This is a genomic window from Pseudomonas sp. zfem005, from assembly GCF_032621735.1.
Taxonomy (GTDB): Bacteria; Pseudomonadota; Gammaproteobacteria; order Pseudomonadales; family Pseudomonadaceae; genus Metapseudomonas; species Metapseudomonas solani.
Genome location: NZ_JAVYJE010000012.1, coordinates 54,936 through 165,951, shown reverse-complemented (window position 1 = coordinate 165,951; position 111,016 = coordinate 54,936). Strand labels below are relative to the sequence as shown.

Annotated in this window: 106 protein-coding genes and 2 pseudogenes (2 of these 108 only partly in view); 42 read left to right on the top strand and 66 right to left on the bottom strand. The window is 67.3% G+C overall.

Annotation, left to right across the window (positions count from 1 at the left end):
* On the top strand, positions 1-158 hold the 3' portion of the coding sequence (locus RTW82_RS25675) for a DUF4124 domain-containing protein (protein ID WP_316926857.1). 301 nt of this gene lie to the left of the window's left edge; 158 of the gene's 459 nt are visible here — the last part of the coding sequence; its start codon lies off the left edge, out of view; its stop codon occupies positions 156-158.
* Between the two features lie 275 nt (positions 159-433).
* On the top strand, positions 434-760 hold the full coding sequence (locus RTW82_RS25670; RefSeq protein ID WP_021216921.1) for a hypothetical protein: 327 nt from the start codon (positions 434-436) through the stop codon (positions 758-760).
* Positions 761-934: 174 nt separating this feature from the next.
* On the opposite strand, the gene RTW82_RS25665 is transcribed toward RTW82_RS25670, so the two are convergent.
* Together RTW82_RS25665 and RTW82_RS25660 are read right to left on the bottom strand one after the other, a co-directional pair.
* Entirely contained in the window at positions 935-1,204 is a 270-nt protein-coding gene (locus tag RTW82_RS25665) for a DUF3509 domain-containing protein (RefSeq protein WP_021216922.1), read from the bottom strand.
* Positions 1,205-1,394: 190 nt separating this feature from the next.
* A complete protein-coding gene (locus tag RTW82_RS25660) occupies positions 1,395-2,234 on the bottom strand; it encodes a S1 RNA-binding domain-containing protein (protein ID WP_021216923.1) in 840 nt (279 codons plus the stop codon).
* Positions 2,235-2,490: 256 nt separating this feature from the next.
* Here RTW82_RS25660 and RTW82_RS25655 point away from each other — a divergent pair, with 256 nt between their 5' ends.
* Both RTW82_RS25655 and RTW82_RS25650 read left to right on the top strand, forming a co-directional pair.
* Positions 2,491-4,815: an LTA synthase family protein gene (locus tag RTW82_RS25655; RefSeq protein ID WP_316926856.1), complete on the top strand. Its 2,325-nt coding sequence runs from the start codon at positions 2,491-2,493 to the stop codon at positions 4,813-4,815.
* A 130-nt stretch (positions 4,816-4,945) separates the two neighbouring features.
* A complete protein-coding gene (locus tag RTW82_RS25650) occupies positions 4,946-5,662 on the top strand; it encodes an rRNA pseudouridine synthase (RefSeq protein WP_316926855.1) in 717 nt (238 codons plus the stop codon).
* A gap of 3 nt (positions 5,663-5,665) precedes the next feature.
* Here RTW82_RS25650 and RTW82_RS25645 read toward each other — a convergent pair whose 3' ends face one another.
* Complete coding sequence (locus RTW82_RS25645) at positions 5,666-6,289, bottom strand: hypothetical protein (protein ID WP_263403239.1); 624 nt, start codon at positions 6,287-6,289, stop codon at positions 5,666-5,668.
* Between the two features lie 125 nt (positions 6,290-6,414).
* On the bottom strand, positions 6,415-7,704 hold the full coding sequence (locus RTW82_RS25640) for a phospholipase (RefSeq protein ID WP_410478851.1): 1,290 nt from the start codon (positions 7,702-7,704) through the stop codon (positions 6,415-6,417).
* Positions 7,705-7,908: 204 nt separating this feature from the next.
* On the opposite strand from RTW82_RS25640, the gene RTW82_RS25635 reads away from it, so the two are divergent.
* A complete protein-coding gene (locus RTW82_RS25635) occupies positions 7,909-8,217 on the top strand; it encodes a hypothetical protein (RefSeq protein WP_316926853.1) in 309 nt (102 codons plus the stop codon).
* Positions 8,218-8,437: 220 nt separating this feature from the next.
* On the opposite strand, the gene RTW82_RS25630 is transcribed toward RTW82_RS25635, so the two are convergent.
* The gene (locus RTW82_RS25630) at positions 8,438-8,836 is read right to left on the bottom strand and encodes a hypothetical protein (RefSeq protein WP_021216929.1); all 399 of its coding nucleotides are present in this window, start codon (positions 8,834-8,836) and stop codon (positions 8,438-8,440) included.
* Between the two features lie 152 nt (positions 8,837-8,988).
* On the opposite strand from RTW82_RS25630, the gene RTW82_RS25625 reads away from it, so the two are divergent.
* Positions 8,989-10,761, top strand: a complete 1,773-nt coding sequence (locus tag RTW82_RS25625; RefSeq protein WP_316926852.1) for a S8/S53 family peptidase — start codon at positions 8,989-8,991, stop codon at positions 10,759-10,761.
* A gap of 68 nt (positions 10,762-10,829) precedes the next feature.
* Positions 10,830-11,123, top strand: a complete 294-nt coding sequence (locus RTW82_RS25620; RefSeq protein ID WP_263403234.1) for a hypothetical protein — start codon at positions 10,830-10,832, stop codon at positions 11,121-11,123.
* Positions 11,124-11,132: 9 nt separating this feature from the next.
* Here RTW82_RS25620 and RTW82_RS25615 read toward each other — a convergent pair whose 3' ends face one another.
* The 4 genes and pseudogenes from RTW82_RS25615 to RTW82_RS25600 form a co-directional block, all read right to left on the bottom strand.
* A complete protein-coding gene (locus RTW82_RS25615; protein ID WP_037020943.1) occupies positions 11,133-11,861 on the bottom strand; it encodes a substrate-binding periplasmic protein in 729 nt (242 codons plus the stop codon).
* 82 nt (positions 11,862-11,943) lie between these two features.
* Positions 11,944-13,002: a haloacid dehalogenase-like hydrolase gene (locus RTW82_RS25610; protein ID WP_410478849.1), complete on the bottom strand. Its 1,059-nt coding sequence runs from the start codon at positions 13,000-13,002 to the stop codon at positions 11,944-11,946.
* 287 nt (positions 13,003-13,289) lie between these two features.
* A pseudogene (locus RTW82_RS25605) lies at positions 13,290-13,595 on the bottom strand (DUF1294 domain-containing protein); the annotation flags it as partial.
* A 179-nt stretch (positions 13,596-13,774) separates the two neighbouring features.
* Positions 13,775-15,109: a DEAD/DEAH box helicase gene (locus RTW82_RS25600; RefSeq protein ID WP_031286867.1), complete on the bottom strand. Its 1,335-nt coding sequence runs from the start codon at positions 15,107-15,109 to the stop codon at positions 13,775-13,777.
* A gap of 201 nt (positions 15,110-15,310) precedes the next feature.
* On the opposite strand from RTW82_RS25600, the gene RTW82_RS25595 reads away from it, so the two are divergent.
* Together RTW82_RS25595 and RTW82_RS25590 are read left to right on the top strand one after the other, a co-directional pair.
* The gene (locus tag RTW82_RS25595) at positions 15,311-15,856 is read left to right on the top strand and encodes a dihydrofolate reductase family protein (RefSeq protein ID WP_271660358.1); all 546 of its coding nucleotides are present in this window, start codon (positions 15,311-15,313) and stop codon (positions 15,854-15,856) included.
* Positions 15,853-16,269 (top strand): NUDIX hydrolase, encoded by a 417-nt coding sequence (locus RTW82_RS25590; protein ID WP_184490761.1) that lies wholly within the window; start codon positions 15,853-15,855, stop codon positions 16,267-16,269. Before RTW82_RS25595 ends, RTW82_RS25590 begins: the two co-directional genes overlap by 4 nt.
* Here the strand turns inward: RTW82_RS25590 and rarD are convergent.
* From rarD to RTW82_RS25575, 3 genes are all read right to left on the bottom strand, one after another.
* Complete coding sequence (rarD, locus tag RTW82_RS25585; protein ID WP_184490762.1) at positions 16,262-17,176, bottom strand: EamA family transporter RarD; 915 nt, start codon at positions 17,174-17,176, stop codon at positions 16,262-16,264. The two genes, RTW82_RS25590 and rarD, sit on opposite strands and share 8 nt — an antisense overlap.
* A gap of 461 nt (positions 17,177-17,637) precedes the next feature.
* Positions 17,638-18,237 (bottom strand): FMN-dependent NADH-azoreductase, encoded by a 600-nt coding sequence (locus RTW82_RS25580; protein WP_316926851.1) that lies wholly within the window; start codon positions 18,235-18,237, stop codon positions 17,638-17,640.
* 170 nt (positions 18,238-18,407) lie between these two features.
* Positions 18,408-18,722 carry a hypothetical protein gene (locus tag RTW82_RS25575; RefSeq protein ID WP_031286869.1) on the bottom strand — a complete coding sequence of 105 codons (315 nt, stop codon included), beginning with the start codon at positions 18,720-18,722 and terminating at the stop codon, positions 18,408-18,410.
* 104 nt (positions 18,723-18,826) lie between these two features.
* Here RTW82_RS25575 and RTW82_RS25570 point away from each other — a divergent pair, with 104 nt between their 5' ends.
* From RTW82_RS25570 to RTW82_RS25550, 5 genes are all read left to right on the top strand, one after another.
* Positions 18,827-19,753: a LysR family transcriptional regulator gene (locus RTW82_RS25570; protein WP_043244406.1), complete on the top strand. Its 927-nt coding sequence runs from the start codon at positions 18,827-18,829 to the stop codon at positions 19,751-19,753.
* 13 nt (positions 19,754-19,766) lie between these two features.
* Positions 19,767-20,567, top strand: a complete 801-nt coding sequence (locus tag RTW82_RS25565; protein WP_271660354.1) for an alpha/beta fold hydrolase — start codon at positions 19,767-19,769, stop codon at positions 20,565-20,567.
* Between the two features lie 2 nt (positions 20,568-20,569).
* Positions 20,570-21,124 carry a peptidylprolyl isomerase gene (locus RTW82_RS25560; RefSeq protein WP_316926850.1) on the top strand — a complete coding sequence of 185 codons (555 nt, stop codon included), beginning with the start codon at positions 20,570-20,572 and terminating at the stop codon, positions 21,122-21,124.
* A 54-nt stretch (positions 21,125-21,178) separates the two neighbouring features.
* Entirely contained in the window at positions 21,179-23,008 is a 1,830-nt protein-coding gene (locus tag RTW82_RS25555; protein ID WP_316926849.1) for an ABC transporter ATP-binding protein, read from the top strand.
* A 316-nt stretch (positions 23,009-23,324) separates the two neighbouring features.
* Positions 23,325-23,588 carry a DUF2790 domain-containing protein gene (locus tag RTW82_RS25550; protein ID WP_021219278.1) on the top strand — a complete coding sequence of 88 codons (264 nt, stop codon included), beginning with the start codon at positions 23,325-23,327 and terminating at the stop codon, positions 23,586-23,588.
* Positions 23,589-23,609: 21 nt separating this feature from the next.
* Here RTW82_RS25550 and RTW82_RS25545 read toward each other — a convergent pair whose 3' ends face one another.
* The 6 genes from RTW82_RS25545 to RTW82_RS25520 all read right to left on the bottom strand — a co-directional run bounded on the left by RTW82_RS25545 (position 23,610) and on the right by RTW82_RS25520 (position 29,561).
* The gene (locus tag RTW82_RS25545; protein ID WP_316926848.1) at positions 23,610-24,743 is read right to left on the bottom strand and encodes a GNAT family N-acetyltransferase; all 1,134 of its coding nucleotides are present in this window, start codon (positions 24,741-24,743) and stop codon (positions 23,610-23,612) included.
* Positions 24,744-25,072: 329 nt separating this feature from the next.
* The gene (locus RTW82_RS25540) at positions 25,073-26,383 is read right to left on the bottom strand and encodes an OprO/OprP family phosphate-selective porin (RefSeq protein ID WP_184490768.1); all 1,311 of its coding nucleotides are present in this window, start codon (positions 26,381-26,383) and stop codon (positions 25,073-25,075) included.
* Positions 26,384-26,653: 270 nt separating this feature from the next.
* Entirely contained in the window at positions 26,654-26,887 is a 234-nt protein-coding gene (locus RTW82_RS25535) for an anti-sigma factor family protein (RefSeq protein ID WP_263403224.1), read from the bottom strand.
* Positions 26,881-27,492, bottom strand: a complete 612-nt coding sequence (locus tag RTW82_RS25530) for an RNA polymerase sigma factor (protein ID WP_316926847.1) — start codon at positions 27,490-27,492, stop codon at positions 26,881-26,883. The genes RTW82_RS25535 and RTW82_RS25530 overlap by 7 nt, the downstream gene beginning before the upstream one ends.
* Positions 27,492-28,613 carry a beta-ketoacyl-ACP synthase III gene (locus tag RTW82_RS25525; RefSeq protein WP_184490770.1) on the bottom strand — a complete coding sequence of 374 codons (1,122 nt, stop codon included), beginning with the start codon at positions 28,611-28,613 and terminating at the stop codon, positions 27,492-27,494. The genes RTW82_RS25530 and RTW82_RS25525 overlap by 1 nt, the downstream gene beginning before the upstream one ends.
* Positions 28,614-29,129: 516 nt before the next feature.
* A complete protein-coding gene (locus RTW82_RS25520; protein WP_184490771.1) occupies positions 29,130-29,561 on the bottom strand; it encodes an HIT family protein in 432 nt (143 codons plus the stop codon).
* A 145-nt stretch (positions 29,562-29,706) separates the two neighbouring features.
* Here RTW82_RS25520 and RTW82_RS25515 point away from each other — a divergent pair, with 145 nt between their 5' ends.
* On the top strand, positions 29,707-30,495 hold the full coding sequence (locus RTW82_RS25515; RefSeq protein ID WP_316926846.1) for a class I SAM-dependent methyltransferase: 789 nt from the start codon (positions 29,707-29,709) through the stop codon (positions 30,493-30,495).
* 518 nt (positions 30,496-31,013) lie between these two features.
* Here RTW82_RS25515 and RTW82_RS25510 read toward each other — a convergent pair.
* The 11 genes from RTW82_RS25510 to fadD2 form a co-directional block, all read right to left on the bottom strand.
* Entirely contained in the window at positions 31,014-32,054 is a 1,041-nt protein-coding gene (locus RTW82_RS25510; protein ID WP_316926845.1) for an AAA family ATPase, read from the bottom strand.
* Between the two features lies 1 nt (position 32,055).
* A complete protein-coding gene (gene pnuC / locus RTW82_RS25505) occupies positions 32,056-32,646 on the bottom strand; it encodes a nicotinamide riboside transporter PnuC (RefSeq protein ID WP_263403219.1) in 591 nt (196 codons plus the stop codon).
* Positions 32,647-32,676: 30 nt separating this feature from the next.
* On the bottom strand, positions 32,677-33,213 hold the full coding sequence (locus RTW82_RS25500) for a DUF3087 domain-containing protein (protein ID WP_316926844.1): 537 nt from the start codon (positions 33,211-33,213) through the stop codon (positions 32,677-32,679).
* Positions 33,214-33,216: 3 nt separating this feature from the next.
* A complete protein-coding gene (gene hrpA / locus RTW82_RS25495; RefSeq protein ID WP_316926843.1) occupies positions 33,217-37,116 on the bottom strand; it encodes an ATP-dependent RNA helicase HrpA in 3,900 nt (1,299 codons plus the stop codon).
* Positions 37,117-37,225: 109 nt separating this feature from the next.
* Positions 37,226-38,056, bottom strand: a complete 831-nt coding sequence (locus tag RTW82_RS25490) for an SGNH/GDSL hydrolase family protein (protein ID WP_316926842.1) — start codon at positions 38,054-38,056, stop codon at positions 37,226-37,228.
* A 388-nt stretch (positions 38,057-38,444) separates the two neighbouring features.
* Positions 38,445-39,893 (bottom strand): efflux transporter outer membrane subunit, encoded by a 1,449-nt coding sequence (locus RTW82_RS25485; RefSeq protein WP_316926841.1) that lies wholly within the window; start codon positions 39,891-39,893, stop codon positions 38,445-38,447.
* Position 39,894: 1 nt separating this feature from the next.
* Positions 39,895-40,956, bottom strand: coding sequence for an HlyD family secretion protein (locus tag RTW82_RS25480; protein WP_316926840.1), 1,062 nt, complete (start codon positions 40,954-40,956; stop codon positions 39,895-39,897).
* Positions 40,957-40,969: 13 nt separating this feature from the next.
* Complete coding sequence (locus RTW82_RS25475) at positions 40,970-42,502, bottom strand: MFS transporter (protein ID WP_316926839.1); 1,533 nt, start codon at positions 42,500-42,502, stop codon at positions 40,970-40,972.
* Positions 42,503-42,678: 176 nt separating this feature from the next.
* A complete protein-coding gene (locus RTW82_RS25470; protein ID WP_316926838.1) occupies positions 42,679-43,584 on the bottom strand; it encodes a LysR family transcriptional regulator in 906 nt (301 codons plus the stop codon).
* A 233-nt stretch (positions 43,585-43,817) separates the two neighbouring features.
* Positions 43,818-45,503: a long-chain-fatty-acid--CoA ligase FadD1 gene (gene fadD1, locus RTW82_RS25465; protein ID WP_316926837.1), complete on the bottom strand. Its 1,686-nt coding sequence runs from the start codon at positions 45,501-45,503 to the stop codon at positions 43,818-43,820.
* A gap of 285 nt (positions 45,504-45,788) precedes the next feature.
* Positions 45,789-47,477 carry a long-chain-fatty-acid--CoA ligase FadD2 gene (fadD2, locus tag RTW82_RS25460; RefSeq protein WP_021219260.1) on the bottom strand — a complete coding sequence of 563 codons (1,689 nt, stop codon included), beginning with the start codon at positions 47,475-47,477 and terminating at the stop codon, positions 45,789-45,791.
* A 273-nt stretch (positions 47,478-47,750) separates the two neighbouring features.
* Between fadD2 and RTW82_RS25455 the strand changes: the two genes are divergently transcribed.
* The 3 genes from RTW82_RS25455 to RTW82_RS25445 all read left to right on the top strand — a co-directional run bounded on the left by RTW82_RS25455 (position 47,751) and on the right by RTW82_RS25445 (position 50,639).
* Positions 47,751-48,707 (top strand): alpha/beta hydrolase, encoded by a 957-nt coding sequence (locus RTW82_RS25455; protein WP_316926836.1) that lies wholly within the window; start codon positions 47,751-47,753, stop codon positions 48,705-48,707.
* On the top strand, positions 48,704-49,174 hold the full coding sequence (locus RTW82_RS25450) for a MaoC family dehydratase (protein WP_021219258.1): 471 nt from the start codon (positions 48,704-48,706) through the stop codon (positions 49,172-49,174). The genes RTW82_RS25455 and RTW82_RS25450 overlap by 4 nt, the downstream gene beginning before the upstream one ends.
* A 316-nt stretch (positions 49,175-49,490) precedes the next feature.
* Positions 49,491-50,639, top strand: coding sequence for an MFS transporter (locus tag RTW82_RS25445; protein WP_316926835.1), 1,149 nt, complete (start codon positions 49,491-49,493; stop codon positions 50,637-50,639).
* Here the strand turns inward: RTW82_RS25445 and RTW82_RS25440 are convergent.
* From RTW82_RS25440 to RTW82_RS25430, 3 genes are read right to left on the bottom strand one after another with little or no spacing between them, the layout of a single operon-like run.
* Positions 50,626-51,498: an HlyD family secretion protein gene (locus RTW82_RS25440; RefSeq protein WP_316926834.1), complete on the bottom strand. Its 873-nt coding sequence runs from the start codon at positions 51,496-51,498 to the stop codon at positions 50,626-50,628. The two genes, RTW82_RS25445 and RTW82_RS25440, sit on opposite strands and share 14 nt — an antisense overlap.
* Positions 51,499-51,509: 11 nt before the next feature.
* Complete coding sequence (locus RTW82_RS25435) at positions 51,510-51,716, bottom strand: DUF1656 domain-containing protein (RefSeq protein ID WP_021219256.1); 207 nt, start codon at positions 51,714-51,716, stop codon at positions 51,510-51,512.
* Positions 51,703-53,691, bottom strand: coding sequence for an FUSC family protein (locus tag RTW82_RS25430; RefSeq protein WP_316926833.1), 1,989 nt, complete (start codon positions 53,689-53,691; stop codon positions 51,703-51,705). Before RTW82_RS25430 ends, RTW82_RS25435 begins: the two co-directional genes overlap by 14 nt.
* A gap of 176 nt (positions 53,692-53,867) precedes the next feature.
* Here RTW82_RS25430 and RTW82_RS25425 point away from each other — a divergent pair, with 176 nt between their 5' ends.
* From RTW82_RS25425 to RTW82_RS25410, 4 genes are read left to right on the top strand one after another with little or no spacing between them, the layout of a single operon-like run.
* Entirely contained in the window at positions 53,868-54,503 is a 636-nt protein-coding gene (locus RTW82_RS25425) for a TetR/AcrR family transcriptional regulator (protein WP_316926832.1), read from the top strand.
* Positions 54,500-55,462, top strand: coding sequence for an HlyD family secretion protein (locus RTW82_RS25420; protein WP_316926831.1), 963 nt, complete (start codon positions 54,500-54,502; stop codon positions 55,460-55,462). The genes RTW82_RS25425 and RTW82_RS25420 overlap by 4 nt, the downstream gene beginning before the upstream one ends.
* Positions 55,455-56,399 carry an ABC transporter ATP-binding protein gene (locus RTW82_RS25415; RefSeq protein WP_316926830.1) on the top strand — a complete coding sequence of 315 codons (945 nt, stop codon included), beginning with the start codon at positions 55,455-55,457 and terminating at the stop codon, positions 56,397-56,399. The genes RTW82_RS25420 and RTW82_RS25415 overlap by 8 nt, the downstream gene beginning before the upstream one ends.
* Positions 56,399-57,484, top strand: coding sequence for an ABC transporter permease (locus RTW82_RS25410; protein WP_316926829.1), 1,086 nt, complete (start codon positions 56,399-56,401; stop codon positions 57,482-57,484). The genes RTW82_RS25415 and RTW82_RS25410 overlap by 1 nt, the downstream gene beginning before the upstream one ends.
* A 180-nt stretch (positions 57,485-57,664) precedes the next feature.
* Here RTW82_RS25410 and ccoM read toward each other — a convergent pair whose 3' ends face one another.
* The 4 genes from ccoM to RTW82_RS25390 form a co-directional block, all read right to left on the bottom strand.
* On the bottom strand, positions 57,665-57,781 hold the full coding sequence (gene ccoM, locus RTW82_RS25405; protein WP_276574430.1) for a cytochrome c oxidase subunit CcoM: 117 nt from the start codon (positions 57,779-57,781) through the stop codon (positions 57,665-57,667).
* A 161-nt stretch (positions 57,782-57,942) separates the two neighbouring features.
* Positions 57,943-58,098, bottom strand: a complete 156-nt coding sequence (locus RTW82_RS25400) for a hypothetical protein (RefSeq protein ID WP_236232836.1) — start codon at positions 58,096-58,098, stop codon at positions 57,943-57,945.
* A complete protein-coding gene (locus tag RTW82_RS25395) occupies positions 58,095-58,691 on the bottom strand; it encodes an alpha-ketoglutarate-dependent dioxygenase AlkB (protein ID WP_316926828.1) in 597 nt (198 codons plus the stop codon). The genes RTW82_RS25400 and RTW82_RS25395 overlap by 4 nt, the downstream gene beginning before the upstream one ends.
* Before the next feature lie 41 nt (positions 58,692-58,732).
* Positions 58,733-59,029, bottom strand: coding sequence for an aspartate-semialdehyde dehydrogenase (locus RTW82_RS25390; protein ID WP_173176376.1), 297 nt, complete (start codon positions 59,027-59,029; stop codon positions 58,733-58,735).
* A 156-nt stretch (positions 59,030-59,185) separates the two neighbouring features.
* Between RTW82_RS25390 and rapA the strand changes: the two genes are divergently transcribed.
* Positions 59,186-62,035, top strand: coding sequence for an RNA polymerase-associated protein RapA (rapA, locus tag RTW82_RS25385; RefSeq protein ID WP_316926827.1), 2,850 nt, complete (start codon positions 59,186-59,188; stop codon positions 62,033-62,035).
* A 142-nt stretch (positions 62,036-62,177) separates the two neighbouring features.
* On the opposite strand, the gene RTW82_RS25380 is transcribed toward rapA, so the two are convergent.
* The 4 genes from RTW82_RS25380 to RTW82_RS25365 form a co-directional block, all read right to left on the bottom strand.
* Complete coding sequence (locus RTW82_RS25380; protein ID WP_316926877.1) at positions 62,178-63,518, bottom strand: MFS transporter; 1,341 nt, start codon at positions 63,516-63,518, stop codon at positions 62,178-62,180.
* A 211-nt stretch (positions 63,519-63,729) separates the two neighbouring features.
* Entirely contained in the window at positions 63,730-64,509 is a 780-nt protein-coding gene (locus tag RTW82_RS25375) for a hydroxypyruvate isomerase family protein (RefSeq protein ID WP_316926826.1), read from the bottom strand.
* Complete coding sequence (locus RTW82_RS25370) at positions 64,506-65,390, bottom strand: NAD(P)-dependent oxidoreductase (RefSeq protein WP_316926825.1); 885 nt, start codon at positions 65,388-65,390, stop codon at positions 64,506-64,508. Before RTW82_RS25370 ends, RTW82_RS25375 begins: the two co-directional genes overlap by 4 nt.
* A 330-nt stretch (positions 65,391-65,720) precedes the next feature.
* Positions 65,721-66,038, bottom strand: a complete 318-nt coding sequence (locus RTW82_RS25365) for a DUF2288 domain-containing protein (protein ID WP_021219242.1) — start codon at positions 66,036-66,038, stop codon at positions 65,721-65,723.
* A 299-nt stretch (positions 66,039-66,337) separates the two neighbouring features.
* Here RTW82_RS25365 and RTW82_RS25360 point away from each other — a divergent pair, with 299 nt between their 5' ends.
* The 5 genes from RTW82_RS25360 (at position 66,338) to RTW82_RS25340 (ending at position 71,227) form a co-directional block, all read left to right on the top strand.
* Positions 66,338-67,459, top strand: a complete 1,122-nt coding sequence (locus RTW82_RS25360; protein WP_021219241.1) for a branched-chain amino acid ABC transporter substrate-binding protein — start codon at positions 66,338-66,340, stop codon at positions 67,457-67,459.
* Between the two features lie 116 nt (positions 67,460-67,575).
* Positions 67,576-68,499, top strand: coding sequence for a high-affinity branched-chain amino acid ABC transporter permease LivH (gene livH / locus RTW82_RS25355; RefSeq protein ID WP_021219240.1), 924 nt, complete (start codon positions 67,576-67,578; stop codon positions 68,497-68,499).
* Positions 68,496-69,755, top strand: a complete 1,260-nt coding sequence (locus RTW82_RS25350) for a high-affinity branched-chain amino acid ABC transporter permease LivM (protein ID WP_021219239.1) — start codon at positions 68,496-68,498, stop codon at positions 69,753-69,755. The genes livH and RTW82_RS25350 overlap by 4 nt, the downstream gene beginning before the upstream one ends.
* A complete protein-coding gene (gene livG, locus RTW82_RS25345; RefSeq protein WP_021219238.1) occupies positions 69,755-70,522 on the top strand; it encodes a high-affinity branched-chain amino acid ABC transporter ATP-binding protein LivG in 768 nt (255 codons plus the stop codon). Before RTW82_RS25350 ends, livG begins: the two co-directional genes overlap by 1 nt.
* Before the next feature lie 3 nt (positions 70,523-70,525).
* Positions 70,526-71,227, top strand: coding sequence for an ABC transporter ATP-binding protein (locus RTW82_RS25340; RefSeq protein ID WP_021219237.1), 702 nt, complete (start codon positions 70,526-70,528; stop codon positions 71,225-71,227).
* Between the two features lie 208 nt (positions 71,228-71,435).
* Here RTW82_RS25340 and RTW82_RS25335 read toward each other — a convergent pair whose 3' ends face one another.
* Entirely contained in the window at positions 71,436-72,350 is a 915-nt protein-coding gene (locus tag RTW82_RS25335; RefSeq protein ID WP_316926824.1) for a LysR family transcriptional regulator, read from the bottom strand.
* Between the two features lie 115 nt (positions 72,351-72,465).
* Here RTW82_RS25335 and RTW82_RS25330 point away from each other — a divergent pair, with 115 nt between their 5' ends.
* Entirely contained in the window at positions 72,466-73,065 is a 600-nt protein-coding gene (locus RTW82_RS25330; RefSeq protein ID WP_263401068.1) for a short chain dehydrogenase, read from the top strand.
* Positions 73,066-73,068: 3 nt separating this feature from the next.
* Here the strand turns inward: RTW82_RS25330 and RTW82_RS25325 are convergent, their stop codons facing one another.
* Positions 73,069-73,464 (bottom strand): DUF488 domain-containing protein, encoded by a 396-nt coding sequence (locus RTW82_RS25325; RefSeq protein WP_031287611.1) that lies wholly within the window; start codon positions 73,462-73,464, stop codon positions 73,069-73,071.
* Between the two features lie 70 nt (positions 73,465-73,534).
* Here RTW82_RS25325 and RTW82_RS25320 point away from each other — a divergent pair, with 70 nt between their 5' ends.
* The gene (locus RTW82_RS25320; protein ID WP_316926823.1) at positions 73,535-74,197 is read left to right on the top strand and encodes a hypothetical protein; all 663 of its coding nucleotides are present in this window, start codon (positions 73,535-73,537) and stop codon (positions 74,195-74,197) included.
* Positions 74,198-74,327: 130 nt separating this feature from the next.
* Positions 74,328-75,326, top strand: coding sequence for a type I glyceraldehyde-3-phosphate dehydrogenase (gap, locus tag RTW82_RS25315; RefSeq protein WP_316926822.1), 999 nt, complete (start codon positions 74,328-74,330; stop codon positions 75,324-75,326).
* 3 nt (positions 75,327-75,329) lie between these two features.
* On the opposite strand, the gene RTW82_RS25310 is transcribed toward gap, so the two are convergent.
* From RTW82_RS25310 to RTW82_RS25265, 10 genes are all read right to left on the bottom strand, one after another.
* The gene (locus RTW82_RS25310; RefSeq protein ID WP_316926876.1) at positions 75,330-75,791 is read right to left on the bottom strand and encodes a GNAT family N-acetyltransferase; all 462 of its coding nucleotides are present in this window, start codon (positions 75,789-75,791) and stop codon (positions 75,330-75,332) included.
* Positions 75,792-75,844: 53 nt separating this feature from the next.
* Positions 75,845-76,939, bottom strand: coding sequence for a PLP-dependent cysteine synthase family protein (locus RTW82_RS25305; RefSeq protein ID WP_316926821.1), 1,095 nt, complete (start codon positions 76,937-76,939; stop codon positions 75,845-75,847).
* 12 nt (positions 76,940-76,951) lie between these two features.
* Positions 76,952-77,857 (bottom strand): DMT family transporter, encoded by a 906-nt coding sequence (locus tag RTW82_RS25300; RefSeq protein ID WP_316926820.1) that lies wholly within the window; start codon positions 77,855-77,857, stop codon positions 76,952-76,954.
* Between the two features lie 75 nt (positions 77,858-77,932).
* Complete coding sequence (locus RTW82_RS25295; RefSeq protein ID WP_316926819.1) at positions 77,933-78,280, bottom strand: Na+/H+ antiporter subunit G; 348 nt, start codon at positions 78,278-78,280, stop codon at positions 77,933-77,935.
* Positions 78,277-78,546, bottom strand: coding sequence for a K+/H+ antiporter subunit F (locus RTW82_RS25290; protein ID WP_021219227.1), 270 nt, complete (start codon positions 78,544-78,546; stop codon positions 78,277-78,279). Before RTW82_RS25290 ends, RTW82_RS25295 begins: the two co-directional genes overlap by 4 nt.
* Complete coding sequence (locus RTW82_RS25285; RefSeq protein ID WP_021219226.1) at positions 78,531-79,031, bottom strand: Na+/H+ antiporter subunit E; 501 nt, start codon at positions 79,029-79,031, stop codon at positions 78,531-78,533. The genes RTW82_RS25290 and RTW82_RS25285 overlap by 16 nt, the downstream gene beginning before the upstream one ends.
* A complete protein-coding gene (locus tag RTW82_RS25280) occupies positions 79,028-80,530 on the bottom strand; it encodes a monovalent cation/H+ antiporter subunit D (RefSeq protein ID WP_316926818.1) in 1,503 nt (500 codons plus the stop codon). Before RTW82_RS25280 ends, RTW82_RS25285 begins: the two co-directional genes overlap by 4 nt.
* Entirely contained in the window at positions 80,527-80,859 is a 333-nt protein-coding gene (locus RTW82_RS25275) for a Na+/H+ antiporter subunit C (protein WP_021219224.1), read from the bottom strand. The genes RTW82_RS25280 and RTW82_RS25275 overlap by 4 nt, the downstream gene beginning before the upstream one ends.
* Complete coding sequence (locus RTW82_RS25270; RefSeq protein ID WP_316926817.1) at positions 80,859-83,654, bottom strand: monovalent cation/H+ antiporter subunit A; 2,796 nt, start codon at positions 83,652-83,654, stop codon at positions 80,859-80,861. The genes RTW82_RS25275 and RTW82_RS25270 overlap by 1 nt, the downstream gene beginning before the upstream one ends.
* 235 nt (positions 83,655-83,889) lie before the next feature.
* On the bottom strand, positions 83,890-84,354 hold the full coding sequence (locus RTW82_RS25265) for a glycine zipper 2TM domain-containing protein (protein WP_031287607.1): 465 nt from the start codon (positions 84,352-84,354) through the stop codon (positions 83,890-83,892).
* Positions 84,355-84,512: 158 nt separating this feature from the next.
* On the opposite strand from RTW82_RS25265, the gene RTW82_RS25260 reads away from it, so the two are divergent.
* Positions 84,513-84,749: a hypothetical protein gene (locus RTW82_RS25260; RefSeq protein WP_043242791.1), complete on the top strand. Its 237-nt coding sequence runs from the start codon at positions 84,513-84,515 to the stop codon at positions 84,747-84,749.
* On the opposite strand, the gene RTW82_RS25255 is transcribed toward RTW82_RS25260, so the two are convergent.
* The 8 genes and pseudogenes from RTW82_RS25255 to dinG all read right to left on the bottom strand — a co-directional run bounded on the left by RTW82_RS25255 (position 84,734) and on the right by dinG (position 96,137).
* A complete protein-coding gene (locus RTW82_RS25255; protein ID WP_316926816.1) occupies positions 84,734-85,882 on the bottom strand; it encodes a glycerate kinase in 1,149 nt (382 codons plus the stop codon). The two genes, RTW82_RS25260 and RTW82_RS25255, sit on opposite strands and share 16 nt — an antisense overlap.
* A 51-nt stretch (positions 85,883-85,933) precedes the next feature.
* Entirely contained in the window at positions 85,934-87,292 is a 1,359-nt protein-coding gene (locus RTW82_RS25250; protein ID WP_021219219.1) for a GntP family permease, read from the bottom strand.
* 86 nt (positions 87,293-87,378) lie between these two features.
* Entirely contained in the window at positions 87,379-88,533 is a 1,155-nt protein-coding gene (locus RTW82_RS25245) for a sugar diacid recognition domain-containing protein (protein ID WP_043242793.1), read from the bottom strand.
* A gap of 58 nt (positions 88,534-88,591) precedes the next feature.
* Positions 88,592-89,239, bottom strand: coding sequence for a pyridoxamine 5'-phosphate oxidase (gene pdxH / locus RTW82_RS25240; RefSeq protein ID WP_184491446.1), 648 nt, complete (start codon positions 89,237-89,239; stop codon positions 88,592-88,594).
* Positions 89,240-89,287: 48 nt separating this feature from the next.
* Positions 89,288-89,989 (bottom strand): annotated as a pseudogene (locus RTW82_RS25235) (OmpA family protein); the annotation flags it as partial.
* Between the two features lie 141 nt (positions 89,990-90,130).
* The gene (locus RTW82_RS25230; protein ID WP_316926815.1) at positions 90,131-91,276 is read right to left on the bottom strand and encodes a serine hydrolase domain-containing protein; all 1,146 of its coding nucleotides are present in this window, start codon (positions 91,274-91,276) and stop codon (positions 90,131-90,133) included.
* A 106-nt stretch (positions 91,277-91,382) separates the two neighbouring features.
* Complete coding sequence (locus RTW82_RS25225) at positions 91,383-93,854, bottom strand: beta-agarase (RefSeq protein WP_316926814.1); 2,472 nt, start codon at positions 93,852-93,854, stop codon at positions 91,383-91,385.
* A 138-nt stretch (positions 93,855-93,992) separates the two neighbouring features.
* Positions 93,993-96,137, bottom strand: a complete 2,145-nt coding sequence (dinG, locus tag RTW82_RS25220; RefSeq protein WP_271660321.1) for an ATP-dependent DNA helicase DinG — start codon at positions 96,135-96,137, stop codon at positions 93,993-93,995.
* Positions 96,138-96,230: 93 nt separating this feature from the next.
* Between dinG and RTW82_RS25215 the strand changes: the two genes are divergently transcribed.
* Positions 96,231-96,695 carry a CopD family protein gene (locus RTW82_RS25215; RefSeq protein WP_021219212.1) on the top strand — a complete coding sequence of 155 codons (465 nt, stop codon included), beginning with the start codon at positions 96,231-96,233 and terminating at the stop codon, positions 96,693-96,695.
* A gap of 157 nt (positions 96,696-96,852) precedes the next feature.
* Here RTW82_RS25215 and RTW82_RS25210 read toward each other — a convergent pair whose 3' ends face one another.
* The 4 genes from RTW82_RS25210 to RTW82_RS25195 all read right to left on the bottom strand — a co-directional run bounded on the left by RTW82_RS25210 (position 96,853) and on the right by RTW82_RS25195 (position 99,535).
* Entirely contained in the window at positions 96,853-97,617 is a 765-nt protein-coding gene (locus tag RTW82_RS25210; RefSeq protein ID WP_316926813.1) for a collagen-like protein, read from the bottom strand.
* Complete coding sequence (locus RTW82_RS25205) at positions 97,610-97,885, bottom strand: DUF1145 domain-containing protein (RefSeq protein WP_043242798.1); 276 nt, start codon at positions 97,883-97,885, stop codon at positions 97,610-97,612. The genes RTW82_RS25210 and RTW82_RS25205 overlap by 8 nt, the downstream gene beginning before the upstream one ends.
* Before the next feature lie 113 nt (positions 97,886-97,998).
* The gene (locus RTW82_RS25200; RefSeq protein ID WP_021219209.1) at positions 97,999-98,736 is read right to left on the bottom strand and encodes an OmpA family protein; all 738 of its coding nucleotides are present in this window, start codon (positions 98,734-98,736) and stop codon (positions 97,999-98,001) included.
* 100 nt (positions 98,737-98,836) lie between these two features.
* Entirely contained in the window at positions 98,837-99,535 is a 699-nt protein-coding gene (locus tag RTW82_RS25195) for an OmpA family protein (RefSeq protein ID WP_263401087.1), read from the bottom strand.
* A gap of 134 nt (positions 99,536-99,669) precedes the next feature.
* On the opposite strand from RTW82_RS25195, the gene RTW82_RS25190 reads away from it, so the two are divergent.
* Genes RTW82_RS25190 through RTW82_RS25180 form a run of 3 tightly spaced genes read left to right on the top strand, consistent with a single transcriptional unit; the run spans position 99,670 to position 101,788 of the window.
* Positions 99,670-100,167, top strand: coding sequence for a DUF6231 family protein (locus RTW82_RS25190; RefSeq protein ID WP_184491463.1), 498 nt, complete (start codon positions 99,670-99,672; stop codon positions 100,165-100,167).
* Positions 100,168-100,171: 4 nt separating this feature from the next.
* Positions 100,172-100,642 (top strand): YchJ family protein, encoded by a 471-nt coding sequence (locus RTW82_RS25185; protein ID WP_043242799.1) that lies wholly within the window; start codon positions 100,172-100,174, stop codon positions 100,640-100,642.
* Positions 100,643-100,693: 51 nt separating this feature from the next.
* On the top strand, positions 100,694-101,788 hold the full coding sequence (locus RTW82_RS25180) for a hypothetical protein (protein WP_021219205.1): 1,095 nt from the start codon (positions 100,694-100,696) through the stop codon (positions 101,786-101,788).
* Positions 101,789-101,852: 64 nt separating this feature from the next.
* Here the strand turns inward: RTW82_RS25180 and RTW82_RS25175 are convergent, their stop codons facing one another.
* Complete coding sequence (locus RTW82_RS25175) at positions 101,853-102,425, bottom strand: hypothetical protein (RefSeq protein ID WP_316926812.1); 573 nt, start codon at positions 102,423-102,425, stop codon at positions 101,853-101,855.
* A 112-nt stretch (positions 102,426-102,537) separates the two neighbouring features.
* Here RTW82_RS25175 and RTW82_RS25170 point away from each other — a divergent pair, with 112 nt between their 5' ends.
* The 4 genes from RTW82_RS25170 to RTW82_RS25155 all read left to right on the top strand — a co-directional run bounded on the left by RTW82_RS25170 (position 102,538) and on the right by RTW82_RS25155 (position 106,616).
* Entirely contained in the window at positions 102,538-103,038 is a 501-nt protein-coding gene (locus RTW82_RS25170) for an LEA type 2 family protein (protein ID WP_031287599.1), read from the top strand.
* Positions 103,039-103,044: 6 nt separating this feature from the next.
* Positions 103,045-103,245 carry an SEC-C metal-binding domain-containing protein gene (locus RTW82_RS25165; protein ID WP_021219202.1) on the top strand — a complete coding sequence of 67 codons (201 nt, stop codon included), beginning with the start codon at positions 103,045-103,047 and terminating at the stop codon, positions 103,243-103,245.
* Positions 103,246-103,341: 96 nt separating this feature from the next.
* Positions 103,342-103,992: a glutathione binding-like protein gene (locus RTW82_RS25160; RefSeq protein WP_316926811.1), complete on the top strand. Its 651-nt coding sequence runs from the start codon at positions 103,342-103,344 to the stop codon at positions 103,990-103,992.
* Positions 103,993-104,075: 83 nt separating this feature from the next.
* Positions 104,076-106,616, top strand: a complete 2,541-nt coding sequence (locus tag RTW82_RS25155) for a penicillin acylase family protein (protein WP_184491475.1) — start codon at positions 104,076-104,078, stop codon at positions 106,614-106,616.
* 381 nt (positions 106,617-106,997) lie between these two features.
* Here the strand turns inward: RTW82_RS25155 and RTW82_RS25150 are convergent, their stop codons facing one another.
* A complete protein-coding gene (locus RTW82_RS25150; protein ID WP_316926810.1) occupies positions 106,998-108,155 on the bottom strand; it encodes a sterol desaturase family protein in 1,158 nt (385 codons plus the stop codon).
* A 191-nt stretch (positions 108,156-108,346) separates the two neighbouring features.
* Between RTW82_RS25150 and RTW82_RS25145 the strand changes: the two genes are divergently transcribed.
* Entirely contained in the window at positions 108,347-109,363 is a 1,017-nt protein-coding gene (locus RTW82_RS25145; protein WP_316926809.1) for a ligase-associated DNA damage response exonuclease, read from the top strand.
* A protein-coding gene (locus tag RTW82_RS25140; protein ID WP_316926808.1) for an ATP-dependent DNA ligase crosses the window boundary here: on the top strand, positions 109,360-111,016 show its 5' portion. The gene runs 8 nt beyond the window's last position; only the first 1,657 of its 1,665 coding nucleotides appear in the window; the start codon lies at positions 109,360-109,362; its stop codon lies beyond the right edge, outside the window. Before RTW82_RS25145 ends, RTW82_RS25140 begins: the two co-directional genes overlap by 4 nt.

Below are 111,016 nucleotides of genomic sequence, written 5' to 3'. Positions count from 1 at the left end.
CCAGCAGCAGCCGCGATGCGCGGGTCAGCGAGATGCGCGAAAGAGCCGAGCGGGAAAAGCGCGAAAGCTATGACCGCGACTACGACCGCAAGCGCATGCAGCAGATGGAACAGCAGATCCGTCAGTTGCAGGAGCAGAACAAGAACAACCCGCGCTGAGCGACCGCCACAGAGCGGCTGATTGGCGCTCGTTGGGAACCTTCCCCGTCGCCCGCCGGTCAGTGAGTACGAGGCCGGCTGACCGACGGCCTCAAAGCCTCGGGCCCAATACAGTCGCCGCTGGGGGCCCGAGGCTTGTTCCACCCTCCCCGCCTGTCATCTCCGCACACAGTTTCCCCGCAGCGGGGCGTTCCAACGCGAGCCGTCCTGTTCGATCATGCCGCGCGTCCATGGGCCACGTTCACCAGGCCCGGCCACCACGGAGTAGTACCCAGATGAAATCCGCTTCCCGCCTCACCTCCTTCGCCCTGGGCGGCGCCCTGCTGCTGGCCCTGGGCGGCTGCGACCTGGCCGAAGAGTCGGCCAACAAGCTCGCCGACAAGGCCCAGCAAGCCGCCGAAAACGTTGCCCGCGAAGCCATCAGCGAAGCGGTGGAGCAGGTCAACAAGCAGGTGGACGAAGCCCAGAAATCCACCCAGGACTGGCTCGGCAAGCCAAAGCAGGAACAGGATCAGCAGGACCAGCCGCCGCAGCAGGCCGACAAGCGTGAACCCGGCGAAGACGAACAGATGATGCCGCCCGTGCAGGGCGTCGAGACCTGATCGAGCGGGAAGGCCATTGGCGCGTGAGCTCCTCTGTGGGACAGCGGCGCTGCGCGCCGTGGGCGACTGAAGTCGCCCCTACACCCCGACGCCGCCCTTCCCTCCTGGAGAAAACGCAGGCACAAAAAAACGGCCATCAACCGAAGCTGATGGCCGTTTTCGCGCCGCTGGTAATCAGGCGTTGAAGTAACGCGGCAGGGGCGTCTTGCGCAGGCTCTTGAGCGACTCCACCGGCGGCACCTCGCCCAGTTCCAGGGCCATGTCGCGCTTGATGGTGCTGATGGTCCACTCCAGTTGCTCGGGCACCTTCAGTGCCGGAACGACCCGCTGAAAACGCGTGCCGTCCTTTTCCAGCGCAACCACGTAGCCGCCATCGGGGCGCAGCTGCGCACTGAACTCGTAGTCCGGAAAGGCCTTGGCCAACTTCTTGATGTCGAGACCCATATCGTTCACTCCCAGTGAGCTTTTTTATCCTGAGGGGGTTCATTGCAGTCATCGTGCCAGCTCTCTGACAACGGCAATCCCAGATAAATCAATGGGTTGAGCGAATTGAAGCGTAGCGGTTTCGTGCATATCGCCCGATCGAGCAGAAATCGACCGGGCGAAATGCAATGCCGCGAAGGGTGGGCGGGGTTCAGCCGACCAGTTCGATGCGGTCGTCGTGGATGCGGATCAGGCCCTGCTTGTACAGGCCGCCGATGGCCTTCTTGAAGTTGCCCTTGCTCACGCCGAACAGTCGCGAGATCACCTCAGGCGGGCTCTTGTCGCTCACCGCCAGGGAGCCGCCTTCTTCGCGCAGCTTGGCGATGATCTGTTCGTTGAGACCCGTGGCCAGCTGCTCGCCCACCGGCTGCAGGCTGAGGGCGATCTTGCCGTCGGCGCGCACTTCGCGGATGAAGCCCTTCTCGCGCATGCCGCTGCGCAGAAACTTGAAGATCTCGTTGCGGTGGATCAGGCCCCAATGGCGGTCATTGATGATGGCCTTGAAGCCCATGTCGGTTTCGTCGGCCACCAGCAGGTCGACTTCCTGGCCAACGCTGTAGCGCGCCGGGGTGGTGTCGAGGTAGCGGTCCAGCCGCGCGGTGGCGGTGATGCGACGGGTGCGGCGATCGAGATAGACGTGCACCACGCAATAGTCGCCGACCTGTAGCGGACGTTTCTCTTCCGAGTGCGGCAGCAGCAGGTCCTTGGGCAGGCCCCAATCGAGGAACAGGCCGATGCGGTTGATCTCCACCACCTTGAGGCTGGCGAAGCCGCCCACCTGCACCTTGGGCTTCTGCGTGGTCGCGATCAGGCGGTCCTCGCTGTCCAGGTAGACGAAGACGTTGAGCCAGTCACCGATCTCGGTGGGCTGATCTTTCGGGATATAGCGCTTGGGCAGGAGGATTTCGCCGTCCTGGTCGCCGTCCAGATACAGGCCGAATTCGGTGTGCTTCACCACCGGCAGGGAATTGAATCGCCCGATCAGAGCCATCTTGCTTACCTCAATGAACAAGGCCGGCATTCTACAGGCGGGCGCGCCACCGGGCCATGCACGCCGCCCACCGGCCTTTCCCCACCACTCGTCGCCAGGTTGCAGAAACGACTCGGCACACAGAATTCGATGCGCGGCCGATTGTCTACTGGCCGTAAGCACAACGATGTTTCAGAATCATGTCGGCGAACCACCATCGCCTCTTTTTCTGTCCATCACCCCCATGGATTCTCGCTGTCTGATCTCAGGAGTTCCTGTGCGCCCTTCCAGCCGCTGGCTGTCTTCACCGCTGCACCTTTTGCCCCTTGGCGTTCTATTCCTGATCATTCCGCTCGCCGCCCGCTGGTGGCTGGGCTGGAGCGACGGCTTCGGCTACCTGTCGGACCTTGCCATCGGCTCGCTGCTGATCGCCCTGCTCTACCGGCGCCCGCTGTGGCTGGCGCTGCCGGTGATGGTCGCCTCCAGCCTGATCACCCTCGGCACCGCCGAACTGGTCGGCGCCGTGGGCCGCATGCCCGAGCCCAGCGACCTCAAATACCTGATGGACCCGCAATTCGTCGGCCATTCGACCCAGGGCGGCGGCCTCACCTACCCCTGGCTGGCCATCGCCCTCGCCGTCGCGCTGCTGGTCTGCGCCCTGCTCTGGCGCCGCCCGCAACAACGTCCCTCGCGCGCCTGGCTGGCCGTGCCCGTGGCCCTGCTGGCCAGCCATGCCGCCATCCAGTACCTGCGCCCGAGCGAAGCCGAGCAGTGGCAGCAGTTCAACCTGCCCCACAAACTGCTGGCCGGCGCCCTCAACAGCGGGCAGCTGGCAGTGGAAGACTGGCTCGACGGCGACCAGCCCGACGCGCCGCCGGATATCGCCGGCCTCGCCCGCCTCGACCTCGATGGCGCCCCGCTGCTGGCCGAGGCCGGCCGCGCGCGCAACGTACTGGTGATCGCCCTGGAAGGCATCCCCGGTGCCTACATCGCCGCCAACCGCGCGGCGATCAACAGCAGCTACCAGGAATCGCTGATGCCGCGCCTCAGCCAATGGGCCGAGCGCGCCATGACCACGCCGGACTACGTGCTGCACAGCCACCAGACCATCCGCGGCCTCTACTCGATGCTCTGCGGCGACTACAGCAAACTGGACTCCGGCACGCCCAAGGGCCTGGAGCTGCTGAACAATCCCTCGCGGGCCAAGGACTGCCTGCCCGCCCAGCTGCACCGCCACGGCTTCGCCACCCACTTCCTGCAGGGTGCCGGGCTGCGCTTCATGGCCAAGGACAAGGTCATGCCGGCCATGGGCTTCGACAAGACCCTCGGCCGCGACTGGTTCCGCAACAAGGCCTACCTGGAATTCCCCTGGGGCATGGACGACAAGGCCTTCTTCGAAGGCGCGCTGGGCTACGTGAAGCAGATCCGCCAGCAGAAGAAACCCTGGATGCTGACCCTGCTCACCGTCGGCACCCACCAGCCCTACTCGGCTCCCGATGAGTACCTGGCGCGCTACCCCGACGCCAAGAAGGCCGCCATCGCCTACCTCGACGACGCCGTCGACGCCTTCCTCACCGGCTTGGAGAAACAGGGCGTGCTCAAGGACACCCTGGTGATCATCACCTCGGACGAGTCCCACGGCATCGACAAGGTCCGCCTCGCCTCCGCCTGGGGCTTCAACCTGGTACTGGCGCCGGAACAGGCCTCGCTGCCGCCGATCAAGAGCGGCGTGTACGGCCACGTCGACCTGACCACCTCGATCCTCGACTACTTCGGCTACAAGGTGCCGCAGAACCTGGCCGGCCGCTCGCTGTTCCGCGACTACGAAAGCGGCCGCGAAATGATCTCCTACACCAACGGCATGCTGCGCCAGCACGACGGCCGCGGCACCTTCACCGAGTGCGACTTCCAGCAGGTCTGCCGCCGTTATCAAAGCGAGGGCTTCATCGCCGACGAAGCGCGCTTCCTCGGTCGCTTCAGCGGCAAGCAGGCGCGCCTGGTCAGCCAGCGCGCGGCCCTGCTCGACCAATCACTGCTGGGCGGTGCCCTCGGCCAGGAGTACCAGTTCGCCACCCGCGAGCGCATCCGCCTGAAGGACAAGGCCCGCGACGACTGGGCCGACAACCTGATCGGCGCCCAGTACATGGAACTGCCGAAGAACAGCCGGACCACGGTGCGCCTGGGCATCAACGTGCTGCAGATGGACCGCCAGGGCGCGCAGCTGCAGCTCAAGACCAAGGAGTTCGAGCGCGACGTGGCCCTGCCCATCCCCGAGCTGCCCGTGCTGAAGAAGGGCAAGCCGGTGTCCATCACCTTCGCCTTCGACAACCCGCAGGCGCGCAAGGCGTTCTCCTTCCACCTGCTGGCGGCCGGGCGCGGCACCATCCAGATCACCGACTTCAAGGTGGTCACCGAAATGCTGCCCGAGCCGGTGGAAGCCGTGGAAGGCGGTGCCCAGCTCGCCGAAGGCGCCAAGCCCCATCACCCGATGTCGCGCCTGCTGGGGCTGTTCGCCAACCAGCCGGAAAGCGCCGAGAGCGCCATCGAGGGCGACCTGGAAACGCTCGACGTGCCCCAGGAAGTGGAAATACGCGTGCACTGATCGCCTCCCCGCAGCACCCCATCGGGCCGGACTCTTCCGGCCCGATGCCATTCGGCCGCCCCGCCCGCATCGGCGCGCCGCCGCAGCGCTTCCGCGGTTACAATGGCCGCCCCTCTTCCGGTACCCCGTCATGTCCGAACCCGTGCGCCTGTCCAAACGCCTTGCCGAACTCGTGCCCTGCTCCCGTCGCGATGCCGAGCTGTATATCGAGAACGGCTGGGTGACGGTGAACGGCAAGGTGGTCGAGGAACCGCAATTCAAGGTGCTCGACGAACAGGTGGCGCTGCTGCCCAATGCCGTGGCGGCCACGGTGGAGCCGGTCACCCTGTTGCTCAACAAGCCCGCGGGCTATGGCATCGGCATGGGCGCCAACTCGGTGCTGCAACTGCTGGTGGCGGACAACCTCACCCCTGACCAGCCCGGCATGCGCCCGCTGAAGAAGCACTTCATCCGGCAGAACCTGCTCACCCCGCTGGAGACCGACGCCAGCGGCCTGATGGTCTTCACCCAGAACTGGGGCGTGACCCGTCGCCTGGATCACGCCAACAAGGTGGAGGAAGAGTTCATCGTCGAAGTTTCCGGGCAGATCATCGAGCACGGCCTCAAGCGCCTGTGCCACGGCCTCAGCTACAAGGGCCAGGCACTGCCGCCGATGAAGGTCAGCTGGCAGAACGAAACCCGCCTGCGCTTCGCCCTCAAGGGCTCCCAGCCGGGGCAGATCCGCCACATGTGCGAAGCGGTGGGGCTCACAGTGGTGGCGATGAAGCGCATCCGCATCGGCGGCGTGGCCATGGCCAAGCTGCAGCCGGGCCAGTGGCGCTACCTCAACGTCAACGAGAAGTTCTAGGGCTCAGAGCAGGGCGAGCATTTCCTTCAGGGTCACCGCCCAGGTGCCCTTGGCATTGATGTAGCGATAGCCGAAGCGCGAGCCATGGGCCTCGCTGGTGAGGATGGCGTTCCAGGCCAGGCCAGGCTGCAGCTCATGGGCCGGGTCGAGCAGGAAGAACGCGTCGTCGCTCATGCCGATGGCCAGGCCCCAGTGGCGGATGTCGCTGCCCTTGTGGCCGTGGAAGCCCAGCAACACCGGGAAGTCGTCCTCCAGGTGGGCGCGGGCCTGGCGCACCATCTCCACCCCGCTGCCGGTCACCACCCGGTGTTCCTTGTCGTTCACCTCACGCAGCAGGGCCAGCAGGTCATGCCCGGTGGTGCCGACCCGCACCAGGGTCTCGTGGCGATTCAGCGCCTCCATCAGGCGCCCGTAGCGGGTGCGCGAGTCCACTCGTTCCAGCCCCTTGGCCTGGCGCCGGCTGAGCTGGTTGCGCGCGAGCATCGCCATCACCAGGCAGTAGGGGCCGCAGGCGCCGTCCATATCACCCTGGCGCAGGTGCACCTTCTCCCCGCGTTTGTTGCACAGGCCGCCGGAGCCACCGGGTTCGGTGCTCCACTGCAACCCTTCGATCAGCTTGATGTGCATGCCGGCCTCCATCGGTCACCTGGAGTTGTGACCGCTGGGCTAGGCACGGGGTTCGCCCACTCGCCCATGGCCGCCTAGGTCGGGGGCAACCCGACGAGCCGCCCGGCCCGGTGCGCCGCGCCGTCTCAGGGGTTCTGCAGGGTGGTGCGCACCAGGTTGCGGCTGTGGCCGGCGAAGTGGCGGATCAGCTGCACCAGCACCGCATCCAGCTCGGGATCGGTGGCTGGCGGCTTCAGCTGGTTGCCCTGGCTGAAGTCGGCACCGGGCTGCCCCTTGGCCAGCCAGGCGCCGATGCGATCGTCGAAGCCGTCGGCGGCGTCATAGGCCTCCAGGGACACCACGTCCCGCAGGTAGCCCAGGTCGAAGGGCGGGTAGTCGGCGTCCGCCGAGCGGTCGCGGTAGGCGGCCAGCAGCGGGCTGTCGTTGCTGCCTTCGCGCAGCAGGCGGCGCAACCAATCGGCCTGGTACTTCTCCACCTCGGTGTGGCGGGTGGCGACGCGCTCGATGGCCGCCTCCTTGTCGGCGGTATCGCCGGCGGCGGCCTTGATCGCCGTCCACATCAGGGTGGCGGTGCTTTCGCCCGGCAGTGCCTTGGAGTGGTAGGGCTGGGTCAGGTCCTGGACGTAATGCAACGCCCAGCCGAGGAAGCGGTAGCCCCAGTAGTCGTGGCCGCTCTCGAAGGCGAAGCGCGCCAGGCCCAGGTACTGCTGCACGCGCATTTCCGGGTAGGTGCGGGTGAGGAAGGGCGCGGCGCGGAAGATCAGCTCTGACTCGTGGTAATAGCCGATGTGGAACGGCGCCTGGGAGGAGTACTCGAAGCGCGAATCACCGAACGGCTGGGTGCCGAAGCCATAGCGCGCGCCCATCTCGCCCGGGTTGTCGCTGAACAGGTTGATGTCGTGGCCGTAGTCCGGCTCGTCCGCCGCGCTGGCCAGCACCGCCAGCGGGCTGATGCGCTCACCGGGTTCAATAGCGATAAAGCGCCACTCATTCCACAGGTTGAGCTTGCGGAACACCAGCACCTGCTCGGCGGGCAGGAAGCGATGGTCCGTCAACTGCAGCCCCGGCAGCGCCTGGACGAAACTGGCCAGGCGGATTTCCGGGTTGACCCGCAGCGCCATGAAGAAGGCGCGACGGCGATCCCCGCCCGAGTCGGGCAGCCAGCGCAGGTCATCGGGCCGGGCCGGGTAGCCGGGGAAGTTCTCCCGCGCATAGGCTTCCTGCTCGTCCAGCAGCTGTTCCAGCGCTACGCCCTCGGCGGCGAGGAAGGCCTCCAGCGACTCCACCTGCACCGGCTCGGCCTGGCGCAGCTCTTGGAGATCGGACAGGGCCAGCCAGGTGCCCAGGGAGTGATTGGACCAGGCCAGCAAGGTAGCGGGCGCGCAGGCGAACAGGCAGGACAGGGCGAGCAGCAGGCGTTTCATCGAAGCTCCGAAACCAGGAGCGCCGTCTTGCGCGGCGCTTGTCATCGAAGGGTAACAATCCCGGGGCGCGCTGGGCACTGTCCAGGCGGGACAGGCGACTCACCAAATCGGCCGCCTGCAGTTCGTCACCCCGGCGGAACCGCCTCCCCCCGTCCTGCTGTCCACCTAACTCATGCACTGCAGCCGGAGACTGCCATGACCACGCCAATCAGCCTGGACACTGCCATGCGCCTGGCCACCGAAGCCTTCCTGCCTTACGGTTGCAAGGCCCTGGCCCATGAGGAAGACGACAGCTTCAGCCTGACCGTGACCGACCTGCACGGGCAGAAGGTCCTGGATATCGGCCACATCCGCAGCACCCAGTACGCCAACCCGGTGCGCCTGGCCGGGGTGCTGGAGCAGGCGCGGATGGACCTCGCCCACCAGGGCCGCAACCTCGACCCCTGGGCCATGCCCTTCATCCCCGACCCGGACGTGCTACCGGAAACCCCGCCGATCTATTGATGTAGTCGCTGCAGGTTGGCGCGTAGGTTGGCGCCGAGCGCAGCGAGGCCCAACGGTTCGGCGTTTCCCCGACCGGAAATGCCCGAACCACACCCATCGCGAATGAATTCGCTCCCACAGGGGAAGCTCCGACGGCGTTTTTTGCAGGGGCGACTGTAGGGGCGACTTCAGTCGCCCAGCGGCGCGCAGCGCCGCCTCAGCACCGCCTAGGCCCAGGCACTCAAGCCCGCGCCGCCCTCGCCGACAGCTCGTCGAACACTTCCGGCGTCAGCGCCGCCTGGCCCTTCTCGGCCAGTTGCTCGCGGAACTGCAGGTTGGCCGGCAGGCTGCTGTTGGTCAGCTCCAGCAGGCGGCTGCCGCGCTCGGTGAGGACAAAGTTCTCACCATTGCCGCCCTCGCTTTCCGGGCGGGACTCGATATAGCCGCCCTGCAACAGAATGCGTTCGTAGTCGGCGGCAAGCATCTTCAGGTGGTCGAGGGTGCCGCCAATCTGGCGCCCAGCAGCCTGGCGCTGTTCGGCCAGTTCGGCGGCGTATTCACGGGGCGCGAAGTTGACGTTGGCCGACTCCTGCACCTTGTGCAGCAGCAGTTCGATGAGCTCCCAGTCGTAGCTGTTCATGGCATTTCTCCAGGTGTGGGGGATGGGGCATCCTGTGATTTCCGACTGCCCACGCGCCGCCGTGGTTCGACCTGATGGGTGAACGGTCAGCCTGAACGAAAGCCGGGCGCGCGCGGTCGGAACAGCAGGACAACCTCTACCAAGGCCCGCCCATGCCGCTGCACCACGCCCCCGTCACCGCCCTGCTCCTGGCCCTCGCCAGCCCCTTCGCCAGTGCCGAAGAACCTTTGCGCATGGAGGCCCTGCAACGCTGCGGCGACCTGCTGGAGCACGAGCGCCAGGACTGGTGCCTGCGGGTCAGCGGCCTGGGCGAGGCCACGCCCCGGCTGCTGCTGGACGGCAAGCCACTGCCCACCGATAGCGTGACCCGCAACAAGGGCGGCCTGAAACTGCGCCTGGACCACCGCGAGCACGAAAGCGGCCCGCTCTGGCTCGAGGACGGCGAGCGCACCAGCAACCCGGTGTGGCTGTCGCTGAACGGCAGCCATGTGCTGGCGGCCGGCCCCGCCGAAGTGGCGAAGAATATGGATGGGCTGACCACCTACGTCGACCTGGTCAGCCTGCTGATCGAGGAAAGCCACGACGGCCGCAAGGAGGCCGAGCGCCTGGCCGGCAAGTACGGCGCCAAGGTGGTGGGCGCCATCCCGCCGCTGAACACCTACCAGTTGCGCCTGCCGGTGAAGAACCTCACCGAGCGCGACGCACTGATCCTGCGCATCGGCAGCGAGACCAGCGTCGACGCGGTGGTGGTGGAGGAATCCGCTCCCGAGAAGGGCGAGGAAGCCGAAGCCGCGCGCCAGGAGCCGAGCAAACCCGGCAAGGACTCGGACGAGTGGGCCGCCAACCGCTTCATGGACGCGGTGAACTACTACCAACGGCGCATCCCCGCACGCCAGGCGCCGGTGGACACACGCCCGCTGCGCATCGGCGTGATCGAGCGCAACGTCGACTTCGACGCCCCCGACTTCGCCGACTACCTCGGCGGCTGCAAGGGCGAACAACCGCGCACCTGCCTCTACGCCCGTGACGCGGCCAAGCCCGACAACCATGGCTCCACCGTCGCCGGCATCCTCGCCGCGCGCTGGGACCAGGGCGGCAACACCGGTTTCCTACGCGGGCTGGACAAGGCCAGCAACGGCTTCGAGGTGATAGTGGAGCGCAACTCCGACGCCGGCATCACCGCCAACGTCGCCGCCTCGGTGAACCTGGTGGAGGACGGTGTGCGCGTCCTCAACTGGAGCTGGGGCATCCACCGCGTCGGCGCCAAGAACGTCAAGGGCGACGAAGTGGACTCCCTGGTGCGCTCGGGCATCGCCATGAGCGGCTACGAGGAACTGCTGGAAGAGTTCTTCCTCTGGCTGCGCAAGGAACACCCGGACGTGCTGGTGATCAACTCCGCCGGCAACGGCGCCTCCTTCTCCGGCACCGACGAATACCGCCTGCCCTCCTCCTTCATTACCGACCAGTTGCTGGTGGTGGGCGGGCACCAGCGCAGCGAGCGCGACGACGTGGGCATCGACGACCCGGCCTATGTGGTCAAGCGCGACTCCTCGAACATCGACATGCGCGTGGACATCACCGCCGCCGCCTGCGCCCGCGCTTCCACCCGGGGCGAGAACGAGACCGGCGAGGTGCATTGCGGCACCTCCTACGCCACGCCCATGGTCACCGGCATCGTCGCCGCCATGCTCTCGATCAACCCGCGCCTGCAACCCGAGCAGGTGCGCATGCTGCTGCGCCGCAGCGCCATGACCATCGGCGGCGACTACGACTTCGAACCCATGGACGCCGAGGACCTCACCGCGCCCATCCTGCCGTCGGAACGCAACTACCAGCTCAACGACAAGGACGTCGGCCGCTCGGCGCGACTGGACATGCAAAAGGCCCTGGATCTCGCCGTGCAGAGCCGCGACCGGGTGCGCTGACAGCCTGAACTTTTGTCCCGCGCGGGCGCTCCACCCTAAGGAGTGCGATTCACCCGGAGGAGAACACCATGAACCGCTTACTGGCATTGAGCGCCACCCTTGCCTTGCTCGCCCCGCTGCCGGCCCTGGCCGTGTGCAGCGCCGAGGAGGCCACCGCCAAGCGCGAGCAACTGGCGGCCGAAGTGCACCAGGCCACCGAGAGCGACCCGCAGAAGGCCAAGCAGGTCAACGAAGAGCTCAAGCAGGACAAGCTCAAGACCGATGCCCGCGAGGGTGACGACGAGTGCAACGTCACCGAGCAGCGCAAGCAGGAAGTCGACAAGGCCGGCGACAAAAGCGATGCCAAGCAGAAGCAGGAGTGAGCGGGCGCCTCAGTAGTGCTCGTACTTCTTCTCGATGGCGCGGTATTCGCCGCTGTCGCGGATCATCTGCAACCCCTTGTTGAAACGGTCGCGCTGGTTGGCGTGGAGGAAGCCGACCTTGTAGGGGGTGGGCGGGAACAGGTCGTACCAGATGATCGGCTGGCTGATGTCCACCTGGCTGACCACCTCGCGGTTGAGGTAGTCGATGATGCGCTTGTCGCCGATCACCACCTCGATGCGGCCTGAGTAGAGCAGGCGATTGCGGGTGATCTGCTGGGCTTCCTCGCGGTAACGCGGGTTTCCCTCCACCATGGCTTGGAACTCGTCGCCCAGCAGGTAGCGCGCCCGCTGGAAGGCACTGACCGAGTGCTTGCCCAGATCGGCAATGCTTTCCAGGCGGAAACCGTTTCGGGCCAAGGCGATGGCGTAGTTGTGGTACTGGATATAGGGCTCGGAATAGAAGGCCGGCACACCGCTGTGCTCGCTGGTGGTGGCGATGCCATCCAGTTCGCCGCGCCCCAGCAGCAGGTGCAGGCGCTCCGCCGGTAGGTAGTGGTACTGCAAGGTGAAGCCCGCCGCCTTGGCGGCAGCGGTGATGATCTCCAACTCCAGGCCACGCTCCTCGCCCTCATAGACATAGGGCGGTTTCTGGGTACCGAAACCGAAGCGCAACTCCTCCCCCAAGGCCAGCCAGGGAAGCCCGAGCAACAACACGCCACATAGCAGCCTTCTGCCCATGCCACCCCCTTGCGTTACAGCTCGCAGCATAGCCGCTGACGGGGCGGTTGCGCAGGGGGATGGCAGCGTGGCGGATGGCCGGCTACTGGATTTCCTCCGGCGTCACCACCACCCAGTTGCGGTCGGCGGTGACCGACAGGCCGAGCTTCGCCTGGGCCTCGGCGTTCTTCTTCTGCATGGCGGTGATCTGGTCCATGTACTTGGCCTTGCGGTTCACCCACACGCGCAGCCCGCCCTTCTCCACGTCGGTGCCGTGGAAGAGCATGTAGCCATCACTGTCCGGCGTGTCACCGCCCACCAGGATGGGCTTCTTCCATTCATCGATGTAGGTGAGGATGGCCGCCTGCTTGCCCGCCATCCAGGTGGCCGGGGTCCACAGGTAGGGGGTGATCTCCAGGTCGAGGTTGGCCTTCTCGTCGTACTTGCCTTCCTCGATCTGCTTGCGCGCGGTGGTCAGGGCGCCGGTCTTGCGGTCCTTGAGCAGCGTGGTGACGCCGATGACGTTCTCCGGTTTGACGTTGTAGCCGTACTTCGGATCGGCGGCGACCATGCGCACCAGTTCCTCCAGCGCGGCGGTCATGATGTACACCTCGATGCCGTTCTCCCGCAGCTTGTTCATCAGCTCCTGCTGGCCGGTGAACAGCTTGGGCGGGTTGATCTCGATGGTCTTCACCTCGTCGCCTTCGTAGTAGGTGGCCGGCACCGGCTTGCCGGAGGCCAGCAGCTCGTCGACATAGCCCTTCAGCTCGCGCAGGGTGAAGCCGGAGAACACCTGGGCCACCCAGGGGTAGCAGACCAGGTCGTCGAGTTCGCAGAGGCGGTAGTAGTAGCTGTTGAGGCTTTCCTTGTGGCCCTTCACGTCCTTGAAGGGAATCAGCTTGAGCGAGGGGTCGAGCTTCTCGCGGGTCAGCACGCCCTTGGCTTCGAGGAAGGGCAGCAGGGACTCCTCCAGGTCGTAGCGGTAGCTGGTGTTGTCCATGTCGAACACCGCGTAGGCGCCCTTGTTGGCGTTGGCCGCGATCAGCGCGTCGAGCTGCTTGGCGGCGGGCGCCGGCCAGTGCTTGAGTTCGGTGGCGAGGGTGGTGCCGGCCAGCCCCATGCACAGCATGGCGGCGGCGAGAAGGGTACGGGTGAGCTTCATCGGTTCTTGGTTCCTGCGGTGGATGAGCGTGTGGGGAGCAGCCTCGCTCCAGCTCATCGACCCTAGCAAAGCCTGGCAAGCCTGCACGGACCAATCCCGACCCTAACTGTCCTCGCAGCGGCGGTCAGCGGGCGCCTCAGCGCCCTAGGGTTTGCACGAAAAGTCGTCGAGCGACGGTCAGGCAAGGCAAAAACGGGTGAGGAAGCGGAGTTTACGAGCTGTAAATGAGTATTCCGAACCCGTTTTTAACGAAGCATCACCGAGCGCAGGCACTTTTCGTACAGATCCTAGAGTAGCCACCAGCCGAGCACGCCCAAGTGCAGGGCAACGATCAGCCAGAACTTCACCTGGTAGGAAACCTTGCGGTTCTTGTGGCGGATCAGCCGCTGCGCCAGCAGGCCGCCCGGCCAGCCACCGAGCAGCTCGTACAGGTGCAGGCGCGACTCCGGTGTGCGCTGGGCACCGGCCACGGCGAAGCGCTTGTCACGCCAGTAGGCGATGAAGCAGACCAGGCTCATCGCCAGGTAGACCAGCGCCAGCAGTTGCCAGAGGCTGAGGCCGTAGGGGATGAACGCCGGGGCGGCGTCCAGGAGGGAATGCAGGGAGGGCAGGCCGTCGACCAACCCGCCCGAACGGGAGGGTTCGAGGGTTCCGCAACCGCGGTCGGTGAACTCCACCCCGCCGTCGGCCCGGGTGCAGCGGTACACCTGGGCCTCGGCTGTGGCCAGCCACGGCAGCAACGCCACCGGCAGGCCACGCGCTAACGGACGGATCACTCGGCCGCGGGCTTCTTGCGCTTCAGCGGCGCCAGGCCGTCGGCGCTGACCACCTTGGACTCGTCGCGGCGCGGGCCGGACGGCTTGCGCTTGGCGGCCGGCTTGGCCGAGGCCTTCTTGTCGCCGGCTTTCTTGTCGGTCTTTTTCTTCTTCACGCCGGCCGCCTTGCCGGAGGCCTTGACCTTCTTCGGGCCGCTGTAGCTGCCCTTGAGCTCCTTGATCACACGGCGCTCGAAGCTCTGCTTGAGGTAGCGCTCGACGCTGGACATCAGGTTCCAGTCGTTGTGGCAGATCAGCGAAATGGCGGTGCCTTCGCCGCCGGCACGGCCGGTACGGCCGACACGGTGCACGTACTCGTCACCGGAGCGCGGCATGTCGAAGTTGATCACCAGGTCCATGCCCTGGATGTCCAGGCCACGGGCTGCCACGTCGGTGGCCACCAGCACCTTGGTGCCGCCCTCGCGCACGCGGTCGATGGCCATCTTGCGGTCCTTCTGGTCCTTGTCGCCATGGAGCACGAAGGCCTTGTAACCGGCCGCCACCAGGTGGCCATAGAAACGGTCGGCCTGGGCGCGGGTGTTGGTGAAGACGATGGCCTTCTGGTAGTCCTCGTTGGCCAGCAGCCAGCGCGCGATGGCCTCTTTGTGGGCGATGTCGTCGGCCGTGATGATCTGCTGGCGGGTCGACTCGTTGAGCTGCTCGACGCCGTTCAGGCGCAGGTGCAGCGGGTCGTTCAGCACCTTGGCCGAGACGTCGCGCAGCGCCGCGCCACCGGTGGTGGCGGAGAACAGCAGGGTCTGCTTGCGGTTGGCGCACTCGGCGGTGATGCGCTGCATGTCCTCGGCGAAGCCCATGTCGAGCATGCGGTCGGCTTCGTCCAGCACCAGCACTTCGACTTCCTTGAGGTCGACGGTGCCGGCATTGAGGTGCTCGATCAGGCGGCCCGGGGTGCTCACCAGCACGTCGGGCAGCTTGCGCATCATGGCGGCCTGCACCTTGAAGTCCTCACCGCCGGTGACGATGCCGGACTTGATGAAGGTGAACTGGGAGAAACGCTCCACTTCCTTCAGGGTCTGCTGGGCCAGCTCGCGGGTCGGCAGCAGGATCAGCGAACGGATGCGCTCGCGCGGCTTGGCCTCGCCGATCAGGCGATTGAGCAGCGGCAGCACGAAGGCGGCGGTCTTGCCGCTGCCGGTCTGCGCGGTCACGCGCAGGTCGCGCCCTTCCAGCGCCGGGGGAATGGCCGCCTGCTGCACGGGCGTCGGTTCGGCAAATTTCAGCTCGGCCACGGCCTTGAGCAGACGTTCGTGCAGGGCGAATTGGGAGAACACGGGTGCTACCTCGATCGAAAGCTTGAAAAACAGCTGCATAGGTTACCGGTTGTCGCGCCCGAACACCCGAATTCTGTGCGCCCCACGCTGATTTCCCGACGTTGCGGCGATTGCTGAACCCTCAAGCCCGTGCTCCACTCCAACAGCTTCAGTCCCCGACGGATTTCACCGCCGGCCACAGCCCACCCGTCGGAGCCCTGCATGAGCGCATCGCTGATCTACTACGTCGCCGCCACCCTGGACGGCTACATCGCCCGCCCCGACGGCAGCGTCGACTGGCTGCAGCCGCTGGAGCAATCCGGCGATGACCACGGCTACGGCGCCTTCTACGACAGCATCGATGGCCTGCTGATGGGTCGCGGCACCTACGAAACCGTGCTGGCCATGGGCGGCGCCTGGCCCTACCCGGGCAAGCCCTGTACCGTGCTCACCCGCGCGGAGCTCGAACCCGCAGCGCCCCAGGTGCGCATCGCCCATAGCACCCCGGCCGAAGCCCTGGCGGAGCTGGCCGAGGCCGGCTGCAAGCGCGTCTGGCTGGTGGGCGGCGGTTCGCTGGCCGGCACCTGCTACGCAGCCGGGCTGATCGACGAACTGATCGTCAGCGTCGTCCCACATCTGCTCGGCGCCGGCATCCAGATGTTCGCCACCGGCCTGGAACGCCGCCTGCAACTCCATGAACAACGCAGCTTCGCCACCGGCGTGGTGCAGCTGCACTACAAACTGCTGCCGGAAGCCCCCAATCCATGACCACCCTGATCCTCTCCGCCGCCTGCCTGCTCGACGCCGACCAGCGCCTGCTGCTGGTACGCAAACGCGGCACGCGCGCCTTCATGCTGCCCGGCGGCAAGCGCGAACCCGGCGAAACCGCCCTCGCCGCCCTGCAGCGGGAGCTGCTCGAAGAACTCGACCTGGAGATGGACGCCAGCGCGCTGCAGCCCCTCGGCCGCTTCCGTGCGCCCGCGGCCAACGAGCCCGATACCTGGGTGGATGCGGAAATCTTCATCGGTCGCCTCTCGCAGCCGGTGGCCGCGGCAGCCGAACTGGAAGAACTGGCCTGGCTGGCCCCAGGCGCCACCCCGCCCGCCGACCTCGCCCCGCTGCTGCGCGACCAGGTGCTGGCCGCGCTGGCCGATCACCCGGGCGCTGCGGCCCTCAGTTGAGGGCGCGAGCCGCCCGTTCCTGGCGCGCCTGCTTGCGCAGCAGCTGTGCGCTGTCCCAGCCGATAAGCAGCACCGCCAGCCAGATCGGCAGGTAGGTCCAGAACTGCGCCGGGTCGAAGGCCTCGCCCAGGAACGCCACCGCCACCGCGAACAACAGCACCGGCTCCACATAGCTGAGGATGCCGAACAACCCCAGCGGCAGCAGCCGGCTGGAGGCCATCATCGCGGCGAAGGCCAGGGTGCCGAGCAGGCCCAGGCCGGGAATCAGCCACCACAGCTGCGGTGCCTGGACGAAAGCCCCCTCCGGGCCATGGGCGATGATCAGCCAGGCCGCCAGCGGCGCCAGCACCGCCATCTCCAGGATGAAACCGGACAGCGCGTCCAGGCGCATCCAGCGGCGCAGCATGAAATACGGCGGGTAGCCCAGCGCGGTGACCAGGGTCAGCCAGGAGAAAGCGCGGGTCATCCACAGCTCGTGGAGCACGCCGGCCACGGCACAGAGCACCGCCAGCAGTTGCAGCGGGCGCAGGCGCTCGTTATAGAAAAGGCGCCCGCACAGCACCATCACCAGGGGCAGCAGAAAGTAGCCGAGGGACACCTCCAGCATCCGCCCCTGCAACGGCGCCCAGAGGAACAGGCCCCACTGCAACCCGATCAACAGCGCCGCCAACGGCAAGGCCGCCAGCAGCAACGGCTCCCGGCGCAGGCGCACGAGCACATCACGCAATACCGCCCATTGCCTCATCAACGCCACCAGCAACAACACCGCCGGAATCGACCAAAGCACCCGCTGGGCGAAGATCTGCACGCCATCCAGCGGCGCCAACTCACGCACGTAGCCAGGCATCAGGGCGAACAGCACCGACGCGGTAAGGGACAGCGCGACACCGCGCCCGGACAGCCTCATGGCCGCACCGTAACGGGTGGAGAAATGAACGAAGACATGGCAGGCCTCTGATTGCAGCCGGCGAAAATACCCGCTCGCCGCCACCAGGGAAAGCTTACCCACCCGCCTGCGGGCCCGCTGGGACCAACCCGGCATCGGCAGGCCTGAAAGCGGCGCCCTCCTACCAGGAGCCCTTCCGACGAGAGCCCGTAAGGCACGCCAAGACCAGTGCGCACTCCAATCCACAGCCAAACGAAAGCCCGTAGGATGGGTCGGGCGGCGTTCCGCGAGCGCAGCGAAACCCATGCTGCCAAACCCGAGCCCACGCTGAAGCTCAGCCTGTAAAAGCATCGCGAACGAATTCGCTCCTACAGCTTCGCGAGCAGAGCTCGCTCCTACGGGAAGCGAGCGCCCATAAAAAAGCCCGGCCATGGGGCCGGGCAAGGGATGAGCACAAAGGAGTGGAGCGAAGCGGTGTGGCGTCAGGCGACCTTGGCCACCTGGGCCTTGGCCTGGGCGATGCCCTTTTCCTGGAACTCGGTGCCCATGTTCATGCCCTCGGCATGGATGAACGACACATCGTGGATGCCGATGAAGCCCAGGGCCTGGCGCAGGTAGGGTTCCTGGTGGTCGAACGGGCCGCCGGCGTAGACGCCGCCACGGGCGGTCAGCACATAGGCGCGCTTGCCGGTGAGCAGGCCCTGGGGACCGGTCTCGGTGTACTTGAAGGTGACCCCGGCACGCAGCACATGGTCCAGCCAGGCCTTCAGGGTGCTGGGGATGGCGAAGTTGTACATGGGCGCAGCCAGTACCAGCACGTCGGCGGCCAGCAGTTCCTCGGTCAGCAGGTTGGAGCGCTGCAGGGCGGCCTGTTCGGTTTCGCTGTGCTGGTCGGCGGGCTTCATCCAGCCACCCAGCAGGTCGGCGTCCAGGTGCGGCACCTGCTCCACGGCCAGGTCGCGGACCTTGACCTGGTCGGCCGGATGGGCGGCCTGCCACTGGGCGATGAAGGCCTGGGTCAGGTCGCGGGACACGGAACCCTGCTGGCGGGCGCTGCTTTCGATCACGAGGACGTTGGACATGTTTGCTGCTCCATCGATAAGTGGGGTGGGATTCGATGGAGCGCAGGTTATCCAGACACAATTCGATAAAAAAGCGAATTAATCCGCTACTAACAATCGACAAAATTGATTTATAAAGAAGCCCTCACTAGGCTGGAGCCCAGTGCTGACTTCTCTATGGGAGCTTTCCCTTAGGCGGGCTTACAGGTGAGGCCGATGCGCAGGCGGATGATGCTGCGGTTGAACTTGGCGGTGAGGTAGACGCTCTTGCCGCCGTCGATCACGGCGCGGCGGATCTTCGGCGTCTCCGGTCCGTTGACGAAGCGCACCGTGCACTCGGCGCGGGCCTCGCCCAGGTTGTAGACGTTGATCGAGCCCATGTTGTGATCGATATCGTCGGTCGTATAGGAGATCTCGCTGCCGTTGTACTGCTTCTCCACCTCGATGGGGTAGGCGAAGGCGGCGACGGGCAGGCAGGCCAGGACGGCACAGAGCATTCTTTTCATCGGGGGTCTCCAGCGCGGGACCGCCAGCTTACACAGAGCGTCAGGCGAGGTCATCGGCACGGCCGCATGTTTCCTGACCGATACACAAGAAGAAGGAGCAAGGCATGAAAGCGCCCCGGGTAACCCTGGATCAGTGGCGGACCCTGCAAGCGGTGGTCGACCATGGCGGCTTCGCCCAGGCGGCGGAAGCCACCCACCGTTCGCAATCCTCGGTCAGCTACACCGTGGCCCGCATGCAGGAACAACTGGGCGTGCCGCTGCTGCGCATCGACGGGCGCAAGGCGGTGCTCACCGAAGCCGGCGAAGTGTTGCTGCGGCGCTCGCGGCAACTGGTGAAGTCCGCCAGCCAGCTGGAAGAGCTCGCCCACCACATGGAGCAGGGCTGGGAGGCCGAGGTACGCCTGGTGGTCGACGCCGCCTACCCCACCGCGCGCCTGCTGCGTGCCCTGGCCGCCTTCATGCCGCAGAGCCGCGGCTGCCGTGTGCGCCTGCGCGAGGAGGTGCTCTCCGGCGTGGAGGAAGTGCTGCTCGAAGGCACCGCCGACCTGGCCATCACCGGCCTCAACATCCCCGGCTACCTCGGCACCGAGCTGTGCAACGTCGAGTTCGTCGCCGTCGCCCACCCCGACCACCCGCTGCACCGCCTGCAGCGCGACGTCACCTTCCATGACCTGGAAACCCAGCTGCAGGTGGTGATCCGCGACTCCGGCCGCACCCAGCCCCGCGATGTCGGCTGGCTCGGCGCCGAGCAGCGCTGGACGGTGGGCAGCCTGGCCACCGCCGCCAATTTCGTCAGCAATGGCCTGGGCTTCGCCTGGCTGCCGCGCCACATCATCGAGCGCGAACTCAAGGACGGCCTGCTCAAGCCGCTGCCCATGGACCAGGGCGCCACCCGCCACCCCGGGTTCTTCCTCTATGCCAACAAGGAAAAGGCCCTCGGCCCGGCCTCGCAGATACTCGTCGAGCTGATCAAGACCTTCGACTCGGCGCCGCTCAACGCGCCCTTCGCCGCCCCCCTGCCCAACGCCTGAGGGAGAGACGACCATGTCCTGGTTCGATAACGACGACTGTCAGCTGCACTACGAGGAATACGGCCACGGCGCGCCCCTGCTGCTGGTGCATGGCCTCGGCTCCAGCACCCGCGACTGGGAATACCAGATACCGGTGCTCGCCGCGCACTACCGGGTGATCGCCCTCGACGTGCGCGGCCACGGCCGCTCCGACAAACCCGCAGGCCCCTACGCCATCGCCGACTTCGCCGATGACGTCGCCGCCCTCATCGAACACCTGCAACTGCCGCCGGTGCACCTGGTGGGCATCAGCATGGGCGGCATGATCGGCTTCCAGCTCGGCGTCGACCGCCCCGACCTGCTGCAGAGCCTGACCATCGTCAACAGCGGGCCCGAGGTGAAGCCCCGCAGCCCGCGCGAATACTGGGAAGTGGCGCGGCGCTGGACGCTCTCGCGGCTGATGAGCCTGGACACCATCGCCAAGGCCCTGGCCCGGCTGCTGTTCCCCCGCCCGGAACAGGCCGAGCTGCGGCGCAAGGTGGAGGAGCGCTGGCCACAGAACGACAAGCGCGCCTACCTCGCCTCCCTCGACGCCATCATCGGCTGGGGCGTGCGGGAACGCCTCGGCCGCATCACCTGTCCTACGCTGGTGATCACGGCCGACCGCGACTACACGCCGGTCGCGCAGAAGGAAGCCTACGTAAGGGAAATGCCCAACGCGCGCCTGGTGGTCATCGAAGACTCCCGCCACGCCACGCCCCTGGATCAACCACAACGCTTCAACGCCACCCTCCTCGGCTTCCTCGAAGAAGTCGCGGCCCACAAGGAACAATGACCATGCTGAAGAAAATCGCCCTCGCGGCCTGCGCCCTGATGTTCACTGCCAACCTCATGGCGGCCGACAAGCCCCATGTACTGATCAACACCACGGCCGGCGAGATCGAGCTGGAACTGGACGACACCAAGGCGCCGATCACCGTGAAGAACTTCCTCGACTACGTGAACGCCGGCTTCTACGACGGCACCGTGTTCCACCGGGTGATCCCCGGCTTCATGATCCAGGGCGGCGGCATGGACGCCGCCATGGATGAGAAGAGCACCCGCCCCGCGATCAAGAACGAAGCCGACAACGGCCTGCACAACGTGCGCGGCACCATCGCCATGGCGCGCACCCAGGCCACCGACTCGGCCACCAGCCAGTTCTTCATCAACCACCGCGACAACCCGGCCCTGGACCACGGTGCCCGTGGCTTCGGCTACGCGGTGTTCGGCAAGGTGGTACGCGGCCTCGACGTGGTCGACCAGATCGCCAACGTGCCCACCGGTAACCGTGGCATGCACCAGAACGTACCGCTGAAACCGGTGGTGATCGTCTCCGCCAAGCGGCTCTGAACCAAGGCGGCCCGCCACCCCGGCGGGCCGCTCCCCCCGACAAGGACCAGAAGGATGTTTCGCCGTTTCGAACACCTGATCGACACCTTCAAACCCGCTCCCGACACCACGCCGCCACGCACCGTGGTGAAGTTCTACCTCCACTACCTGCGCCAGGTCTGGGGGGTGTTCGCCATCCTCCTGCTGGTGGGCCTGGTGGTCGCCCTGATCGACGTCGCCCTCTACAGCTTCCTCGGCCGCATCATCGACCTGGCCCAGCACAGCGCGGCCGACACCTTCTTCGCCGACCACGCCAACGAGCTGATCTGGATGCTGGTGGTGGCACTGATCCTGCGGCCGATCTTCAACGGCCTGCACGACCTGCTGGTGCACCAGAGCATCAACCCCAGCCTGACCAACCTCATCCGCTGGCAGAACCACCGCTACGTGCTCAAGCAGAGCCTGTCGTTCTACCAGAACGACTTCGCCGGGCGCATCGCCCAGCGCATCATGCAGACCAGCAACTCCCTGCGTGATTCGGCGGTGCAGGCGGTGGACGCCATCTGGCACGTGCTGATCTACGCCGTCAGCGCCCTGGTGCTGTTCGCCGAGGCCGACTGGCGCCTGATGATCCCGCTGCTGCTGTGGATCGCCGGCTACATCGCCGCACTCTGGTACTTCGTGCCCCGGGTCAAGCTGCGCTCGGTGGCCGCCTCGGACTCGCGCTCGCGGCTGATGGGGCGCATCGTCGACGGCTACACCAACATCACCACCCTCAAGCTGTTCGCCCACACCAGCCTGGAAGAGCAGTACGCCCGCGAGGCCCTGAGCGAGCAGGTGCACCGCGTGCAGCAGACCAACCGCATGGTCACCGGCATGGACGTGGTCATCACCACCCTCTCCAGCGTGCTGATCGTCGGCACCACCGGCTTCGCCCTGTGGCTGTGGACCCAGGACATCATCACCGTCGGCGCCATCGCCCTGGCCACCAGCCTGGTCATCCGCATCAACAACATGTCCGGCTGGATCATGTGGGTGGTCAGCGGCATCTTCGAGAACATCGGCCAGGTGCAGGACGGCATGCAGACCATCGCCCAGCCCCGCGACGTGCAGGACCACGACGATGCCAAGCCCCTGCAGGTACCTCGTGGCGAGGTGCGTTTCGAGCACATCGGCTTCCACTACGGCAAGGGCCGCACGGTGTTCGAGGGGCTCGACCTGGAGGTGCGCCCCGGCGAGAAGATCGGCCTGGTGGGCCCCTCCGGCGCCGGCAAATCCACCCTGGTCAACCTGCTGCTGCGCCTCTACGACCTGGACAGCGGGCGCATCCTGGTGGACGGCCAGGACATCGCCCGGATCACCCAGGAAAGCCTGCGCGAACAGGTCGGCATGGTCACCCAGGACACCTCGCTGCTGCACCGCTCGATCCGCGACAACCTGCTCTACGGCAAGCCCGGCGCCAGCGACGAGGAGCTCTGGGAAGCGGTGCGCAAGGCCCGCGCGGCGGAGTTCATCCCCTACCTCTCCGACGCCCAGTGCCGCACCGGTTTCGACGCCCATGTCGGCGAGCGCGGCGTGAAGCTCTCCGGTGGCCAGCGCCAGCGCATCGCCATCGCCCGCGTGCTGCTCAAGGACGCGCCGATCCTGATCCTCGACGAAGCCACCTCGGCCCTCGACTCCGAAGTGGAAGCGGCGATCCAGGAAAGCCTGGAAACCCTCATGCAGGGCAAGACGGTGATCGCCATCGCCCACCGCCTCTCCACCATCGCCCGCATGGACCGCCTGGTGGTGCTCGACCAGGGCCGCGTGGTGGAAAGCGGCAGCCACACCGAACTCCTCGCCCAGCGCGGCCTCTATGCCCGCCTCTGGCACCACCAGACCGGCGGCTTCGTTGGGGTGGACTGAAAGGTTCCAGGCACTGGAGTTGATGGGTTTCGCACGGCTCTACCCATCCTACGAAAGCCGACCTCGTCACTTCGTAGGATGGGTAGAGCGCAGCGAAACCCATGCGGTACGGCGCGGCCACGGAGCACGCCGAAACCCGCCCCGCATCACTATCGATACCGATGATCTCGACTACAACAACCATCAATTTCCGCGATGAAAACGGCGGTGGTCATATAGACCCCGTACAAAGCAGCAACCCAAACCCGTAGCAGGAAGCCATCGCGCACCGGGTTTCAGTTGAAGCTTTCCAACCGCCCATCGAGGAAAGATCAGCATGAAAATCGCAGCCGCCGTTACCGCCGTCCTCTCCAGCCTGGCCCCCGCCGTCTTCGCCGCCGAAAGCCGCGAGCCGGGCGCCGAACTGACCGCCGTCGAATACCACTACGGCATGAACGTGGACGTGCAGAAAGTCATCTACCGCACCGACAACACCAGCAAATCCGGCGTCGTGCCGGTGGTGCTGGTCTACGAAGACAGCAAGGGTGAAGTGCACAAGATGAAGTTCCTCGAGTGGGGCGGCAGCGTCAGCAACAGCTGATCCCCATCGACGACCGGGGGCTCACTCCCCCGCCTTGCGATACGGCAGCATGCCCCGCGCCTCTTCGGCATAACCGAGGATCGCGGGGCGCTCCTGCTCCAGGAAGCCCGCCACCGCCTCGCGCAGGCCGGGGTGCAGAAGGTAGTGCCAGGAGCGGGTGATCACCGGCTCGAAGCCACGGATCAGCTTGTGCTCGCCCTGGGCGCCGGCGTCGAAGCGCGGCAACCCGGCAGCGATGGTCATGTCGATGCCTTGGTAGAAGCAGGTCTCGAAATGCAGGCGGTCGAACTCCGCCAGGCAGCCCCAGTAACGCCCGTACAGCGACCCCGAATCCATCAATGAGAAGGCCATGGCCACCGGCCGCGCACCCTGTTTCGCCAGCACCACGCGAATGGCCTGGGGCATGCGTTCGGCCAGCAGGCTGAAGAACGCCCGCGTCAGGTACGGCGCCTGGCCGCGCACCTCATAGGTGTTGGCGTAGCAGGCGTAGACGAAATCCCATTCCGCCTCGCTCAGCTCGTTGCCTTCGCGCCACTCGAATTCGATCCCCTGCCCCGCCACCTGCTCGCGTTCCTTGCGCACCTGCTTGCGCTTGCGCGAAGAGAAGGCGTCGAGGAAATCCTGGAAGTCGCGATAGCCGCGGTTATGCCAGTGGTACTGGCAGCCCAGGCGCTCCAGCCACTGCTCGCGGCCTTGCAGGCGGGCATCGGCGAAGGCGTCGGTGAAGTTGACGTGCAGCCCGGACAGCCCCGCCACCTCCAGCTCAGGAACCAGCGCGTCGATCAGCTGCGCCGCAGCCGCCTCGTCATGGCCCAGCAGGCGTGCACCCCGCACCGGCGAGAAGGGCACGGCGGCGAGCAGCTTGGGGTAGTACTCGATGCCGGCGCGCTGGCAGGCATCGGCCCAGCCCCAGTCGAACACGTACTCGCCATAGGAGTGCGCCTTCACATAGGCCGGCATGGCCGCGAGCAGTTCGCCGCCCGCACCGCGCAACAGGCGATGGGCCGGCCACCAGCCGCTGCGCCCACCGATGCTGCCGCTGTCCTCCAGGGTGGCGAGGAAGGCATGGCGCAGGAAGGGTTGGTCGTCCTTCAGCAGGGCATCCCAGCTGGCGGCATCGACTTCGGAAAGGCGGGAAAGGGTCTGGATCGGCATGGCGACAAGTCTGGCCTGCGGCGCCGGCGAAAAAAAGCCTGTCGTAGAGAATTCATCGACGATGTTCTTTCGCGGTTGAAACCGCCCCCACAAGAACATGCGCACCCACCGTGGGAGCGGACTCATCCGCGATGAGCCCAGAGGGCTCCGCCGTAGGTTGGCGCCGAGCGCAGCGAGGCCCAACGGAGCGGGGCTGGACCTCGCATCGTTGGGTTTCGTGCCTCTACCCAACCTACGACCCCTTACCCCTCCCGGACATCGCGAAAAACACGCCCATAAAAAAGCCCCGCCGAAGCGGGGCTCAAGAAGGAGCGGATGAACGGTATTGCTTAGAACGCGTACTGCGCGCGGATGACGAAGCCGTCGCCGTCGTCGTCGCCCACGTTGTTGGTCACCTTGTCAGTGGCGGCACGAACATAGGTACCGCTGATCTTCACGGCTTCGTTGGCGTACCAGTTCACGCCCAGGTTGTGCACCTTGGCCTCGGCGTCGCCGACTTCGCGGGTAGCGGAAGCGGTGGTCACGTTACCGTCATCCACGCTGATGCTGTCGTAGCGGTAGAAGAGTTCCCAAGCGCCGATCTGCTTGTTGTTCGGCTTGATCTTGTCGAACTTGCCGAGCTTGTAGTCACGTGCCTCGCCGGTCAGGGTGTAGGCCGCCTGTACGTAGAAGCCGTCGGCCTTGATGTCCTGGAAGGCGGCGGAGTCGGCCTTCATCTTGCGCTTCATGTATTCGCCCTGCAGGGAGAACGGGCCGGTGGCCCAAGCCGCTTCCAGACCCCAGGCGGTGTCGTCGTCATAGGAACCGGCAGGCCGGGTGTTTGCACCACCGAAGACCACGCGGTTGCCGTTGGTGCCGGCATCGTTGCCACCCAGGGTCTCAACGCCACGCATGCCCAGGCGGCTGCGGAAGCGGGAGTCGATGGTGGAGTCGGAAACGTCGCGACGAGCGAAGTTGGCACCGAAGTGGAGGACGTTGCCGGCTTCAGCCATCGGAGCGAATACGCCACGCAGGTTCACTTGCTTATTGGCTTTGCCGTCGGTGTCGTTGTTGTCCTTGGAGAACACACCACCGGACAGGTAGGCGTAGTTGCTGATGGTGGTGGAGACCTGGGCGCCCATGCCGTTCTGGTGGCCGTTGGCCCAGTCGATGACGTCGTAGAAGGCGTTACGCTCAGGAGCGGTCACCCATTTGGAGCTAGTGGCTTTTTCCAGGCCGAATTCCGGGTCGAAACGACCAACCTTGATCACCACCGGGTTGAAGCCGGTGTAGGCGATGGAGGCCTCGTCGAAGTAACCGTCGTCGGAGCTGCCAGCGTTGTGGGAGAAGTCGTAGTTGATCTGGTAAGCCCAGTCGGTGTACGCCACGCCACCGATTTCCAGGAAGGCACGACGGAAGTAAGCCGCGTCGGCGGAATCGCCGTTCTTGGTGTAGATGCCGTCGAAGCTGCTGTAGTCAGCCTGCAGGCGGCCACCGATCTTGAAGCTGTACGCCTTGTCGGTGGTAGCGACTTCAAGGCCGCCCTTGGTCTTGATAACGATGTCGGTGCCGTCGGTGGTGACGGTACCAGCGAAAGCCTGGGCGGAAATGGCCAGAGCCATGGCGCTGGCGGCAAAACCGGCGAAGTGCTTACGGATCATCGAAGATTCCCCTGTTGGTCTTTAGTGCTGGAAAACACCCGAGCGTTGGGCTCGTTTGTGCTGGGGGGGAATGTTGGCGGGGGGTTATTTCAGCTCAGTTGCTTTTAGATAAATGTTTTATGACAGAGGAACTTTTTCATCGCCATTGGGAATATAGAAAAAACCGCTCTAGGACGGGCGTTGCGGGCAAGCGAAGCGGCAAGTTGTCGCAGAGGGGTGCGCCGCCGATTATGACAACACGACTGAAATGTTACGGCGCGATGACCTGGCTCAGGGGGCTTCGTTACGTGCCCGGGCGAGCCGTTCGGCCAGTTTTTCATCGCCTTCCGGGGTCGCTTCGGGCAGTTGCCTGAGCACTTCACGGGTGAGGTTCAACTGGGCGAGGAAGCGCCGGCAATGGGGGCAGATCAGCAGGTGCTGGCGCACGCCCAGGCGCTGCACGAAACCCAGCTGGCCATCGATGTAGTCGCTGGATCGGGCGACCAGCTCCCGGCAGTTCAGCATTGGCCCGTCTCCTCGAAATGCTCCAGGGTGGCGAACAGCTTGAGGCGCCCACGGTGCAACAGCACCCGGACATTGGAGAGGGAAACCTCCAGCAGGTTACAGATCTCCTGCAATTCCAGGCCCTGGCGCTCGCGCAGCAGCAACACGCTGCGCTGCAGGTCGGACAGGCTCAGCAGGGTCTTCTCCAGGCACTCGCGCAGCTCCTCCTCGGCCAGCAGGGCCTCGGGGGAGTCCTCGTGCCAGGTGGCGGGGCCGGCCAACCAGTGGCCGTTGGCGGCGAAGCGCGTGTCATCCACGGTGCCGTGGGGCGCGGGCAGGTCGTCGAGCAGGACTTCGCGGCGGCTCTGCTTGAGGCGGGTGCGGGCGGTGTTGGCGACTATGGTCAGCAGCCAGGTCTTGAGGCTGGAGCGCTGCTGGAAACCATCCAGGCTGCGCACCACGGCGAGCCAGGCGTCCTGCACCACTTCGTCGGCATGGGGGCTGCCGACGATGGCGAAGGCCACGGCGCGCATGGCGCCCTGGTAGGTGTCGATAAGTTCGCGGAAGGCCCGCTGCTCCCCGGCCCGCAGGCGAGGGAGCAGCTCGCTGTCCGCAGGTACGGCCATCAGTGCTTGCGCAGGATCACGCTGCCGATGGAGTAGCCGGCGCCGAAGGAGCTGAGCACGCCCAGGGAGCCGCTGGGCAGGTCGTCCTGGTACTTGTGGAAGGCGATCACCGAACCGGCGGAGCTGGTGTTGGCGTAGGTGTCGAGGATCACCGGCGCCTCTTCGGCCTCGGCGTCACGGCCCAGCAGCTTGCGGGCGATCAGCAGGTTCATGTTGAGGTTGGCCTGGTGCAGCCAGAAGCGCTTCACGTCGGCGACGTCCAGCTCGTTCTCCTGCAGGTGCGCGGCGATCAGCTCGGCGACCATCGGGCAGACGTCGCGGAACACCTTGCGGCCTTCCTGCACGAACAGCTTGTCGCGGGCGCCGATGCCCTCTTCCGCGGCGCGGTTGAGGAAGCCGAAGTTGTTGCGGATGTTGTTGGAGAACTGGGTCAGCAGCTTGGTGCCGACGATGTCGAACTGGTACTTCGAGGTGGCCTGGTCGGCACGCTCGATGATCACTGCGGTGGCCGCGTCGCCGAAGATGAAGTGGCTGTCGCGGTCACGGAAGTTCAAATGGCCGGTGCAGATTTCCGGGTTGACCATGAGGATGGCGCGGGCCTGGCCGGTCTGCACGGCGGTGGTCGCCGCCTGGATGCCGAAGGTGGCCGAGGAGCAGGCGACGTTCATGTCGTAGCCGAAGCCCTGGATGCCCAGTGCGGCCTGGACTTCGATGGCCACGGCCGGGTAGGCGCGTTGCAGGTTGGAGCAGGCGACGATCACGCCATCGATGTCGGCGGCGGTGCGGCCGGCGCGTTCCAGGGCCTGCTTGGCGGCACCAACGGCCATTTCGCAGAGCACGCCCCACTCTTCGTTGGAGCGCTCGGGAAGGCGCGGAACCATGCGCTGCGGGTCGAGGATGCCGTCCTTGTCCATCACGAAGCGGCTCTTGATCCCCGACGCCTTCTCGATGAAGGCAACGCTGGATTCGCTCAGCGCCTCGACTTCGCCACGCTCGATGGCAGCGGCGTTCTCGGCGTTGAACGCCTGGACGTAGGCGTTGAACGAGGCCACCAGTTCTTCGTTGGAGATGCTCTGGGACGGGGTGTAAAGGCCGGTGCCACTGATCACGACTTTGTGCACGGTCGATCCTCTCGTTACTGGGCTGTGAGCAGGCACAGCCGGTTGGGCAGTTGGGCGCTGGGCGAAGGCTCGACCAGCATTGGAAAAAGGCTCACCCCGCCTGGCGGGATGGAACAGCGAATCCTTGTTGTAGCGGGCACGCCGGAGGCTTCACGGCGACGGGGCACTGGGGCCCGCTCGCGGGTCGCCGAAGGATAGCAACGGCCTCTCACGCAAGCCGCGAATTCTGCCACAGAGCGGGTCTTTCCGGGGCATCGGCGCCGCTGCGTCAGACCATCGGCCGGCGCATGGAGCGAGTTGGGAAAAGCCCGCTGAAGGTGGCGAAAACGCCTCGATATGTAGGATTAAGCCTACAAACGAGTCCTTCAATGTTGTTATAGATGCTCGGCGCCGCAGCCAGGACACAGGCGGACGACCGGGAAAATCGGCTTATGTGCGGCTAAAAAGGCCGAATCGTCGGCTGATAACGCGCAAACGACCGGTTTCGAGGCCAGTCGTCGTGGCACACCCCGGACTTCAGAGGCGCTTGAGCAAGCGCGCCTGCAGCGCTTCCAGCTCGGCCGGATCGGCCTTCTTACTGGCATGGATGCCCAGGGACTCGCCCTCGAAACGGGGAACGATGTGCATGTGGATATGGAACACCGTCTGCCCCGCCGGGGCGCCGTTGAACTGCGCCACCTGCACGCCGGCCGGCTCCAGCTCCTCCACCAGCACCCGGGCCAGGCGCTGCACCACGGCCATGACCTTGGCCAGGGCGTCGCCGTCGATATCGAGGATATTGCGCGCCGCCGAACGCTTGGGGATCACCAGGGTGTGGCCGTAGGACTGCGGAAAGATATCGAGGAAGGCGAGCACGTCGTCGTCTTCATAGAGCGTGTAGCAAGGGGCCTCGCCACGAATGATCTGGGCGAAGACGTTCTGCGGATCGTAGGTGCCGTGAAGGCTCATCGTGGCGCTCCATTTGCCGTTTGCTGACCGCGCACCTTAACGCCCGACGCCGCCGGGTTGAACCCCCGCTGCGCGTTTCCGGTTTTCAAACCGGCCACGACGCTTCACCCTTGTGCCCTCGGACCACCCCCGCAAGGAACGCCACATGCCCGCACTGGACATCCTCGAACACAACAGCGCCGCCTGGGACCGCCAGGCCCGGCAGCACTGCGAATGGTCGCGCCCCGTGGACGCCGCTACCATCGCCGCCGCCCGCGCGGGCGATTGGCAGGTGCGCCTGACTCCCGGCCCGCTGCCCGCCGGCTGGCTGCCCGAGGTGCGCGGGCTGCGCATCCTCTGCCTGGCCTCGGGCGGTGGCCAGCAGGCCCCGGTGCTGGCCGCCGCCGGTGCCGAGGTGCTGGTGCTGGACGCCTCCGCCGAGCAGCTCGCCCGCGACCGCGAGGTGGCCGAGCGCGACGGCTTGCAGCTGGAGACCTTGCAGGGCGACATGCGCGACCTCTCGGCCCTGGCCGACGCGCGCTTCGACTGCGTGTTCCACCCCATCTCCAACCTCTACGTGCCGGATATCCGCCCGGTCTGGCGCGAGTGCTTCCGTGTGCTGCGCCCCGGTGGCCGGTTGCTGTCGAGCTTCTACAACCCGGTGGTGTTCGTCGCCGACCGTGACCCGCGCCATGCCGAACAGGGCCTGATCAAGCCGCGCTTCACCCTGCCCTACTCCGACCTCGACGACCTGAGCCCGGAGGAACTGGCGGCCAAGCGCGAGCGCGGCGAAGCACTGGTGTTCGGCCACAGCCTGGCGGAGCAGATCGGCGGCCAGCTGGAAGCCGGCTTCGTGCTGCGCGGCTTCCACGAAGACGCCCAGCCCAACCCGCGTTTCGTGATCGATAGATACCTGCCGACCTTTCTCGCCACCTGGGCAGAGAAGCTCGGTTAGGGAAGGCGCATCCGCTCCGACGCCCCACCTCCTCACCGTCGGGCCACACTGCGCTCGGCGCCAACCTACATTAGGCAACCCTGGGCGTGATGCCAGCCTCGATCTCCGCACCGTGGTCCAGCCCCGTAGCCCGGGCTTCAGCCCGGGAAACCCTCGCACAGAGCGCCCGTAGGTTGGGTTGCGGAACGAAGCCCAACATTGCAATGCCCGGCTCCGCTGCGTTGGGCCTCGCTGCGCTCGGCACCAACCTACGGGAGGTGCATCTGCTGTGGCATCGATCGCGGATGAATCCCCACAGGAGCAGCCCGAGTGCCGCCCCGTAGCCCGGGCTTCAGCCCGCGAAACCCTCGCACAGAGCGCCCGTAGGTTGGGTAGAGGAACGAAACCCAACATCGCGATGCCCGGCTCCGCTCCGTTGGGCCTCGCTGCGCTCGGCGCCAACCTACGGGGAGGTGCATCTGCTGTTACATCGATCGCGGATGAATCCGCTCCCACAAGAGCGCCCCGTAGCCCAGGCTTCAGCCCGGGGAGGCGTCGCGCAGGTGGGCCAGCACCTGCTGCACCCGCGCGTCCAGCGGGCCGGTGAGCACCTGGTAGGGCCAGCCGCGGCGTTGCAGTTCGGCGTGGTACCAGGCCTGTTGGCGGCGGCGGAAGGTTTCGTCCTGGCGGGTGCCGTCCTGCACGAAGGGGAAGTCGTCGGCGCAGAGGAAGCTGTGGGTGTAGGGGCGTTCGGCCAGGGTGGCGAGTTCGGCTTCGGCGCGGCCGAACATCGCGTGGCTGTAGAACAGCGTGGTCAGCGCCGAGGTGTCGCAGACCAGGTAACGCCCGGCCTCAAGCGCGGCCTGGTCCTCCCGGGCCATCTGCGTGCGACCGATGTGCAGCAGGTCGTCGTACTCCAGGGCGCCGTCCTTCGCCACCCAGTGCTCGCGGCCGAACTCGGCCACGCAAGGAGCGTCGAGCGCTGAGGCCAGGGCGATGGCGAGGCTGCTCTTGCCGGTGGATTCACCGCCGAGGAAGACGATGCGCTCGACGAAGTCGGCATGCACCTCGGGGGCGAGGAAGCCGCGCAAGCCATGGGGATCGGCGCGCAGCCGGGTGCCGGAGACGGGCACGGCGAGGCGTTGCTGGTCGACACAGACGTGCCGCACCGGGTGGCCGAAGACGCCTGCCAGATGCTCGGCGAAGCCGTCGCCGTAGCTTTCGCTGGTGAACACCGCATCCACCGTGGTGCCGAACACCGCCTGGCAGAACTCGGCGACGAACTGGCGCGGCTCGAACTCGGGGGCGTCGTTGTGGGGCAGGTCGGGCAGGCACTTGCCCTGTTCGCGCCAGGCCTGGATGCGTGTCGGGGTGACGACCTCCGCCTGCACCCCGGGAAAGCGCAGGCGCAACCAGCGTTCGCGGCGCTCGGCGTCGCAGCCCGGCAGTTCCGGCAGCGACCAGCACAGCAGCAGCAAGCGCTGGCATTGCCCCAGGGCGGTGCGGATCACCTGCTCGTGGCCCAGGTGCAGCGGCGAGAACTTGCCCACCACCAGGCCGGTGCGGAAGGTCGCGCTCACCTCAGGCGGGCTCCTGCCCGGCCAGGGGCGTGGCGGCTTCGCGCAGCTCACGGCGCCAGCAGTACAGGCCGTACCAGGCGTTGCACCAGAACAGGGTGTAGAGCCCGGCGGTGAGGTACAGCTCACGGGAGGCGTAGAGCGGCACCGCCAGGGTGTTCACCAGCAGCCAGGCGTACCAGTTCTCCAGGCGCCGACGCATCAGCAGAAGCTGCGCCAGCACGCTGAAGGTCAGCACCAGGGAGTCCACCAACGGCGCGTAGGCGTCGGTGAAGTGGTGCAGCAGCGCGCCATAGGCCAGCGCCACCACCACGGCCAGGGCCGCCATCCGCAACAGGGAGGCCGGCGCGGTGCGGCTCACCGGCAGCTGGGTGCCGGCGTTGCCGTGCAGCCAGGCCCACCAGCCCATGGCGCTGGTGATGATGAAGAAGCCTTGCAGGGTGACGTCGGCATAGAGCTGCGCGCCGAAGAACAGCCAGCCGAACAGCAGGCAACCGAGGATGCCGGTGGACCAGGTGTGCACGCTGTTGCGCGCGGCCAGCAGCACGGCGATCAGGTTGACCAGGTCGGCGACGAGTTCGAGGGTGGAGGGCATGGGGGCGTCCTTGTCCGGTACTGCCTGGGCTCAGCCGAAGCGCTTGACCGCGTCCAGCCAGGCCGGGTCGAGGTGGGTCTGTTCGGTATCCAGCCCCTGGGCCGTCATCGCTTCGCGGTGCGCATCGATCTCGTGGACCATCTGGCTGAGGTCGGAGGTGTTGCCGTCCAGCTGGTGCATCTGGGTCACGCCCAGGTGGTAGAAGCGCAGCAGCTTCATCGCCGCCGGGTCGTTAACGGCGACACCCGCCTTGACCCGGTGCATCAGGTTGGTGACGCGCATCAGGCTGCGCTTGAGCCGCCAGCCATACACCGCCGGCGCCATGAAGGGGCGCGGCCACAGCTGCAGGCGCACCAGCGCCAGGGTGAGCGCCACCCCGGCCAGCACGCCGATCAGGTTCCAGCGGAAGTTATCGCCACCCGGCGTGCCGAACAGCTGCACGCTGAGGGTGGCCATGAGCATGGCCAGGGCGATGAACAGCACGGCGATGCCGATGGCGATGCGCCGGGTCTTCTCGCGGTATTGCTCGGGGTTCATGGGGCGGATGTCGAACAGCGCATCACTCATCGATCAAGCCTCTACCTGGGTCCACTGCTTATTCAGTCGTTTATCGGAAACCGCCATCTTGGTGCCCAACTGCTGGGCGAAGAGGGATACGCGGTACTCCTCCAGCATCCAGCGGAAGGTCTGCAGCTCGGAGTCACGCTTGCCCTCCTGGGCGTGCTTGGCCAGGCGTGCCTGGTACTGCTCCCAGTAGCCAGCCAGCTCGCCGGACCAGACGCGGTCGCGCTGCAGCTGGGCGCCGATCTTGTCGAAGCGCTGCTCGATGGCCTTGAGGTAGCGCGGCAGCTCCTTCAGCCATTCGCCCGGGGTTTCGCGGACGAAGCCGGGATACACCAGGTTGCCCAGCTGCGCCTTGATGTCGTTCAGCGCCACCGCCTGGGCCAGGTCGATGCGCCCCTTGAAGCGCTTCTGCAGGCCGTGCCACAGCTTGAGGATGTCCAGCACCAGGCGCGCCAGGCGCTCGGCATGTTCGGCCCAGGCGCCGCGCTTCTTCTCCGCCAGCGAGGCCAGGGCCGCGCCGTCGCGGGGCAGGTTGGTTTCGCCTTCGAGGATGCAGCTGTCGAGGCTGGCCAGGAGGATGTCCTCCACCAGCGCGTCGACCCGGCCCATGTCGCGGTACAGCAGGCCCAACTCGGTGAGGCCCGGCAGCTTGCCACGGAGGAACTTGGCCGGCTCGGCCAGCTGTTGCAGCAACAGGCGCTGCAGGGCGCGGCGGTGCTGGTACTCGGCTTCGGCCTGGGTCGGGAAGCGGTGTTCCTTGACCACCCCGCCCTCCTCCACCAGCGCCGGGTAGACGGTCATGGAAAGCCCGGCGATCTTCTGCTGGGTCTTCTCGGCGACCTCGGCGAACACCTTGGCTTCCACCGCCTTCTGCGCCTTGTCGCCCTGGGGGATGGCCAGGGCGGCCTGGCTGGCTTCGGCGAAGCGCGCGGTCAGCTCGGCCAGGTCGCGACCCTCGCCGAGGAACTTGCCGCGGGCGTCAACCACCTCGATGTTCATCTTCAGGTGCCCTTCCAGCAGCGCGGCGGCTTCCGTCCAGGCCTCCTCGGGCACCCGTGAGCCGGTCATGCGTTGCAGCTCGCGGCCCAGCGCCTCGGGCAGCGAACCCTCGGCGAAGCTGAGCTTGGCCAGCGCCGCCTTGACGAAGTCCGGCACCGGCACGAAGTTCTTGCGGATGGCCTTGGGCAGGTTGCGCACCAGGGCCACGCACTTGGCTTCCAGCAGCCCGGGCACCAACCAGTCCAGGCGCTCGGCCTGGAGTTGCGGCAGCAGCGGCGCCGGCACCCGCAGGGTCACGCCGTCACGGGCGTGGCCGGGTTCGAAGTGGTAGTCCAGCGACAGCTGCAGGTCACCGATGCGCAGGGTGTCGGGGTACTGCGCGGCGGTGACTTCATTGGCGTCGCGGGCCAGCACGTCCTCCTCGCGCATGATCAGCAGCTCGGGGCTCTTCGCCCGCTCGCGCTCGTACCATTTCTCGAAGCTGGCGGTCTGGTAGATGTCCTCGGGCAGGCGCGCGGCGTAGTAGTCGAAGAGGGTTTCCTCGTCGGCGAGGATGTCGCGGCGCCGGGCCTTGGCCTCCAGCTCGTCGAGGCGCTCCAGCAACTGGCGGTTGGCGGCCAGGCACTTGGCGCGGCTGTGGATCTCGCCACGCACCAGGCCCTCGCGGATGAACAGCTCGCGGGCCACCGGTGGGTCGATGGGCCCGTAGTGCACCGGGCGCCGGCCGACCACGATCAGCCCGTAGAGGGTGACCTGCTCGTAAGCCACGACCTGGCCGCGCCTCTTCTCCCAGTGCGGCTCCAGGTGGTTCTTCTTCACCAGGTGGCCGGCCAGGGGCTCCAGCCAGTCGGGGTCGATCTTGGCGACCATGCGCGCGAACAGCTTGGTGGTCTCCACCAGTTCGGCGGCCATGATCCACTGCGGCCGCTTCTTGGCGATCACGGTCGAGGGGTGGATCCAGAAACGCCGCTGGCGGGCGCCGAGGTAGTCGCCGTCCTCGCTCTTCTGGCCGATCTGGCTGAGCAGGCCGGAGAGCAGCGCCTTGTGCACGCGCGGGTAGTCCGCCGGCTCCTTGTTGAGCGTCAGCTTGAGCTCGCGGCAGATCAGCGTCAGCTGGCGGTGGGCATCACGCCACTCGCGCAGGCGCATGTAGTTGAGGAAGTTCTTGCGGCACCAGGTGCGCAGCGCGTTGGAGCCCAGCGCCTGGCGCTGTTCCTCGAAGCCGCGCCAGAGATTGACCAGCGCGGCGAAGTCGGAATCCACGTCCTTCCACTGCGCGTGGGCCTGGTCGGCGGCCTGCTGGCGCTCCATCGGCCGTTCGCGCGGGTCCTGCACCGAGAGTGCGCTGGTGATCAGCAGCACTTCGTCGAGGCTGCCCTGGTGGGCGCCTTCCAGCACCATGCGGCCCAGGCGCGGGTCCACCGGCAGGCGCGCCAGCTGGCGGCCCAGGGGCGTGAGCTGGCCCTCGCGGTTCACCGCCGAGAGCTCCTGCAGCAGGGTGAAGCCGTCGCTCACCGCCTTGCCGTCCGGCGGCTCGATGAAGGGGAAGTCGCTGATCTCGCCAAGGCGCAGATGGAGCATCTGCAGGATCACCGCCGCCAGGTTGGTGCGCAGGATCTCCGGATCGGTGAACTCGGGGCGGCCGAGGAAATCCTCCTCGCTGTAGAGGCGCACGCAGATGCCCGGTTCGACCCGGCCGCAACGGCCCTTGCGCTGGTTGGCGCTGGCCTGGGACACGGCCTCGATGGGCAGGCGCTGCACCTTGGCGCGGTAGCTGTAGCGGCTGATGCGCGCGGTGCCGCTGTCGATCACGTAGCGGATGCCGGGCACCGTCAGCGAGGTTTCGGCGACGTTGGTGGCGAGCACGATCTTGCGGCCGGCCATGGGCGCGAAGATCTTCTGCTGCTCGGCCGGGGTCAGGCGCGCATAGAGCGGCAGCACCTCGGTCAGGCGCAGGTTGGCCTTGCGCAGCACCTCGGCGGCATCGCGGATCTCGCGCTCGCCGGGGAGGAATACCAGCACGTCGCCGGGGCGCTTGCCCTCGGCGCGCTCGAAGTCGCCGATCTCCTCCAGGGCGCGGAGGATGCCCTGGTCCACCGACAGATCGTCGAACAGCGCTTCGCCGTTCTCGTCCACTTCGGCGGCCAGGGGTCGGTACCAGGTGTCCACCGGGTAGGTGCGGCCGGAGACTTCGACGATGGGCGCATCGCCGAAGTGCTTGGAGAAGCGCTCCAAGTCGATGGTCGCCGAGGTGATGATCAGCTTCAGGTCCGGGCGCCGTGGCAGCAGCGTCTTCAGGTAGCCCAGGAGGAAGTCGATGTTCAGGCTCCGCTCGTGGGCCTCGTCGACGATGATGGTGTCGTAGCGTTCGAGCAGGCGGTCATGCTGGGTTTCGGCCAGGAGGATACCGTCGGTCATCAGCTTGACCAGGCTGCGCTCGTTGGACTGGTCCTCGAAGCGCACCTGGTAGCCCACCAGCTCGCCCAGGGGCGTGCCGATCTCCTCGGCCACGCGGGTCGCCACGCTGCGCGCGGCCAGCCGGCGCGGCTGGGTGTGGCCGATCAGGCCGTGGGTGCCACGGCCCATTTCCAGGCAGATCTTCGGCAACTGGGTGGTCTTGCCCGAACCGGTTTCGCCGGCGATCACCAGCACCTGGTGCTTCTCCAGCGCGGCCTTGATCTCGTCACGCTTGGCGGCGATGGGCAGGGCGTCGTCGTAGCGCATGCGCGGCACGCTGCTGCGGCGCGCCTCGACCTTGGCGCAGGACGCCTGGAAGCGCTCCAGCCACTGGGCGAACTTGGCCTCGTCCGGCTTCTTGTGCAGCTCGTGGAGCTGGCGACGCAGGCGATGGCGGTCGGCGATCAGGGCGTGATCGAGGTTCTTGTGCAGGGAGGCGATGTCGGTCATCAGGCGCTGGGCAATCGTGGCAAAGGCGCGATTGTCGCAGATTCCGCCCCCACACCGCATCGGCAAGCGCCCCGCGTGCCGACGGCTCGGCAACGCGGGGTGAAGCGGCTCAGCGGGTGGCGGTGATCGGCAGGCTGCGCAGCTCGGCCGGTACGGTGCGCAAGGCCAGGTCCTGGGCCTGCAGGGAGTTCCAGGCGAAGCCTTGCAGGGCGCTGCCGCTGCTGTCGCGATCCAGGCGCGCGGCCTGTTCGGACGACGGCGCCGGCGGCTGCACGCCGTAGATCAGCGAATAGAACACCGAGGCGGTGAGGTAGCTGCCGCTGTAGCTCGGGTGGCTGCCGTCCTCGATGAACAGGTGCGGTTGCGGCGTGGCCGCCAGGGCCTGCTTCCAGGCCTGGCCGACCGGGGCCAGCAGGGAATGGGTTTCGTTGGCCAGGCCGGTGTAGACGCTGTCGAGCTGCGCCTGCATGGCCGGGATCGCCTGGCGTGCCCAGGTCAGGTAGAGGATCGGCTGGGCACCGGCCTTGCGCGCCTCGGCGGCCATCAGGCGCACGTACTTGCGGGTCTTCTCGGGGTTGTCCACCGGCATGGTGCTGAAGTCCTGGATCACCACATAGTCCCAGTGCTGGCTGGCCAGCACCTTCTGCACCACGCCACGGTTCCAGTGGGCTTCGAGGCTGGCGCCGCCAAAGGTGACGTCGCGCACGTCCAGCGGGCGCGGCTGGGCGGCGTCGAGGGACATCTGCCGGACCATGCGCGGCAGATCGTTGTAGAAGGTGTAGCTGTTGCCCACGAACAGCACGCTGAGCGGGCGGCCCGTCACGGCCTGTTGCGAGGCGGAACCGATCACCGGTTTCGCGGACGGGTTTTCAGCGGCCACGGTCGGGCCGACGACGACAACTCCCAGCATCCAGGCCAGGAGGATTCGACGCACATTCATACGCATGGAGGTCCCCCAGGAAAGCGTAACGGCGCGGGTCAGGCCCCGCGGACCGGCGCAGATTATGCGAATCGGCAGCTGTCGCAATGCTGGCACCGGCCAGGGGCGACGGGAGGTCATACCGTTCGGTAGAGCTAGCGAAGCGGCTGGCCCGGGGGTTTCGGACCCGTAGCCCGGGCTTCAGCCCGGGGGCGTGGCAGGTCGCGCCCAGGTTGACCCCGCCCGGTGGAGGTAAAGAGCGACCTCCACCCTGCCCATCGATCAGCTCCGCACGGTGCCCGGGATGTAGGGGCGACTTCAGTCGCCAAGCGGCGCGCAGCGCCGCCCCCGTGGGAATTCATTCGCGATCGGCCTGCACCCGGAAACCGGATACCAACGCCCGCCGGCATCAGGCACCAGGAGCCCTCTCCCCTTCCAACGCCTGCCAGCCGCCACCGAGGGCGCGGTAGAGCTCCACCAGCGCCAGGGCGGCGGCGGTGGCGCTGTCCACCTGTTCGGCCTGGTTGGCCAGCAGCGCGTTCTGCACGCTGAGCACGTTGAGGAAATCCACCGTGCCCTGGCCGTATTGGCGCTCGGCGTTGTCGAGGGCCACGCGGGCGTGGTCCACCGCCTGGTCCAGGCTGGCCTGGCGGCGTTGCTGCGCCTGGTAAGCGCCGAGGGTGTCGTCCACTTCGTGCCAGGCGGCGAGCACGGTGCTGCGGTAGGCGATGGCGGCTTCCTGCTGGCGGGCCTTGCTCAGTTCCAGGGTGCCGCGCCGGCGGCCGCCGTCGAACAGCGGCAGGCTCAGGGCCGGGCCAAAGGCGAAGCGCCGGGCGTCCCAGCCCAGGTCGTCCAGTTGCAGGGCCTGCAAGCCGAGGTCGCCGGAGAGGGTGATGCGCGGGTAGAAGTCACCCTCGGCCACGCCTATGTCGGCAGTGGCGGCGTGCAGAGCGGCTTCGGCACGGCGGATGTCCGGGCGGCGCTCGGCCAGTTCACTGGGCAGGCCCAGGGGCACCCGTGCCGGCCCCGTGGGAATGGCCGGTGCCTCCTGGGCCGCCAGCTCCTCGCGCAATGCACCGGGCGGCAGGGCCAGCAACAGGGCCAGGGCATTGGCCAGCTGCGCCTCGCGCTGACGCAGGGGCGGCAGGCGCGATTCGAGGCTGGCCACCTGGGCCGCCGCTTCGGCCACCTCCAACTGGGTGGCGACGCCATCGGCCAGGCGCGTGCGGTTGAGGGCCAGGCTGCGCTGGGCGATCTCCAGGTTCTGCACGGTGATGGCCAGGGCGTTCTGCGCGCCACGCAGCTCGATGTAGCCGCGCGCGGTTTCCGCCGTTACCGCCAGCAGCACGCCCCGGCGGTTTTCCTCAGAGACTTGCACGCCGGCGTCCGCCGCTTCCACCTCGCGCCTTACCCGGCCCCAGAGGTCCAGCTCCCAGGCCATGTCCAGGCCACCCTGCCAGAGGCTGTAGGCAGCGCGGCCCGACTCGCCGGAGGGGTCGGAGAGGCCGCGCTGGCTGTTGCGTGCGCGGCTGTAGCCCGCGCCGACACCGAGATCCGGCGCCTGCCCGGCGGCCACGCTGCGACGTGCGGCGCGGCTCTGCTCCACGCGGTTGGCGGCGGCGAGCAGGTCGAGGTTCTCGTGGGTGGCGCGGTGGATAAGCGAGGCCAGCAGCGGGTCGCCGAAGCCCTCCCACCAGCGTTCTTCCAGCTCGGCCTGGAGTGCGCGGCTCGGCAGGTCGGCGTCGTCGGCCAGGGTCCAGTTCGTGTCCAGTTCGGCGTCGGGCCGGGTGAAGTCCGGGCCGACGCTGCAGGCGCCGAGGCCCATCGCCAGGACCAGCAGGGTCGCGTGTCGACGCATCTCAGTTCACCCCTGCCAGGGCTTCGGGCTCGCCACGGGTGTCCACGTCGGCTTCCACCGACATGCCCACCCGCAAGCGCGCGGCCAGGGGCTGGCCCTCGTCGAGGCGGACCTTCACCGGGATGCGCTGCACCACCTTGGTGAAGTTGCCGGTGGCGTTGTCCGGGGCGATGGCGGCGAAGGTCACGCCGGTGGCCGGGGCGATGCTCTCGATGCGACCGCGCAGCACCTCGCCGGGGAAGCTGTCCACGGTCACCTGCACTACTTGGCCGGGGCGCATGTGGGTGAGCTGGGTTTCCTGGAAGTTGGCGACCACGTAGGCACGCGCCAGGGGCACTACCGCCAGCAGCGCCTGGCCGGGGCTGACGAAGGCGCCGACCCGCACCGCTCGACGGCCGATCGTGCCGTCCATGGGCGCACGCAGCTCGGTGTGGGAAAGGTCCAGCTCGGCCCGTTCGAGGCCGGCACGGGCTTGCTCCAGGGCGGCCTGGGCGGCGTCGCGCTGGGCGGCGAGCACGTCGGTCTGCTTGCGCGTGGCCAGCAATGCGGCAGCGTGTTCGGCCTGCCGCGCACGGCTGGTGTCGAAGCGGCTGCGCGCCTGCTGGGCGCTCTGCAGGGTGCCGGCGCCCTGCCCGGCCAGGTGCTGGTAGCGCTCCAGCTCGTGACGGGCGAACTCCATCTCGGCGCGGTCCGCCTCCACCGTGGCCTCGGCCTGGCGGATCAGCGCGTCCTGCCGTTCCAGGGTGGCCCGGGCGTTGGCCAGGCGGGCCTCGGCGCTGGCCACTTCGGCGCGGGCGCCGGACAGCGCGGCGCGGTAGTCGCGGTCGTCGATGCGCGCCAGCAGCTGGCCGGCCGTCACCGGCTGGTTGTCCTCCACCAGCACCTCGCCGATGAAGCCGGAGACCTTGGGCGCCACCAGGGTGAAGTCGGCCTGGACGAAGGCGTCGTTGGTGCCTTCGCCACGGCCGCCAGCGGTGAAGTGCCAGGCGCTCCAGGCGATGAGGCCGGCGCCGGCCAGCAAGGCGCCGGCGATCAGGGGGGTACGGGGTCGTGTGTCGGTCATGATGATTCTTCCGTTAGCTCGGGGCACGCGGCGGGTAGATGCGCGTGGGCACGAAGGGGATGGCGATGATCAGCGCGGCCGCCAAAACGACCAGGCACAGGTAGAGGTCGGCGGAGGCCAGCACCGAGGCCTGCTGGTGGACGCGGCGGGCCAGTTGCGCGCCCTCCTCCAGCAGCGGGCTGTTGCCCAGGCGATCCACCAGCTGGGTGGAATGCAGGTGCAGACGCAGGGTGCCGAGGGCTTCCAGCACGCCCCCGGCGAGCACCGCGGCAAAGCCCTTGATGGTGTTGAACCAGGCCGAGGCGAAGGGGCCGTCCGGTGGCGTGATGCTGCCGGTGGAGAGCATCAGCAGCGGCAGCACCGCCATGGGCTGGCCGAAGATCTGCAGCGCCTGCACCAGGTAGAAGTCTTCGCGCACCCAGGCCGAGGTCAGCCCGGCACCCAGCCAGCAGGCGACGGCGAGCATGGCCAGGCCGCAGGCCAGCACCCAGCGGCAGTCCACCCAGCGCAGGTTGCACAGGGCCGCCACCAGGGGCAGCGCCAGCAGTTGCGGCAGGGCCACCACCAGGAACACCGGGGCGCTCTGCAGCGGCCGGTAGCCCTGCACCTGGGCCAGGTAGGCGGAGGGCACGCTGATGACCCCGAGCAGCACGAAGAGCACGCCACCCAGCACGAACAGGGCGAAGCTGAGGTTGCGCAGCTTGAGCAGCTGGAGCTTGAAAAACGGCAGCGGGTGCTTCCATTCGTTGAGCAGGAACAGCACCAGCAACACCGAGCCCCCGCCCAGCAGCAGGCAGATCAGCGGCGACTCGAACCAGTCCAGGCGGTCACCCTGCACCAGGCCGACCACCAGCATCGACAGCGCCGGGAAGCCCAGCAGCAGGCCCAGCCAATCGAACTGGCGGAAGCGTTCCAGGCGCAGCGGGTCCTGGGGCAGCCCCCAGGACACGGCGGCCAAGGCCAGCAGGCTCAGAGGCATGATCTGCCAGAAGGCCCAGCGCCAACCGACGACCTCCACCCAGAAGGCCGCCAGCGGCGTGCCCAGGCCGGGGCCGAAGGTGGCGGTCAGGGCGTAGCCGGCCAGGCCGTAGAGCTTGATGTTGGCGGGTAGGAAGCGCAGTGCCACGGTCATCAGCATCGGCGGCAGCGCACCGCCGGCCAGGCCCTGCAGGGCGCGCAGGGCCATCAGGCACTGCAGGTTGGGCGCCAGGGGGCTGAGCAGGCCCAGCACCATGAAGGCACCGATGGCCGCGAGGGTGAAACGGCGCAGGGAGAAGGTCACCGAGAACCAGGGGGCGAAGGCCATGGCACAGACCGAAGGCGCGGCGTAGAGCGCCAGCAGCCAGGTGCCTTCGTCACGGCCGATGCCCATGGCACCGCGGATATCGGCCAGGGCGACCTTGGTGACGTTTTCGTTGAAGCCGGCTACCAGCACCGCCAGCAACACGCCCACCAGGCCGACGACGATGCGCAGCCCGAAGGGCGTCGGCACCGGTGCGGCGGCGGGCTTGGCGGCAGCCTGGGGCAGGGACAGGGGCGCGTTCATCGGAGCGGTGCTCCGCTGGCGCGCGAGTGCATGCAAGACATGGGGACTTCCGGGTTTCAGGGATACGCGGGAAGTCTATGGGCGGCCATGGCATGCCGAAAATTGCAATATTTCTAATTTACGAGTGCGTCAGACGCACGACTGAACAAACACCAGCGCGTCGGGGCAAGCCTCGATCAGCCGGGCAGGCCTTCCTCACAACAGCGCTTGATCAAGGTGCGCAGCCAGCGGTGCGCCGGGTCGCTGTCGAAGCGCGGGTGCCAGGACTGGCGCACCCCCACCGTCGCCAGCGGCAGGGGGATCTCGAAGGCGCGCAGGGGCAGGCCGAGGCGCCGGCAGGTGGCGACCACGGGGTCGGGCATCGGCAGGATCAGGTCGGACTCCAGCATGGCCAGCACGGCGGAGAAGAAGCTGGGGGCGATCATCACCACCTTGCGCGACAGGCCCAGCTCGGCCAGCGCCTGGTCGATGGGGCCCCGGGCCAGGCCACGGCGGGAGACGCTGATCTGCTCGAAGGTGGCGAAGCGCGCCGCATCGAGGGGGCCTTCCAGCACCGGATGGCCCTCGCGCACCAGGCCGGTGAAGCGGCATTCGAACAGGCCCTGGGACTTGATCTCCGGGGACAGGGTGAGCGAGGCGCCGATCATCAGGTCGATGCGCCCGGCGCGCATGGCGTCGTCGTCGCCGTCGATTTCCGGGACGAAGCGCAGCACGGCCCCGGGCGCCTCGCGGTGGGCCAGTTCGAACAGGCGGCCGCCGTAGCAGACCATGAAGATGTCGTTGGTGCGGATGTTGAAGGTGCGCTCCAGGCCGGAGAGGTCCACCTGGTCGGCATGGAACAGGCCGCTGGCACGCTCCACCAGGTCGCGCACCTGCTCGCGCAGCTCCAGGGCCCGGGGCGTGGGCACCAGGCCGCGGCCGGCGCGCACCAGGATCGGGTCGCCCACCGCCTCGCGGATGCGCGCCAGGGTGCGGCTCATGGCCGGCGCGCTCAGGTGCATGCGCCGCGCGGCCCCGGCGACGCTGCCTTCGTCGAGCAGCACGTCCAGGGCTACCAGCAGGTTGAGATCGGGCAAGGGCATGGCCGGCTCCAGGGCGGTCGCGAGAGTCGGCACTCTAGCGGGCGGGAAATGGGGCGTCGAGGCATCACAGGCGAGATCGGGCCCATCGCCCGGCACCCAGCTGCGGAGCAGGCCGGCTACTTCGCAGTGATGGGTTTCGCAGAGCTCTACCCATCCTACGGAGGCGCACCTGGATGCGACTGCCAGAAAAGAAAAAGCCCCGCAGAGGCGGGGCTTGTTCAGGGCGGAACGGATCAGCCCTTGAGCTTCTTCAGTTCCTGGTCACGCAGTTCACGGCGCAGGATCTTGCCGACGTTGGTGGTCGGCAGGCTGTCACGGAACTCGACGGCCTTGGGCATCTTGTAACCGGTGACGTTGGCGCGCATGTGCTGCATCACCTCGTCCTTGGTCAGGTTGGCGCCTGGCTTGACCACCACGAAGACCTTGATCGCCTCGCCGGACTTCTCGTCCGGGATGCCGATGGCGGCGCATTGCAGCACGCCCGGCAGGGTGGCGAGCACGTCTTCGAGCTCGTTCGGGTACACGTTGAAACCAGAGACCAGGATCATGTCCTTCTTGCGGTCGACGATACGCATGTAGCCGTCTTCCTGGATCAGGCCGATGTCGCCGGTCTTCAGCCAGCCGTCCGCCGAGAGGATCTCGTCGGTGGCGTCCTGGCGCTGCCAGTAGCCCTTCATCACCTGCGGGCCCTTTACGCAGAGCTCACCGATGGCGCCGATGGCGAGGTCGTTGCCCTCGTCGTCGACCACCTTGCACTCGGTCGAGGGGACCGGGATGCCGATGGTGCCGATCTGGATGCTCTGGAACGGGTTCACCGACACCACTGGGCTGGTCTCGGTCATGCCGAAGCCTTCGCAGATGGCGCAACCGGTGACGTCTTTCCAGCGCTCGGCCGCGGCCAGTTGCAGGGCCATGCCGCCGGACAGGGTCAGCTTCAGGGCGGAGAAGTCCAGCTTGCGGAAGTCCTCGTTGTTGCACAGGGCGACGAACAGGGTGTTGAGGCCGACGAAGCCGGTGAACTTCCAGTTGCCCAGTTCCTTGACCATGGTCGGCAGGTCACGTGGGTTGCTGATCAGCACGTTGTGGTTGCCGGTCAGCATCATGGACATGCAATGGAAGGTGAAGGCGTAGATGTGGTACAGCGGCAGCGGCGTGATCAGCACTTCGCAACCTTCATTGAGGTTGGCGCCCATCAGTGCCTTGCACTGCAGCATGTTGGCGATCAGGTTGCGGTGGGTGAGCATCGCACCCTTGGCCACGCCCGTGGTGCCGCCGGTGTACTGCAGCACGGCGATGTCGCCCGCTGCCGGGGAGGCATCCTTGACCGGCTTGCCACGGCCCTTGGCCAGGGCATCGTTGAGCTTCACCGCCTGGGGCAAGTGATAGGCCGGGACCATCTTCTTCACGTACTTGACGACGCTGTTGACCAGCAGGCGCTTGAGCGCCGGCAGCATGTCGCCGACTTCGGTGACCACGACGTGCTTGATGCCGGTGCGCGGCAGTACGTCCTGGGCCAGGTGGGCCATGTTGGCCAGGCAGACCAGGGCCTTGGCGCCGGAGTCGTTGAACTGGTGCTCCATCTCCCGCGCGGTGTACAGCGGGTTGGTGTTGACCACGGTGAGGCCGGCGCGCAGGGCACCGAAGACCACCACGGGGTACTGCAGCACGTTCGGCAGCTGCACGGCGATGCGATCGCCCGGTTGCAGGTCGGTGTTCTGTTGCAGGTAGGCCGCGAAGGCGCCGGACAGCTCGTAGAGCTCACCGTAGGTGATGGTCTTGCCCAGGTTGCTGAAAGCGGGCTTGTCGGCAAAGCGTTGGCAGGACTCTTTCAATACCGCCTGGATATTGGGATACGCGTCGGCATTGATTTCCGCAGGAATGCCTGCTGGATACTTGTCCTTCCAGAAATTTTCGGTCATGGAAGCCCACTCCTAAGCAACAGCTGATCTTCACTGCCGGAGGCAGTTGTTTGTTGTGTTCTGTGCAGTCGTTCAAGCCCTTTCCAGGGCAAAAAAACGCGCCGAGAGTAGCAGCTTTGCAAATGGGCGACCAGAGCCAAAGAAGGCCTTATCAGTCATTAAAATGACCGAATGCAATGACCCTGGTCATCTTTAGAGTAGTTTCTCTAAACAGCGTGCAGAAGGCGTCGCAGAGGGATCGCAGCGCATCCGCCGGCCCTCGCGGGCCGGGGATGGGGGGAAGGGTCAGGCGATGTCGCGCAGTTCGCGACGAAGGATCTTGCCGACCGGCGTCATCGGCAGGGCGTCCTTGAGGACGATGTGCTTGGGCACCTTGTAGCCGGTGAAGTTGGCCTTGCAGTAGGCCTTCAGCTCGTCGACGCTGAGGCCGCCCTCGCGCGCCACGACGAACAGCTTCACCGCCTCGCCGGACTTGTCGTCCGGCACGCCGATGGCGGCGCAGCTGGCCACCTTCGGGTGGGCCATGACCACGTCCTCGATCTCGTTGGGGTAGACGTTGAAGCCGGAGACGATGATCAGGTCCTTCTTGCGGTCGACGATGCGCACGTAGCCGTCCGGGTCGATCACCGCGATGTCGCCGGTCTTCAGCCAGCCTTCGGCGTCGAGCACCTCGGCGGTAGCTTCCTCGCGCTGCCAGTAGCCCTTCATCACCTGCGGGCCCTTGATGCACAGCTCGCCGCGCTCGCCCAGGGGCAGCTCGGCGCCGTCGTCATCGATCACCTTGAAGGCGGTGCCCGGTACCGGGATGCCCACGGTGCCCAGGCGCGCCAGGGTGCCGTAGGGGTTGGTGCTGGCCACCGGGGAGGTTTCGGTGAGGCCGTAGCCCTCGACCACCGAGCAGCCGGTCATGGCCTGCCAGCGTTCGGCGGTGGCCTTCACCAGGGCGGTGCCGCCGGAGTTGGTGACCTTGAGGTTGGAGAAATCCAGGTCCTTGAACTCGGGGTGGTCCATCAGCGCGACGAACAGGGTGTTGAGGCCCAGCAGCGCGGAGAAGCGCCACTTCTTCAGCTCCTTGACGAAGCCGGGGATGTCGCGCGGGTTGGTGATCAGCACGTTGTGGTTGCCGTTGACCATCATGCACATGCAGTTCGCGGTGAAGGCATAGATGTGATAGAGCGGCAGCGGCGCGATCATGATCTCCTGGCCCTGCTTCATCAGCGGCTGGCCGTCCGGGCCGAGCTGCGACAGGCAGGCATCCACCTGCTGCATGTTGGCCACCAGGTTGCCGTGGGTGAGCATCGCGCCCTTGGCAACGCCCGTGGTGCCGCCGGTGTACTGCAGCACGGCGATGTCGTCCAGACTCACCTTCACCGGTTTCAGCGCGTGGCCCTGGCCCTGCTTCAGCGCGGCCTTGAAGGACACCGCCTGGGGCAGGTGGAAGTCGGGGACCATCTTCTTGACCTTCTTCACCACGGTGTTGACCAGCCAGCCCTTGAGGCTCGGCAGCATGTCACCCATGCGCGCTTCGATCAGGTAGTCGATTTCGGTGTCCGGCAGCACTTCCTGCACCAGCTTGCCAAACAGGTTGACGTAGACCAGTGCGCGCACGCCGGCGTCCTTGAACTGGTGGCGCATCTCGCGGGCGGTGTACAGCGGGTTGGTGTTGACCACGATGAGCCCGGCGCGCAGGGCGCCGAACACGGCGATCGGGTACTGCAGCACGTTGGGCATCTGCACCGCGATGCGGTCGCCGGGCTTGAGGTCGGTGTGCTTCTGCAGGTAGGCGGCGAAGGCGCCGGAGAGGCGGTCCAGCTCGGCGTAGGTCAGGGTGACGCCGAGGTTGCTGAAGGCCGGTCGGTCGGCGAATTTCTTGCAGGAACGTTCGAAGACCTCGATCACCGAGCGATAGGCGGTCAGGTCGATCTGGTCGGGTACGCCAGCAGGGCGTTTGTCGCTCCAGAAATCAGGTTGCATTGTTCTTATCCTCTTTGCCCTGAATGTGTCTGGCCCGCGAGCGGGACTGCCCGGAAATTAGCAGGTCCGCACCCGTACGCAAATACTCGCGAACGCGTCATAGACAGTGTGAATCTTGCCGCAATGGCCCACGCCTGAGCGGCCCGCTGCCCCTTCTCTGCGCCCTGCCCGCACGGTCCCAACGGGAACCGTACGGTCAGCCACCTGGTGAGCTTTGCGCCGCCGGGCCGCCCGTGCACAATGCGCTGATACCCAACGCCACAAGGATTGGCCATGCACCACGATGCTTTCTGGCTCACCGCCAGCGACGGCGCCTCACTGCACGTCAACCGCTGGAGCGGCGACACCCAGCCCCGGGCCGTGGTGATGGTCGCCCACGGCATGGCCGAGCACGGCGGCCGCTATGCACGCCTGGGCCAGGCCCTGGTGGCAGCCGGCCTGGAGCTCTACGTGCATGACCAGCGCGGCCACGGCCGCACCGCCCAGCACGGCATCCTCGGGCTGTACGCCGAGCACGACGGCTGGAACAAGGTGATCGGCGACCTGGCCAGCCTCAACCACCACATCCGCCAGCAGCACCCGCAAGCGCCGATCTTCCTCCTCGGCCACAGCATGGGCAGCTACATCGGCCAGGCCTACCTGATGCAGCACAGCTGCAGCCTGCAGGGCGCGATCCTCTCGGGTTCCAACTACCAGCCGGTGTCGCTGTACCGCAGCGGCGCCCTGGTGGCCCGACTGGAGCGCTGGCGCCAGGGTGCCAACGGCCGCAGCGCGCTGATCGAGTTCCTCTCCTTCGGCTCGTTCAACAAGGCCTTCAAGCCCAACCGTACCGCCTTCGACTGGCTCAGCCGCGACCCGGACGAAGTGGACAAGTACGTCAACGACCCGCTGTGCGGCTTCCGCTGCACCAACCAGTTGTGGCTCGACCTGCTCGGCGGGCTTCAGACCATCACCCCGGTGAAGAACCTGGCACAGATCGACCCCGACCTGCCGCTGCTGGTGGTGGGCGGCGCAAGCGACCCGGTCAGCGACGGCCGCCGCCTGGACGACCTCGCCCGCGCCCTGCGCGAGGCCGGGATCAAGGACGTGCAACTGAAAATCTACCCGGACGCCCGCCACGAGCTGCTCAACGAGACCAACCGTGACGAGGTGACGGCCCACCTGCTCGACTGGCTGGAGCATGCCCTTGCCCACAGTCGCTACTGCCAACCGAACAAGGACACCCCATGACCCAGGTAACCAACTTCACCTACGACGCCCTCGAAGTCGGCCAGAAGGCCAGCTACGCCAAGACCGTGGAAGAGCGTGACATCCAGCTGTTCGCCGCCCTCTCCGGCGACCGCAACCCGGTGCACCTGGACGCCGAGTACGCGGCCGGCACCATCTTCAAGGAGCGCATCGCCCACGGCATGTTCAGCGGCGCCCTGATCAGCGCGGCCATCGCCTGCGAGCTGCCCGGCCCGGGCACCATCTACCTCGGCCAGCAACTGAAGTTCACCCGCCCGGTGAAGCTCGGCGACGCCCTGACCGTGGAACTGGAAATCCTCGAGAAGCTGCCGAAGAACCGCGTGCGCATCGCCACCCGCGTGTTCAACCAGAACGCCGAGCAGGTGGTGGACGGCGAGGCCGAAGTCCTCGCGCCCAAGCAGTCCCTCGCCATCGAACTGCCGGAGCTGCCGCCGATCACCATCGGCTGAGCCCCGCAGGCGTAGTGAAAAGCCCGGCCATCGCCGGGCTTTTTTCGTCTCAAAACGCCGATCGCCCCTCCGTAGGGCGGGTGAAACCCGCCGTTATCCATGTCCATCCTCGTCGGGTTGCACCCGACCTACCCCCGCCCCCGTAGGTTGGCGCCGAGGAACGAGGCCCAACACTGCCCCGTACCGATCCACACCCGACTTCCCAACGGTGCTTGAAATCCGCCCGGGCCTGCCGAAGAATCGGGGCTCATCACCTCAACAGGGATAACCGAAGGCCACGCGCCCGAAACCTGCCCACCGGGAGTTTCGGATCGCCATGCATCTTCGCCTCGCCCTGCTCGCCTTTACGGCCTTCGCCGTCGGCCTCGACGAGAACATCGTCGTCGGCATCCTGCCGCAGCTCGCCCGTGACCTCGGCGTGGAAGTGGCCGCCGCCGGCCAGCTCACCAGCCTGTTTTCCCTGACCCTGGCCATCGCCGCGCCGCTGCTGTGGTGGGCGACCCGTGCCCTGGAACGGCGGCGCCTGCTGTGCCTGGCGCTGCTGGGGTTCGCCCTGGCCAACCTGCTGGCGGCCCTGAGCCCCGGCTACGCCACTCTGGCCCTGGCACGGGTGGCCATGGCCGCCTGCTGCGGGCTGATCCTGGTGCTGGCCACCACCCAGGCGACACGCATCGCCGCGCCGGAATTCCGGGGGCGCGCCATCGGCCTGGTGTTCATGGGCGTCAGTGCTGCGCTGGTGCTGGGGGTGCCCCTGGGCATCCTGGTCAGCGACGCCTTCGGCTGGCGCTGGGTGTTCGCCGGCATCGGCCTGTACTCCCTGCCGCTGGCCTGGCTGCTGCACCGCCTGCTGCCCACCGGCCACGCCGACGCCCTCCCAGGCTGGAGCGCCTGGCGCCTGCAGCTCGGCCACCCGGCCCTGGCGCTGGGGCACGGCGTTTCGGTGCTGATGATCGGCGGGCACTTCTGCCTGTTCGCGTTCCTCGGCCCCTGGCTGCTGGCCACCGGGCAGGCCAGCGGTGCCGGTGACAGCGGCCTGATGTTCCTACTGTTCGGCGTGGCCGCGGTGAGCGGTGGCTGGCTCGGCGGGCTGCTGGTGGACCGGGTGGCCCCGCAACGGGCATTGGTGGGCGTGCCCGGCCTGTTCCTGCTGGCCCTCGCCAGCCTGGCCCTGGCCGTGGGCGGCCCGCTGTCGGTGCCGCTGCTGATGGCCTGGAGTGCGCTGAGCTGGATGATCTCGCCGGTGGTGCAGAGCTACCTGCTGGCCCGCCACCCGCAGAGCGCCGAAGCGGCGGTGGCGGTGAACAGCTCGGCGATGCACCTGGGCGTGGCCCTCGGCGGCGCGGTGGGGGGCCTGGCCGCGCACCGCGACCTGTTGCTGACGCCCTGGGTCGGCTGCCTGCTGGTGGCCGCCGCCCTGGCCTGCGCGCTGCTGGCGCGACGGGCGCCGCAGGTCATTCCTGGATGATGGTTTCGTCCCCGACCGTGACGCTGGCGGTCATCCCGGCGCTGAGCTGGATGTCGTCCGGCACCGGGTCGAGCCTGATCCGCACCGGAATGCGCTGGGCCAGGCGCACCCAGTTGAAAGTCGGCTCGACGTTGGCCAGCAACTGGCCGTCGGGGCTGGCATTGCGGTCGGTGATGCCGCGGCTGATGCTTTCCACCGAGCCGGTCAGGGGGCGACCGGCGCTCATCAGCCAGATCTTCACCGGTGCGCCGACCTTGATCCCCGGCAGCTTGGTTTCCTCGAAATAGGCCTGCACATAGAAGGAGGCGTCATCCACCAGCGCCATCACCGGCTGCCCGGCGTTGGCGTAGTTGCCCTGGGCCAGGCGCAGGTTGGTGACCTGCCCGCTGCGCGGCGCGCGCACCTCGCTGCGGGCCAGGTTGAGTTCGGCGACCTTCACGTCGGCCTGGGCCTGGCGGTATTCGCCAAGGGCGATGTCGGCGGTGATCTGCGCGTTCTCCTTCAGCTCGGCGCTGATCGCCTGGGGCCCTAGGTGGGCACGGCGCGAAGCTTCGTGTTCACGCAGACGCAGCTGCTGCTGGCGGGTGTCGGCCACGGCGTGGGCCTTCTCCAGCGCCGCCTGGTAGCGCTCGCGGTCGACGCTGAGCAGCAGGTCGCCGGCCTTCACCTGCTGGTTGTCGTGGACCTTGAGGTCGACGACCCAGCCGGAAACGTCCGGCGAGATCACCACCACGTCGGCGCGGATGCGCGCATCGCGCGTCCAGGGCGAGAGCATGTAGTGCTGCCAGAGGCTCCAGCCGCCGACGAGGGCCGCGGCGACCAGGGCCAGGGTGATAACGATACGCAGGGTGGAACGCATGGGTTTCTCCTTCACCAGTGCCCGAACCAGGCGACCAGCAACGACAGGACACAGACATACAGGGCACAGTCGAACAACGCTTCGTGCCAGATCCAGCGCGCCATGCCGACACGCTGCAGGGCCAGGCGCAGCACGCCCGTCACCAGCAGCGCCGCCAGCGCATACATCAGAAAGGGGCTCAGCAACACGCCGCCCAGGGACCACTCACGCAAGCCCATGGCTCGCCTCCTGTTGTTCACACCATTGGCGCCAGCTCTGCCGCAGCTGCAGCAGGGCCGCCTGGGCCAGGCGCCGGTCGATGCTGCTGCCGGCCTGGCGCAGCGCCTGGATGAGTTGTTCCGAGGGCTCGTCCATCGCCCCCGCCAGGGAGGCGGCGGGGCCGCGCTCCAGCAGGGGCTCGATGCTGCGCAGGAAGCGCGCCTCGGAGGCTTCGATGGAGCGCTCGCCGGCGGCCAGGCAACGGCGCAGGTGCAGCAGTTCGTCACCGATATCGAGGCTGGTGATGCCGTCGTCCCAGCGGTTGCGCGATTGGCTGGGCAGCGCCGGGTAGTGCCGCGCCAGTTGCAGCAGGCGGTCGGCCATGCGCCCGCCGAACCAGTTCTCGGCCCCCACGAGCGCACGGTGGGTGAGGCGGCCCAGGTCATGGAAGGTGGCCTTGAGCAGGCGCCGCCCGTGCCAGACCGGGTTGGTCAGCACGATGACGCGGAACACCAGCACCGCGAAGCCGACGCCCAGGAGGATGGCGATGGCCTCGTTGAGGAACAGCGCCACGTCGAAATGCATGGTGTTCTGCGGGGCGCAAAGCACGATGAAGTGCAGGCAGAAGGAGGTCGAGGTCGCCCCCAGCGCCGGCTTGGCCATGCCCAGGGCACCGAAGAACAGCGGCACGCCGAGGGCCATGCAGAGCAACGGGAAGCCGCTCATCTGCGGCAGCACCACCTGGCCGATGAAGAAGGCCACCGGCAGCGCGTAGAGGATGCCGCGCAGGAACATGAAGCCGATCTGCTCGGCGTTCTCGCGGCTGGCGAACAGGCTGCAGACCACGCAGGTGAGGGTCAGCGCGCCCACCGAGGAGGTCCAGGCGGTGGCCAGCCAGAACGACGCCAGGCCAATGAAGGCCACGCTGCTGCGCAGGCCGTAGAGCAGCGCGGTGGGCAGGTCGCGGTGCCAGGACAGCGGCGCCCCGGCATCGTCCGGTGCCTCGCCACGTTCCACCGCACGCAGGGCCGCAGCGGCGGCACGCATCTGCCGCAGCATCACCGCCAGGCGGCCCAGGCAGTATTGCTGCACGGGCACCAGGTCGTCGGCTTCGGCGGCGTCCAGCAGGCGCTGGCCCAGGGCTTCGGAGGCCGCGTCATCGGGCTCGGCGAGCAGCCGCTGCACCTCCTCCATCCAGGGCGCCAGGCGTTCGGCCTCCCCTGCCGACAGCTGTCGCCACTGCCGCGCCACGCCCCGGGCCAGGCGCAGCAGGCTGAGCAGGTCGCGGCTGAGCACACGCAGGGCGGCGGCACGCTGGCGGCCACGGTTGCCTTCGAACCAGGCGTGCTCGCGCTGGGCGTCCACGGCGACGATGCGCCCCAGCACACCGAGCAGGCCCTGCCGCTCATGGGGTTCGCCGCGCAAGGCCGAGCGCGCGGCGGCGATGCCGGCGTTCCAGGCATCCCCCGCCTGGCGCGCCAGCTGGCGTTCCACCCGCTGCGGCCAGACCAGCGCACTGACGGCGGTTGCGCAGATGATGCCGAGGCAGATCTCGGTGCAGCGCGCCACGGCCTGGTCGAACACGGTGAGCGGGTGGGCGATGGCCGGCAGGCCGATGATCGCCACCGTGTAGCCCGCCAGCACAAATGAATAGGACCAGGCGCTGCGCAGCATGGTCGAGGCGGCGGTACACAACCCCAGCCAGGTGGCCAGGGCGAGGATGAACAGCCAGGGCGTCTGCGCGAACAGGGCCATCGCCACCACCGCCATGACGGTGCCGACCAAGGTGCCGAGCAACCGCGCCAGGCCCTTCTGCACCACCATGCCGGACAGCGGCTGGGCGACGATGAAGGCCGTCATCAGGGCCCACTGCGGTTGCTCCAGGCCGAAACGCAGCGCACACCAGAGCGCCAGCCCCCCGCCCAGGAGGGTCTTGATGGCGAACTGGAGAGCCGGGATGTCGGGGGCGACGAACGCCCGCAGGGAATCGCGCACGCGCAGGACCTTGAAGGAAATTGCCAGAAGGATAGGCCGCTTCGGCCGGTGATGAATTCAACGACGACAATTATTAGCAAGCTATCTAATTGCCGTCCAGCAGATCGTAGAACTGCCCATTGAAAATTAATTAAATGAGTATTTAAATAATTTCCATCGCCTCCCAGGACAGCCCCATGACCACTCCCCGCGCCCCCGGCCGCCCCAGCGGTGAAGCCCAGCAGCGTGAACGCCTGCTGGACACCGCCTGCGACGCCTTCGCCCACCAGGGCATCAATGCCAGCAGCCTGCGCGGCATCGCCCGGAGCACCGGGGTGACACCGGCGATGGTCAACTACTACTTCGGCAACAAGCAGCGCCTGGTGGATGCGGTGGTGGAGGAGCGTTTCCTGCCCTTGATCCGCGCCCTGGCCGCGCGCCTGCAGGAGGCTGGCGACGATCCCCTGGAGCTGGTGCGCCTGTTCGTGCGCGGCATCAGCGCCACGGTGGAAGAGCACCCCTGGATTCCACCGCTGTGGGTGCGCGAGATCCTCTGCGAAGGCGGTGTGCTGCGCGAGCAGTTGCCCCAGCGCATCGCCCCGCTGATCCCGATGCTGCTGGCCCAGCGCTTCGCCGCCGCCCAGGCCCGCGGCGCCCTCAACAAGGACCTCGACCCGCGCCTGCTGGTGGTCTCGCTGATCGGCCTGACCATGCTGCCCCACGCGGCAGCACCGCTCTGGCGCGGCATCTTCGCCAACCCGGAAATCGGCAACGACGCCCTGGTCAACCACACCCTGGCCCTGCTCGAACGCGGCCTGGAGGTATCGCCATGACCGCCCGCACCTTCATTCCCGGCCTGCTTTGCCTGGCCCTGCTGGGCGGCTGCGACCGCCGCGACAGCGAACCGCTGCTCGGCACCCTGGAGTGGGACCGTATCGGCGTGCCCGCCGAGGCCTCGGAAACCATCCTCGACTGGAAGGTGGCCGAAGGCGATTCGGTGCAGGCCGGGCAACTGCTGCTGGAGCTGGACCCGCGTCGCCTCGACGCCCGCCTCGACCAGGCACGGGGCCAGGTGGCCCAGGCCCAGGCGCGCCTGGATGAGCTGAGCAACGGCGCGCGCCAGGAAAGCATCGACGCCGCCCGCGCCACCCTGGTGCGCAACCGCGCCGACGCCACCGAAGCCGGGCGCAACTACCAGCGGGTCGCCGCCCTCTATGCGCGGGGCCAGGTGGCCATCGCCGAACGTGACCGCGCCCGCGCCAGCCGCGACCAGGCCGATGCGGCGGTGAAGAACGCCGATGCGCAGTTGCGCGAACTCACCAACGGCACCCGCCCGGAACAACTGGCCCAGGCCGATGCCGAGCTGCAGACGGCCCGTGCCGAGCTGGCGCGCCTGCAGGTGGACCGCGAGCACCTGGACATACGCGCCCCCCGCGCCGGCCGGGTCGACGCCCTGCCCTTCCGCCCCGGTGACCAGCCACCGGCCAATGCCGAGGTGGCCAGCCTGCTGGTGGGCGAGACGCCCTATGCGCGGCTGTTCATCCCGGCGCCGCTGCGCCCGCACATCGCCATCGGCGACCGCCTGCAGGTGGGCATTGAGGGCGTCGACGGCCTGTTCAGCGGGCGGGTGCGCAGCATCGCCAGCGAGGCCAGCTTCACCCCCTACTACGCCCTGACCGGCAGCGACGCCAGCCGCCTGGTGTACCGCGCCGAACTGGTGCTGGAAGGCGAACTCGCCGCGCGCCTGCCCGCCGGCCTGCCGCTGCATGCGGAGCGCCCGGGCGATGAGTGACGGCGAGGCGGTGATCCGCGCGCGGGGCCTGACCAAGCGCTTCGGCCAGCTGGCGGCGGTGGACGGGCTCAACCTCCAGGTGAACCGCGCCGAGGTGTTCGGCTTCCTCGGCCCCAACGGCTGCGGCAAGTCCACCACCATCCGCATGCTCTGCGGCCTGCTGCTGCCCAGCGAAGGCGAGATCGAGGTGCTCGGCTGCCAGATCCCCCGCGACGCCGAGGCGCTGAAGCGACGCATCGGCTACATGACGCAGAAGTTCTCCCTCTACGAAGACCTGACCATCGGCGAGAACCTGGAATTCCTCGCCGCCGTGCAGGGCCTGCCCCGCAACGAAGGGCGCCAGCGCATCGATGAACTGCTGGAGCGCTACTGGCTGGCGGACCGCCGCAAGCAGCTCGCCGGTACCCTCAGCGGCGGCCAGAAACAACGCCTGGCGCTGGCCGGCGCGGTGCTGCACAAGCCCGACCTGCTGCTGCTCGACGAGCCCACCAGCGCGGTGGACCCGCAATCACGCCGGGAATTCTGGGATTCGCTGTTCGAGCTGGCCGAGGCCGGCACCACGCTGCTGGTGTCCACCCACTACATGGACGAGGCCGAGCGCTGTACGCGCCTGGGCATCCTCGACGCCGGGCGCCTGGTGGCCGACGGCAGCCCGGCCGAGCTGATGGGCGCCCTGCCCGGCCACCCGCTGCTGATCGAATGCGCGCAGCCACGCCAGGCGCAACGGGCGCTGCAGGGGGCGGAAGAGGTGATCGCCATGGCTCAGATCGGCGCCTCGCTGCGGGTGCTCAGCGCCGAGGCCGATGCCCATGAACGCATCGCCCGGCGCCTGGCCGAGCAGGGTGTGGAGGCCGAGGTGAAGGAGACCGAGCCGAACCTGGAGGACGTCTTCGTCACTGTCACCCACCAGCCGCTGCAGAAAGCGGAGGCCAAGTGATGAACCTGCACCGCCTGGGCGCCATCGTCCTCAAGGAGCTGCGCCAGTTGCGTCGCGACCGCCTGACCTTCGCCATGATCGTCGGCATCCCCATCATGCAGCTGGTGCTGTTCGGCTACGCCATCAACATGGATGTGCGCGGCCTCGACGCCGCGGTGCTGGACCAGGCCAACACCGCCCGCTCCCGCGAGGCGGTGGCGGAGATCGGCTCCAGCCAGGTGGTGAACTTCCGCTACCACCTGGGCAGCCCCCAGGAGATCGACCAGTTGCTGCGCGCCGGGCGCATCAGCGCCGCACTGGTGATTCCCCGGGATTTCGAGGCGCGCGTCCAGCGCCAGGACCCGGAGCGCCCGCCGCTGCAACTGGTGGTGGATGGCTCCGACCAGGTGGTGCAGGCCTCGGCCCGGCAACTGGCGGGCTTCCCCCTGGAGGGCTGGCGCAGCAACCAGGCGATGTCGGTGGTGAACTTCTACAACCCGGAGCGCCTGGCACCGCTGAACACGGTGCCGGGGCTGATCGGGGTGATCCTGACCATGACCATGGTGCTGTTCACCGCCATCGCCCTGGTGCGCGAACGGGAACGCGGCAACATGGAGATGCTGATCACCACGCCGGTCTCGCCCTGGGAGCTGACCATCGGCAAGGTGCTGCCCTTCGTCGGCATCGGCCTGGTGCAGGTGACGGTGATCCTCATCGTCGGCCTGCTGCTGTTCGAGGTGCCGGTGCGCGGTTCGCTGCTGGCGCTCTACGCGGCGGCGCTGTTGTTCATCTTCGCCAGCCTGACCCTGGGCGTGTTCATTTCCACCCTGGCGCAGAGCCAGTTCCAGGCGATGCAGATGGCCTTCTTCACCTTCCTGCCGCAGATCCTGCTGTCGGGCTTCATGTTCCCCTTCGCCGGGATGCCGCGCGTCGCCCAGTGGATCGCCGAGGTGCTGCCGCTCACCCACTTCCTGCGCCTGGCGCGCGGCATCATGCTGCGCAGCGCCACGCTGGCCGAGTTGTGGTTGGAGATGGTCGCGCTGCTGGTGTTCACGGCGGTGATGCTCGGCGTCGCCGTATCGCGGGTGCACAAGCGGCTGGACTGATGGCGATGGACCATGAAGTGCCGTGGGTCGGGTGAGACTCCACATCCCGGAGCCTGGGCGTTCCCGGGTTTCACCCGCCCTACGTGAAGGTGTGGAGCTCGGCGGGGCAAGAATCGCGGACGAAAAAAAGGGCGACCGAAGTCGCCCGAGGTGCCTTGCGTGCCTGTGAACCTGGTGGACTCAAGCCTTGTCGCGCTTGTGCGAGTCCTTCCAGATGAAATATCCGACGCCTGCGAAGAAGGCGACCATCAGACCTACGGTCCCGATACCGGCGAGAACCACTACATCGATGAACATTTGGCTGCCTCCTGCGTTGGCGTTGTGTGTTTCGATGGGTCAAAGGTAGACCCGCGCCTGGCAGGGGAAATTGATCTGGATCAATGGGCGCAGGGCCCCGCCGGCGAGGCCGTCGGGGAACTGATCCAGGTCAATTTAAAGGGGGGGTGCAGCGGAGGGATTCAGCGTTTTTTCGGCTTGCGGGGCTTTTTCGATTTGCCCAGGGGCATGGCCTGCTCGAAGGCGTTGCGCACCTCGTTCAGGCGTTTCTCGTGCAGGTCATGGATGCGTTTGTCACGCTCGGCGCCGAAGTCGACCAGTTTCTCGTCATTGCTCATGAACGGATCCAGCGGAAGGTGAGATTCAGGCGAGGATCGCAGGGCGTGCGCGTCTTCGCCACCTGGTGTTGCCAATGATGCTGCGTCGGGCCGCTCATGACCAGCAGCACCCCGTGCCCGAGCTGCAACGAATGCCCGATGCGCCCACTCCCCTTGCGACGCAGATCGAAACGCCGGGTTCCACCGAGGTTCAACGAGGCGATGAGCGGATCGCGCCCGAGCTCTGCCTCGTCGTCGCTGTGCCAGCCCATGGAATCCTGGCCGTCGCGGTAATAGTTGAGCAGCGCGCCGTTGAGCGGCTGGCCGACCGCCTCCTGCACACGGGCACGAATCTCGGCCAGCAGCGGCGTCCAGGGCAGCGGGCGGTGCACCAGGCCGGAGTAGCGGTAGCTGGCCTCGGCGTCGCCGTACCAGGCCAGCAGCCTGGGCACCGGGTAGTCACGGCCGTGCAGATGGACACTGGGTTGTTCCCAGGGGGTTTCGGCGACCAGGCGGGCGAACCAGTCGTCGGCTTCTTCGACAGATAGCCAATGGGGTTCGAAACGCAGTTGGGCGTCGGGCAGGTCGAGGGGGATGTCGTCGAACAGGTCCACGGGGACAACCGGAAAGGGGCTGGTTGGGAATCATGCGCGCCTCAGACTTCGACATCCACCCACAGCCCCTGGCGCGGGAGCTGCTCGATCACCTCTTCGTCGGCCTGTTTCACATCGCCCTCGGCCAGCTCCTCGGCCGTGTAGCCCCGGCGCTGGCGGCGGCGCTGCTCCTCGCGGAGCATCTCTTCGGCCTCCTGCGGGTGGCGCCGGTCCAGGCCGATGGCGCTTTCCTCGGAGCCTTCCTTCGCCGGCGTGACAGGCGGGATGTCAGGACGCGGCTTGATCACGTCCTGCTGGGATGTCACGGGAACCAGGCTATGGGGTATCGGCGGCAACATGGTTTCGGCCCTCCTCTGATCAGACTGTCGGCAGGGCGTATCACTACTTTAACGCCGCTCGCTACACTGCAACAGACATATGGAGCGCAAGTCCCGTCGCTCTTGGCACCGCGTTCCGTTAAACTTGCCGGCTTTTTTGCATGGTGGGAGAGACGCATGGCGCAGCAGTACCAACCGGGGCAACGCTGGATCAGTGACAGCGAAGCGGAACTGGGGCTCGGGACCATCCTGGCATCGGATGGACGCCTGCTCACAGTGCTCTACCCGGCCACGGGCGAAACCCGCCAGTACGCCCTGCGCAATGCGCCCCTGACCCGCGTCCGCTTCGCCCCGGGTGACGAGATCACCCACTTCGACGGCTGGAAGCTCACCGTCCAGGAAGTCGACGACATCGACGGCCTGCTGATCTACCACGGCCTCACCGCGCAGCACGAAGAACGGACCCTGCCGGAGACCCAGCTCTCCAACTTCATCCAGTTCCGCCTCGCCAGCGATCGCCTGTTCGCCGGCCAGATCGACCCGATGAACTGGTTCGGCCTGCGCTACCACACCCTGGAGCACCAGAGCCGCCTGCTGCAATCCCCGCTCTGGGGCCTCGGCGGCGCCCGCGCGCAACCCATCGCCCACCAGCTGCACATCGCCCGTGAAGTGGCCGATCGCATCGCCCCGCGCGTCCTGCTGGCCGACGAAGTGGGCCTCGGCAAGACCATCGAAGCGGGCCTGGTGATCCACCGCCAGCTGCTGTCCGGCCGCGCCAACCGCGTGCTGATCCTGGTACCAGAGAACCTCCAGCACCAGTGGCTGGTGGAGATGCGCCGCCGCTTCAACCTGCAGGTCGCGCTGTTCGACGGCGAGCGCTTCCTCGAGAGCGATGCCAGCAACCCCTTCGAGGACGCGCAGCTGGCGCTGGTCTCCCTGGAATGGCTGAAGGACAGCGAGAAGGCCCAGGACGCCGCCTTCGCCGCCGGCTGGGACCTGCTGGTGGTCGACGAAGCCCACCACCTGGTCTGGCACCCGGAGCAGGCCAGCGACGAATACCGCCTGGTCGAGCAACTGGCCGAGGTCATCCCCGGCGTGCTGCTGCTCACCGCCACCCCGGAGCAGCTGGGCCAGGACAGCCACTTCGCCCGCCTGCGCCTGCTCGATCCGGCGCGCTTCCACGACCTGGAAGCCTTCCGCGCCGAAAGCGCCAACTACAAGCCCATCGCCGAGGCCGTGCAGGAGCTGCTGGACCAGGGCCGCCTGTCACCCGGTGCGCACGCCACCATCTCCGGCTTCCTTGGCGCCGAAGGCGAAGCCCTGCTGGCCGCCGTCTCCGATGGCGACAGCGAGGCCGCCGCCCGCCTGGTGCGCGAGCTGCTGGACCGCCACGGCACCGGCCGCCTGCTGTTCCGCAACACCCGCGCCGCCGTGCAGGGCTTCCCCGAGCGCAACCTGCACCCCTACCCGCTGCCGAGCCCCGTGGAATACATGGAGCTGCCGGTGGGTGAACACCCCGACCTGTATCCGGAAGTCAGCTTCCAGGCGCAGCAGGAAAGCGGTGACGAGGCCGAGCGCTGGTGGCGCTTCGACCCGCGCGTCGAATGGCTGATCGACACCCTGAAGATGCTCAAGAAGTTCAAGGTGCTGGTGATCTGTGCCCACGCCGAGACCGCCCTGGACCTGGAAGACGCCCTGCGCGTGCGTTCCGGCATCCCCGCCACCGTGTTCCACGAAGGCATGAGCATCCTCGAGCGCGACCGCGCCGCCGCCTACTTCGCCGACGAGGAATTCGGCGCCCAGGTGCTGATCTGTTCCGAGATCGGCAGCGAAGGCCGCAACTTCCAGTTCGCCCATCACCTGGTGCTGTTCGACCTGCCGGCCCACCCGGACCTGCTGGAACAACGCATCGGCCGCCTCGACCGCATCGGCCAGAAGCACACCATCCAGCTGCACGTGCCCTACCTGGAAACCAGCCCGCAGGAGCGCCTGTTCCAGTGGTACAACCAGGCACTCAACGCCTTCCTCGCCACCTGCCCCACCGGCAACGCCCTGCAGCACCAGTTCGGCCCGCGCCTGCTGCCGCTGCTGGACGGCGGTGACGACGGCGAGTGGCAGGCCCTGGTGGACGAGGCCGAAGCCGAGCGCAAGCGCCTGGAAGGCGAGCTGCATGCGGGCCGCGACCGCCTGCTGGAGCTCAACTCCGGCGGTGCCGGCGAAGGCCAGGCGCTGGTGGAGGAGATCCACGAGCAGGACGACCAGTTCGCCCTGCCCATCTATATGGAAGCCCTGTTCGACGCCTTCGGCATCGACAGCGAGGACCACTCCGAGAACGCCCTGGTGCTCAAGCCGGGCGAGAAGATGCTCGACGCCGGCTTCCCCCTGGGCGACGACGAAGGCGTGACCATCACCTACGACCGCAACCAGGCGCTGTCCCGCGAGGACATGCAGTTCCTCACCTGGGAACACCCCATGGTGCAGGGCGGCATGGACCTGGTGCTCTCCGGCTCCATGGGCAACACCTCGGTGGCGCTGATCAAGAACAAGGCGCTCAAGCCCGGCACCGTGCTGCTCGAGCTGCTCTACGTCAGCGAAGTGGTGGCGCCGCGTGCATTGCAGCTGGGCCGCTACCTGCCGCCGGCGGCGCTGCGCTGCCTGCTCGACGCCAACGGCAACGACCTGGCCAGCAAGGTGGCGTTCGACACCCTCAACGACCAGCTGGAAAGCGTGCCACGCGGCAGCGCCAACAAGTTCGTCCAGGCCCAGCGCGACGTGCTCTCGGCACAGATCCACGCCGCCGAAGCGAAGATCCGCCCGCGTCACGAAGCCCGTGTGGCCGATGCCGTGAAGCGCCTGAGCGCCGAGCTGGACGAGGAACTGGCGCGCATGACCGCCCTCAAGGCCGTCAACCCGAGCGTTCGCGACAGCGAGATCGAAGCCCTGCGCAAGCAGCGTGACGACGGCCTGGCGCTGATGGAAAAAGCCGCCCTGCGCCTGGAGGCGATCCGCGTGCTGGTGGCGGGTTGATCTGCTTGTGCAATGAATGAAAAAGCGCGCCTCGGCGCGCTTTTTCTTTATCTGCTGTAGCCCGGGGGAAGGCCCGTGCGATGGGTTTCGCTTCGCTCTACGCCATCCTACGAAAGCTGCCGCCACATAGGATGTGCAGGCCTCAGGCCGGCACCGCGTTGACGCTGCCCGTTTCCATCCCCGCACGCATGCTGCGGGCATCACGGCCGAAGCAGCGGGCGGCCTGGAACAGCGCCAGCATGGTCAGACCCAGGGCCACGGGGATCAGGTACATGGCGTCGTGCAGGCCGATGGCCTTGAACTGCTCGGTCATTTCGCTGGCACCGGCGGCGTACATCGCGGCGTGGGCGAAGTGGTCGGACAGCAGGCCTACAACCACCGGGCCAAGGCCACCGCCGAGCAGGTAGAGGCCGGCGAAGAACAGCGCCATGGCGGTGGCCCGCAGGCGCGGTTCGATCACGTCCTGGATGGCGGTGTAGACGCAGGTATAGAAGGTGTAGGCGAACAGCCAGCCGATGCTGAACACGACCACGAACAGGCCGATCTCGATGCGCCCGGAGAACAGCGCGAAACCGGTGGCGAGGGTGGCGACCAGCATGCTGCCGGTGGCCAGCAGCAGACGGCCGCGCTCGGATTTCTCGTGGGCCTTGTCCGCCAGCCAGCCGCCGACGGTCAGGCCGATCAGCCCGGTGACGCCGCAGATAATCCCGGTGGCCACGGCCGCGCTCTGCAGCGGCAGCAGGAAGTAGCGTTGCAGCATCGGCACCATGAAGGAGTTGCAGGCGTAGGTGGCGAAGTTGAAGGTGAGGCCCGCCAGGGTCAGCCACCAGAAGGTGCGGATGGCCAGGACCCGGCGCAAGGGTTTATCCACAGGCGAGAGGTCGACCTTGACCGACTCCGCCGCGCCACGGGCCGGTTCCTTGATGAAGAACATGAACAGCGCCAGGATCAGCCCCGGGATGGCGGCGATGACGAAGGGCGCGCGCCAGCTGCCGAAGGCCTGGACCATGGCGCCGATGGTGAAGAAGGCCAATACCAGGCCCAGCGGCAGGCCGAGCATGAAGATGCCCATGGCGCGGGCGCGCTTGTTGGCCGGGAACAGGTCGCCGATCAGCGAGTTGGCGGCCGGCGCGTAGCTGGCCTCGCCAATGCCGACGCCCATGCGGATCAGCAGGAAGCTCCAGAAATTCCAGGCCAGGGCGTTGACCGCCGTGAGGCCGCTCCACACCGCCAGGCCCCAGCCCATGATCTTCTTGCGCGAGCCGGTGTCGGCCATGCGCCCCAGGGGCAGGCCGGCGATGGCATAGACGAGGGTGAAGGCCGTGCCGATCAGGCCGAGCTGGAAGTCGCTGAGGCTCCACTCATGGCGCACCGGCTCGATGATGATGGCCGGAATGGTGCGGTCGAAGAAATTGAACAGATTCGCAAGGAACAGCAGGAACAGAACGCGCCAGGCGTTCGCCGCCTGGGGGGAAGGCTGCAAAGGCTGCATGGGGTCGGTCTCGATTGTTGTTATTTGCCGGGCAAACCGCCTGCCGGGCTTGTAAGCCGCAATCTAGACCTTGCGCACCGTTCCTGTCTGCGAACATTCGCCAGCTTTATGTAGGACAATCCAACACTTCCGCCGAATCGTCCTGCTCACAGGCTCCCGCCCCGAACGGAGCGGTGAGCCGGCCCGCAGCCCCGGAGCCCCTTCAGCGGGCCTTGAACGCGGGCAGCCAGCCGAGCGACTCCCCGGTCGGCTTGCCCGGCCGGTATTCGGCGGCCAGCCAGCCGGCGTAGCCGCTCGCGTCCAGTGCATCGAGCAAGGGCGGGAAATCCGTCGCCCCCGAGCCCGGTTCGCCACGGCCGGGACTGTCGGCGAACTGCACATGGCCGATGCGCCCGGCCAGCAGCCGGATGCCGGCGGCCACGTCCAGCCCCTGGCGGGCCATGTGGTAGAGGTCGAACTGGGCGGCGAAGTTGGGCCGGTCGACGGCGCGCACCAGCTCATCCAGGTGCTCCGGCGTGTTGATCAGGAAGCCCGGCATGTCGATGGGGTTGATGGCCTCGGCCAGCACCTGGATACCCAGGGGGTGCAGGGTGTCGGCGGCCTTACGCAGGTTGGTCACCAGGGTCGCCAGCGCGGTGTCGCGGTCCAGCCCCTCGGCCAGGCGGCCGGGCAGCACGTTGACGAACAGCGGGTTGACCACCGCCGCGTAGGCGTAGACCTGGCGCAGGGCAGCATCGAATTCGTCCTGGCGCGACGGCACCGCCGCCAGGCCCGGGCCGCCCTGCAGCAGGTCGGCGGCGGGCAGGTTGATCAGCAGCAGCGGCAGGCCGGCCTGCTCCAGCGCAGCCTTCAGCTCGCCGGCCGGCAGTTCGTAGGGGAACTGGATTTCCACGGCCTCGAAGCCCGCCTGCGCGGCGGCGCCGATGCGCTCGATCAGCGGCAGTTCGGTGAACAGCATGGACAGGTTGGCGGCGATCTTCATGCCTGCTCCTCGCGATACATCTCGACCAGGGTCGCCGGGTCACGCGCCAGGTTGCCCTGGCTGCCGTGCAGGCGCATCAATTGCGCGGCCAGGCCGCTCATGGGCGTGGCGCTGCCCTCCTCGCGGGACAACCGGGTGGCGGTATCCAGGTCCTTGAGCAGGGTGCGTACGTGCCACTTGATCGGCTCGAAGCGGCTCTCGGCCATCTGCGGGGCGAGGATCTGCAGCGGCTTGGAGTCGGCGAAGCCACCGGCCAGCGCCGGGGCCAGCAGGCTGGCATCGACACCGGACTTCTCCGCCAGAGCCACCACTTCGGCGATGACCAGGGCATTGCAGGCGACGATCATCTGGTTGCACACCTTGGTCACCTGGCCGGCGCCCACATCGCCCATGCGCGTCAGGCGCTGGCCGAGGTGGGCGAGGACCGGGCGTACCCGCTCGACATCCTCCACCCGGCCGCCGGCCATGATCGCCAGGGTGCCGGCTTCGGCACCGGGGGTGCCACCGGAGACCGGCGCATCCACCCAGCGCATGCCGCTGCGGCGCTCCAACTCGGCGGCCATCTCGCGGGTGGCGGCGGGCTCCAGGCTGGAGAAATCCACCAGCAACTGACCGGGCTTCGCGCGTTCGACGATGCCGCCAGGGCCGAAGACCACCTCGCGCACCACCGCCGTATCGGCCAGGCAGAGCATGACGATATCGGCGCTGCCGCAAAGTGCAGCGGGGCTGTCGACACGGCGGGCGCCGAGGATTTCGAGTGGGGCGCATTTGTCGGGGCTGCGGTTCCACACCGACAGCGGGTAGCCGGCAGCGAGCAGGCGGCGGGTCATGGGCAGGCCCATCAGGCCGATGCCGGCGAAGGCGATGCTGGGGAGGGTCATGGAGGGCTCCGGAAAAACGGGGAGCCCAATCTAAACCCAACGGTCAACGCGTGCACGCACCGGAAAAGGTAAAGGGGTGCCGCCCACCACTCGCCACGCACCACAAAGAGGCAACGGGTAACACTGCGCGCCATATAAGGGCATAAGAAACCCCCAAGGCCCGTCCTTGAGCGGGTGCTCGAACGCTGGCAGTGCGCCCGATCAGGCGCCGGAATGCGGGACATGCCCCCGAATATCCCATCGGGCGCGGCGGGTCAGGGGATTAGAAAGGCGGGATCGAGCAGGGAGGCATTCCCGAACGGAGTCGTCCGCGCGGGAATGCCAGGGGGATCAGTGCCGGGTCGGCGCCTCGTCGCGCTCCTGGACCAGCACCCAGGGCGCCACCACCACGGCCCACAGCTTCGGGTTTCGTGCCAGCAGGTCCTCGGCACGGCTCTCCTCGACCTTGGCTAGGCTGCCGGCGCCCAGCAGCTGGGCCACCTTGGGCTTGTCGTCCTCGGCCACCGCCAGGGCGACGCCGACCAGATCCTCCGCGCCCTCGACCCAGAGCAGCGCGCCCCGTGCGAAGAAGGGCTGCAGCTCCTCCCAGGTGATGGCGGCGGTCTCGCCGAGCAGCTTGGCATAGAGGGTGCTTGATGAATCGTTCATGGCTTGCTCTGAGTGGAAAGGTAACGGTTGCAGGGCGGGCAATGATAACGCCGGCCATCTTGTTCACAAGTCCAGCCTGACGCCTCCCGCTCACTCCAGGGCACGCCGTTTTTCTATACGTTTGTTGCGATTTAGCGACATAGGAACATTCCGCCCCCATGTGTCGGCTTTTCAAGCCGCAAATCGGCACTCTACACTGTACCGGTACAGTTGCCGCGGGATATGGCGGGGTGGTTCAAAGGACCCTGTCCTGTAGGCAATCAGGACAAAAACAACGAAAAACATAAGAGTGGAGCACTATGAACAAGGCTACCAAGCAGATTTCCAAACTGTTCGCCGCTATGGCCCTCGCCGGTGTTGCCAGCTACTCCGTAGCCGCCGACACCATCAAGATCGCCCTGGCCGGCCCGGTGACCGGTGCTGTTGCCCAGTACGGTGAGATGCAATTCATCGGCGCCAAAATGGCGATCGAGCAGATCAACAAGGCTGGCGGCGTGAACGGCGCTCAACTGGAAGGCGTGGTCTACGACGACGCCTGCGACCCGAAACAAGCGGTCGCCGTAGCCAACAAGATCGTCAACGACGGCGTCAAATACGTTGTTGGCCACCTCTGCTCCAGCTCCACTCAGCCCGCGTCCGACATCTACGAAGACGAAGGCATCCTGATGATCACCGCGGCGTCCACCAGCCCGGAAATCACCTCCCGTGGCTACCAGCTGGTGTTCCGCACCATCGGCCTGGACAGCCTGCAGGGCCCGACCGCCGGCAACTTCATCGCTGACCACATCAAGCCGAAGACCGTCGCCGTCATCCACGACAAGCAGCAGTACGGCGAAGGCATCGCCACTGCCGTGAAGCAGACCCTGGAAGCCAAAGGCGGCAAGGTCGCCCTGTTCGAAGGCATCAACGCCGGCGACAAGGACTTCTCCGCCCTGATCGCCAAGCTGAAGCAAGCCAACGTCGACTTCGTCTACTACGGCGGCTACCACCCGGAACTGGGCCTGCTGCTGCGCCAGTCGGCTGAAAAAGGCCTGAAAGCCCGCTTCATGGGTCCGGAAGGCGTAGGCAACAAGGAAATCTCGGCCATCGCCGGCCCGGCCTCCGAAGGCCTGCTGGTCACCCTGCCGAAATCCTTCGACCAGGATCCGAAGAACCAGGCCCTGGTAGATGCCTTCAAAGCCAAGAACGAAGACCCCACCGGCCCGTTCGTATTCCCGGCCTACGCCGCCGTGCAAGTGATTGCCGAAGGCATCAAGAAAGCCGGCGAAGACGACACCGCCAAAGTGGCCGCAGCCCTGCGCGCCAACAGCTTCGCCACCCCCACCGGCAACCTCTCCTTCGATGAGAAGGGCGATCTGAAGGACTTCAGCTTCGTGGTTTACGAATGGCACAAGGACGGCACCAAAACCGAAGCCAAATAAGCTTCCCGCCTTAAGCCCAGAGCCCACTGCACCCGCAGTGGGCTTTGTTTATCCGAGTTTTACGGGCTCCGCTGCGCCACAAGCGCCGCTTTACGTGATGCCCGAGGAGTTGGGGAATGCCTGATCTCTATCACTACCTGCAACAGCTGGTTAACGGCCTGACCGTTGGCAGCACCTATGCCTTGATCGCCATCGGCTACACCATGGTCTACGGCATCATCGGCATGATCAACTTCGCCCATGGCGAGGTTTACATGATTGGCTCGTACGTGGCCTTCATCGTAATCGCCGGACTCACCATGTTCGGCATCGACAGCCTGCCCATCGTCATGATCGCGGCCTTCTCCGCCAGCATCATCGTCGCCAGCGCCTACGGTTACAGCATCGAACGGGTGGCCTATCGCCCGCTGCGCGGCAGCAACCGGCTGATTCCGCTGATCTCCGCGATCGGCATGTCGATATTCCTGCAGAACGAGGTGTTACTCGCGCAGGATTCCAAGGACAAAGCCATCCCCAACCTGATTCCGGGGAACTTCGTGTTCGGTGAAAGCACCATGAACGGGGTGACCATCTCGTACATGCAGGTGCTGATCTTCGTCGTCACCTTCCTGGTGATGATGGGCCTGACCATGTTCATCTCCCGCTCGCGCCTCGGCCGTGCCTGCCGCGCCTGCGCGGAAGACATCCGCATGGCCAACCTGCTGGGGATCAACACCAACAACATCATCGCCCTCACCTTCGTCATCGGCGCCACCCTGGCCGCCGTCGCCGCGGTGCTGCTGGGCATGCAGTACGGCGTGATCAACCCGCACCTGGGCTTCCTCGCCGGCATCAAGGCCTTCACCGCTGCGGTACTCGGCGGCATCGGCAGCATCCCGGGCGCCATGCTCGGCGGCCTGGTCCTCGGCGTGGCCGAAGCCTTCGGCGCCGACATCTTCGGTGACCAGTACAAGGACGTGGTGGCCTTCAGCCTGCTGGTCCTGGTGTTGCTGTTCCGACCCACCGGCATCCTCGGTCGTCCGGAGGTCGAAAAAGTATGATCACCCAGAAATCCCTCAAGACCGCGTTCTTCAGCGCGCTGCTGGTGCTGGCCGTCGCCTACCCGGTGATGGGCCTGAAGCTCAGCACCGTGGGCATCAGCCTGCAGGTGCAGGGCGCCAGCCCCGCCGTGCTCTGGACCATCGCCGGTTGCGCCATCGCCATGTTCTTCTGGCAGTTGTTCCGCACCCGCCTGACGAGTGCCCTGGAAAACGCGCCGAAGCTGCCGAAGCTCTCCAGCAAGACCAGCAACTTCCTCACCCTGCCCTCCACCCAGCGCTGGATCATCCTCGGCCTGGTGGTGGTCGCCCTCGCCTGGCCGTTCTTCGGCTCCCGCGGCGCGGTGGACATCGCCACCCTGATCCTGATCTACGTGATGCTCGGCCTCGGCCTGAACATCGTGGTCGGCCTCGCCGGCCTGCTGGACCTGGGCTACGTGGGCTTCTACGCCGTGGGCGCCTACAGCTACGCGCTGCTGTCGCACTACTACGGCCTGGGCTTCTGGGTATGCCTGCCGATCGCCGGCCTGATGGCGGCCTTCTTCGGCTTCATCCTCGGCTTCCCGGTGCTGCGCCTGCGCGGTGACTACCTGGCCATCGTGACCCTTGGCTTCGGCGAGATCATCCGCATTCTCCTGCGCAACCTCACCGAGATCACCGGCGGCCCCAACGGCATCAGCAACATCGAGAAGCCGAGCCTGTTCGGCCTCTCCTTCGAGCGCCGCGCGGCCGAAGGCATGCAGACCTTCCACGAGTACTTCGGCATTGCCTACAACTCGGTGAACAAGGTGGTGTTCCTCTACCTGATCGCCCTGCTGTTGGTGCTGCTGACCCTGTTCGTGATCAACCGCCTCCTGCGCATGCCCATCGGCCGTGCCTGGGAAGCGCTGCGTGAAGACGAGATCGCCTGCCGCGCACTGGGCATGAACCCCACCATCATCAAGCTCTCCGCATTCACCCTGGGCGCCTGCTTCGCCGGTTTCGCCGGCAGCTTCTTCGCCGCGCGCCAAGGCCTGGTGACCCCGGAGTCCTTCACCTTCATCGAGTCGGCGATCATCCTCGCCATCGTCGTGCTGGGTGGCATGGGGTCGCAGCTGGGGATCATCCTCGCCGCGATCGTGATGATCCTGCTGCCGGAACTCGCCCGTGAATTCAACGAGTACCGCATGCTGATGTTCGGCGCCCTGATGGTGCTGATGATGATCTGGCGTCCGCAGGGCCTGCTGCCCATGCAACGTCCCCACCTGGAGCTGAAGTGATGAGCCGCCCGATCCTGGAAGTAAGCGGCCTTTCCATGCGTTTCGGCGGCCTCCTGGCCGTCAACGGCGTGGCACTGTCCGTCCAAGAAAAACAGGTGGTCTCGATGATCGGCCCGAACGGCGCCGGCAAGACCACCGTATTCAACTGCCTGACCGGCTTCTACCAGCCCACCGGCGGCAGCATCCGCCTCGACGGTGAGCAGATCGAAGGCCTGCCGGGCCACAAGATCGCCCGCAAGGGCGTGGTGCGTACCTTCCAGAACGTCCGCCTGTTCAAGGAAATGACCGCTGTCGAGAACCTGCTGGTCGCCCAGCATCGTCACCTCAACACCAATTTCCTGGCCGGCCTGTTCAAGACCCCGGGCTTCCGCAAGAGCGAGCGCGAGGCCATGGACTACGCCGCGCACTGGCTCGAGCAGGTCAACCTGACCGACGTCGCCAACCGCCCGGCGGGTACCCTCGCCTACGGCCAGCAGCGTCGCCTGGAAATCGCCCGCTGCATGATGACGCGCCCGCGCATCCTCATGCTCGACGAGCCGGCCGCCGGCCTCAACCCGCGCGAGACCGAGGACCTCAAGGCCCTGATCGCCCTGCTGCGCAACGAGTACAACGTCACCGTGCTGCTGATCGAGCACGACATGCACCTGGTGATGAGCATTTCCGACCATATCTACGTGATCAACCAGGGCACCCCCCTGGCCGACGGTACGCCGGAGCAGATCCGCAGCAACCCGGATGTGATCAAAGCCTATCTGGGGGAGGCCTGAGCCATGCTGAGTTTCGACAAGGTTTCCACCTTCTACGGCAAGGTCCAGGCGCTGCACGACGTCAGCATGGAAGTGAGCAAGGGCGAGATCGTCACCCTGATCGGCGCCAACGGTGCCGGCAAGTCGACCCTGCTGATGACCCTCTGCGGCTCGCCGCGCGCCGCCAGCGGCAGCATCCGCTACCTGGGCGAGGAACTGGTCGGCCAGGAATCCAGCGACATCATGCGCAAGAGCATCGCGGTGGTGCCGGAAGGCCGTCGCGTGTTCGCCCGCCTGACCGTCGAGGAGAACCTGGCCATGGGCGGTTTCTTCACGCCCAAGGGTGATTACGACGAGCAGATGGACAAGATCCTCGGCCTCTTCCCGCGCCTCAAGGAACGCTTCGAGCAGCGCGCCGGCACCATGTCCGGTGGCGAACAGCAGATGCTCGCCATCGGCCGCGCGCTGATGAGCAAGCCGCAACTGCTGCTGCTCGACGAACCCTCCCTGGGCCTGGCGCCGATCATCATCCAGCAGATCTTCGACATCATCGAACAGCTGCGCCGTGATGGCGTGACCGTGTTCCTCGTCGAGCAGAACGCCAACCAGGCGCTCAAACTCGCCGACCGCGGCTACGTGCTGGAGAACGGTCGCATCGTCATGCAAGGCACTGGCGAAGCGCTGCTCACCGACCCCAAGGTGCGCGACGCCTACCTGGGCGGCTGATCCCCGCTGCGGTACGACAACGGCCCCTTTCGGGGCCGTTTTCATTGGTGCCGGAAACAAAGGCCGGGAGCCGCACCGTAGGTTGGCGCCGAGCGCAGCGAGGCCCGACATCACGCTGCCCAGCCCCGCTGCGCTGGGTTTCTCAGACGTAGGATGGGTCGGGCGGCGTTCCGCGAGCGCAGCGAAACCCATGCTGAGCAGGAGCCCTCTACAGCCCCAACCTGTCCAGCGCCTGGCGGCTACGCTCGAACCAGTCCAGCAGGTAGTCCATCAGCACCTGGGTGCGGCGTGGCAGGCCGCCCTGATAGGGGTGCACGAGGAACACCGGCGACTGCCGGGTCTGGTAGCCACGCAACAGCCACTGCAGGCGGCCGTCGGCCAGCTCGTCATGGAGCATGTAGGACGGCAACCGGGCGATGCCGGCACCGGACAGCGCCGCCTTCTTCAGCAGGCTGTAGTGGTTGCTCGCTAGGTTGCCGGCCACGCTGACCCGCTCCAGCTGGTGCTGGCGGTGGTAGAGCCACTCCTCGTAGCCGGCGTAATGGGTGTTGAGCAGGCACTGGTGCCCGGCCAGGTCCGCCGGTGCCTGGGGCTCGCCATGGCGGGCCAGGTACGCGGGCGCGGCGCAGGTGATCTCCTCCAGGGAGAACAGCGGCCGCGCCACCAGGCGCTCGTCCAGGTGCGGGCCGGAGCGCACCCCCAGGTCGTAGCCCTCGGTGACCAGGTCGCGGTAACTGTTGCTCAGGTCCAGCTCCACCCGCACCTCGGGGTAGCGGCGGGTGAATTCCAGCAGCAGGGCATCGAAGAAGGTCTCCCCCAGGGACACCGGCACCGTGATGCGCACCCGCCCACTGATGTCTTCCTGCAGGCGCTGCACCGCCTGGCGCGCCCGGGTGGCCTGGGCCAGCAGCGCCTGGGCCTCGGGCAGCAGCGCGGCGCCGGCGGCGGTCAGGTCCAGCCGTCGCGTGGTGCGGTGCAGCAGGGTGGCGCCGAGGCCCTGCTCCAGCTGGCGCATGCGCTTGGACAACTGCCCCTTGCTGCAGCCCAGGCGCTCGGCGGCGCGGGTGAAGCTGCCCGCCTCCAACAGCACGGCGAAGGCCGCCAGGTCATCCATCTCGCTCATGGGAGCCCCTCACTGTTTCCATATGAGAACCACAGGTTTCCGATTGCCTGGATTATCGACAACAAAAGCGACTCTACACTGGCTTCAGTCATCCACACACGCAGGAATCGAACCCATGAAGATCATCCTCATCGGCGCCAGCGGCACCATCGGCCAGGCCATCGACAACGAGCTCAAGGAACGCCACGAGATCATCCGCGTCGGCCACAGCAGCGGCGACGTTCAGGTGGACATCCGCGACGCCGCGTCGATCCGCCGCCTGTTCGAGCAGACCGGCCGCTTCGACGCGCTGATCAGCGCCACCGGCAAGGTGCACTTCGGCGCGCTGGCGGAAATGGGCGAGGCGCAGTTCGCCGTGGGCCTGGCGGACAAGCTGATGGGCCAGGTGAACCTGGTGCTGATCGGCCGCGAGTTCGCCAACGACGGCGCCTCCTTCACCCTCACCTCGGGTGTGCTCAGCGACGACCCGATCCGCGCCGGCTCCTCGGCGAGCATGGTCAACGGTGCCCTCGACAGCTTCGTGAAAAGCGCCGCCATCGAGCTGCCCCGCGGCCTGCGCATCAACAGCGTCAGCCCCACGGTGATCGAAGAGGCCCTGCCCTCCTACGGCCCCTTCTTCCGTGGCTACAAGGCCGTGCCGGCCGCCGTCGCCGCCCTGGCCTATGCGAAGAGCGCCGAGGGCGCGCAGACCGGCCAGGTGTACCGCGTCTGGTAAGGCTCAGGCCTCGCCGGCGTAACACACCGGCGAGCTGGACGGGCCTTCGCGGTCCAGTTCCTCCTCGAGGAACTCGGCCAGCACCCGGGCGTTGTTGGCCTGCTCCTCGCGGGCGGCGAACAGCAGCGTGAGGGTGCCCTGCCGGGCCATCTGCAGCAGCCCCTGCCAATGCTCGGGGTGGGCGGCCAGCTCACCGCGATAGCGCAGGCGGAACTCCTCGAACAGCGCCGGATCGTGGCAGAAGTCCCGGCGCAGCTCGGCCGAAGGCGCCACCTCGCGCAACCAGGCGTCGAGCCCCAGCGCCTCCTTGCGGCAGCCCCGGGGCCACAGCCGGTCCACCAGCACCCGCTGGCCGTCGTCGTCCCGCTTCTCCTCGTACACCCGCCTGCACTGGATCATCCTGCTTCCCCGCCCTTGAGATCACCGAGGCGCCCCGGTAACGTGGCCGCTCCCTTCAGGAGGCCCACCGATGCGCGTTGTCCGTCCACTGCTTTTCAGTCTGCTCCCCCTCTTCGCCGGCTGCCAGATGTTCGCCACCGAAGACGCACCCGCGCCCCTGGCGCCGCGCACCCAGGGTGAGCTGAGCGCCGACGCCGGCCACCTGCTGTTCCGCCCCTGCTCCGAGCAGCGCCGCTTCGTGGTCGCCGACAGCGGCGCCACCGGCATCCTCCAGGAAGCCGCCACCCTGCTGGACGATGGCCCCGGCCCGCTGTTCGTCGACCTGCGCGGCAACCTCGGCGCCAGCAAGGGCGCCGACGGCCAGATGGACGTCACCCAGCTCTACCGCCTGCAGCGCGAAGGCCATGGCTGCGAAGACCTCAACTTCAAGCGCCTGCTGCTGCGCGCCAGCGGCCACGAGCCGGAGTGGAACATCAACGTCAACGCCAAGGGTCTGGTGCTGGAGCAGCTCGGCCAGGAGCCCGTCGCCCTGCCCTACATGGAAGAACAGCTGCCCGACGGCCGCTTCAACCTCACCAGCGAAGCCAACGGCAAGCGCGTGGAGCTCTGGGTCGCCCCGCAGCGCTGCGTCGACGCCATGAGCGGCTCGGTGCAGCACCTGACCGCCGAACTGCGCCTGGACGGCAAGCCCCTGCGTGGCTGCGCCTACTTCGGCGGCTCGCGCAACGAGTGAGCCCCTGCCCGGCCGACCCCGGCCGGGCCGCTTTCCCGCTGCACACTCGGCCGCCATAACCGGGCGGTCGGGGCGCGCCACCGGCGGCGACCTCCTAAGCTTGTCCATGGACAAGCATAAGGAGAACGACATGCTGCGCATCGCATTGAACGGATATGGCCGCATCGGCCGCGCCCTGGTCCGCGCCCTCTTCGAACGGGGCCTCGACGCCCGCGTACGGATCGAGGCGATCAACGACCTCGGCGACGCCACCACCCTCGCCCACCTGACCCGCTTCGACTCCACCTTCGGCCGCTTCGCCTGCCCCGTGAAGCTCAACGGCGACTGCATGGACATCGGCCTGCAATCCATCCGCCTGCTCGCCCAGAGCGACCCGGTACACCTGCCCTGGAGCGAGCTGGGCGTGGACCTGGTGGTGGAATGCTCCGGCCGCATGAAGAGCCGCGAACAGGTGGAACGCCACCTCGCCGCCGGCGCCCCCCGGGTGCTGCTCTCCCACCCGCTGGACAGCGCCGACCTGACCCTGGTCTACGGCGTCAACCATGGGCTGCTGGGCGAGCAGCGCATCGTTTCCAATGCCTCCTGCACCACCAACTGCCTGGCGCCCCTGGCCCAGGTGCTGCACCAGGCATTCGGCATCCGCAGCGGCCTGGTGACCACGGTGCACGCCTACACCAACGACCAAAACCTGCTGGACAAGACCCACGACGATCTCTACCGCGCCCGCGCCGCCGCCCTGTCGATGATCCCCACCGCCACCGGGGCGGCGCGGGCCATCGGCCTGGTCATCCCCGAGCTGGCCGGGCGCCTGGACGGCATGGCGGTGCGGGTGCCGACGCCCAACGTATCACTGGTGGACATGAGCTTCATCGCCGAGCGCCCGGCCACCCGCGAGGCGGTCAACGCCGCCCTGCGCGAAGGGGCCGCGCGCATGCCTGCGGGGGTGATGGAGTGCAACGAAGAGGCCTTGGTGTCCGTGGACTTCAACGGCCACTCGGTGTCCTGCGTGGCGGACCTCGCCCACACCCGCGTGCAGGGCGAGCTGGTCAAGGTGCTGGCTTGGTACGACAACGAATGGGCCTTCGCCAACCGCATGCTGGATGTGATGCTGGCCTGGCTGGAGCGCTGAGCCTCAGTCCAGCCGCAGGTGACAGAGCGTCGTGCGCCGCGAACCGGTGGCACGGCGCTGCGGGTCATCGAAGGTGCGCAGCTCGCGGAAGCCCGCCTTGCGCATCATGCCTGCCGAGCCCGCGTTCTCTTCGTGACGCTCGATATAGACATCCTCCACGCCCTGCTCCGCCAGGCGCTCGACCACCGCCTGCAGCATGCACGAGCCCAGGCCGCGCCCGGCCAGCTCGCGGTGCACCACCGCCTCGCAGACATAGGCGCGGGGCGAGTCATCGCGTCCAGCCTCCTGGTGCTCGGCGAAGCCGGTGCTGAAGTAGAAGGTGATGAAACCGGCCAGCACGCCCCGCTCCTCGGCCAGCAACGCCTGCACGCGGCCATCGGCGATCCCCGCCAGGTGCTCGCGCACTTCGTCTTCCGGGAGGAAATTCCAGGGGTTGGGGCCGTGCTCGAAGATGAAGGCGGCCATCGCCTCGATATCCCCAGCCCGCCCGGTGCGCAGCTGCACGCCGTCATCCAGGCTCACAGGCCCGCCACCTGGATCGAATCGGGCAACGCCGCGCCTTGCTCCGCGCAGGCGGCGATGGCCGCCACCAGGGGCTCCAGGGTGTAGCCCTGGGACTGCAGCCAGGCGTCGTCGTAATAGGTGGTGGCGTAGCGCTCGCCGCCATCGCAGAGGATCGCCACCACCGAGCCCTTCTCCCCCGCCGCGACCATGCGCAGGCCCACCAGCAATGCGCCCACCAGGTTGGTGCCGCTGGAACCGCCCACACGCCGGCCCAGGCGCTGGGCCAGGTAGTGCATGGCGGCCAGGGACAGGGCATCGGGCACCTTGGCCATGGCATCGATCACCTGGGGCAGGAAAGAGGCCTCCACCCGGGGACGGCCAATGCCCTCGATGCGCGACCCCTGCTCCAGGGTCAGGCTGCGGTCGCCACTGCGGTAGCTGTCGAAGAACACCGAGCGTTCGGCGTCGGCGCAGAACACCCGGGTGCAGTGCTGGCGATAGCGCACGTAACGGCCCAGGGTCGCCAGGGTGCCGCCGGTGCCGGGGCTGGAAACCAGCCAGGCCGGCTCGGGGAAATGCTCGTGGCGCATCTGCTGGAAGATCGACTCGGCGATGTTGTTGTTGGCCCGCCAGTCGGTGGCGCGCTCGGCGTAGGTGAACTGGTCCATGAAGTGCCCACCGCTCTCGCGAGCCAGGCGCTCGGACTCGGCGTAGATCTGCGTCGGGTCGTTCACCAGGTGGCTCTTGCCGCCGTAGAAGGCGATCTGGGCGATCTTCTCCGGCGAGGTGGTGGCGGGCATCACGGCGATGAAAGGCAGCCCCAGCAGGCGGGCGAAATAGGCTTCGGAGATCGCCGTCGAGCCGCTGGACGCCTCGATCACCGGCGCGCCCGCCCTGAGCCAGCCGTTGCACAGGGCATAGAGGAACAGCGAGCGCGCCAGCCGGTGCTTGAGGCTACCGGTGGGGTGGCTCGACTCGTCCTTGAAGTACAGCTCGATGCCCGGCAGGCCGGGAAGCGGCAGGGGGATCAGGTGGGTGTCGGCACTGCGCTGGAAGTCCGCCTCGATGATGCGGATGGCTTCCTGGGTCCAGGTGCGGGGGTCGTTCATATCAACCTCTTCTCAATCCAGGATGCCGGCGGGGGCCGGCGGAGCGTTGCGCCATTGGCTCAGGGCCACCCCGGCGAACACCAGGGTGGCGGCGCCCAGCTGCATGGGGCTGAGGCGCTCATCCAGCAGGAGCATGGCGAAGATCAGGGTGAACATCGGAATCAGGTTGATGAACCCCGACGCCTGGCTGGCCGGCAGGCGGCCCACCCCGAAGTTGTACAGGCCATAGGCGCCGACGGTGACGACCACGCCCAGGTAGACCATGGCGCCGATGGCCAGCGCGCTGGGCGCTTCAGGCAGGGGCGCCGAGAGCGCCGCCACCGGCAGGAAGAACAGCGCACCGATGAAGGCCTGCATCGCCGTCAGCAGGAACACCGAATAGCGCGCTGACAGGTGCTTGAGCAGCAGGGTGTAGCCGGTGGCGCAGACCATGGCGAGGAATTCGTAGAAGTTGCCCAGCAGGGGCGCCGAGGCGTGGAGGTCCGCCTCGCTGGCCAGGCTCAGCCACACCGCGCCGGCCACCGCCAGGAGGAAGCCCGCCAGGGTGGTGCGGGTGATGCGTTCACGGAGGAAGACGTAGGCGCCGACGGCCACCAGCAGGGGCAGCAGCGCGGTGATCATGCCCGCCTGGGCGGCGCTGGTGTGCTGCAGGGCCAGGGCTTCGAAGATGAAGTACAGGCAGGGTTCGCAGGCGGCCAGGCCGAGGAAGTATTTCCAGTCACCGGGCCGCGGGTCGCAATCACCGCGCCAGCGCCAGGCGAGCAGGAAGATCAGGCTGCCCAGGGCCATGCGCGCGAAGATCACCCACATGGGCGCGACTTCGCGGAAGGCGAGCTTGAGGGCGATGAAGGAACTGCCCCACAGGGCCATGGCCAGCACCAGGCAGGCGACCGCCAACCAACGACCTTGCTGCGCCATTTACTGCCTCCGGGAAAAACCCAAGTCTAGGCGCCAGGACGGCGCCGCGACAGGCACAGCGGGGCGATGAAACTGTTACTGCTCCCAGGGTTTGCCGCGGGTCTTGCGGGTCAGCGGCAGCTGCTGCAGCACCGCCGCCTTGGCCAGCATGTAGGCGCTGACCGGGGCGCTGATGAAGAGGAACAGGCTGATCAGCAGCTCATGCACGCTGAGCCCTTCGCGGGTGGCCGAGAAGTAGATCAGCGAGGCCACCACCAGGCTGCCGACACCCAGGGTGGTGGCCTTGGTCGGCCCGTGCAGGCGCATGAAGAAGTCCGGCAGGCGGAACAGGCCGATGGCGCCGATCAGCACGAAGACAGCGCCGAGCAGGAGGAACAGCGAGATGAGGATCTCGACCCACAGGGCCAGGGGCTCGGCGTTCATTCGATGATGTCTCCTCGGAGCATGTACTTGGCCACCGCCACGGTGCCGACGAAGCCGAGCACGGCGATCAGCAGCGCCACTTCGAAGTAGAGGTTGGTGCCCTGCCAGATGCCCAGCAGCATGAGCAGGGCGATGGCGTTGACGTAGAGGGTGTCCAGGGCCAGTACCCGGTCGGGCAGGCACGGGCCGCGCACCAGGCGTGCCAGGGTCAGCAGCAGGGCGATGACCAGCAGCACGAGGCACAGCGGGATCACGTAGGCGAGCATGGGAAGACCTCCTTCAGGGGCGCCTCGTAGCGCGACTTGATCTCGGCGATCAGCGCGGCGTCGTCCGGTACGTCCAGGGCGTGCACGAGCAGGGTCCGGCGGTCGGCCGAGAGGTCGGCGGAGACCGAGCCCGGGGTCAGCGAAACCACGCACACCAGGATGCTGATGGCCATCTCGTCGTCCAGGTCGATGGGCACCTCGACGAAGGCCGGGCGCAGCCGCTCCAGCGGGCCGAGGGTCTGGCGCGCGACCTGGAAGTTGGCCACCAGGATGTCCCACATCACCAGCAGCACGAAACGCCCCAGACGGGTCGGGTGCCACTCCCGGGGGCGGTCGATCATCAGCGGGTTGCACAGCAGCGGGATGGCCACCCCGAGCAGGCCACCCAGCAGCCAGTGGCCGAAGGCGATGGAGTTCGACAACAGCAGCCATACCAGCAACAGCAGCAGGCTCATGGTCGGATGGGGCAGCAGGCGGCGGATCATGGCGCCACTCCTGGCAGGCTCACCTGGCGATAGAGGCCGACGTCGTGCAGCTGCGCGGCGGTAGCCTGGACGTAGTCCAGCAGCGGCGCGGCGAAGACCACCAGCGCCACGGCGGTGGCCAGCAGGGCCAGGGTCGCCAGCAGGCGGCCACGGTCCAGTTCGGCGCTGCCGAGCCTGTCGTTGCCGATCCGCCAGAACAGCGTGCTGCCGGCACGGCTGAGGGCGATGAGGCCGAGCAGGCTGCCGCCCAGCAGCGCCGACCACAGCATCGCCGCCTGCATGCCCGGCGCCACCGCCTTGAGCAGCAGCACCTTGCCGATGAAACCGGACAGGGGCGGCAGGCCAGCCACGGCGATGGCAGCGAAGAAGAAGGCGCCGCCCAGCAGGTGCGGGTTCATCAGCGCTGGGCCCTGCACCAGCAGGCCGGCCTTGTCGCCGCGCTGGCGGGCGATCAGGTCCGCGAGCAAGAACATCCCGCCGGCCACCCAGGTGCTGTGCAGCAGGTAGAACAGCGCGGCGGCAAGGGACTCGGGGGTCCCCAGGGCCACGGCGGCCAGCAGGGTGCCGGCGGAGAGAAGCACCAGGTAGGCCACCAGCCCCTGCAGGCGGTCGGCGGCCAGGGCACCGATGGCGGCCAGCGCCATGGTGGCCAGGGCCAGGGGCCAGAGCCAGTCGAGGGCGAGATCGGCCAGCTGCCCGGCACCGGCGCCGAACACCAGCAGGTAGACGCGGACGATGGAGTAAACGCCGACCTTGGTCATGATCGCGAACAGCGCCGCCACCGGCGCACTGGCAGCCGAGTAGGCGCGTGGCAGCCAGAAGTGCAGCGGCAGCAGCGCCGCCTTGAGGGCGAACACCACCAGCAGGAGCAGCCCGGCGGCGGCCAGCAGCGGCGCGCTGTCGGCATCGGCCAGGGCCACCTTGTTGGCCAGGTCGCTCATGTTCAGGGTGCCGGTGATGCCATACAGCACGCCGACGGCGATCAGGAAGAACGCCGAGCCCACCAGGTTGAGCACCACGTAGTGCAACCCGGCACGCACCCGCTCCGCACCGCCGCCGTGGAACAGCAGCGCGTAGGAGGCGATCAGCATGACCTCGAAGAACACGAAGAGGTTGAACAGGTCACCCGTCAGGAAGGCGCCGTTGATGCCCAGCAGCTGGAACTGCAGCAACGCATGGAAGCGCAGGCCACGGCGGTCGTCGCCACGAATGGCATAGAGCACCACGGCGCTGCCGAGCACGGCGGTGGCCAGCAGCATCAGCGCGGCGAAGCGGTCCAGCAGCAGGACGATGCCGAACGGCGGCTGCCAGCCCCCCAGGGCATAGACCTGCAGTTGGCCGTCGTCGGCGCGGGCCATCAGCACCAGCGCCAGGGGCACCAGGGCCAGGGTGGCGAGCACCGAGATGCTGCGCTTGAGCCGCTCCAGGGAGGGCAACATCAGCAGCAATGCCCCGGCGAGCATCGGAATCAGGATCGGCAGGATGGACAGGTGACTCATCGCCCCTCCCCGTCCGCGCGGCCATCCACGTGGTCATTGCCCAGCTCGCCCACGCCGCGCAGCGCCAGGGTCACCACGAAGGCGGTCATGGCGAAGCCGATGACGATGGCGGTGAGCACCAGCGCCTGGGGCAGCGGGTCGGCGTACTGGCCGCCGCTGCCGATCACCGCCGCGTCGCCGGCCAGGCGGCCCATGGCGAAGAGGAACAGGTTGACGGCATAGGACAGCAGGGTCAGCCCCAGTACCACGGGGAAGGTGCGCGCCCGCAGCAGCAGGTAGATGCCGCTGGCGGTGAGCAGGCCAAGGGTGACGGCGAACAGGGCCTCCATCAGTGGATCTCCTCGGTGATTGGCGGGTGCAGGCTGAGCTTGCCGAGGCCGGCCAGCATCAGCATCACGGCCCCGACCACGGCCAGGTATACGCCCAGGTCGAAGAACAGCGCGGTGGCCAGCTCGATCTCGCCCACCAGCGGCAGGTGGAAGTGATCGAAGGCCGAGGTCAGGAAGGGGGCGCCGAACACCAGGCTGCCCAGCCCGGTGAGACCGGCGATCATCACCCCGGCACCGGCCAGGCGCTGGTAGCGCAGCGGCCGGCGCTGCTCGACCCAGGCCGAACCGGTGGCGATGTACTGCAGGATCAGCGCGGAGGCGGTGATCAGCCCGGCGATGAAGCCACCGCCAGGCAGGTTGTGCCCACGCAGGAAAATGAAGGCGGACACCAGCAGCGCCAGAGGCAGCAGCAGGCGCGACAGGGTCTCGAGGATCAGCGGCCGGCTGGAGCGCGCCCAGTTGCGGCCCTGGGGATCGCAGGTGGGGTTGGTCAGGCGCAGGCCGGACAGCAACGCATGCACGCCCACTGCGGCGATGGCCAGTACGGTGATCTCGCCCAGGGTGTCGAAGCCGCGGAAGTCCACCAGTATCACGTTCACCGCGTTGTGGCCGCCGCCACCACTCACCGCGTTCTCCAGGAAGAAATCGGCGATGGTCTGGTAGGGCCGAGTCAGCACCCCGTAGGTCAGCAGCCCCACCACACCGCCGCCGCCTAGAGCCAGCAGCAGGTCGCGGGTACGCCGGCCCAGGGTGCTTTCGTTAGGCGTGCGCGAAGGCAGGTAATACATGGCCAGCATCAGCAGGACCATGGTCACCACTTCCACCGAGAGCTGGGTCAGCGCCAGGTCGGGGGCGGAGAAGCGAGCGAAGGCCAGGGCCACCAGCAGGCCGCCGACGCCGAGGACCAGCAGGGCCACCAGGCGCTGGCGATGGAACACGGCGGTGAGCACGCCCGCCACCGACAGCACCAGCATGCCCACGGCGCTGGCGCCGTCGATCGGCATTGGCGGGCGCGAGCCGGTCAGCTGCGCCAGGGGCCAGAGCGACACGGCCACCACCACCACTGCCGCGAGCAGCAGCAGAGCCAGGTAGCGCTGTTGCGAGCCGTTCTCCAGGCTGGCGGTCAGGCGGGTGGCGCCCCGCACCAGGCGCTGCATAACCCCCTCGAACACCAGCTTGGCATCGGCATCCGGCAAGCCGGCGTACCAGCGGAACAGCGGCTTGCGCCCGATATAGAGGAGCACACCGCCGACCAGGGCGATGCAGCTCATCGCCAGCGGCAGGTTGAAGCCGTGCCAGATCGCCAGGCTGTACTCGGGCAGCTCGCCACCCAGGCTGGCGCTGGCGGCCACCGCCAGCAGCGGCGCCACGGTGAAGTTGGGCGCCATGCCCACCAGCACGCAGAGCGCCACGAGGATTTCCACCGGCACCTTCATGTAGCGCGGCGGCTCGTGGGGCGGGAACTTCGGCAACGGCTTGGGCTCGCCATTGAAGAACACGTCATGCACGAAGCGCAGTGAATAGGCCACCGAGAACACGCCCGCCAGGGTCGCCCCCAGCGGCAGCAGCCAGTGCAGCCCGCCTGCCATGTTCTGGCTAAGGGCCTCGCCGAAGAACATCTCCTTGCTGAGGAAACCGTTGAGCAGCGGCACCCCAGCCATCGCCAGGGACGCCACCATCGCCAGCACTGCGGTGTGCGGCAGGTAGCGCCACATGCCGTTGATCAGGCGCATGTCGCGGCTGCCGGTCTCGTGGTCGATGATCCCCGCCGCCATGAACAGCGAGGCTTTGAAAGTGGCGTGGTTGATGATGTGGAACACCGCCGCGACGTTGGACATCGGCGAGTCGAGGCCGAACAGCAGGGTGATCAGGCCCAGGTGGCTGATGGTCGAGTAGGCCAGCAGGCCCTTGAGGTCATGCTGGAAGAGCGCCATCGTCGCGCCCAGCAGCAGGGTCGACAGCCCGCTCAGGCTCACCAGGTAGAACCACCAGTCGGTGCCGGCCAGGGCCGGGTAGAGGCGCGCCAGGAGGAAGACCCCGGCCTTGACCATGGTCGCCGAGTGCAGGTAGGCGGATACCGGCGTCGGCGCCGCCATCGCGTGGGGCAGCCAGAAATGGAAGGGGAACTGCGCGGACTTGGTCAGCGCGCCCAGCAGCACCAGGCACAGCAGCACCGGATAGAGCGAGTGGGCACGGATGATGTCACCCGCCGCCAGCACGTCGGTCAGCTCGAAGCTGCCGGCCACATGCCCCAGCAGGAGGATGCCCGCCAGCAGCGCCAGGCCGCCGGCACCGGTCACCGTCAGCGCCATGCGCGCGCCCTTGCGGGCATCCGAACGATGGCCCCAGAAGCCGATCAGCAGGAAGGACGAGAGGCTGGTGGCCTCCCAGAACACCAGCATCAGCAGCAGGTTCTCGGAGAGCACCACGCCGAGCATGGCGCCCATGAACAGTTGCAGGAAGGCGAAGAAGCGGCCGATGGGTTCGCGCTCGGACAGGTAGTAGCGGGCGTAGAGGATGACCAGCAGGCCGATGCCGAGGATCAGCAACGCGAAGAGAAAACCCAGGCCATCCAGGCGCAGGCTGAAGTTCAGGCCCAGCCCCGGCAACCAGGGCAGCATCAGCTTCAGGGTTTCCCCACCCAGCACGGCGGGGGCCTGCATCAGCAGCAGGATCAGCCCGGCCAGCGGCGCGAAGGCAGCCGCCAGCGACGCCTGGTTACGTCCCAGGCGTTCGGCGAGCAAAGGCAACAGAGCGCCCAGAAAAGGCAGCGCGACAATCAGCGCCAGAAACATCGATGACCCTCCCATACTAGGCCCCGTCCAGCGCTGAAGTCCGGCAAGGCGAAAACTCGACGATTATCCATAACTATCGATTGCCGGACATGCATTGAATTATTTCAAAAAACTAGCAAAACCCGTCTCCCTGAAACGACGACGGCTACCCCATGAGGGGCAGCCGCGTTGGGAAGGCAGCGATGCAGACGGGAGACGAAACGGGGGCCGACTCGCTCCTGCAGGCGAACCGGGATCAGTGGGAAACGCGGCTGGTACCGTTGACGGTCATGATGCGAACGCGCTCGCCTACACGGAAAATCTCGTTTTCCTGCACTTCCTGCACATAGGCGCGCATGGAGCCGTCGTCTTCGCGAACGGTGATCTCGACGCCCTGGGTACGGGTCAGGCCTTCTTCGGTCGCAGCGCCCAGCAGGCCACCGGCAACCGCACCGATCACAGCCGCTACCACACTGCCACGCCCGCCACCGATGGCGCTGCCGCCGACACCGCCGACGACCGCACCGGCGCCTGCGCCGATCGGGGTCTTGGTGCCTTCGATCTTCACCGGACGCAGCGATTCGATGGTGCCCATGCGCACGGTCTGCACCTGGCGTGCTTCGTCGCGCGAATAGGTGTCTCCGGTCAGGCTCGACTGACAGCCGCCCAGAAGCATCGCTACCGCAGAGAACGAAGCGACTAGCAGAACGGATTTACGCATAGCATTTCCTCCAGATTGGATGCTCGTCCATTAGACTCCGCAGCGGCGGAAACTGTCACCCGGCGCCTGAACAAACTGCCGACCCGTTCAGTTTCCATACAGACTCACCACTCGGACAACGCCAAGGCGCCCGGGTGCCGCCAGAGCAAGGGTAGTTCATGGATTACTTCATCATCGTCACCACCACCGCAGCGGGGCTGTATTTCCACTGGTGGATATACGTGCGCATCAAGCGCTGGATGGACCGTGACCTGGCGCTGTCCCTCGCCGGCGCGGACGCCGCTCGCCGCGACTACATGCTCGAACAGCTGCAGGCCGCCCGCCGCGAGAAGGTCAAGCGCAAGGACCTGCCTGCCTGGCTGGAGCGCGCCGCCCAGCGCTACCCCGGCGCCTGAGCCCGCCCCGCCAAGGCCCAGAGCCGGGCGATATCGGCGGCACGCGCCTCCAGTTCATCGCCGGCCGCGGCCATCGCCCGCTCCAGCGTCATCGGCCCGGGCACCAGGCTGAAGGCCGCCTCGATACCTGCCTCGCGCAGGCGCTGGTAACCCTCCCCCAGGCTGCCCGCCAGGGCGATGACCGGCACGCCGGCGGCCCGTGCGACACGCGCCACGCCCACCGGCGTCTTGCCATGCAGGCTCTGGGAGTCGAGACGCCCTTCTCCGGTGATCACCAGGTCGGCGCCCTGCACCGCCTCGGCCAACCCGGCCAGTTCAGCGACCAGCTCGATCCCCGGACGGAAACACGCCCCGAGGAAGGCCCGGGCAGCGAAGCCCAACCCACCGGCCGCGCCGACGCCGGGTTGCTGGCTGTGGTCCTGCCCCAGTTCCTGGGCGACCACCTGTGCATAACGTTGCAGCGCCGCATCCAGCTGCTCGACCTGTGCCGGGCTCGCGCCCTTCTGCGGGCCGAAGACGTGGGAGGCGCCCCGGGGACCGCAGAGCGGGTTATCCACATCCGCCGCGACTTCGAACCGCACATGGGCGAGACGTGAATCGAGGCCGCTGCGATCGATCCGTGCCAGGTCGGCCAGCGCGGCACCACCGGGTGGCAATTCGCGCCCGTCGGCATCCAGCAGGCGCAGCCCCAGGGCCTGCATGAGGCCGGCCCCGCCATCGTTGGTGGCACTGCCGCCCAGGCCGAGGATGATGCGCGTGGCGCCGGCGTCCAGGGCCTGGCGGATCAACTCACCGGTGCCGAAGCTGCTGGTGCGGGTAGCGTCCCGCTCGCCGGCGGGCACCAGATGCAGCCCGCTGGCGGCAGCCATTTCGATGATGGCGCTGCCCTCCCCCAGCCAGCCCCAGTGCGCCTCGACCTCATCCCCCAGCGGCCCGCGCACGGTCGCCATACGCCGCTCGCCACCGCTGGCCGCGAGCACCGCGTCCACCGTGCCTTCGCCGCCATCGGCCATGGGCCGCAGCAGCACTTGGGCCGCCGGGAATACCGACGACCAGCCGCGCCCGATGGCGGCAGCCACTTCGGGCGCGCTCAGGCTTTCCTTGAAGGAATCGGGAGCAATCACAATCTTCATCGGGTTACCTCGGGATGTGCCCGGAGCACCAGGCTCCGGGCGGTACTGCGGTCAGAGCAGGATCAGGCTGAGCAGCCAGGTGACGAGCATGCCGACGATACCCTGTACCAGGGTCGCCAGGGTCTGCGCGCGGTAGGCCAGGGACACCGGCATACGGCTGAACTGGGTGACCACCCAGAAGAAGCTGTCGTTGGCATGGGACACGGTCATGGCGCCGGCGCCGATGGCCATCACGGTGAGCACACGGCCCATCTCGCTGTCCAGGCCAAGCTGGCCGAGCAGCGGCGCCACCAAGGCGGAAGTGGTGACCAGCGCCACGGTGGTCGAGCCTTGTGCGGTCTTCAATGCGGCGGCGACCACGAAAGGCATGAACAGGCCGATGCCCAGCGCCGAGAGGGTGCTGCCCAGGTAGTCGCCCAGGGGAGTGACCTTGAGCATGGCGCCGAACGCGCCGCCGGCACCGGTGATCAGCAGGATGGGCGCAGCGGAGACGATGCCCTCCACCACACGATCATGGAATTCCTTGCGCTTGTCGTCGCTCTTGAGCAGCGTGCAGGCCAGGGCGACACCCACCAGCAGGGCCACCACCGGCTGGCCGAGGAAGCTCAGCAGGCCGAAGAAGGTGCCGCTGCCGAAGGGCTTGGCGGGGAAGGCGGCGATGGAGCCCAGGCAGATCAACAGGATGGGCACGAAGATCGGCGCGAAGGCCTGGAAGGCACTGGGCAGCTTGCCGTAGCCGGCACGCAGGGCGGCGAAGTCCTGGTCCGCCGATTGCGACAGCGGGTCGTCCTCCAACTCCACCTCACGGCCGATGAAGCGGTTGGCCCACCACATGCCGGCCAGGGCGGTGGCCAGTGCCACCACCAACCCGACGGCGATCACCAGCCCGAGGCTGGCATCCAGGCCCAGGTTGCCGGCGGCGGCGATGGGGCCGGGGGTGGGCGGCACGAAGGTGTGGGTGGCGTAGAGGCCGGTGGCCAGGGCCACGCTCATGGCCACGGTGGAGACGCGCATGCGCGCCGCCAGGGCGTTCTTCAGCGAGTTGAGGATGACGAAACCGGAGTCGCAGAACACCGGGATGGACACCAGGTAGCCGATGATCGACATGGTCAGGGTGGGGAAGCGTTCGCCCAGCAGGCGGATGACCGTCTCGGCCATGGTGATGGCCGCGCCGCTGCGCTCGAGGATCACGCCGATGACGGTCCCCAGGACGATGACGATGCCGATGTAGCCGAGGATGCTGCCGAAGCCGGTGGTGATGGTCTTGACGATCTCGCCGGTGGGCACCTGGTAGGCGAAGCCGGCGATGAAGGCCGCGGCGAGCAGCGCGAGGAAGGGGTGCAGTTTGAAGCGGGTGGTGGACAGCACGATGAAGGCGATCAACGCCGCCAGGATCAGGACCAGGCCCATGTGCGGACTCCTTAGTTGTTGTTATGGATGCCGGATAGCCGCCCGATTCTGCGCGATCCCGAGCGCAATAGCCTTATGCATACGACCTAACGGACAGCGTCTTCGATGCCACCCATCCGTGCATTCGCACAATCGACCTTGGGCCAGCCCAGCAGGTCCAGCCCCAGGCCGAGCAACAGCAACTGGTCGTGACGCGGGCGCTCCAGCCCCACCAGTTCGGCGATGCGTTCCAGCCGGTAGCGCAGGGTGTTGCGGTGAATGCCGAGGGCCTGGGCACAGGCATTGCCGTGCCCATCGTGCTCACGCCAACACTGCAGGGTGCGACACAGCACGCCGTCGTCATCCGCATCGACCAGCGCCTGCAGCGGGCCGAGCCAGCGCCGTAGCAGCCAGTTGCTGCGCTGGCTGAACAGCAGCGTCGACAAGCGGTGCTCCTCCAGGTGGAAGATGCGCTGCTGCGCTCGGCAGGCACGGGCGAAGGCATGCAGCGACCGGGTCGCCAGGGCGGCTTCGCGCAGGTCACCGATGCCGGCCTGGGGGTCGCTGATGCACAGGCGGGCGATGCCCCAGCCACGTTCGTCGGCCTGGGCCAGCCAGGTATCGTCATCGCGCTCGGCACTGAAGAGGCGGCAGCAGATCAGCTCGCGGGCCGACAGCGCCGCACACAGCATCCCCTGTCGGGCCAGGCCATCCAGCACCCGTGCCCGACGCTCCTGCGGGTCCCCCTCCTCCACCAGTTCCAGCACGCAGACCTGCTGCCTCCAGGGCAGTTGCAGGCCAATGCGCTCGGCTTCGGCGGCCAGGTGCACCAGGTCGGTCTGCGGATCGGCGAGCTGGTTCAGCCAGGCGTCCAGCTGGTGGCGCTGCCAGTGCCGCTCGGCCTGCAGCTGACGCTGCTCCACCAGCATCTCCGCAGCCATGCGCACCAGTTCGGCATAGGGGCGCACCGCATCCGGCTCGCCGGTGATGCCGAGCACGCCGATCAGCCGCTCGGCATGGAACAGCGGCAGGTTCACCCCGGGACGCACGCCACGCAGGCAGGCGGCAGCCTGCTCGTCGATCTCCACCACGCGGCGGTTGGCCAGCACCAGTTGGGCACCCTCGTGGCGGGTGTGCACGCGCAGCGGGTCGCCGCTGCCGATGATCATGCCCTGGGCATCCATGACGTTGATGTTGTACGGAAGGATGGCCATGGCACGGTCAACGATGTGCTGCGCCAGGGTGGAATCGAGTTCGAGCATGGGCGGCCTCCAGGGGAAGCCGCCAGTCTACAGGGCGCGCATGCCGCTCAGGAAAGCCTCAGGGGGCGAGGCGTTCGAACATCCACTGGCCATCGACCAAGCGGTAGTTGAGGCGGTCGTGCAGGCGGCTCGGGCGACCCTGCCAGAACTCGACGCGCTCCGGCAGCAGGCGGTAGCCGCCCCAGTGCGGCGGGCAGGTGGGCGCCAGGTTGAGGAAGCGTCGCTCGGTCTCGGCGAGCAGCTGTTCCAGCTCGGCGCGGTCGGCGATCACCCGGCTCTGGGGTGAAGCCCAGGCACCGATGCGGCTGCCCAAGGGGCGCACCTGGAAATAGGCATCGGACTCTTCCGGGGTGACCCGCTCCACCCGGCCTTCGATGCGCACCTGGCGCTCCAGGCTGGGCCAGAAGAAGGTCATGGCGGCGAACGGACGGGCCGCAAGCTGCTCGCCCTTGGCGCTGTCGTAGTTGCTGAAGAAGGTGAAGCCCCGCGCATCGAGCCCCTTGAGCAGGAGCACCCGGCAATGCGGGCGGCCGTCGGCGTCGACGGTCGCCAGGGTCATGGCGTTGGGTTCGACCGGCAGTTGCTCGGTCTTCACCGCGTCACCGAACCATTGCTGGAACAGGGCGAAAGGCTCCTGGGGAGCCTGGGCTTCGCTGAGGCCGTCGCGGGTGTAGTCGCGACGCATGTCGGCGAGGGTCTGGGTCATCTCGGCGTCCTGCAAAAGGAAAGGCCTAGCTTACCCAAGCAAGGCTCATTTGCCTTGATCTGCCGCAACCACTTGCTGGGCCACCTTCGGCGGCTGGTTGTAGCGGGCCAGCAGGGCGACCAGGGTGTCCTGCGGGGTGAGGAGGATTTCCACGCGGCGGTTCAGGGCACGGCCGTCCTTGCTGTCGTTGGCGGCACGGGGCATGTCGGAGCCGACACCCTTGAGCGACAGGCGGTCGCGCTGCAGGCCACTGAGGCGGAAGATCGCCGCCACCGCCTGGGCGCGCTCCTGGCTGAGCTTGCGGTTGAGGGCGTCTTCGCCGGAGGTGTCGGCATGGCCGAGAACCAGCACACCGGTCTTCGGATCGCCTTCCACCAGCTTGGCGACACGGCTGAAGGGGCCGAGGGTGATGGGCAGCAGCATGCTGGGGCGATCGGGGTTGAAGGAGCCCTCCACCGGCGCGGTGACCACCAGCAGGTTGTCGCGGCGCTCCACTTCCAGCTTGCTGTCCTTCACCGCCTCGCGCAGGCGCGGCTCGTACTGGTCCAGCCAGGCCTGGGTGAGCTTCTGGTCGACCTTGGGCACCTCGGCCTTGGCCACCTTGTCGTCGCTGCCACCGAACGGCCACCACCAATGGCTGGTGCCGCTGTTCTGCGCGTGGGCTTCCGCAGCCGGCTTGTCGTGGCTGAAGGTGCTGCAACCGGAAACGGTCATGCAGAGGATCAAGGTGGACGACTTGAGCAGCTTCATCGCGGGGCCCCCGTAACAGGTAAAAGGAGAAGGCGATACGCCATCGCATGATGGCGCATCAATCTCAGGTACAGGCTGAAATTCTGGACGCAACCCCTTCATCCGCAAAGGGATATTCCGTGCAACTGACGAGCGGTTCCGCTACAGGCAGCTCGCCAGGGTGCGGGCCAGATGCTGGGCGCGCGGGTCCATCAGCACATAGGGGCCCAGGGTGTTGGTGACGAAACCGAAGGCGACCTCGCGCTCGGGATCGGCAAAACCGATGGAGCCACCGGCGCCGGGGTGACCGAAGGCCAGGCGGCCCATGCCGTAAGTGGCGTTGGCCACGTCCGGCTGGTCGAGCATGCAGCCCAGGCCGAAACGGGTGCGGGTCAGCAGGGTGCGGTCGTCGCCGATGGCGTGCTCACGGGTGAGCTCGGCAAGCAGCGCGGAGTCGAGCAACTGGCCGTCCAGCAGGCCGGCGTAGAAACCCGCCAGGCTGCGGGCATTGCCATGGCCGTTGGCCGCCGGCTGCTGCATGCGCCGCCATTCCGGCTTGTTGGTGCTGGTCATGATCGACGGCGGGTTGGTGAAGGCGCGGGTACTGAGGGCCGTGGGCTCGGTCATCATGCACTTGAGCAGGCGCTGGGCCGAAGCGTCGCCCATGTTGCCCTTGGCGCGGGCGATGTGGGCCACCCGGTGGAACTCGGCGTCATCCAGGCCAACGTGGAAATCCAGCCCCAGGTGGCGGGCGATGCGGGCGGCGATGGATTCACCCGGGCCACGGCCATCGGCCAGGCGGATCGCCTCACCGGCCAGCCAGCCGTAGGTGATAGGGGCGTAGCCGTGTTCCTCGCCGGGCGTCCACCAGGGTTCCTCGGCGGCCAGGGCGGCGGTCATCACCTGCCAGTCGTAGAGTGCTTCGGCCGGCAGCGGCTGACGGATCGCCGGCAGGCCGGCGCGGTGACTGAGCAACTGGCGCAGGGTGATGCGCTCCTTGCCGGCGGCGGCGAACTCGGGCCAGTAGCGGGCTACGGGGACGTCCAGCTCGAGCTTGCCCTCGCCCACCAGCTGCAACGCGGTGACGGCGGTGAAGGTCTTGGTGCAGGAGAACAGGTTGAGGATGGTGTCGGTCTGCCAGGCTTCCTGGCCGTCCTTGTCGGCCACCCCGGCCCAGAGGTCGAGCACGGTCTCGCCGCCCACCTGGACGCAGAGCGCGGCACCGCGCTCCTGGGAGTCGTCGAACAGGGCGGCGAACGCGTCGCGTACCGCTTCGAAACGCAAATCGAAGTAACCCTGGGTCTGCACCGGCACTCTCCTCGGAAAAAAATGACGGCGGCATTGTTACTAATGCCGCCGTCCTTTGGGAACCTCGCCGAAGTTCGGCGCAGGGTCCATCGGTCAGTCGAATGACTCAGGATGCATCAGGCGCATCCTGCTTCTGCGCCGGGTCGGTCTCGACCTTGGGCGCCGGGTCCGGCTTGGGCGTGGCTTCGTCTGTGGGCTTGCCGACGGGCTTCTCCGATTGCTCGGGCTGCTCGGCAGGCGCGGGCGCAGCAGGCTCGGCTTGCGGTTGGGCCTCAGGCTTCGGCTCGGGTTTCGGCTCGGGTTTCGGCTCAGGCTTGGCTTCGGGCTTGGCGGCAGGTGCCGCGGCAGGCTTCTGCTCGGTTTTGGCCGCTGCCTTCTCCGCCGGCTTGTCGGCCGGTTTGGCTTCAGCGGGCTTGGCCAGTTGGGCGGCGACATCCAGGTTGGCCTTGCGCACCGCCTTGATGAAGCCGTCGTAGGGACGGTCGGTGATGCCCACTAGGCCGAGGTGGCCGTTCTCGCCGTCGAGCAGGCGGCCGCTGGCCGGCTGGTCGAGGTACTGGAACCAGTGGGCGCCGACGATCAGCTTCTCCTCCAGGGCCTTCTTGAGGAAGTTGGCGTAGGCCGGGCCACGCTCCTCTTCCTTGTAGACCTCGGCGACGCCGCCCCAGAACGGGCCGCGATCGCGGGAGCCGAAGTGGAACTCGGTGACCATCAGCGGCTTGTCCAGCTGGCGCAGGTACTCGAAGTCGTAACCGTGCTGCGGCTCGCGGGTATAGAAGTTGAAGCTCAGCACATCGCAGTACTGGGCGCAGGACTCCACCGCCTCCGGCACGCTCGCGGCGAAACGGCCGCCCAGCAGCAGGTGGTTCGGCGCGTGCCACTTCATCGACTCGGCGATGGTCTTGAAGTAGGTGTCGGCGAAGAAGCGCTGGAAGCGCTTGAGGTCTTCCTCGATGGCCGGGTGCTCGGGGTTCGGCAGCGGCGCCTCGAAGCCCGGGTCCTCCATCAGCTCCCAGGCCGGCAGCTCGATGCCCCAGGCCTGGGACAGGCCCTGCTGGTTGCGGTACTTGTCGCGCAGCTGCTTGAGGAAGGCACGCTTGGCCGGTACGTCGGTGGTCAGGCGCAGGGTGCCGTAGGCCAGGGCGTAGCGGGATTTCGGATCGGCGCCGGGGCCGGCCCAGGCCAGCTCGTTGTCGGCGAAGTAGCCGATCAGCCAGGGGTCGTCACGGTGGTCGCGGGCGGCGATGGCGATGGCACGCTCGGCGGCCATGGCGAAGCGCGGGTCGAAGGGGTCGGGCATGCCGCCCCACCAGTCGAGCCCGGTGCTGATGGTGGCGTAGTCACCATGGATCGACAGCGGGATGGTGTAGGGCATGCGCTGGCTGGTGTTGAACTCGCCCGCGCTCCAGTTGCCGACGGTGTTGAAGCCCCAGGCCTTCAGGCGCGCGATGCTGTGGTCGACCCAGCGGGCCTTGTCCTGCTTGCCATAGGTGCGTTCGAGGTTGGCACCGTAGAAGTCGTACCAGCGGCCATGGTCGAAGTTGCGGCCCTTGGTGGAACCGGTGTCGCGGCGGCTGTCGCCATTGCCGTACCAGGCGGCCAGGGGCTCGCCGTCCTTGGGCAGCGCGGTGAACATCGCCTCGCGGCCTTCGACGTAGGTCTGGCTGTGTTCGGGGGTGACGGCGTTGACGCCGAGGGAATAGAAGGGATGGCCGTCCGGGGTTACCAGGTACCAGCGGTCGTCGCGCTTCTCGGTGCGGAAGAAGCCCTTGGCCTCGAAGCTCGGGCCGGCCAGCCAGCCGCCGTAGGGGTCCTGCTCGGGCAGCTTCTTCTGCCAGTCGTCGAGCTGCTTCTGCTCCTGCTGGGCAGCGTTCTTGAGCTGCTCGTCGTTCTTGATCTTCTCCGGCCAGTCGCCACGGGTGTACTGGCCGTAGGTGTCGATCAGGCCCTTGTAGTAGTCGTCCTGCAGGCTTTGCTCGGCGGTGCCGAAACGGCCCAGGAGGACGCTCTGCACAGCATTGGGGTGGTCGAGGGACAGGGTCACGGCGCTGACCTTGGTCAGGTCCAGTTCGCCTTCCACCTCGGTGGCCAGCAGGTAGCGCTTGCCGTCGCGGCTCCAGGGTTGCGGCGGCGCGGCACGCATGCCATGGGCGCGGGGCGAGGTGGCGGTGAGCGGCACCAGCAGCGTCTGCGCCGGGCCGGCCGGCAGGGCCAGGCGGGTGCGCACGGTCTTGCCGTCGGCGCTTTCGATGGTCACGTCCAGGGTCAGGGCCCAGTCCATGGCGCTCTGCAGGCGCAGGCTCATGGCGCCGGCCTTGCTCCAGTCCCAGGTGCCGTTCTGCGGCGCGAGGCGCAGGCTGGGCTTGTCGGCCTGGTTGAAATTGAGGCGGCGGAGGATTTCGCCCTCGGGCGTGTTCTCGGCGGTCACGCTGGGCAGACCCGCGTCCTGGGTGGTGACGGTGACGGAGTCCAGCGGGCGTACGAAGTTGAACAGTGTCTCGGCCTGTGCCGCCGTGCTCAAGCCACCGATGGCGAGCAGGATGGGCAGCAGCAGCGCTGGTTTGGTTCTGGATGACATGAAACCGATTCCCCACATGAAGTCAGTGCATAGACAGCGGAATGGGCGAATGTTGCCCGCGATCTGCAAAACCGTGCCCGCGCAAGCCGGCAATGATCGCAGAGGCGGGCCCGGCGTCAAGCGCCGCGGTGGTCTGTTTCAGCCGATCTCGCGGCGGAAGGGCGGCAGCGCATTGAGAATCGCCTTGCCATAGCGCTGGGTGACGACCCGGCGGTCGAGCAGGGTGATGGTGCCGCGGTCGGACTCCGTGCGCAGCAGGCGACCACAGGCCTGCACCAGGCGCAACGAGGCGTCGGGCACGGCGATCTCCATGAAGGGGTTGCCGCCCCGCGCCTCGATCCACTCCGACAGCGCGGCTTCCACCGGGTCGTCAGGCACGGCGAAGGGGATCTTGGCGATCACCACGTGCTCGCAGTAGGCGCCGGGCAGGTCGACGCCCTCGGCGAAGCTGGCCAGGCCGAACAGCACGCTGGTCTCGCCGTCGTCCACCCGCTGCTTGTGCTTGTTCAGGGTCTCCTGCTTGGACAGGTTGCCCTGGATCAGCACGCGCTTGCGCCAGTCGCGGTCGAGGCCATCGAAGACGTCCTGCATCTGCTTGCGCGAGGCGTAGAGCACCAGGGTGCCGCGCGAGCCTTCGACCAGCTGCGGCAGGTCGCGGATGATCGCCGCGGTGTGGGCGGCGGCATCGCGCGGGTCGGCCTTGAGGTCCGGCACCTTGAGCACGCCGGCATCGGCGTGGTGGAAGGGGCTGGGCACCACGGCGGTGACCGCCTTCTTCGGCAGGCCGGCGCGCATGCGGTAGCGGTCGAAGGTGCCGAGCGCGGTGAGGGTCGCGGAGGTCACCAAGGCGCCGTAGGCGACGTTCCACAGGTTCCGCCGCAGGGTCTCGGCGGCGAGGATCGGGCTGGCGTTGACCTCGATGTCGTAGGCCGAGCCGAACTCGGCCAGGGTCAGCCAGCGCGCCATGGGCGGGCTTTCTTCCGGGTCTTCGGCGGTGAAGGCGGTCCACAATTCCCAGTTGCCCTGGGCACGGGTCTGCAGGCTGCCGAACAGCGGGTACCACTCCTCGGCCTGGTGGCTGGCGATGCCGACGCCGGCCTCCCCGTCCATGGCTTCCTTGAGCAGTTCGGTGAGCCGGGTGAAGACGTCGTTGAGCTTGGCGAAGCCCTTCTTCAGCTCGATGCCCATTTCGATCAGGTGCTCGGGCACCACGCCGGCCTCGAAGCGGTGGCGCGGGCGCTCGCGGCCTTCCATGTCTTCGCCGGCACGGAAGTCGGCGACCTCCTCGCAGGCGGTGAACATGAACTGCTGCTGGGTGCGGATTTCCCGCGCCAGTTCCGGCACGTTCTCGATCAGGCGGCCCAGATCGCCCGGCAGCGGGTGCTGGGCGAGGAGCTTGGTGAGGTTCTTGGCCACCGTTTCCAGCCAGTCGGCGGTGGAGCGCAGGCGAGTGAAATGGGCGAAGTGGCCGATGGCCTTGTCCGGCAGGTGGTGGCCTTCGTCGAACACATAGAGGGTTTCGCGCGGGTCCGGCAGCACCGCGCCGCCGCCCAGGGCCAGGTCGGCCAGGACCATGTCGTGGTTGGTGACGATCACGTCCACCTTGGTCATGCCCTCGCGCGCCTTATAGAAAGCGCACTGCTGGAAATTGGGGCAATGGCGCTTGGTGCACTGGCTGTGGTCGGTGGTGACGCGGGCCCAGTCCTGGTCCTCGATGGCCTCGGGCCAGGAGTCGCGGTCGCCGTCCCAGCGGTTGCCGGCGAGTTTCTCGATCATCTGGTTGAGCAGCTTCTGGCCGCTCTCGTCGACGTCGATGCGGAAGCCTTCATCGGCGAACAGCTGGGCGGTGGCGTTCTGCGCCTGGCCGTCCTGCAGCAGCATGTCGAGCTTGGACAGGCACAGGTAGCGGCCACGCCCCTTGGCCAGGGCGAAGCTGAAGTTGAGGCCGCTGTTGCGGATCAGGTCGGGCAGGTCCTTGTGCACGATCTGCTCCTGCAGCGCCACCGTAGCGGTGGCGATCACCAGGCGCTTGCCGGCGGCCTTGGCCGAGGGGATGGTCGCCAGGCTGTAAGCGACCGTCTTGCCGGTGCCGGTGCCCGCCTCCACCGCGACCACGGCGGGCTCGCCATCGCGATGGCCTTCGTCGTCGGTCTTGATGGCGCCCAGCACCTTGGCCACTTCGGCGATCATCAGGCGCTGGCCATAGCGGGCCTTGAGCCCCTTGGCTTCGAGAAAACGGGAGTAGGCGCCCTGGATCTGGGACTTGAGTTCGGTGCTGAGCATGGATTCTTGCGGGCGCGAAAGGCTGGATAAATTTTCAGTACTTTAACAGGGCGGCTATCATAGCGCGCCTTGTTTCCGACTGGAGAAAACCCGATGACGCCCTTCGCCGCCCTCTACGCCGTCCACGTCCTCGCCGCCCTGGTGTGGGTCGGCGGCATGTTCTTCGCGTGGATGGTGCTGCGCCCCGCCGCGGTCCAGGCGCTCGATGCGCCGGCACGGCTGAAGCTGTGGGTGGAAGTGTTCCGCCGCTTCTTCCTGTGGGTCTGGGTGGCGGTGGTGCTGCTGCCGGTGAGCGGCGTGGGGATGATGCACATGCGCTTCGCCGGCTTCGACGGCGCGCCGCGCTACGTGCACATCATGATGGGCCTGTACATCGCCATGCTGGCGCTGTTCCTGCGGGTCAACGCACTGCAGCTGCCTGAACTGCGCCGCGCCGTGGCCGCCGAGGATTGGCCGGCAGGCGGTGCGGTACTGGCCCGCATCCGCCGCCTTGTGGGCAGCAACCTGCTGCTGGGTTTGTTCCTGATAGCGATCGCTGCGGCGCGCCCGAATTTCTAAAAACTATCTGCGTTGCCATTGCTGCGTTAAAAACAGGCTCAACGTGCTCATTTACACTGCGTAAACTGCGCTTTTCGCCTGTTTTTGCCTTGCACTGAGGGCCTCGCCTACGTTTTTAGAGGTGCCCGAGGACGCGGCACAGCGATTCTTCGAGCTTTTACTCGATACGCACCACATCGAACTGGCCGGCAGCCCCCGCGCTGCCCGGCTGGCCAGGTTGCCCCGGGCGGCCCTTGGCGCCGGCAGCGGTGCGGTAGAACAGGCAACCCTTGGCGGAACCGCCACTGCCCGCCGCGCCGGCTTCACCCGCCGGACCACCGGCGCCGCCTTCCAGACGCACCTTCACCTGCTCGACAGGGAAGTCCGTGGGCACTTCCAGGCGGATATGGCCACCCGCGCCGCCAGCCTGGCCGTCATCGCCGTTCTGGCCGTCATAGCCACGGCTGGCGCTGCCCCAGAGGCAGCCACCGGCATCGCCATCGGCGCCGGCGAGCCCGCTGTAGCCGGGCGTTCCGATGCCACCACGAACATCCAGGGTGATTTCGTCCACCCGCACCTGCTCCAGGCGCAGGCTCAGGTCGCGCCCGGCGCTGGCGCCTTTCTTCATGCTGCCGGCCGCGCCGGATGCGGTGATGTGACCACCGGTGCCAATCTCGCCCTGGCGCACCACCAGGCTGAAGGGCTGGTCGGACGGGGCAATGCCGATGCGCGCGTCGCGGCCCATCACCAGCTCGCCAATGCGCAGCTCGGTGACGCTGGCCGGGATCACCAGGGTGCCGTAATCGTTGACCACCACGCGGTCGAGGCTGAGGGAGCCGACCCGGGCCGGCAGTTTGAGCAGGCTGTTGGCATCGACGCTGACGCCGCTTTCGGCCAGGACGACAGGGCTGGCCAGCAGGGCCAGCAGGCAGTACTTACGCATGTTCGCGGCCTCCCTGGGAACGGGGCAGGCCGAGCAGGTGGAAGACGCCGAACAGCAGCAGTTGCAAGCGGTCGTTCCAGGGGCGCGGGCGAGCGCGCAGCTGGCTGTTGCACACCACCAGTTCCAGCAGGTGCAGGCCGAGCACCAGGGCGGCGACGGCGTTGAGCAGTGACGCGAATGGTCGGGCAAACGGTTCGATCAGATTGGCCAGCACCGCCAGCCAGAACACCAGGGCAACCAGCTTGCCCACCCCCAGGAAAAGTTTCATGCCACCCCCCTCTGTTTTTTTAGTCCGCCGACCTTACTCCTCGTCATCGTCGCTGCCAAATGGCGGGCAGAAAGAAGGGGCCACGAGGGCCCCTTCGGTGTTGCACCGGGTGTTCAGCGAGCGACGTGGATCTCCACGCGGCGGTTCTGCGCGCGCCCGGAATCCGTGCCGTTGTCCGCCACCGGCTGGCTTTCGCCCTGCCCTTCGGTGGTGACCTTGTCCGCCGGGACGCCCTGGCTGATGAGGTAATCCGCCGCACTCCTGGCACGCCGTTCCGAAAGCCCCTGGTTATAGGTATCGGAACCGACGCTGTCGGTGTGCCCCACGACCTTGACGCTGACCATGGCGGCCCCCGTCAGGCGTGTAGCGACATCATTCAGCTGTGTCTTCGCGTCACTGGTGAGCTCGGCGGAGTCGAAGGCGAACAGCACCTTGCCCTGGTCGCTGAGCACGATGACTTCGCTCTGCGGTGCGGGAGCCGGAGGAATGGGCTCCTCGGCCTTGACCACGGCCGGGTAGGTCTTCTGCGGACAGCCATTGTGGTTGACCTGGGTCCCGGCTGGAGTATTGGGGCACGTATCACGGCGGTCGAAGACCCCGTCACCGTCCTCGTCGCCATCCTGGGCGTAACAGATCAGACCGCCGACGATGGCACCTGCAACGGCGCCTCCACCAGCCCAAGCGGAACTCTCGATAGCACCCAGCCCACCGCCGGCCAGACCGCCAATCGCACTGCAAAGAGGCCAGTTCCCCTGGTTGAGCGGCGCGTCGCCCGTACTGGACGTCGAGGCGCAACCCGAGAGAACACTGCCGACCAGAAGAAGTAGAGCAGCCCGTGAGAAGGTTCTCATGGTGAGGGATCTCCTGTGTCACCGGTCCCATACCGGTAACACAGGAGTAAAGACCCGCCCGTCACGGCGCACAAGCCGCGCGCCGCAACGGCTGCGGGATTCAGCGGTCGATGAGGATTTCCACCCTGCGGTTCAGCGCGCGGCCGTCGGCCGTGCCGTTGTCAGCGACCGGCTGGCTTTCGCCCGCACCACTGACGCCGGCGATGCTGCCCTTGGGTATGCCGGTCGAGACCAGGTAGTCCGTCACGGAATGGGCGCGCTTCTCGGAGAGTTTCTGGTTGTAGCTGTCGCTGCCGACGCTGTCGGTGTGACCGGTGATGGTCAGCTTGGCGGTCGGGGCCTCGTTGCGCAGGCGGCTGGCGATGGTGTCCAGCTTGGCCTTGTCGGCCGGGTCCAGCGCGGCGGAGTCGAAGGCGAACAGCAGGTCACGGACGACGATGGTCTCGTCCTCGACCACCACCACTTCCTCGACCTCTTCCACTACGGCGGGCTCGGGCGGGCAGCCGTTCGCATCCACCTGTACGCCCGGCGGAGTGCCCGGGCACTTGTCGCGACTGTCCGGCACGCCATCGCCATCCTCGTCGCCATCGCCATGCGCCCAGCAGTAACCGGCAGCCAGGCCGCCGCCGAGCAGCGCGCCCCAACCCGCCCAGGAACTGCTTTCAATCGCACCCAACGCTGCACCGCCTACACCGCCTACTGCTGCACACTTGGGCCAGTCGGTCTTCTGCAGGCCGGCGCAACCGGTCAGCAGGGTCGACACAAGTAGCAAGGGTATTGCTGTCCTTGTGATGCTCATATGCATGTCTCCTCGTGATATCGGCCTTTGGAAACCGATAACCTGGGAGTAAAGACGGGTGATTAAAAAACCGCCAGCACTAGGCCAGCAGCGGGCGGCAGGCTAGTCTTCGCAAACTTGTCCGAGGATTTTCGATGACTGCCAGCTTCTCCTCCCGCACCCCGCAACAGGCCCTCGCCGCCCTGCTCGACCGCTATGCACCGGCCCGCCTGCTGCTGGTGGGCAACTCCCCGCTCCCGGCCCTGGAGGCCTTCGCCAGCGCCCACCCCGACAGCCAGGTGGTGCAGGTGCCCGCCGGCCCGCTGCCAGCCGAACAGGCGGCGCAACGCTTCGACCTGGCGCTGGTCGCCGACTGCCTGGAACACCTGCCCAAACGCACCGCCCTGGAGCTGCTGGGCGGCATCCGCAACCTCAACGCCAGCCGCATCGCAGTGCTGGTGGACCTCGGCGCCTGCGACTGGACCGACACCGACTTCTTCGCCCTGGCGCTGCAAGCCACCGAACGCTTCCAGCGCGATGACCAGGTACTCAACCTGTTCACCTACGACCTGCGCGAATACAAGCAGGTGCCCGATTGGCTGAACGCGAAGTTCTGGGCCAACCCCGAGAACTTCGGCAAGTACTGGTGGTGATGCCATGAGCGCAAGTACCTGCCCCTGCGGCAGCGGCAACCTCCTCGACCTGTGCTGCGGCCGTCACCACGGCGGCCACCCCGCCCCCAGCGCCGAGGCGCTAATGCGCTCGCGCTACAGCGCCTATGTGCTGGGCCTGGTGGACTACCTGGTGGAGACTACCCTCCCCGCCCAGCGCGAGGGCCTGGACCGCGAGGCGATGAAGGCCTGGAGCCTGCAGAGCACCTGGCTGGGCCTGGAGGTGGAAGCCTTCGAGCTGCTGGGCGGCAAGCCCGAGCACGCACTGGTCACCTTCGTCGCCCGCTGGCACGACCAGGCCGGCGAGCACAGCCACCGCGAGCGTTCGTCCTTCGTGCAGAACGACGGGCGCTGGTACTTCATCGACCCGACCGTGGAAACCAAGGCGGGGCGCAACGACCCCTGCATCTGCGGCAGCGGGCAGAAATTCAAGAAATGCTGTGCGGGGTACCTCTGACCGAGCGCCCCGCTCCGGAAGGATTCGCCAACCGACAACAAGGAGATGTCCATGCGCATGCGCACCCTGCTCGTCCCGCTTCTCGCGGGCCTCGCCGGCCTCGCCCAGGCTGCTGAAGTCCAGGTCAGCCTGGGCAGCCAGGAACGGGTCACCCGCCTGTTCGCCTACCCCAACAACTGCAACGTCATCTGTTACCGCGACTGGACCCTGGAGCAAACCGTCGAGCACTACCTCGGGCAAAGCCTGAAGCGCGACGGCATCGCCGGCGGCCAGGTCAAGGTAGGCCGCGATGACAAGGGCCTCTATGCCCGCTTCAGCGGCGTGCCCGCCGACTACGGCGTGCCCCTGGTGCAACTGCTGGACAACGGCGACCTCGCCTACAAGGGCGCCAGCCAGCTCAACAGCGACGGCAAGTGGCAGTACAGCTGGTACCTCTTCCTGCCCCTGGGCATGGCCCTGGAGAACCGCCGCAGCATCGAGCTGCTGCACTTCCCTCCGGACTATTCCCTGACCAAGGCCCAAGACTACCTGGAGTCGGCCACCACCGATCGCTGGGCCGACCTGCTGGTGCAGAACGGTGTCGCCACCGACGACACACCCGGCTACCAGACCATCATCGACATCGCCCCCATCGCCGCCCCCGCCAGCGCCGGCAGCGACCTGGAAGGCGTCTACAGCTACTTCACCCCCTACCAGACGCGCATGGTCGAGCAGCTCACCAAGGGCAAGCCGGCGCTGCCGATGGTGGCCTTCGGCGGCCCGGTGCGCAGCTGGATCAAGCAGCAGTACGGCACCACCATCGGCGTGCTCGGCCTCGGCACCATCAGCCCCACGCCCGAACAGAAGGTGCCGGTGCTGGGCAGCAACCACCCCAGCTACATCTGGTACGCCGCCGACCCGGAGAACTACGACGGCGACCAGGCCAAGGCCGACGCCACCGGGCTCAAGGTGATGGGGCAGGACCTCTCCGCCGCCTGCTGGCAGGCCGGCATGGGCAAGGACCACTCCGCCAACCCGAGCAGCACCCTGGATAGCTGCAAGCAGAAGTGGCAGGTGACCGACAAGGTGCAGACCTGCGAGCTGTTCTACACCTCCATCCGCAAGCTGGACGCGGACAAGGCCAAGGAGAAGTGCACGGCCTCCTGAAGCGCCGCCGCGCCTTCGCACCAATGAAAAGCCCGCCGATCGGCGGGCTTTTCACATCAGGCACTCACTCCTGCAGGCGCAGGTGCGAGATGTCCGGCGGCGGGCCGGCCGGAGCGGCCTTGGCCTGGCCCATGTCGCTGCCCACCGGGGCCAGGCTGAACTGGCTCAGGTCGACCTTGGGCGGCGTCGCGTCGGCCTTGGCGTCCTGCAGGTCGGCACCCACCGGGGCGATGCCGAAGTCCGGCGCCTCCACATCGATGAAGGCCGCCATGTACTCGTCGCGCGGGGCCACCTTGAGGCGCCCCACCGCTGCCGACTCGCCACTGGGCTGAGCGGCGGGCGCGCGCACCGGGGCGGCCATCGGCTCCTCCGGCGGCGGTGGAGCCAGCTCCACCTCCTCGATCTCGACGTCCATCGACACCACGTCCACCACCGCACCGGCACGCTCAAGCGTTGCACGATATTTCTCGGCGGCAGCCTCATCGAGGTTGTTCTTGATTACGATGCGCCTGCCAGAGAACAGCATGGCGATACGTTGCGCGTCAGCCTGAAAGAGCTTGGCCATGTTGGCCTGCACCAGCTCCAGCCGGGCTCCCGGAACCAGTTGGCCGGAGAAAGCGATCTCGTAGCGGCTCATGGTCACACTCCTGTCCGAAACAGACAGCAGTATGGCGCAGGTTTTTTTCTGCAAACAACAAGTTGCAGCCAAGCAGTTGCTTGTTACACTTGAGCGTCGATGGAGTAATGCAATGTTTTCTCAGGCGCAAACGATAAGAATTCTCAGCCTACTGATGTTACTGGCCCTACCTTTTTCGGGCATGACCGGATGTTCCACCTGGATGACCGGCGGCTTCCGCGATCCGGACGTACAGCTGGTGAAAGTCGATGTAATCAAGGCCAAGCTTCTCGAGCAGCAGTTCCTGCTGCGCTTCCGTGTGGACAACCCCAATGACGTCAGCCTGCCCGTGCGCGGCCTGGTCTATACCGTCCACCTCAACGACGTGAAGCTCGCCTCCGGCGAATCCAGCACCTGGTTCACCGTCCCGGCCAACGGCCACGAAACCTTCGATGTCCCGGTGCGTACCAACCTCTGGCGCCACATGAAGTACATCGTCAAGCTCCTGGAGAAACCCGACGAAGCCATTCGCTACCGCCTCGAAGGCGAAGTGAAGACCGGCCTGATGTTCGGCAAGAGCGTGCACCTCTCGCGCAATGGCGAGATAATCCCGGGCAACTACATCCCGGAGTGACGTTCCATGAGTCAAGAACCCCATGTCCATGGCCCCGACTGCAACCACGACCATGATCATGACCACCACGATCACGGCCATGTGCACGGCCCGCACTGCAACCACGGCCCCCAGGAGCCGGTGCGCAACCCGCTGAAGGAAGTGGGCCGCAACGACCCCTGCCCTTGCGGCAGCGCGAAGAAGTTCAAGAAGTGCCACGGCGCCTGATCCGCGCCAGCACGACCAAGGCCCGTCTAGCACGGGCCTTTTCGTGGGTGCCGGGAATCCTTTAGGCTGGCCGCCTGCTTCCTGAGGAGTCCCACCATGATCGACTTGTATTACTGGACCACCCCCAACGGCCACAAGATCACGCTGTTCCTCGAGGAGACCGGCCTCCCCTACCGGATCCACCCCATCAACATCGGCAAGGACGAACAGTTCCAGCCGCACTTCCTGAAGATCGCCCCGAACAACCGCATTCCCGCCATCGTCGACCACGCCCCGGCGGACGGAGGCGAGCCGCTGTCGCTGTTCGAGTCCGGCGCCATCCTGCTCTACCTCGCCGAAAAGACCGGCCGCTTCATCCCGCAGGACCTGCGCGGCCGCGAAGAGACCCTGCAGTGGCTGTTCTGGCAGATGGGTGGCCTGGGCCCGATGGCCGGGCAGAACCACCACTTCAACCGCTTCGCCCCGGAGAAGGTGCCCTACGCCATCCAGCGCTACGTGAAGGAAACCGCTCGCCTCTACGGCGTGCTCGACAAGCGCCTGGCCGACCGCCCCTTCGTCGCCGGCGCCGAGTACGGCATCGCCGACATGGCCATCTACCCCTGGATCGTGCCGCACACCTTCCAGGAACAGGACCTCGACGACTTCCCCAACCTCAAGCGCTGGTTCCAGAGCATCCAGGCCCGCCCGGCCACCATTCGCGCCTATGACCTGGTGGAAAAGATCAACCCCGCTGCCGCTAAAAAGTAGGGCCTCCGCCGCTTGCGCAGTGCGAGGCCGCTCTCTAACGTAGCGCGTTTGAAAACCGCTGCCTCTTCGGGAGATACCGCTCCATGGCCTCGCCTGCGCCCCAGCGCTTCCTGCCCCGCTTCTGCCTGGCCGCCGCCCTCGGCGCCATGGTCGCGCTCACTGGCTGCCAGTCCTGGCTCGACAGCCGCTATTCCGACAGCCTGCCGCCCACCTCCGGCTTCAAGCCGGTCAAGGGCCTGGCCCAGAGCGTCTCGATCCGCCGCAACCCGCTGGGCATGCCGCTGATCGAAACCACCACCTTCCACGACGCCCTGTTCACCATGGGCTACGTGCACGCCACCGACCGCCTCAGCCAGATGATCGGCCTGCGCCTCATGGCCGAAGGCCGCCTGGCGGAGATGGCCGGCCCCGGCGTGCTGGACGTCGACCGCTTCATGCGCGCGGTGAACCTGCGCAAGAGCGCCGACATCCTCTACAAGAACGCCTCCCCGCGCCTGAAATCCTTCTTCGAGGTCTACGCGCGTGGCGTCAACGCCTACCTCTTCCAGTACCGCGACAAGCTGCCGATGGACCTCGCCGAGTCCGGCTACAAGCCCGCCTACTGGAAGCCCGAGGACTCGGTGCTGGTCTTCACCCTGCTGAACTTCGGCCTGGCGGTGAACCTGCAGGAAGAGATCGCCTCGCTGGTCATGGCGCAGAAGGTCGGGGCCGACAAGGTCGCCTGGCTGCTGCCCACCTACCCGGACGAGAACCTGCCGTTCGACGAGGCCGACAAGCTCAAGGGCCTCAACCTCGGCGGGCAGATCCAGGGCCTCGCCGCCATCGACCAGGCCGCCGGCGCACTGGCGGGCCTCAACATGCTCGGCGTCGCCGCCTCGAACAACTGGGCCATCGCCCCAGAACGCACGCGCAACGGCAAGAGCATCCTCGCCAACGACACCCACCTGCCGCTGTCGATGCCCTCGTACTGGAACTTCATGCAGATCCGCTCGCCGAAGTTCCAGGCCGCAGGCGTCACCATCGCCGGCGTGCCCGCCGTGGTCGCCGGCTACAACGGCAAGCTGGCCTGGGGCATGACCATGGTCATGGCCGACAACCAGGACCTCTACCTGGAGAAGGTCAAGCGCGAAGGCAGCCGCCTCTACTACCTGGCCGACGGCAAATGGCAGCCGGCCATCGAGCGCAACGAGACCTTCTTCATCAAGGGCGAGCGGCCGATCCGCGAAACCCTCTACGAGACCCGCCACGGCCCGTTGCTCAACTCCGTGCTCGGCCAGCGCAAGCACCCGCTGCAACCGATCGAGATCAAGAGCGGCCTGGGCATCGCCCTGAAGACCGCGCAGTTCGAAAGCGACCAGACCCTGGACGCCTTCTTCGACCTGTCCCGCGCGCAATCCGTCGAGCAGGCCAGCGAGGCGACCCGCTCGATCCGCGCCATCGGCCTCAACCTGCTCACCGCCGATGCCCAGCACATCGCCTGGCAGGTCACCGGCCGCTACCCCAACCGCCGCGAAGGCCGTGGCCTGATGCCCTCCCCCGGCTGGGACGGCCGCTACGAATGGGACGGCTACGCCGACCCCATGCTGCACCCCTACGATCAGGACCCGAGCCAGGGCTGGCTGGGCACCGCCAACCACCGCACCGTGCAGGGCGGCTACGGCGTGCAGCTGTCCAACTCCTGGTTCTACCCGGAGCGGGCCGAGCGCATCGCCCAGCTCGCCGGCAGCGGCAAGCACGACACCCGCAGCACCATCGCCATGCAGTACGACCAGACCACGCCCTTCGCCGCCAAGCTCAAGGCGATGTTCGAAGACCCGGCCATGGCCCAGCCGCTCAAGCAGGCCATCGACGCCCTGCCCGCCGCCGAGCGCGACAAGGCCCGCGAAGCCCTGAGCCGCCTGCTGGCCTTCAACGGCGACCTGCGCCCGACCTCCACCGACGCGGTGTTCTACGAAGCCTTCCTGCAGGAAAGCGCCAAGCAGATCTTCCAGGACGAGCTCGGCCCCGAAGGCAGCCCGGCCTGGCAGGCGCTGGTGGAAACCGCCAACCTCTCCTACTCCGCCCAGGCCGACCACCTGCTGGGCCGCGCCGACAGCCCCTTCTGGGACGATGTGCGCACCCCGCAGAAGGAAGACAAGCCCGCCATCCTCGCCCGTAGCCTGGCCGCCGCCGTCAGCTTCGCCGAAGGCAAGCTCGGCGCCGACCGCAAGGCCTGGCAATGGGGCAAGCTGCACAGCTACACCTGGGCCACCGAAACCACCAAGCTCGCGCCCTTCATGAGCGCCAGCCAGCGCACCGGTATCAACGCCATCCAGGGCTACCTGGACCGTGGCCCGTACCAGGCCGGCGGCGACATGAACACGCTGAACGTCTCGGCCTACGAGTGGGGCAACAACTTCGACACCTGGCTGATCCCGGCCATGCGCATCATCGTCGACTTCGGCCAGCCGGAACCCATGATCGGGCTCAACAGCTCCGGCCAGTCCGGCAACCCGGCCAGCCCCAACTACGCCGACGGCATCGACGCCTGGCTCAAGGCCCGCTACATGAGCTTCCCCTTCCAGTCGCAGAACCTCGACAAGGTCTACGGCACCAAGCGGCTGACGCTCACCCCGCAAAAATGATCGCCGGGGCGGGAACTAACCGCCCCACGGCTGTCTATGTAAGCGGACTTACTCCATAGATCACATCATTTTCAGGGCGCCCTCACCGGCGCCCTTTCTTTTGCCCGCGAAAAGGCGGCACCCACCTACGAACGTAGCCCGGGAATTGGCGCAGAGGAAAACACCCAAGGCAGGAATTGCAGAGACGTAGGTTGGGCTGAGGCACGAAGCCCAACGCATCCAAGCCGATCCCAGCCTCGATGTTGGGCCTCGCACGCTCGGCGCCAACCTACGAATGCACCCCAAACGTAGCCCGGGCTTCAGCCCGGGAGATCGGCAAGAAGGGAAAGGGAAAAATCAGAAGCAGCGGCCCATGTATTGCACATGGGCCGCCGTCGAAGGTCAGGACGCCTTCGGCTTCACCGGTGCCTTGGGCTCCGGCTTCTGGAAGGGGTACAGGTGCTGGCGCAGGATGCCGTCCGGCAGCGGCTTGCCGAAGACGCCGTAGCGGGTCGGCCACTCCTTGGGCGGCAGCTTGAAGGTGCCGAACACCATGTCGACGATCGGCAGGTGGATCGCGTAGTTCTTGTAGATGTAGTCCGGGTGCCGGGCGTGGTGCCAATGGTGGTAGCGCGGCAGCACCAGCAGGTAGTTGAACCAGCCGCCGTCGATGCGCACGTTGGCGTGGGCCAGAACCGCCTGCACGCCCACCAGGATCACGTAAGCGTTCATCGCCTGGGGCGAGAAGCCCATCAGCATCAGCGGCACCAGCACCCCGGTGCGGGTCAGCAGGATTTCCACGAAGTGGATGCGCGAACCGGCCAGCCAATCCATCGAGGTGCTCGAGTGGTGCACCGCGTGGAAGCGCCACAGCCAGGGCACCACGTGGTACAGGCGGTGCAGCCAGTACTGGCCGAGGTCCGCCACCAGCACCGCGAGGATGAACTGCAGCCAGATCGGCAGCGACTGCACGCCCGCCTGGAAGGCCGGCGAAACCGCCCAGCCACCCAGCAGCGTGGACGAGGCGGTGACGAAGATCAGGATGAACTGCACCAGCATGTGGCTGACGAAGAAGTACGCCAGGTCGGTGCGCCAGTGCGGGCGCAGGATGTTCTGCTGCGGGTCCTTGGCGTAGAGCTTCTCCAGGGGGATGAAGACGATGGCCGAGACCAGCAGCGCCAGCACGAACCAGTCCAGCCCCAGGGAATAGGGCGTCTCGCCGATGGTCTCGAACTGGATGTTGCTGCCACCGAGGAACACCGCCAGCCCGGACGCGATGATACCGGTGAAGCCCAGGCGCTTGCGGCGGTTGAGCAGGATGTTCAGGGTGCCCAGGGAGAACGACGCCACCAGCCCCACCAGCAGCACGGTACGGGCGAACTGCTCGCTGTAGACCTTGCGGAACTCGGCGAAGGTCAGCCACTCGGGGAACAGGAAACACAGCACCGCGCACAGGCTGAGCAGCCCCAGCGCCGCCGACAGGTAACCGCTGATGCGCCCCTCACCGATCCGGAACGGATCATGACCGTGGCGCTGGAAATAGGCCTTGATAGCCTGCATTCGCACATCCTCCATGAAGTCGGCAGAAGAGCCGCTCCGAATCTTGACGTCCACACCTGACCCCAGGCCACCTGTTCCGACGAACGCCCGGGACTTCCGTGACCTGCGTCGCGATCCGGCGCCCCTTTCACGGGCCGAACCAACCGCGCCCGCCCATGCTCATAACCATGAGCCCACAGCGAGACGTGCCCATGGACCTGGTCGTCGCGAGGCCCGAAGGCCTCTACTGTCCGCCCGGTGATTTCTACATCGACCCCTGGAAACCGGTGGAGCGTGCCGTCATCACCCACGGCCACGGCGACCACGCGCGCACCGGCAACGGCCACTACCTGGCGGCCGCCGCCGGCGAAGGCATCCTCCGTGCGCGCCTGGGCGACATCCGCCTGCAGACCCTCGACTACGGCGAGCGCCTGGACCACGGCGGCGTCACCCTCAGCCTGCACCCGGCCGGCCACGTGCTCGGCTCCGCCCAGGTGCGCCTGGAATACCAGGGCGAAGTCTGGGTCGCCTCGGGCGACTACAAGACCGAGGCCGACGGCACCTGCGCGCCCTTCGAGCCGGTGCGCTGCCACTGCTTCATCACCGAATCCACCTTCGGCCTGCCCATCTACCGCTGGCAGCCGCAAGCCTCGCTGTTCGCCGAAATCGACGCCTGGTGGCGCGCCAACCAGGCCGCCGGGCGCGCCAGCGTGCTGTTCTGCTACGCCTTCGGCAAAGCCCAGCGCATCCTCCACGGCATCGACGCCAGCATCGGCCCGATACTCGCCCACGGCGCCATGGAACCGCTCAATCGGGTCTACCGCGAAGCCGGCATCGCCCTGCCGGAAACCCGCTACGCCGGTGACATCCCCCGCAACGACCCGCTGCTGCGCCAGGCCCTGGTGCTGGCCCCGCCCTCGGCCGGCGGCAGCACCTGGATGCGCCGCTTCGGCGACTACAGCGACGCCTTCGCCAGCGGCTGGATGATGCTGCGCGGCACCCGCCGGCGACGCGGCGTGGACCGTGGCTTCGTGCTCTCCGACCACGCTGACTGGCCCGGCCTGCTCTGGGCCATCGAGCAGAGCGGCGCCGAGCGGGTGTTCGTCACCCACGGCTCGGTCAACGTGCTGGTGCGCTACCTCTGCGAACAGGGCCTGGACGCCCAGGGCTTCAGCACCGAATACGGCGACGAGGACGAACCCGCCGCGGCCGCGGAGGCGTCCCCGTGAAGGACTTCGCCGAGCTCTATGGCCGTCTTGACGCCAGCACCTCGAACAACGCCAAGCTGGCCGCCCTGCAGGACTACTTCGCCAGCGCCGCCCCCGAGGACGCCGCCTGGGCGGTGTACTTCCTCAGTGGCGGCAAGCCGCGCCAGCTGGTGCCGGTGCGCCAGCTGCGGGAAATCACCCTGGCCATCACCGGCCTGCCCGAGTGGCTGTTCGAGGAGAGCTACCAGGCGGTGGGCGACCTGGCCGAAACCATTTCCCTGCTGCTGCCGCCCAGCGTCCATCGCTCCGACGAGGGCCTCGCCACCTGGGTCGAGGACCACCTGCTGCCCCTGCGCGGGTTGCCACCGGCGGAACTGGCCGCCCGCCTGCCGCCGCTCTGGGCGCGCCTCGACCGCCTGAGCCTGCTGGTGTGCCTGAAGCTGGTCACCGGCGCCTTCCGCGTCGGCGTCTCGCGCCTGCTGGTGACCCGCGCCCTGGCCAACCTCGCCGGGCTCGACCCCAAGCGCGTCGCCCAGCGCATGGTCGGCTACACCGACGCCTCGCGCCCACCCAGCGCCCAGGGCTACGCCCGGCTCATCGCCGCACAGAGCGAGGCCGAGCACCTGGAACGCGGCGGCCTGCCCTACCCCTTCTTCCTCGCCCACCCGCTGCAGGCGGACGTGGCGTCCTTTGCCGACCTGCTCGGCCCCCCGGCGAACTGGCTGATCGAGTGGAAGTGGGACGGCATCCGCGCCCAACTGGTGCGCCGCGACGGCCACCTGTGGATCTGGTCGCGGGGCGAGGAACTGGTCAGCGAGCGCTTCCCCGAGCTCCACGGCCTGGCCCACGTCCTGCCGGACGGCACCGTGATCGACGGCGAGATCCTGGTCTGGAAGGACGGCCGCGTGCAGCCCTTCGCCCTGTTGCAGCAACGCATCGCCCGCAAGCGCCTGACCCGCAAGGTGCTCGACGACGCCCCCGTGCGCCTGGTGGCCTACGACCTGCTGGAATGGCGCGGCGAGGATTGGCGCCAGCGCCCCCTGGCCGAGCGCCGCGAACGCCTGGAGCAGTTGCTGGAAGAGCTGAGCGACCCGGTGCTGGAGCTGTCCCCCGAGGTGCGCGGCGAAAATTGGCCCGACCTCGCCCGCCAGCGCGAAGGCGCCCGCGCCCTGGGCGTCGAAGGGATGATGCTCAAGGCCCGCGACGCGCTCTACGGCGTCGGCCGCACCAAGGACCAAGGCACCTGGTGGAAATGGAAGCTCGACCCCTACAGCGTCGACGCCGTGCTGATCTACGCCCAGCGCGGCCACGGGCGCCGCGCCAACCTCTACACCGACTTCACCTTCGCCGTCTGGGATGGCGATGACGCCAGCGCCGAGCGCGCCCTGGTGCCTTTCGCCAAGGCCTACTCGGGCCTCACGGACGAGGAGATGCGCAAGGTCGACGCCATCGTCCGCCGCACCACGGTGGAAAAGTTCGGCCCGGTGCGCAGCGTCACCCCCACCCTGGTGTTCGAGCTGGGTTTCGAGGGCATCGCCCTGTCCAAGCGCCACAAGAGCGGCGTCGCCGTGCGCTTCCCGCGCATGCTGCGCTGGCGCCAGGACAAACCGGTGGCCGAAGCCGACACCCTCGCCAGCCTCCAAGCCCTGCTGGCCGATGCCGCGCCGGAGCCCG

Coding starts and splice junctions, on each gene's coding strand:
- RTW82_RS25650 (WP_316926855.1), top strand. CDS start 4,946: ATGTCCGAACCCGTGCGCCTGTCCAAACGCCTTGCCGAACTCGTGCCC.
- RTW82_RS25280 (WP_316926818.1), bottom strand. CDS start 80,530: ATGAGTCACCTGTCCATCCTGCCGATCCTGATTCCGATGCTCGCCGGG.
- RTW82_RS25370 (WP_316926825.1), bottom strand. CDS start 65,390: ATGACCCTCCCCAGCATCGCCTTCGCCGGCATCGGCCTGATGGGCCTG.
- RTW82_RS25185 (WP_043242799.1), top strand. CDS start 100,172: ATGAGCGCAAGTACCTGCCCCTGCGGCAGCGGCAACCTCCTCGACCTG.
- RTW82_RS25660 (WP_021216923.1), bottom strand. CDS start 2,234: ATGGCTCTGATCGGGCGATTCAATTCCCTGCCGGTGGTGAAGCACACC.
- RTW82_RS25285 (WP_021219226.1), bottom strand. CDS start 79,031: ATGATCCGCCGCCTGCTGCCCCATCCGACCATGAGCCTGCTGCTGTTG.
- RTW82_RS25535 (WP_263403224.1), bottom strand. CDS start 26,887: ATGCTGAACTGCCGGGAGCTGGTCGCCCGATCCAGCGACTACATCGAT.
- RTW82_RS25155 (WP_184491475.1), top strand. CDS start 104,076: ATGGCCTCGCCTGCGCCCCAGCGCTTCCTGCCCCGCTTCTGCCTGGCC.
- RTW82_RS25520 (WP_184490771.1), bottom strand. CDS start 29,561: ATGAGCCTTCACGGCACCTACGATCCGCAGAACGTCTTCGCCCAGATC.
- pnuC (WP_263403219.1), bottom strand. CDS start 32,646: ATGCCCTCCACCCTCGAACTCGTCGCCGACCTGGTCAACCTGATCGCC.
- RTW82_RS25550 (WP_021219278.1), top strand. CDS start 23,325: ATGAAAATCGCAGCCGCCGTTACCGCCGTCCTCTCCAGCCTGGCCCCC.
- RTW82_RS25575 (WP_031286869.1), bottom strand. CDS start 18,722: ATGAAAAGAATGCTCTGTGCCGTCCTGGCCTGCCTGCCCGTCGCCGCC.
- RTW82_RS25515 (WP_316926846.1), top strand. CDS start 29,707: ATGCCCGCACTGGACATCCTCGAACACAACAGCGCCGCCTGGGACCGC.
- RTW82_RS25190 (WP_184491463.1), top strand. CDS start 99,670: ATGACTGCCAGCTTCTCCTCCCGCACCCCGCAACAGGCCCTCGCCGCC.
- RTW82_RS25580 (WP_316926851.1), bottom strand. CDS start 18,237: ATGTCCAACGTCCTCGTGATCGAAAGCAGCGCCCGCCAGCAGGGTTCC.
- RTW82_RS25210 (WP_316926813.1), bottom strand. CDS start 97,617: ATGCGTAAGTACTGCCTGCTGGCCCTGCTGGCCAGCCCTGTCGTCCTG.
- RTW82_RS25305 (WP_316926821.1), bottom strand. CDS start 76,939: ATGAACGACCCCCGCACCTGGACCCAGGAAGCCATCCGCATCATCGAG.
- RTW82_RS25325 (WP_031287611.1), bottom strand. CDS start 73,464: ATGATCCAGTGCAGGCGGGTGTACGAGGAGAAGCGGGACGACGACGGC.
- RTW82_RS25195 (WP_263401087.1), bottom strand. CDS start 99,535: ATGAGCATCACAAGGACAGCAATACCCTTGCTACTTGTGTCGACCCTG.
- RTW82_RS25270 (WP_316926817.1), bottom strand. CDS start 83,654: ATGTTTCTGGCGCTGATTGTCGCGCTGCCTTTTCTGGGCGCTCTGTTG.
- RTW82_RS25350 (WP_021219239.1), top strand. CDS start 68,496: ATGATCACCCAGAAATCCCTCAAGACCGCGTTCTTCAGCGCGCTGCTG.
- RTW82_RS25450 (WP_021219258.1), top strand. CDS start 48,704: ATGACCCAGGTAACCAACTTCACCTACGACGCCCTCGAAGTCGGCCAG.
- RTW82_RS25165 (WP_021219202.1), top strand. CDS start 103,045: ATGAGTCAAGAACCCCATGTCCATGGCCCCGACTGCAACCACGACCAT.
- RTW82_RS25300 (WP_316926820.1), bottom strand. CDS start 77,857: ATGGCGCAGCAAGGTCGTTGGTTGGCGGTCGCCTGCCTGGTGCTGGCC.
- RTW82_RS25335 (WP_316926824.1), bottom strand. CDS start 72,350: ATGAGCGAGATGGATGACCTGGCGGCCTTCGCCGTGCTGTTGGAGGCG.
- RTW82_RS25595 (WP_271660358.1), top strand. CDS start 15,311: ATGAGCGCATCGCTGATCTACTACGTCGCCGCCACCCTGGACGGCTAC.
- RTW82_RS25255 (WP_316926816.1), bottom strand. CDS start 85,882: ATGAAGATTGTGATTGCTCCCGATTCCTTCAAGGAAAGCCTGAGCGCG.
- RTW82_RS25545 (WP_316926848.1), bottom strand. CDS start 24,743: ATGCCGATCCAGACCCTTTCCCGCCTTTCCGAAGTCGATGCCGCCAGC.
- RTW82_RS25275 (WP_021219224.1), bottom strand. CDS start 80,859: ATGGAGGCCCTGTTCGCCGTCACCCTTGGCCTGCTCACCGCCAGCGGC.
- livG (WP_021219238.1), top strand. CDS start 69,755: ATGAGCCGCCCGATCCTGGAAGTAAGCGGCCTTTCCATGCGTTTCGGC.
- RTW82_RS25200 (WP_021219209.1), bottom strand. CDS start 98,736: ATGAGAACCTTCTCACGGGCTGCTCTACTTCTTCTGGTCGGCAGTGTT.
- RTW82_RS25170 (WP_031287599.1), top strand. CDS start 102,538: ATGTTTTCTCAGGCGCAAACGATAAGAATTCTCAGCCTACTGATGTTA.
- gap (WP_316926822.1), top strand. CDS start 74,328: ATGCTGCGCATCGCATTGAACGGATATGGCCGCATCGGCCGCGCCCTG.
- RTW82_RS25290 (WP_021219227.1), bottom strand. CDS start 78,546: ATGCTCGCCTACGTGATCCCGCTGTGCCTCGTGCTGCTGGTCATCGCC.
- RTW82_RS25540 (WP_184490768.1), bottom strand. CDS start 26,383: ATGATCCGTAAGCACTTCGCCGGTTTTGCCGCCAGCGCCATGGCTCTG.
- RTW82_RS25295 (WP_316926819.1), bottom strand. CDS start 78,280: ATGAACGCCGAGCCCCTGGCCCTGTGGGTCGAGATCCTCATCTCGCTG.
- RTW82_RS25645 (WP_263403239.1), bottom strand. CDS start 6,289: ATGCACATCAAGCTGATCGAAGGGTTGCAGTGGAGCACCGAACCCGGT.
- RTW82_RS25400 (WP_236232836.1), bottom strand. CDS start 58,098: ATGAGCAATGACGAGAAACTGGTCGACTTCGGCGCCGAGCGTGACAAA.
- RTW82_RS25435 (WP_021219256.1), bottom strand. CDS start 51,716: ATGGGCTTGCGTGAGTGGTCCCTGGGCGGCGTGTTGCTGAGCCCCTTT.
- RTW82_RS25390 (WP_173176376.1), bottom strand. CDS start 59,029: ATGTTGCCGCCGATACCCCATAGCCTGGTTCCCGTGACATCCCAGCAG.
- RTW82_RS25175 (WP_316926812.1), bottom strand. CDS start 102,425: ATGAGCCGCTACGAGATCGCTTTCTCCGGCCAACTGGTTCCGGGAGCC.
- RTW82_RS25330 (WP_263401068.1), top strand. CDS start 72,466: ATGAAGATCATCCTCATCGGCGCCAGCGGCACCATCGGCCAGGCCATC.
- RTW82_RS25490 (WP_316926842.1), bottom strand. CDS start 38,056: ATGAATGTGCGTCGAATCCTCCTGGCCTGGATGCTGGGAGTTGTCGTC.
- RTW82_RS25375 (WP_316926826.1), bottom strand. CDS start 64,509: ATGAAGATCGCCGCCAACCTGTCCATGCTGTTCACCGAACTGCCGCTG.
- RTW82_RS25365 (WP_021219242.1), bottom strand. CDS start 66,038: ATGAACGATTCATCAAGCACCCTCTATGCCAAGCTGCTCGGCGAGACC.
- RTW82_RS25620 (WP_263403234.1), top strand. CDS start 10,830: ATGAACCGCTTACTGGCATTGAGCGCCACCCTTGCCTTGCTCGCCCCG.
- RTW82_RS25590 (WP_184490761.1), top strand. CDS start 15,853: ATGACCACCCTGATCCTCTCCGCCGCCTGCCTGCTCGACGCCGACCAG.
- rarD (WP_184490762.1), bottom strand. CDS start 17,176: ATGAGGCTGTCCGGGCGCGGTGTCGCGCTGTCCCTTACCGCGTCGGTG.
- RTW82_RS25530 (WP_316926847.1), bottom strand. CDS start 27,492: ATGGCCGTACCTGCGGACAGCGAGCTGCTCCCTCGCCTGCGGGCCGGG.
- RTW82_RS25555 (WP_316926849.1), top strand. CDS start 21,179: ATGTTTCGCCGTTTCGAACACCTGATCGACACCTTCAAACCCGCTCCC.
- dinG (WP_271660321.1), bottom strand. CDS start 96,137: ATGCTCAGCACCGAACTCAAGTCCCAGATCCAGGGCGCCTACTCCCGT.
- RTW82_RS25265 (WP_031287607.1), bottom strand. CDS start 84,354: ATGCGTAAATCCGTTCTGCTAGTCGCTTCGTTCTCTGCGGTAGCGATG.
- RTW82_RS25625 (WP_316926852.1), top strand. CDS start 8,989: ATGCCGCTGCACCACGCCCCCGTCACCGCCCTGCTCCTGGCCCTCGCC.
- fadD1 (WP_316926837.1), bottom strand. CDS start 45,503: ATGACCGAAAATTTCTGGAAGGACAAGTATCCAGCAGGCATTCCTGCG.
- rapA (WP_316926827.1), top strand. CDS start 59,186: ATGGCGCAGCAGTACCAACCGGGGCAACGCTGGATCAGTGACAGCGAA.
- RTW82_RS25470 (WP_316926838.1), bottom strand. CDS start 43,584: ATGCCCTTGCCCGATCTCAACCTGCTGGTAGCCCTGGACGTGCTGCTC.
- RTW82_RS25610 (WP_410478849.1), bottom strand. CDS start 13,002: ATGAAGCTCACCCGTACCCTTCTCGCCGCCGCCATGCTGTGCATGGGG.
- RTW82_RS25480 (WP_316926840.1), bottom strand. CDS start 40,956: ATGACCGACACACGACCCCGTACCCCCCTGATCGCCGGCGCCTTGCTG.
- RTW82_RS25445 (WP_316926835.1), top strand. CDS start 49,491: ATGCATCTTCGCCTCGCCCTGCTCGCCTTTACGGCCTTCGCCGTCGGC.
- RTW82_RS25440 (WP_316926834.1), bottom strand. CDS start 51,498: ATGCGTTCCACCCTGCGTATCGTTATCACCCTGGCCCTGGTCGCCGCG.
- RTW82_RS25670 (WP_021216921.1), top strand. CDS start 434: ATGAAATCCGCTTCCCGCCTCACCTCCTTCGCCCTGGGCGGCGCCCTG.
- RTW82_RS25360 (WP_021219241.1), top strand. CDS start 66,338: ATGAACAAGGCTACCAAGCAGATTTCCAAACTGTTCGCCGCTATGGCC.
- RTW82_RS25630 (WP_021216929.1), bottom strand. CDS start 8,836: ATGAACAGCTACGACTGGGAGCTCATCGAACTGCTGCTGCACAAGGTG.
- RTW82_RS25410 (WP_316926829.1), top strand. CDS start 56,399: ATGAACCTGCACCGCCTGGGCGCCATCGTCCTCAAGGAGCTGCGCCAG.
- RTW82_RS25500 (WP_316926844.1), bottom strand. CDS start 33,213: ATGAGTGATGCGCTGTTCGACATCCGCCCCATGAACCCCGAGCAATAC.
- RTW82_RS25260 (WP_043242791.1), top strand. CDS start 84,513: ATGGATTACTTCATCATCGTCACCACCACCGCAGCGGGGCTGTATTTC.
- livH (WP_021219240.1), top strand. CDS start 67,576: ATGCCTGATCTCTATCACTACCTGCAACAGCTGGTTAACGGCCTGACC.
- RTW82_RS25665 (WP_021216922.1), bottom strand. CDS start 1,204: ATGGGTCTCGACATCAAGAAGTTGGCCAAGGCCTTTCCGGACTACGAG.
- RTW82_RS25635 (WP_316926853.1), top strand. CDS start 7,909: ATGACCACGCCAATCAGCCTGGACACTGCCATGCGCCTGGCCACCGAA.
- RTW82_RS25145 (WP_316926809.1), top strand. CDS start 108,347: ATGGACCTGGTCGTCGCGAGGCCCGAAGGCCTCTACTGTCCGCCCGGT.
- RTW82_RS25565 (WP_271660354.1), top strand. CDS start 19,767: ATGTCCTGGTTCGATAACGACGACTGTCAGCTGCACTACGAGGAATAC.
- ccoM (WP_276574430.1), bottom strand. CDS start 57,781: ATGTTCATCGATGTAGTGGTTCTCGCCGGTATCGGGACCGTAGGTCTG.
- RTW82_RS25215 (WP_021219212.1), top strand. CDS start 96,231: ATGACGCCCTTCGCCGCCCTCTACGCCGTCCACGTCCTCGCCGCCCTG.
- RTW82_RS25475 (WP_316926839.1), bottom strand. CDS start 42,502: ATGAACGCGCCCCTGTCCCTGCCCCAGGCTGCCGCCAAGCCCGCCGCC.
- RTW82_RS25340 (WP_021219237.1), top strand. CDS start 70,526: ATGCTGAGTTTCGACAAGGTTTCCACCTTCTACGGCAAGGTCCAGGCG.
- RTW82_RS25415 (WP_316926830.1), top strand. CDS start 55,455: ATGAGTGACGGCGAGGCGGTGATCCGCGCGCGGGGCCTGACCAAGCGC.
- RTW82_RS25205 (WP_043242798.1), bottom strand. CDS start 97,885: ATGAAACTTTTCCTGGGGGTGGGCAAGCTGGTTGCCCTGGTGTTCTGG.
- RTW82_RS25615 (WP_037020943.1), bottom strand. CDS start 11,861: ATGGGCAGAAGGCTGCTATGTGGCGTGTTGTTGCTCGGGCTTCCCTGG.
- RTW82_RS25160 (WP_316926811.1), top strand. CDS start 103,342: ATGATCGACTTGTATTACTGGACCACCCCCAACGGCCACAAGATCACG.
- RTW82_RS25310 (WP_316926876.1), bottom strand. CDS start 75,791: ATGGCCGCCTTCATCTTCGAGCACGGCCCCAACCCCTGGAATTTCCTC.
- RTW82_RS25180 (WP_021219205.1), top strand. CDS start 100,694: ATGCGCATGCGCACCCTGCTCGTCCCGCTTCTCGCGGGCCTCGCCGGC.
- RTW82_RS25250 (WP_021219219.1), bottom strand. CDS start 87,292: ATGGGCCTGGTCCTGATCCTGGCGGCGTTGATCGCCTTCATCGTGCTG.
- RTW82_RS25485 (WP_316926841.1), bottom strand. CDS start 39,893: ATGCGTCGACACGCGACCCTGCTGGTCCTGGCGATGGGCCTCGGCGCC.
- RTW82_RS25320 (WP_316926823.1), top strand. CDS start 73,535: ATGCGCGTTGTCCGTCCACTGCTTTTCAGTCTGCTCCCCCTCTTCGCC.
- fadD2 (WP_021219260.1), bottom strand. CDS start 47,477: ATGCAACCTGATTTCTGGAGCGACAAACGCCCTGCTGGCGTACCCGAC.
- RTW82_RS25150 (WP_316926810.1), bottom strand. CDS start 108,155: ATGCAGGCTATCAAGGCCTATTTCCAGCGCCACGGTCATGATCCGTTC.
- RTW82_RS25225 (WP_316926814.1), bottom strand. CDS start 93,854: ATGTCATCCAGAACCAAACCAGCGCTGCTGCTGCCCATCCTGCTCGCC.
- RTW82_RS25455 (WP_316926836.1), top strand. CDS start 47,751: ATGCACCACGATGCTTTCTGGCTCACCGCCAGCGACGGCGCCTCACTG.
- RTW82_RS25425 (WP_316926832.1), top strand. CDS start 53,868: ATGACCACTCCCCGCGCCCCCGGCCGCCCCAGCGGTGAAGCCCAGCAG.
- hrpA (WP_316926843.1), bottom strand. CDS start 37,116: ATGACCGACATCGCCTCCCTGCACAAGAACCTCGATCACGCCCTGATC.
- RTW82_RS25570 (WP_043244406.1), top strand. CDS start 18,827: ATGAAAGCGCCCCGGGTAACCCTGGATCAGTGGCGGACCCTGCAAGCG.
- RTW82_RS25420 (WP_316926831.1), top strand. CDS start 54,500: ATGACCGCCCGCACCTTCATTCCCGGCCTGCTTTGCCTGGCCCTGCTG.
- RTW82_RS25245 (WP_043242793.1), bottom strand. CDS start 88,533: ATGCTCGAACTCGATTCCACCCTGGCGCAGCACATCGTTGACCGTGCC.
- pdxH (WP_184491446.1), bottom strand. CDS start 89,239: ATGACCCAGACCCTCGCCGACATGCGTCGCGACTACACCCGCGACGGC.
- RTW82_RS25560 (WP_316926850.1), top strand. CDS start 20,570: ATGCTGAAGAAAATCGCCCTCGCGGCCTGCGCCCTGATGTTCACTGCC.